The sequence below is a fragment of the Actinoalloteichus hymeniacidonis genome (genome assembly GCF_014203365.1).
Classification (GTDB): domain Bacteria; phylum Actinomycetota; class Actinomycetes; order Mycobacteriales; family Pseudonocardiaceae; genus Actinoalloteichus_A; species Actinoalloteichus_A hymeniacidonis.
In genome coordinates, this window is record NZ_JACHIS010000001.1 from 4,315,256 (window position 1) to 4,430,598 (window position 115,343).

The window sequence follows — 115,343 nt, forward strand, 5'->3', positions numbered from 1 at the left end:
GCCGGGGGCGGTTCTCCGGCTGCGGCTCGGTCCGCATCAACGAGAAGCCGATGCCCAACAGCACGACCGGGAAGGCGATGGCGCCGACGCCGAGGAAACTACGCAGGGCGGCGTCCAACCAGGCCCCGACCGGCCCTGCTGCCTGCCACCAGACGGCGGGGGCGGCCACGATGGCGAGTCCGATCAGGACCATGCCCAGGGCGTCACGTCGGTGTTCGGGATCGAGTTCCTTGGTCCTGGCCACCGCGCGGATCACACTGCCCGCGCCGCGTTTGAGCAGCGTCAGGGTCGTCACCGAGCCCTTGCGTCGCCCGGAGGTGGACGTCCGTTTCGCGGCAGGTCGCCGGGCGGAGGTCCGGCTTCCCGATCGGCTCGTGGTCCCCGATTTCGACGTGCTCCGACTTCGCGTGCCGCTCTTACCCGAGGTCGTGGTCCGCCCAGCCATGTGTCATACGGTAGTAGGCGGCCCCAGGCACCACACGAACCGCACGGATTCCGGTGTGAACATCACTCTGAGACGTAGCCGAGCGTGCACGTCTGCCGTCCGGCCGGCGCCGCCCGACTGCTCGTCGGGGGCGCCGTTGGAACCGGATGGGAGGCTCAGACCGGCAGTACCGTCGGGATGATCATCGGTCGGCGCCGGTAGGTGGCCGCGACCCAACGGCCGACGACCCTGCGCACCGCCTGGGCGACCCGATGCGGATCGGTGATGCCCTCGACCTCGGTGCGCGACAGCTCGGACTCCACCAGCGCTACGACCTCGTCCAGCGCCTTGGGGTCGTCGGAGAACCCCCGGCCCGATACGGTCGGCGGTGCGACGGCCCGGCCGGTCTGCGATTCGATCGCGACGGTGATGGCGATGAAACCGCCCTCGCCCAGTACCAGCCGATCGGACAGCGTGGACTCCCCCACGTCGCCGACCGAGAGTCCGTCGACATAGACGTGGCCGACCTCGACTCGGCCCGCGATCTGCACGATCCCGTCGATCAGGTCGACGACGACGCCGTCCTCCGCGATCACGGTCCGGCTCGCGGGCACGCCGGTGGCCTCGGCCAGCGCCGCGTTGGCCCGCAGGTGGCGCCACTCGCCGTGGACCGGCATCACGTTGCTGGGACGAAGCGCGTTGTAGAGGTACAGCAGTTCGCCCGCCGAGGCGTGCCCCGAGACGTGCACCTTCGCGTTGGCCTGGTGGATGATCTGCGCGCCCAGCCGGACCAGGCCGTTGACCACGGCGAACACGGCGGTCTCGTTGCCGGGGATGAGCGAGCTGGCGAGGACGACGGTGTCGCCCGATCGGATCGAGATCTGTCGGTGATCCCCCCTGGCCATCCGCGACAGGGCCGACAGCGGCTCGCCCTGCGATCCGGTGGAGACGAGCAGGACCCGGCTCTCCGGAAGCTGCAGCGCCTCGTCCAGATCGATCAGCAGGCCCTCGGGGACCTTGATCAGACCCAGATCGACGGCGATGCCCATGTTGCGGACCATCGAACGGCCCACGAAGGCCACTCGTCGTCGATGGGCGACAGCGACGTCGAGGACCTGCTGCACTCGGTGCACATGGCTGGCGAAGCAGGCGACGATGACGCGCTGGGTGGCCTTGCCGATCACGCCGTCGAGCACCGGCCCGATGTCGCGCTCCAGCGGAACGAATCCGGGGACCTCGGCATTGGTGGAGTCGACCAGTGCGAGATCGACGCCCTCGTCACCGAGTCGGGAGAAGCCGGCCAGGTCGGTGAGCCGCCCGTCGAGGGGCAACTGGTCGAGCTTGATGTCACCCGTGTGCAGGACCGTGCCCGCCGGGGTCCGGATCGCCACCGCCAGCGCGTCGGGGATCGAGTGGTTGACCGCGAAGAACTCGCACTGGAAGGAGCCGTGCCGGGTGTGCTCGCCCTCCCGGACCTCCTGCAGCTTGGGTACCTGGCGGTGTTCCTTGCACTTGGCGGCCAGCAGCGCGAGGGTGAAGCGGGAGCCGACGACCGGCAGGTCGGGGCGCAGGCGCAGCAGGAACGGCACCGCGCCGATGTGGTCCTCGTGACCGTGGGTGAGGACGAGCGCCTCGATGTCGTCGATGCGGTCCTCGATGGCCCGGAAGTCCGGCAGGATCAGGTCGACCCCCGGGGAGTCGTCCTCGGGGAAGAGCACCCCGCAGTCGACGACCAGCAACCGTCCGTCGTATTCGAAGACGGTCATGTTCTTGCCGACCTCACCGATCCCGCCGAGCGCGACGATGCGCAAGGCCCCCTCGGGAAGCGGTCCGGGAGCCCCACGTTGATCCGTCGCCGTCAGTGTCACTGCTCGCCTGCCTTCGGGGCCGTCTCGGCCATGGTGTTCGGATTGACCAGGACGAGTCCCGCCTCCCACAGATCGGCCGCGATCAACCGCGCCTCCTCATCGGACGGAGCGGGGAGCGGGAGCCTCGGCTGTCCCGTCTCGAAGCCGCACAGCCGCAGGGCCGTCTTGGCGAAGATGGTGCCGCCCATCCGGTTCATCGAGAGGTACACCGGCAGCATGCTCTCGTGGATCTCCCTGGCCTTGGCCGTGTCGCCTGCCTCGAAGGCATCGAGCATCAGCTTGAGCCGGTCGCCGACCACGTGGCCGATCACGCTCACGAACCCGACGGCACCGACGGCCAGCCAGGGCAGGTTGAGCGGGTCCTCGCCGCAGTAGTAGGCCAGGTCGGTGCTGGCGATGATCTCGCTGCCCGCCCACAGATTGTGCTTGGAGTCCTTCACCGCCATGATCTGCGGATGCTCGGCGAGCACCCGCAGGGTCTCGACCTCGATGGGCACCACCGAGCGCGGCGGGATGTCGTAGAGCATCACCGGCAGGTCGGTCGCGTCGGCCACCGTCGTGAAGTGGGCGATCAGCCCTTCCTGCGGCGGCCGTGAGTAGTAGGGCGTGACGACGAGCAGCCCGTGGGCACCCGCCTTCTCCGCGTCTCTGGCCAGCTGCACCGAATGGTGCGTGTTGTTGGTTCCTGCACCCGATACGATCGTCGCCCGATCCCCGACCGCGTCGGTGACCGCCCGGATGAGTTCTATCTTCTCCGCGTCGGTGGTCGTCGGCGATTCGCCGGTCGTTCCGTTGATCACCAGTCCGTCGTTGCCCTGGTTGTCGACCAGGTGCACGGCGAGTTCTTGGGCGAGGTCGAGATCGAGCGCGCCCTCGGCGTCGAACGGGGTGACCATCGCGGTCAGCACCCGGCCGAAAGGCCTGCCGGGCAAGGCGGTGGGGCATCCGGTCATGGGGGTGACGCTACCGTCTCTCTTAGTGGTCCAGCAGGTACGGCAGGCGGTCCGCGCGTGCGGTTGCACGGGGCCCGCCCCGGTCGTTTCGCCCAGTGGGATCGGCCGGGACGCAATGAGCCCGCAACGGCGGGAATCCGGCTGCGCTCGCCGACCGAGGCATGGTCCGATGTGGTCGGTGTTCTGGCTGATCAGGCCGATCCGAGAGCGGATTCGGCCGGGCCCGGCACCGCCGACGGCGGACGTCTCCGCCCGCCGAACCCGCCCGGTTCGATCGCGGTTCGAGACATCCGATCCGCCGCCGATTCACCGAGCGGGCGGAGCCGCCCCGTTCGGAGCAGCGTCCGCCCGCGTCGAATGGTCGACCGGGTCAGCCTTCGGTGACGTACGGGCTGGAGGCCACCTCGGTGCCGTCCGCCAGCTCGGCGATGTCGAAGTCACCGAAGACGTTGGGCACGGCCTTCTGCAGCTGTCGCAGGCATTCCACCGCCAGGGCGCGGATCTCCACGTCGGCGGTCTCGGTGGCCCGCATCGCGATGAAGTGCCGCCAGGCACGGTAGTTGCCGGTGACCACGATGCGGGTCTCGGTGGCGTTGGGCAGCACCGCGCGCGCGGCCTGCCTGGCCTGTTTGCGGCGCAGCGTCGGGTTGGGGATGTCGGCGAACTTCTTCTGCAGGCCTTCGAGAAGATCGTTGTAGGCCGCCACGCTGGCCTCGGCTGCGGCGAGGAAACGCTCGTGCAGCTCGGGGTCCTCGGCGATCACGTCGGGCGCGACCATGGCCGCGTCGCGCTCGGGGACGTAACGCTGGGACAGCTGCGAGTACGAGAAGTGCCGGTGCCGGATCAGCTCGTGGGTCAGCGACCGGGAGATCCCGGTCAGGTAGAAGCTGACGCTGCCGTGCTCGAGCACCGAGAGGTGACCGACCTCCAGAATGTGTCGGAGGTAGCCCTCATTGGTCGCGGTGGCCGGGTTGGGCTTGCGCCACGACTGGTAGCAGGCGCGTCCCGCGAATTCGGCCAGGGCCTGACCGCCATCGGCGTCGGTGGTCCACGGCACGTCCTCGGGTGGCGTGAACTCGGTCTTCGCGATCAGTTGCACCTTCGGCGACACCAGCTCGGTCACGTCCACCTACTTCCCTCTAGACACAGTGCGCTCACGCCTCGTGCCGACGTCGACCGGCGACAATTCATGTACCGCGCCGACCGGCGACTCCCTCGGCGCGGGCCGAATCGTAACGGTCAGTACCGATGACGGCGGCATCGGCGTCAGCTGACGCCATATCGACCTTGCAAAGACACCATCGTGATGTCACCATGGCGTCATGGACCTCACCCCGTACGTCGAACAGCTCCGACAGGATCTGACCGCCGCGACCGCGACGTCGGACGAGCAGACCCGACGCGCAGCCGCGCAACTGGCCGCCGCGCTGCAACCCGCCGCCCGTCTCGCCCTGATGAACGCATTGTCCGACCTCGCCGCCGAGGTCACGGCCGCGCTGGATGACGACGTGGTCGACGTCCGGCTCGCCGGCCGCGACGTGCAGGTGGTCGTCACGCGGAGCACTCCGCGCTCCTCGAACGAGCAGGCGGGCCCGCCGCCGCCTCCCCCGCCGCCCCCGCCGACGGACGGCGGCGACATCAGCCGCATCACGCTTCGGCTCTTCGACGAACTCAAGTCCAAGGCGGAGCGCGCCGCCTCCACCCAGGGCGTGTCGTTGAACTCCTGGGTCTCCCAGGCGGTACAGGGCGCCCTGCACGGCTACCGGGACTGGCCCGGGCAGCACCAGGGCCAGGGCACCGGGCACTCCGAGCCGGACGATCGGCAGAGCCGCCCCGAGCCGGAGGACCGCTCACGTCTTCGCGGCTGGGTGCAGGGCTGATCCGACACCGCTCACCCATTCGCCAACCGGCCCACAGACGAGGAAGGCGCCCGGACATGTCCGAGAGCGAGAAGAACGACAACACCGACTCGACCTCCGAGATCACCGATTCCACGGAGCAGCCCGACACCGAGGGCTCCGGCGAGCAGGCATCCAGCACCCCGATCCGAACGCAGTACTTCGCGACGGACGGCCCGGCGGAGATCGACGCCTTCATCGCGGCAGGCCACATCGAGGTCACGCTCAGCGATGAACCCGGGGTCGCCGTGGAGGTGCGCCACGATCCCTCCGAGCAGTCCCCGTTGATCAGCGGGCTGCACGACTTCCTCGGTTGGGTCAGCGAGCAGATCAACGAGGAACGCATCCGTGATCTGCCCGGCACCGCCATCCGGGCGACCCGGCTGGAGGCGATCGGACGTCGCGTCCTGGTGCGCACCCCGAAGGACATGGCGCTGCGCCAGGTCGCCTTCCTCGCGCGGATCCGGGCGCCGCACGGCTCGACGGTGGTGGCGCGCACCGAGTCCGGCGACATCACCGTCACCGGGACGGCGGACCGCGTCGAGGTGCACACCGGCGCTGGTCGGGTCCGTGTCGAACGGGCCGACGGGCACGCATCCGTCCACGGCGGAACCGGTGATGTGAAGCTCGGCGAACTGCACGACGGTCTGACGGTCCGCGTCGGCACCGGTGATCTCGAGATCGCCTCGGTGACCGGACCGGCCACGGTGAACACCGGGACCGGCGACGTCTGGCTCGGTGTGGCACAGAACAACCTGTCCGTGCGCACCGGCAGTGGCGCGGTGAGCATCGCCGAGGCGGTCGAGGGCAGGCTCGAGGTGATCAGCGGCTCCGGTGACATCAGGGTCGGTATCCGAGCCGGGGTCGACGCCGAGTTGGACGTGGCCACCCCGGGTGGCACCGCGCGCTCCGAACTCGCGGTCTCCAACACCCCGCCCGCCGAGAAGCCTGCCGTGGCGCTACGGGCCCGCACCGGGGCGGGCAACGCGCTGATCACTCGCGCGGCGGCTCGCTGACCAGTGACCATCCGGGGTAGCCGTCCACGACGGACGGCTACCCCGGTTCCGCTCTCAGCCCGTCGGCCGACCCGGGATGGCCCCCGCCGTGGGTGTGGGCGCACCCGTCGTCTCGGACACCGCCGTGATGGTCTCGATCGAGGGTGTCGGATTGACCGACCGGCGCACCGGACGCAGACAATCGGCCAGCGGGCCGATGAGGTCGCCGCGTCCTCCCAGCTGCACCCCGTCCAAGCCGAGCCAATCCGCCATCTCCCGCAGTGACTCGGCCAGCTCGGCCGCGACCCGCGGCACCTCGACGCCGTCCTCAGCGAACGCGCCCTGTGCCCGCAGGACACCCGCCTGTCGATCGGCCTTCAGGTCGACCCGTGCCACCAGTCGCCCGTCCAGCAGGAACGGGAAGACGTAGTAGCCGAAGACCCGCTTGGGCTCGGGGACGTAGATCTCGATCCGATAGTGGAAGTCGAAGATCCGCTCGGCTCGCTCGCGCCGCCACACCAGCGGGTCGAAGGGACAGAGCAGCGCCCGACCGGTCACCGTGCGCGGGGTCCTGGCCTCGGGATGCCGATAGGCGGGTCGCGTCCAGCCTCGGACGGCCACCTCCTCCAGCGCACCCGACTCGACGGCCTCGGCCACCGCCCGTTGGGAAGCCTTGGGCGGCAGCCGGTAGTAGTCGCGCAGGTCGGGCTCGGTGGCCACTCCCAGCGCCTCTGCGGAGCGCACGATCAACTCTCTGGCCGCATCCGCCGGCTCGGGCTCCGGCGTGGCGAGGACGGCTGCGGGCAGCACCCGCTCCGGCAGGTCGTAGCGACGCTCGAAACCGCGCCGAGTGCCGGTGGTCAACGCGCCGATGCCGAACAGGTACTCGCAGGTGTTCTTGGTGTCCGACCGATTCCACCACCCACCCTTGGCGGCGGTCCCGGTCGCTCCCATCGCGCGCTCCAACTCGCCCGCGCTGATCGGGCCGAGCTCGGCCACCGCAGCCAGGATCTCGGCGGACAGCCCGGGTGACCGCTGATCCACCACCTCCTGGTGTGCCCCGTAGCGCTCGGCGTAGCGGCGCATGCGCCATCGCAGCAACGGCCAGTCCTCGGGCGGCAACAGGCTCGCCTCGTGCGCCCATTGCTCCACCAGCAGCCGTGGGCGGGCCGCGCTGTGCGACCAGGCCGCCGCGTCGAGCAGCTCGCGGGAGTACGGGCCGAGCCTGCTGAACACCGGCATGTAATGGGCGCGCACCGCGACGTTGACCGAGTCGAGCTGGAGCAGCCGAACCCGCTCCAGCACGCGCTTGAGATGGCGTCGGGTCGGTTCGCCGTTCGGACGTCGATCGGTGAATCCCTGCGCGGCGAGCGCGGTTCGGCGGGCGGCATCGGCGGTGACGGTCTGCACCACGCGCATGATGCCGGCCGACACCGACACCGACAGCACGTGCGCGGTCGGGCTGGGATCGACGTCTGAAGCGCGTCGCCTTCCCTGCGGCAGCAGGCGTGTCCGGTTCCACCGGGAAGCGCTGCGAGTCGATGGCGGTACTGCGAGTGCAGCCACGCCAACCCCCACACGACCGGTGGCCAACGCTGCTCTGGGAGGGCGATAGGTTGACGCGCATGGCACACGCCGCCGTCCGCCCGGCACTCCCCGATGACGCAGCAGAGATCGCCCGCATCCAGTACGACACCTGGCGGGCCGCCTACACCCGCATCCTGCCCGCCTCGGTTCTCGACGGTCTCGACGTCGGAGCCGCCGAGGCATCGTGGCGCGAGGCGATCGACGACGAGGCGACGCTGGTGTCGGTCGCGATGGAAGGATCGTGGACCGTCGGGTTCTGCGTGGTCGGCGAGGCACCCGCCGCCGAGACCGCCGACGCCGCCGGAACGCCTGCGCCCGATGCCGCCGAGACCGGCCTCATCGCCACGCTGCTGGTGGAACCGAGGTGGGGACGTCGTGGCCACGGCGGCAGGCTGTTGTTGGCGGCGGGCGAGCAACTGCGGGCGCGCGGGGCGACGCGGGGCATCACCTGGGTACCGATCGCCGACGCCGCTTCGCTGGCCTTCTTCAAGACGGCGGGTTGGGCACCGGATGGGCTGTCGCGGACCCTCGACACCGGCGAGCGCACGATCCGGGAGTTGCGGCTCACCGGCGGCTTGGATTTCCACGTCGTCGAATAGCCGGCGCCACAGTGGCCCCACGAGTTAGAGTCCGTCACGCTCACCTCGCCGAAGCTGGACTACCTCGAACGATGCTCTCGTGGCTCTCCATCATGTCCGCAGCCTTCGGCGTCTCGGTTCTCTCGGCGGTGCTTCCGCTGATCAGCATCGAGTTGTTCATCGTCGCGCTGATGCTCAACAAACCGGAGACCTCGTGGTGGCAACTCGCCCTGGTGGTCGCCTCCGGTCAGATCCTCGGCAAGCTGCTCTACTACTTCGTCGGCCGAGGCACGGTGGGCTTACCGAAGTTCCTGCACCGGGAGAAGAAGCCGTCCGGCCGCTGGGCGAGGCGATTAGACGGTTTCCGATCGGCCTGTCACGACCGGCCGGTCTGGACGACAGGCGTGTTGTTGACCAGCTCGTTCGTCAGTCTGCCGCCGTTCGTCGCCGTCTCGGTGGTCGCCGGGGTGGCACGAGTCCCGCTCCGTCTGTTCATCGCCACCGGATTGGCGGGACGATTCGTCCGCTTCTCGCTGGTGGCCTCGGTCCCCGGGGTACTGGGGGCGTGGTGGTTCTGACCGGGTCGCCGTTGTAGCGCGCCGATCGGATCCGCATAGCGCAGGCCGATCGGTTGCCGAGTTGAATCAGTTCGCCAGGTCGACGGCCCGGCGCATCGCCTCTCTGGCCCGCCGCCGGTCACCGGCCACGTCGTAGGCGTGCGCGAGTCGGAACCAGGCCCGCCAGTCCTTCGGCCGTTGTTCGACCTCGCTGCGCCATTCCTCGAACCACGCGTCGGCGGCCTCTCGCTCGACCCGGCCCGAGGCCATCCTGGGCAGATCAGAACTGTCCGGCAGCCCGCCCTCCTCGGCCAGCTGCTCCCCCAGCGCCGCCGTGCGGACACCGAAACGCCACGTCGCGATCACCATCCACAATCCCAGAACGGGCAGGACGAGGATCGAGCCGCCGAGAACGATGGCGACCGGATCACCGGAGCCCATCAGGATGAACGCCCGATCGGCCAACAACCACAGGTAGACCACGAGCACGGCGGTCAGTAAGACCGCCATTCGACGAGCGGTGATCACAACTCCAGCAGCCCTTCGATACCCACGGTCAGCCCGGGCACGGTCGACACCTTGCGTACTGCCAGCAGCACGCCGGGCATGAACGACTTCCGGTCGAGCGAGTCGTGTCGCAGCGTCAGCGTCTCGCCCTCCGTGCCGAAGAGCACCTCCTGGTGCGCGACCAGGCCCGCCAGCCGCACCGAGTGCACTCGAACCCCGTCGACCTCGGCACCCCGCGCCCCTGCTGATTCCTTGGTGGTGGCATCCGGTGCGGCGCCGAGCCCGGCCGCCCGCCGCGCGGCGGCGATCGCCCGAGCGGTGTGATCGGCCGTCCCCGAGGGGGCGTCCGCCTTCTTGGGGTGGTGCAGCTCGATGACCTCGACCGATTCGAAGTGTCGGGCCGCGATCTCGGCGAACCTGCCCATCAACACCGCGCCGATCGCGAAGTTCGGTGCGATCAACACGCCCAGTTCGGGCCGCGATCGCAGACTGTCCCGGATCGCGTCCAACCGCTGCTGATCGAGCCCGCTCGTGCCGACCACGGCATGGATGCCCTGCTCGATGCAGAAGTGGATGTTGTCGAGCACCGCGTCGGGATGGGTGAAGTCGACGACGACCTGGACACCGGCGTCGACCAGGTCCTCGCGCCGGTCCCCGACGTCGACGACCGAGACCAACGTCAGGTCGGGGGCGGCTTCCACCGCTCGGCAGACCTCGGAACCCATCCGGCCCCGGCCACCGATCACGCCGACCTTGATCGGCTCACCCACGGTCTCGGCCCCGCTCATCTCGTCACCTCGCGCACCTCGACGGGCAGTTCGTCAACGTGAGCGTACGGGCCCACGACCGCGGCGCTGATCGGACGTCGCAGCAAGTCGGCGGCCAGCACGGCCACCGCCTCGGCGTCGACGGTCTCGATCTGGCGCAATTGCTCGTCCACCCCGAGCTGGATCCCGAAGTTCAGCTCACGCTTGCCCAGTCGGGTCATCCGGGATCCACTGTCCTCCAGGCCGAGGACCAATCCGCCACGAAGCTGACCGCGCCCCCTGGCCACCTCGGCGTCGGTGAGACCACCGTCGGCGACCTCGGCCAACACCGAGCGGACCACCCCGGCGACCTCGCCGAGGCGGGCGGGCTGGCATCCCGCGTACACCGAGAGGCTGCCCGCGTCGGAGTAGCAGGCGTCCGAGGAGTACACCGAGTAGGCCAGTCCGCGCCGTTCCCGGATCTCCTGGAAGAGCCGGGAGCTCATGCCGCCGCCGAGCGCCGCGCTGAGCACACCGAGGACGTGTCGTCGACCGTCGTGTCGGTCCAGTCCCGGCATGCCGAGCATCAGGTGCGCCTGCTCGGTCTCGTCGGTATGCAGCACCAGCTCACGGGACTGGGTGATCTCGGCCCGGCCACGACGGGGCGCGGCGGGAGCGGCGAGCGGGTGCTCGCGGCCGCGCAACGCGCGATCGACCAGGCGCAACACCTCGTCGTGCTCGACGTTGCCCGCGACCGCCAGCACCATCCTCGGCGGCGTGTAGCTGCGCCGATAGAAGGTGCGCAACAACTCGGGGGTCATGGCGCCGATGGAGTCCTCGGTGCCCAGCACCGGCTTGCCGAGGCTGTGATCGGCCAGCAGCGCTGCGCTGAACGCATCGTGGAGCAGATCCTCGGGATCGTCGTCCCGAATGGCGATCTCCTCGAGCACGACACCCCGTTCGACGTCGACGTCGTGATCGGTCAGCAGCGCGTCGAAGACCACATCGCAGACGAGATCCACCGCCAGTGGCAGGTCCTCGTCGAGCATGTGGGCGTAGTAGCAGGTGTGTTCCTTGGAGGTGAACGCGTTCAGCTCGCCACCGACCGCGTCGGCCTCCTCCGCGATCTGGATGGCCGTGCGACGTCGGGTGCCCTTGAAGAGCAGGTGTTCCAGGTAGTGGGCGGCACCCGCCTCGGGTCCCGTCTCATCGCGGGAACCTGCGGCGACCCACATCCCGACGGAGGCGGAACGCAGTCCGGGCATCCGCTCGGTGACCACCCGCAGGCCGTTGGGCAGGACCGTGCGACGCACCATGCGCCCGGTGTCGTCGGAGTCCAACAGAACCGTGGTGTCCGCGTCCTGCCGGTGTCCGACGAAGCCCGCGTCGTTCTCGGTGAGGTGACGACGGCTGCGGGCCCCGAGGGGACCCGCAGCCGTCGTGTCGTGAATCGTCACGCCGTCGTGGACTCCGCAGGCTGGGCGCCCGAAGCGGCGCCCTCGGCCGGTGCGGCACCGTTCTCGGTGTTCTCCGAGTCGGCCACCGGCACCAGGCTGATCTTGCCCCGGTTGTCGATGTCGGCGATCTCCACGCGGATCTTGTCGCCAACCTTGACGACGTCCTCCACCTTGGCGATGCGCTTGCCGCCGCCGAGCTTGGAGATGTGCACCAGACCGTCACGGCCGGGCACCAGCGAGACGAAGGCACCGAAGGCGGCCGTCTTGACCACCGTGCCGAGGAACCGCTCCCCGACCTTGGGCAGCTGCGGGTTGGCGATGGCGTTGATCTTGTCCACCGCGGCCTCGGCCGAGGGACCGTCGACGGCGCCGACGTAGATCGTGCCGTCGTCCTCGATCGAGATGTCCGCGCCGGTCTCCTCGGTGATCGAGTTGATCATCTTGCCCTTCGGGCCGATGACCTCGCCGATCTTGTCCACCGGGATCTTCACGCTGGTGACCCGGGGGGCGAAGGGGCTCATCTCGTCGGGGCGGTCGATGGCCTCGGCGATGACCTCGAGGATGGCGACGCGGGCGTCGTAGGCCTGCCGCAGCGCCTGCGCGAGCACCTCGGAGGGGATTCCGTCGAGCTTCGTGTCCAGCTGCAACGCCGTCACGAAGTCCTTGGTGCCTGCGACCTTGAAGTCCATGTCGCCGTAGGCGTCCTCGGCGCCGAGGATGTCGGTCAGCGCGACGTAGCGCGTCTCGCCGTCGACCTCGTCGGAGACGAGGCCCATCGCGATACCCGCGACCGGCGCCTTCAGCGGCACACCGGCGTTGAGCAGCGACAGCGTCGAGGCACAGACCGAGCCCATCGAGGTGGAGCCGTTGGAGCCCAGCGCCTCGGAGACCTGCCGGATCGCGTAGGGGAACTCCGAACGCGAGGGCAGCACGGGCATCAGGGCACGCTCGGCGAGCGCACCATGGCCGATCTCCCGCCGCTTGGGCGAGCCGACGCGGCCGGTCTCACCCGTGGAGAAGGGCGGGAAGTTGTAGTGGTGCATGTAGCGCTTGGTGGTCTCCGGCGCGAGCGTGTCGAGGTTCTGCTCGAGACGCAGCATGTTCAGCGTGGTGATGCCCAGGATCTGAGTCTCGCCCCGCTCGAACAACGCCGAGCCGTGCACCCGGGGGATCACCGAGACCTCGGAGGACAGGCTTCGGATGTCGGCCAGTCCTCGGCCGTCCATCCGGATCTTGTCGCGGAGGACCCTGCTGCGGACGAGCTTCTTGGTCAACGAGCGGAACGCCGCGCCGACCTCCTTGTCCCGTCCGTGGAAGGCCTCGCCCTCGCCGAGACCGATCTCCTGGAGCGTGCGCGCCTTGACCTCGTCGATGCGCGACTCGCGCTCCTGCTTGCCCGCGATGGTCAGCGCCTCGGCGAGCTCGGTGGTGGCCACCCGCTCGACGGCCTCGAACATGTCGTCCTCGTAGGCGAGGAAGCGCGGGAAGGTCACGGTCTCCTTGGCGGCGGCCTCGGCCAGCTGCTGCTGGGCCTCGCACAGCGCACGCAGGAACGGCTTGGCCGCTTCCAGACCCTCGGCGACGATCTGCTCGGTCGGCGCGGGCTGGTCCTTCTCGATGAGCGAGAGGACGTGCTCCGGCGCCTCGGCCTCGACCATCATGATCGCGACGTCGTCACCGACGATCCGGCCCGCGACGACCATGTCGAACACAGCGCCCTCGAGCTGCTCGTGGGTGGGGAAGGCCACCCACTGCTTCTCGATCAGCGCGACCCGGACGCCGCCGACCGGACCCGAGAAGGGCAGGCCGGAGAGCTGGGTGGACGCCGATGCGGCGTTGATCGCCAGCACGTCGTAGAGCTCGCCCGGCTTGAGGCTCATCACGGTGACGACGACCTGGACCTCGTTGCGCAGACCCTCGACGAACGAGGGACGCAGCGGCCGGTCGATGAGCCTGCAGGTCAGGATGGCGTCGGTGGAGGGGCGGCCCTCCCGACGGAAGAACGAACCGGGGATGCGACCCGCGGCGTACATCCGCTCCTCGACGTCCACCGTCAGCGGGAAGAAGTCGAAGTGCTCCTTCGGGTGCTTGGACGCGGTGGTCGCCGAGAGCAGCATGGTCTCGTCATCGAGGTAGGCGGCGACGCTTCCCGCCGCCTGGCGGGCGAACCTGCCGGTCTCGAAACGGACCGTCCGAGTACCGAAGCGACCGTTGTCGATGGTCGCGGTGGTCTCGGTGAAATCAGTGTCTGTCACGTAGTTCTCTCCTCATATCGTGAGCCGAGCGCGCACTGACACGGGAGCAGGTTCGAACGTGGCCGGTCATCGATCGAAGTCCGCGGGACCTCGTGTCCCGAGAACCACTACCGAGGACCGGCGAACTGTTCCCGAAGGGTGTCGTTCGTGCGGTGACGGCTGTTTCTCTATCTCTATTGCCCTCGGCGGGGGCGGCCGAGCAGGCCGCCCCCGCCGAGATTCACGTCAACGACGCAGGCCGAGCCTGCTGATCAATGAACGGTAACGCGCGATGTCGACCTTCGTAAGGTAGTTGAGCAGTCGACGACGGCGACCGACCAGCAGCAACAGGCCGCGACGCGAGTGGTGGTCGTGCTTGTGCTGCTTCAGGTGCTCGGTGAGGCCGGTGATGCGCTTGGTCAGCATCGCGACCTGAGCCTCCGGGGAGCCCGTGTCGGACTCGTGCACGCCGTACTCGGCGAGGACCTGCTTCTTCTCGGCAGTGGACAGTGCCACGATCTGGTGTCTCCTTATATCCGGGTTCCGTGCGGCTCCGCAGTGGCCTGCTGGATCAGGCAGAGGGGGTACGCAACCCCTGGAGGCGACGACCCCGTGAGCACCGACCGAGTGAACCAGGCCGACGGAAGACGGTCACGGCCGCCACGGAACGCAGCCGGACCCGAGGTCCGAGGGTAGCAGGCGGTCCCCGAAACGACCTCACCACCGACCGTCAAGGCCAGCGAAGACGATTTCGTCTACTGGAAACGCACCGCCATGTCCGAGTAACAGCGGGTGCCTAACGTCGGAGGCCGCATCGCCGTCGCCATCGGTCCGCGATGCCGCGAGCACCGGCCCGACAAGGATACCGGCAAGATCATCAGGCGACTTCGTCCGAGAAGGCCGACCGGGCCACCGAGGAGTAGACACGATGTCCCAGGCCACCGCCGAGGTCGGCACCCACTGTCCCTACTGCGCACTGCAGTGCGCGATGACGGCGACGCCCGCCGGTGCCTCGGTCGCCGTCACGCCGAGGGAGTTCCCGACGAACCGGGGTGGGCTCTGCCAGAAGGGCTGGACCTCGGCGGTCCCGCTCACCTCGCCGGGCCGGTTGCGCACGCCGCTGGCCAGGCCGAGACGGGATGCCCCGTTGCAACCGGTGAGCTGGTCGACGGCGCTGGACCGGATCGCGGCCGAGCTGCGGCGATTGCGTGTCGACCACGGCCCCGACGCGGTCGGGGTGTTCGGCGGCGGCGGGATCACCAACGAGAAGGCCTATCTACTGGGCAAGTTCGCCAGGGTGGCGTTGGGCACCTCGCAGATCGACTACAACGGCCGCTTCTGCATGTCCTCGGCGGCCGCTGCGGGCAATCGAGCGTTCGGGCTGGACCGAGGGTTGCCGTTTCCGGTCACCGACCTCGACGAGGCCGACGCGGTGCTGCTGGTCGGCGCCAACCCCGCCGAGACGATGCCGCCGTTCATGGGTCACCTGCGTCCGGTGGCCGAACGCGGCGGTCTGATCGTCATCGACCCGCGCCGGACTCCCACGGCCGAGCAGGCCGCACTGCATCTCCAGCCGACTCCGGGCACCGATCTGGCCTTGGCCCTGGGGCTGCTGCACGCGGCGGTGTCAGAGGGGCTGGTCGACCAGGAATACGTGGCCGCCAGAACCACGGGCCTGGCCGAGGCCTGGCGAGTGGCCGCGGGCTGGTGGCCGGAGCGGGTCGAACGCGTCACCGGGGTGGCCGCCGCGGATCAACATCGGGCGGCCAGGCTTCTCGGCGGCGCCGAACGGGCCTACGTGCTGACCGCAAGGGGCACCGAGCAGCACGCGAACGGCTCGGCCATGGTCTCGGCGTGGATCAACCTGGCCTTGGCGCTGGGACTGCCCGGTATGCCCGGCTCGGGGTACGGCTGTCTCACCGGCCAGGGCAACGGTCAAGGTGGTCGGGAACACGGCCAGAAGGCCGATCAGCTGCCCGGCTACCGCCGGTTGGACGACCCGGTCGCCCGCGCCCAGGTGGCAGAGGTGTGGGGAGTGGATCCGGCGGAGTTACCCGGCCCCGGTCGCTCGGCCTACGAGTTGCTCGATGCGCTCGGCCGACCGGACGGCCCCCGAGCGCTGCTGGTCTTCGGGAGCAACCCCGTGGTGTCGGCGCCGCGCGCCGCCCACGTCCAACAGCGGCTGGCCGCACTCGATCTGCTCGTGGTGGCCGACGTGGTCCTCTCCGACACCGCCTCGGTGGCCGACGTCGTGTTGCCGGTGACGCAGTGGGCGGAGGAGGACGGCACGATGACCAACCTGGAGGGCCGGGTCCTGCTGCGGCGCAAGGCGCTGGACCCACCGCCGGAGGTACGTGGCGACCTGGACATCCTGCACGGTCTCGCGGTCCGGCTCGGACAGCCCGCCCACCGATTCCCGGTGGAGCCCGCCGAGGTGTTCGAGGAACTGCGCGCCGCCTCGGCAGGCGGGCCCGCCGACTATTCGGGAATCAGTTATGCCCGGCTGCGGGCCGGTGAGGCGTTGTACTGGCCGGTGCCCGCCCCGGAGCATCCGGGGACGCCTCGGATGTTCCTCGACGCCTTCGCCCACCCGGACGGCCGCGCCCGCTTCGTGCCCGTGGACCATCGGGGCGCCGCCGAGCCCACCGACGCCGAGTTCCCGCTGGTGTTGACCACCGGCCGCGTCCTGGCGCAATACCAGTCCGGTGCCCAGACCCGGTTGATCCCGGAGCTCAACGCGGCGGCGGGCGAGGCCCACGTCGAGGTGCATCCGGATACCGCGACACGGGCCGGACTGTCCGACGGGATGCTGGCACGGGTCCGGTCCCGGCGCGGCGAGATGCTGGCGCGGGTGCGCTGCATCGCGTCGATGCAGCTGGACGTGGTCTTCCTTCCCTTCCATTTCGCCGAGACCCAACGTGCCAATCTGCTCACCAATCCGGTGCTCGATCCGGTGAGCCGCATGCCCGATTTCAAGGTCTGCGCGGCTCGTCTCGATGCCGCCTCCGCCCCAAGCGAGGGAGAGTTCGAATGAGTCGTCGTCAGGTGGTGCTGGTCGGCTACGGGATGGCCGGGGCGCGACTGGCCGAGGAGATCCGCAGGCGTGATCCGGCGGGCGACCGGGTCGCGTTGACCGTCATCGGCGAGGAACCGCATCCCGCCTACAACCGGGTGCTGCTCTCGAGCGTGGTGGCGGGCTCGTTACCCGCCGACGCGGTGCTGCTGCAGGACGAGGACTGGGCCCTGCGCAACCTGGTCGACCTGCGGCGCGGTACCCGGGTGACGGCCATCGAACGCAGCGCGGCGCGAATCCGTCTCGATGACGGCGGCAGTGTCCCCTACGACGACCTGGTGTTGGCCACCGGCAGCAGCGCCTGGCTGCCCGAGCTGCCGGGACTACGCGGCGCCGACGGTGGTCTCGGCGACGGCGTGGTGCCGTTTCGCACCCTGGAGGACTGTGCGCGGATCACGGCGGGTGTCCGGGCCGGTGGTCCGATGGCCGTGCTCGGCGGCGGACTGTTGGGTTTGGAGGCCGCCAGAGGATTGGCGGGCCGAGGCGTCGAGGTGACCGTGGTCCACCCCGACTCCCAGCTCATGCAGCGACAGTTGGACGCCGACGCCAGCCGGGTACTGGTCAGAACACTCGACGGGTTGGGCGTCCGGTTCCGACTCGGAGTGCCTGCGGTGGCGCATCGTCCGGGGGTCGGACTACTGCTGGCCGACGGCACGACGGTGCCCGCCGAGCTCACGGTGGTCGCCACCGGGGTTCGACCGTCGGTGGGTCTGGCCCGGGAGGCCGGGTTGGCGGTGGATCGGGGCGTCCTGATCGACGATCTGCTGCGCACCGACGATCCTCGGATCGCGGCCCTGGGTGACTGCGCTCAGCATCCCGGCGGCCTGGCGGGCCAGGTGCAGTCGGCCTGGGAACAGGCGCCGGTGTTGGCCGATCTGCTGACCGGTGCGGATCCGAGCGCCCGATACACCGGCACGACGACGGTGACCCGGCTCAAGGCCCGCGATGTCGATCTGGCCGCGCTCGGCGAGGTCCACGTGCCGGTGGACTCCCCCGATTCCGAGGTGCTGTGTCTTCAAGATCCGGTGCGGGGCCGCTACGCGAAGCTGGTGTTGCGCGACGAACGCATCGCGGGGGCCATCCTGCTGGGTGCCCCGGACGCCGCCGCGACCATCACGAGGCTCTTCGATCGGCAGGCCAGGGTTCCCGAGGATCGACTCGCGCTGCTGTTGGGCCGCGCGTTGCCCGCCGAGAACGGCGGCGAGCACGGCATCGACGGCGTGGTGTGTCGGTGCAACTCGGTGCGGCGCGACCAGTTGGTGCAGGCGTGGGAGTCGGGTGCGCGATCGGTGCCCGACATCGCCGATCAGACCAGGGCCACCACCGGCTGCGGCGGCTGCCGCGAGGACGTGTGCTCGGTGCTGAGTTGGCTGTCGGACCGCGAGCCTGCCACGACCTCGGCAGGCGTCGGCTGAAGCGAGGCGTAGGAGGTCGAGGTCGCCGTGCCGGTTCGGGACCTCCTTCGGGCCCCCGCTGCGGATGATCCGCCTACTGGCAGGATCCGCCCCTTGATCCGCTTCGGTGCGTCGGGTCCGTCCTGCACCGTTCATAGGCGCTCCCATCGTGAGCGGCCAGCGGGCCGACGGTGTCCCGCGCAGCGGGCCTGCTGCCCAGGTGCAACGGAATTCGTCCGCCGGTCATCCCGGGTCATCGGGTGGTAACGAGCGCTTCATAGCGTCTGCGGCGGCCGGGTGATCGGGCGCGGCGTCGCCGGGGTGCTTCGGCGAGGACGGGGACCCGACGCGGGCGGATCACGGATGCGGGCAACAGGAGGTCGGCGAGAAGATGAGTGTGATGGCGGAACGCGGGCGACGGGGTCGTCGTTGGATCGAGCACTGGGATCCCGAGGACCCCGAGTTCTGGACGCGCACGGGCGCCCGGGTGGCCAGGCGGAACCTGATCTTCTCCATCTTCGCCGAGCACCTGGGCTTCGCGTTGTGGTCGATCTGGAGCGTGGTCGTGGTCGCGCTGCCGTCGGCGGGCTTCACCTTCTCGGTGGATCAGCTCTTCTGGCTGGTGGCGGTGCCGAACCTGCTGGGCTCGGCGCTGCGGCTGCCTTACACCTTCGCGGTCCCCCGGTTCGGCGGCCGGAACTGGACGGCGGTGAGCGCACTGTTACTGCTGCTCCCGGTGGCCCTGTTGGTGCTCTGTGTGTCGAACCCGGAGACGCCGTTCTGGATGTTCCTGATCGCGGCAGCGACCGCGGGCGTGGGCGGCGGCAACTTCGCCAGCAGCATGGCCAACATCAGCTTCTTCTATCCGGAGGCCCGCAAGGGCTTCGCGCTCGGTCTCAACGCGGCGGGCGGGAATCTGGGTGTCGCGCTGATGCAGCTGATCATCCCGGTGGTGATCTCGCTGGGCACCGGGGTGAATCTCGCCTGGGCCGGGCTGTTCTACCTGCCTTTCGTGGTGGCGGCGGCGATCTGTGCGCTGTTGTACATGGACAACCTCGTCGAGGCGAAGTCGGATTTCCGGGCGCAGATCATGGCCGCGCGGCGCGGGCACACCTGGGTGATGTCCTTCCTCTACATCGGCACCTTCGGATCGTTCATCGGTTTCTCCGCCGCGCTGCCGCTGTTGATCTCCACCCAGTTCCCAGCCGTCGCGGGCTCGTACTTCGCGTGGATCGGTGCCGCGGTGGGATCGCTGGCCCGTCCGTTCGGCGGTTGGCTGGCCGACCGGTTCGGCGGTGCGCGGGTCACGGCGTGGACGTTCCTCGCGATGGGCCTCGCGGCGTTGGCGGTGGTCGGCGGTTTGAACAGCGGGCGATTCGAGTGGTTCCTCGGCGCGTTCCTGCTGCTGTTCGTCACCAGCGGCATCGGCAACGGCTCCACCTACCGGATGATCCCGGCGATCTTCAGTGCACGAGCCCGACAGGAGGAGTCCGAGGGCGTCGATCGTTCGGTGGCCGCCCCGCGTGCCAAACGGGAGGCGGCCGCGGCGATCGGCATCGCCTCGGCCGTCGGCGCGTTCGGCGGGTTCTTCGTCAACCGGGGCTTCGCCGTGTCGATCGCGGGCAGTGGCGGGATCGAGTCCGCGCTCTACGGCTTCATCGTCTTCTACGGACTGTGTCTCGCCGTCACCTGGTGGTGCTATCTGCGCCGGAGCGTCCTGGTCTCGCGGGTACCGAGTCTGGCGGCCGCGCGGGTCTGAGGCGCGCCGATCGGGTCCGACCCCGGCCAGGTCGGATCCGCACCCCGCCCCGTTGCGGCGTCCGCCGGATCCCCACCCCGCCGAATGGCAGGTCATCACCCGCTCCGCACTGGCCGTCACCTGCGAAGGGAGCATCCGTTAACGGTCATGCAACACCGGAGACCTCACCGGGACACGGCCCGCGACGAGCATGAGGGGACGCCGGGCGAAAGAGGGGACTTCCATGACGCGGACGCTGATCGTCGTCGGCAACGGGATGGTCGGGCACCAGGTGGCCAGGGCGCTTCGCGACCGCGATGTCACGGGTGCGTGGCGGATCGTCATCCTGGCCGAGGAGCCACGGCCCGCCTACGACCGGGTCGCGCTGTCCTCCTATGTCGGGGATTGGCGCCCGGAGGAGTTGCGGCTGGCCGGCGCGGAGTTCGCCGACGATCCTGCCGTGGAACTCCGGTTGGGCGACGCGGTGTCCGACATCGACCGGACCGCCAGGACCGTGACGACGCGGGACGGCGTCGAACGGCACTACGACGCGCTGGTGCTCGCGACGGGCTCCCGACCCTTCGTGCCCCCGATTCCTGGCCACGATCTCCCCGGCTGTCACGTCTATCGCACCATCGAGGACCTCGACGGGATCCGCGTCGCCGCCGAGCACGCCGAGTCCGGGGTGGTCGTCGGCGGCGGGTTGCTCGGTTTGGAGGCGGCGGGTGCCCTGCGGACCCTCGGGGTGCATCCACACGTCGTCGAGATGGCGCCGAGGCTGATGCCCCTGCAGATCGACGAGGGCGGCGGGGCGATGCTGCGCGGTCAGATCGAACGGCTCGGCGTCACCGTGCACGCCGGTGTCTCCATCCAACAGGTGACGCCGGGCGAGCACGGCGGGATCGCAGGCGTGCTGCTGTCCGACCGGACCCGGATCGACACGTCGCTGGTGATCTTCTCGGCGGGCGTGCGACCTCGGGACGAGTTGGCCTGCCGCATCGGATTGGCGGTCGGCGAGCGGGGCGGCATCGTCGTGGACGCGGCTTGTCGGACCTCGGATTCCTCGATCTACGCGGTCGGCGAGTGCGCCTGTGTGGCGGGTCGGGTGTACGGCCTGGTCGGGCCGGGGCTGGCGATGGCGGAGGTCGTCGTCGATCGGCTGCTGGACGGGGCGGCCGAGTTCGGCGGGGCCGACACCGCCACCAAGCTGAAGCTGTTGGGCATCGACGTCGCCAGTTTCGGCGACGCCCACGCCGAGGCGCCCGGTGCCCTGACAGTGGTGCACAACGACCCGGTCGCGGGCACCTACAAGAAGCTGGTCGTCTCCGACGACGCCTCGACGGTGCTCGGCGGGATCCTGGTCGGCGACGCGGGCGCCTACGGTCTGCTGCGCCCCTTGGTCGGCGCACGGCTGCCCGCACCGCCGGAGGCCCTGTTGGCCCCGGAGGGCGGGGCGGCGCCGGTCGGCACGGCCGCGCTGCCGGACTCGGCTCAGATCTGCTCGTGTCACGCGGTCACCAAGGGCGCGTTGACCTCGGCGATCGGTTCGGGTTGCGCGGACGTCGCTGCGTTGAAGAGCTGCACCAAGGCGGGTACCGGCTGCGGTTCGTGCGTCCCCCTGTTGAAGCGGATGCTCACCGAGAGCGGCGTGGAGCAGTCGCGGGCGTTGTGCGAGCACTTCGACCAGACCAGGGCGGAGTTGTTCGAGATCGTCCGATCGACCGGGTTGCGAACCTTCAGCGAGTTGATCGCCCGGCATGGTCGCGGGCGCGGCTGCGACGTCTGCAAACCGGTGGCGGCGTCGATCCTGGCCTCGTTGGGCAATGGGCATGTGCTGGCGGGCGAACAGGCCGGGCTGCAGGACACCAACGACCGCTATCTGGCCAACATCCAACGCAACGGCACCTACTCGGTGGTCCCGAGGATCCCCGGCGGGGAGATCACCCCCGAACGCCTGTTGGTGATCGCGCAGGTGGCCAAGGATTTCGGCCTGTACACGAAGATCACCGGAGCACAACGCATCGACCTGCTCGGCGCGACCGTCGACCAACTGCCGTTGATCTGGCGCAGGCTGGTGGATGCGGGCTTCGAATCCGGACACGCCTATGGCAAGGCCCTGCGCACGGTGAAGTCCTGTGTGGGTTCCACCTGGTGTCGGTTCGGCGTGCAGGACTCGGTGACCCTCGCGGTGGACCTGGAGTTGCGCTATCGAGGACTGCGCGCGCCGCACAAGATCAAGGCCGGGGTCTCCGGTTGTGCCAGGGAATGCGCCGAGGCACGGAGCAAGGACGTCGGGGTCATCGCCACCGAGGCGGGCTGGAACCTCTATGTCGGTGGCAACGGCGGGTTCACCCCACGACATGCCGAGCTGCTGGCGACCGACCTCGACACCGAGGAACTCGTTCGGTTGATCGATCGGTTCCTGATGTTCTACGTCCGCACCGCCGACCGGCTGCAGCGCACCGCCGCGTGGATCGAGGCCATGGACGGCGGACTGGACCACCTGCGCGCGGTGCTCGTCGAGGACCGCCTTGGGATCGGCGCCGAGTTGGAGGCCGCGATGGCCACCCACGTCACCGACTATGTCGACGAATGGCGGGGCGTCCTGGACGATCCGGACAAACTCGCCAGATTCAGTTCCTTCGTGAACGCGCCGGAGGCACCGGACCCGTCCATCTCATTCCGTGAGGAGCGCGGCCAACGAGTGCCGGTGCTTCTCGGTGTACCGGAGGTGAAGCGCTCATGACCGCAATCCTTGAGACGACCTGGCTGAGTGTCTGCCCGTTGGACGTGCTGCCCAGCGAGCACGGCGTGGCCGCCCTGTTGCCCGACGGCAGCCAGGTCGCGGTGTTCCGCACCCACGACGATCGGCTCTTCGCGCTGGACAACGTCGACCCGCGCAGCGGGGCGGGGGTACTGGCCAGGGGCATCGTGGGAGACCGCGCGGGCGATCCCGTGGTGTCCTCGCCGATGCACAAGCAGGTGTACTGCCTGGCGACCGGTCGTTGTCTGGACGATCCGGTTGTCTCGGTGCGCACCCATCCGGTCCGGGTCGTCGCGGGCACCATCCAGGTCGGCTGTCCATGACCGAACACCAGGCGACCGAGGTCGGCGAGCTGCTGCCGTTGGCCGGGTTCACGGTGGGAGTGACGGCCGCGCGGCGAGCCGACGAACTGATCGCGCTGTTGGAGCGCAAGGGCGCGTTGGTCGTACACGCGCCAGCCATCCGGATAACGCCGTTGGCGGACGACGTGCGGCTGCGGGCGGCCACCGAGGCGGTGCTGCGGACGCCGGTGGACACCGTGGTGGTGACGACCGCCATCGGGTTCCGGGGTTGGCTGGAGGCCGCCGAGGGCTGGGGCCTCGGCAACGGCTTACTCGGCAGGCTGGGCGCGGCCCGCTTGCTGACCAGGGGTCCGAAATCGCGGGGCGCGGTGCGGGCCGCCGGGCTGATCGAGACGTGGTCGCCCCCGGCGGAGAGCAACGCCGAGATGCTGCGTCACCTGCTCGCAACCGGGGTGTCGGGCCAGCGCATCGCCGTGCAGCTGCATGGCGAGCCGTTGCCAGCCTTCGTCGCCGCGCTGCGGGACGCGGGCGCCGAGGTCGTGGAGGTCCCGGTGTATCGCTGGGAACCGCCGGTGGATCCGGGGCCGCTGCATCGGCTGGTGGATGCGGTCCTGACCAAGCAGGTCGACGCGCTGACGTTCACCAGCGCGCCCGCAGCGGTGAACCTCTTGGCGGTGGCCTCGACGACCGAACGCGAGGAGTCGTTGCTGGCCGAACTCCGCCGGAATGTGCTGGTGGCCTGCGTCGGATCGATCTGTGCTGGGCCGCTGGTCGCCAGGGCGGTGCCGGTGGTGCGCCCGGAACGCGCCAGGATCGGCGCGCTGGTCCGCGAGTTGGCGGTGACCCTGCCTGCCAGGGCGGGCCGGTTGCGCATCGCCGCCAGGGATGTCGAGCTCCGAGGACACGCCGCCGTGGTCGACGGCAGGCTGCGGCCGGTCGCGCGCGCACCGATGGCGGTGTTCCGCGCGTTGGCCGCCACTCCGGGACGGGTGGTGCCCCGACGCAGGCTGCTCGCCGCACTGCCCAGTGGTGGGGACGAACACGCGGTGGAGACCGCGATCGGCAGGCTTCGCACGGCGCTGGGCGAACCGCGTCTGGTGCAGACCGTCGTCAAACGCGGCTATCGACTGGCCGTCGACCCGCCGTGACGCGGTAGCTCACCGCCCGGCCCACGATGGGAACGAGGTACCCGGTGCCGCACTGTGGACCGTCGAACACAGCCTGCTCGCCAGGCTGGAACAGCTCGACACCATCGGCCTGAGGCACTTCGACGGCCACTTCCGCAACATCATGACCGGCGGACGCGGCACGTACATCACCGACTTCTGCCTCGCCGACAGCAACCGGTCCGACCAGACACCGGGTGAAGCCGCTTTCGTGGCCGCGCACGGGGAGTACGACCGCTGCAGGCATGCGGCCGGCGCTAAGGGCAGGGGCTCTGCCCCTGCGGCCCTTACCGCACGGAGGGGCGCGTGGCACGGTGGATCGGGCCTGCTCTACCCGTCCCGCAGGCAACGGAGGAACCGATGCCACGCGTCCGACGCCACCGGGAGGCCGAGCCGCAGGCCGCCGCAGAGACAGGGCGGCGGCAGCCAGGTGCCGAGGTCGAGGCCGCCGCGCCGCACGGACGGGCGGCGCTCTCCTCCCAGAATGCCCTGGCCCTGCAACGGACCATCGGAAACCGAGCCGTGGCAGAGTTGATCGCCGCTCAGCGCGCGTCCGGCCCGACCGCGCCCGCCCCCGAGGTCGCGAACGTCCTCGACCAGCCCGGTTCCCCTCTCGACACGCCGCTGCGGGAGGAGATGGAGGCACGGTTGGACGCGGACTTCTCCACGGTGCGGGTGCACAACGGCGTGACGGCGCGGCGGTCGGCCGCTCAGATAGACGCCCGGGCGTACACCTCCGGCGAGCACATCGTGATCGGCGAGGGCGGTGGCGACCGGCACACGATCGCCCATGAGCTGGAACATGTTAAGCAGCAGCGTCTGGGACCGGTGCCGGGGAGCGACAACGGCGCAGGCCTGTCCGTCAGCGATCCCTCGGACGCCTTCGAGCGCGCCGCCGAAGCGGCGGCGACGACCGCGCTTGCCGGTCCGGTGCCCGCCCGGGGCGCCGACGTAGCGGCCCAGCGGGCACCCGCGCGAGGGTACGGGAGCGGCTCGCGCTGGCTCGCGGTCCAGCGCGCCTGGATCTCCAACGTCCAGCCGGACACCCCTCAGGCCGAGACGAACGCCATCGAGACCTGGCTGGCCCAGACGGAGCTCCGCGTCCCGGTGTCCATCCCCACAGGGGACCACGGCACCCGGTCCGCGACGACCAACAGCGGCCGGGCGAGTGACCTCCGGCTGGACGCGGACCTCGGGTTGGCCACGATCACCTGGGGTGAGCTGCTGCGCGGCAACCAGATACTCATGGCCTACGGCGCCCGCAACGTGTACGTGATGCCGGACAGCGGTGGCTCCCTCGGCGCGGCGGTGCAAGAGCTCACGGAGTTACAGCGCCTCCCGCAGATCGCCGACGACCGAATCCTGAGGCCATTCACCGACTCGCTGATGAACTGGCTCGTGCACCAGCGGAGCAACCACAGCGGTGGCCTGGGAGTGGTAACGACCGCGACGACGTCGGATGCTGGCCTCGGGGCCCGCGTGGAGATGCACGGACGTCCCGGTTGGGACGACACGGCCAACGAGATCGTGACCGCCGACAACGAGGACCGCAGGCACATCATCGCGTGGCACATTCTGCGCGACGCGTTTCAGAACGTCTTCAACCAAGCGCTGGCGCCCGGCGAGGACATCCATGGCCGGATGCGTCGGCTCAACGAGGTACTGGTATCGGAGAGCACCTGGGTCGAATTCGAAGCCGTGAAGTCGGAGACCGGTTCGGCTGGCGACGTGGAGATGACGAGCGCCCCGCAGTCGCAGGAGGACGGTTCGAGTCAGCACAGCGCCATGAGCGGCGTCGTGACCAGCCGCAGCCCCTCCCCCTCGGGCTCGGAGACCAGCAGCACGAACTCGGAGCAGCTGCGCAACAAACTGACCGAGACCATCACCCGGGTGATGGCCCTGCTGTCGAACAACCCGTACAACCTGTGGGCAGGCGAGAGCGTCGCCAATCAGTCGATCAACCGTGTCCGCCGGCAACTCTCGCCCCTACTGAGGAATTTCGAGGACGACGACAAACTGATCGAGGATGTGCGGAAGCGGGCGACCGAAGGTGCCGACACCGCCAACCAGGACCAGAACGTGTGGACGCGGGTCCGGGACACCCTGGAGGGCGTCGCCGCCGCCGACGCCCGCAAGTTCATCCAGTCGATCGTGGACTCCTTCGACATCGACATCCCGGTGACCGGCTCGGACGAGACCTCCAGCACGTACGGCGGTCTGGCAGACCAGGCGGCCGTCGTCCGCAACGTCCTAGCCACCGGCATCGCCCAAGGGGTGTTGCAGATGAGCGGAGGTACCCTGCCCGACGACTTCGACGACCTGATCGCGCACGTGGGCGCCTGGTTGCGACGGTACCTGCGCCCGCCGACCCTACAGACCGGCATGTCCCGGGGACACCGCATAGTGAGCGAACGGAGCCAGCATGGCGAGGAGAGTTGAGGCCTAGTCAAGACGCCGGGTCGCGGTCGGCGTCGCTGTCAGGCTCCGAGGAGGGCCGACGCGGCGATCACCTTTCCAACGGGAACTCGGCCAGGCTGGTGAACTCTGCGGTGTCACCGGCTCCACTGGCGAGAAGCGCCACCGTTGCAGGCTGCCAGACCGGCCCCGCATAGTCGGCGAGCGCAGCCACCAGGTCGGCGGGCTTCGGGCGCCGCCGGTCCCATCGGGCCAGGGTCAGGTGCGGTCGATAGTCATCGGGTTCGCCGCCCGCCGCTGTCACCAATGACGTCAACGCCTCGGAATCGGCTTCGCCTTCCGGCCGAACACCGACCCAAAGGACGCCCGGGAAGGTACCTGCCCCGGCGAGGCGCAGCCGAGGGGCAGGCAGATCGCGCACCGAGGCTCGCAGCCGATGCGCCTCGGCAGCGGGGTCCGCCAGTTCACCGTGGAAGCACAGTGTCAGATGCCACTTCGACAGCGAGCCGAACCGCAAACCGGGTTGCGGAGCCCCCGACCGGTCCCGCACCGCCTGCAGCGCGGCCGCGAGGTCGTCGACGACGTGCTCGGACGGCCACAGTGCGGTGAACGCCCGCATCCGGTCAGTCCCGCTCAGTCCCGAGCCGCGTCACGCAATACCCGGGCCAGCTTCGGGAACCGGCCGCCGAGCAGCTCCGCCGCCTCGATCAGTTCGTCGAAGCTCGCGGCCTGGCCGAGGACCTGGGCGACGATGTCGGTGTGGTTGCCCTCGTTGATCTGTAGTTCGCCCCTGGCCACCGTGGGCCGCGAGTTGCGCACCTCGTCCAAGGCCCGCTGGATGGCTTCCCGATCGCTGGCGATGACGTCCCGACCCAGCGCTCGGCGCTCCAGCATCACGAGCCGGGCCAGCACGGCGGGGTTGCCGATCTTGGCCCGTCTCCCGCTCATCACCTGGCTGAGCATCGGCGCACTGATCCCGAGTACATCGGCGAGCTGCGCCTGCGAGATCCGATACGCCACCACCAGCCTTCGCACCCGGTCACCGAGTGGCTCGCCATACCACTCTCGTTGCAACGCGAGATTGCGTTGCACGATCTTCTGCTCGTCCACATCAGCTCCCTGGCTGAGTCGTCGCTCCCTATGCCCACACCACGCGAGAAGCTGCGACGTCGATGCCCTCGTCTTCGGCAAGTGGTTCGGTCATCCTGCCAGGCCATCCGACCCGATTGGGACGGAACCGGAGGTTGGTCCCATTGACGATGACCGAGGGTCACATCCCGTCGGCGAGGATCTCCCGGGTCCGTTGCACATCGATCTCCATCTGATCGATCAGCTGCTGCACCGCGTCGTAGCGCTCCATGTCCCGCAATCGGGCCACGAAATCCAGTTCGACGTGTTCGCCGTAGAAGTCCTCGGCGACGTCGAGCACGAAGGCCTCGACGCGACGCTCCTCGCCGGAGAAGGTCGGGTTCGTCCCCACCGACACGGCGGCCCGCAGCAGCCGACGCGGATGGCCTCGCTCGTGCGACCGCAACGCGAAGTAGCAGGCATAGACGCCGTCGCCCGGAATCGCGGCATACCGATGGGTCGACAGGTTGGCGGTGGGAAAGCCCAGTTCGCGCCCCCGGCCATCGCCTCGGACGACGATGCCCTCCAGGCGATAGGGCCTGCCGAGCGCCTCGGTGGCCGCGTCGACATCGCCTGCCGAAAGGCAGGAGCGGATGTAGGTGGAGGAGAAGGTCAGTCGGTCCTCGGCCAGCAGCTCCGTGCCCTCGACGGCGAAGCCGAATCGGCTGCCCAGTTCCTCGAGCAAGGCGACGTTGCCCTGAGCGCGGTAGCCGAAGGTGAAGTTCTTGCCCACCACCACGGCCGCCGCGTGCAGCCGCTCCACGAGGACCTCGTGGGCGAAGGTGTCCGGCGGGGTCTTGGCGACCTCCGAGGTGAACGGGATCACGCAGAAGACGTCGACGCCGAGTTCCTCGACGAGCTCGGCGCGCCTGCGCAGCGTGGTGAGCTGCGCCGGGTGGCTGCCCGGCCGGACGACCTCGGCGGGATGGGGATCGAAGGTGAGCAGCACACAGGGCAGTCCGAGTGCCCTGGCCCGTTGAACGGCGGACTCTATGAGCTGTCGATGGCCCCGGTGCACCCCGTCGAAGGTCCCGATGGTGACCACGCATCGACCCCAGTTGGTGGGAACGGCGTTCAGACCGCGCCAACGTCGCATGGAGAGCACCCTACGTCCCGGGCGTCGTGACCCGAACGTCAGCGCACGTCGGCGCCCTGCCCGGCAGCGGCGAACATCACAAGCGACACCGGTCTGCCGGTCTTCTCGCTGACCAGGGCGATCAGCTTTCCCGCGTCGTCGAATGCTCCGTAGGCGCCTTCGATGCCTGCGTTGGGCACGCGTCCGCCGTGGGCCAGCGTCGATGCCTCGGCGTGATCAAGATCGCGGCGGGGGAAGGCGGCGGCCACCGCGTCGGACAGCCCGAGGGTGAGTTCGGGCTTGGTCTCCAGGGTGGCGAGGGTCTTGGCGTTGCCGATGCCGAAGGGGCCGACCCGGGTCCGCCGCAGCGCGGCGAGGTGCCCACCGACGCCGAGAGTGGCGCCGAGGTCGCGGGCCAGCGCCCGGACGTAGGTGCCGGAGGAGCATTCGACGAGGACGTCGATGTCGGTGTGTTCCTCCTCGGTGCGCTGGCCGAGCACGTCGAAGCGGTGCACGGTGACCGGGCGCGGCGGTAGTTCGACATCCTCGCCTGCCCGCACCCTGGCGTAGGCACGCTTACCGTCGATCTTGACCGCGCTGACCGAGCTGGGTCGTTGCTGGATGTCGCCGACCAGGGGCGCGATGCCCGCGAGGACGTCCGCCTCGGTGATGCCACTCGCGTCCGAGGTGGTGAGCACCTCCCCCTCGGCATCGTCGGTCGTGGTGGCCGAGCCGAGCCGGATGGTGGCCAGGTACGCCTTGGTGTCGAGGGCGAGATGACCGAGGAGCTTGGTAGCCCGTTCGACACCGAGGACCAACACTCCGGTGGCCATGGGATCGAGGGTGCCCGCATGTCCGATCTTGCGGGTGCCGAGGATTCGACGAGCGACGGCGACCACGTCGTGCGAGGTCATGCCGCTCTCCTTGTCCACGACGACGAGGCCGGGCGGAACCGGTGGACGGGAGGCACGGGGCTTGCGAGGCGTTGCGGACACGGGGTGACATCCTGCCGCACGCCACGCCGGGGCCCGCGCCGGGTGAGACGGAGTCCGGCGCGGGCCCGAGCGCAGGGCTAGGCGTGGGCGGGAACGGGCGCGGCGGGCCGCAGGTCCCATCGCTGTTGGCGCAACCGCACCGGCACCGACTCGCCGCGCGCATCGGCGGCCAGCACCACGGCACGCGCCCGCCGCCACCACACCAGGGTGCGCGTCATGCCGAACACCATCAGCGCGCCGACACCGAGGAAGGCGATGCGGAAGGAGCCGACCCCGTCGACGGCGGTGACGTCGAGCAGCACCCCGATCAGCAGGGCGGAGAACGCGGTGGCGAAGTGGCCGCCGACGTTGGCGACCCCGGTCGCGGTGCCGACCTCGGCCATGTCGTTGTAGTCGCGCACCAGGGCGAAGGCCACCGAGGACGCCGGACCGCCACAGGCGAACACGACGAACGCCATGGCCACCACCAGCAGCGGCGGGCCGTCACCGGGCCAGGACAACAGCAGGGTCAGGGCGCCGATGGCGGTGAGCAGGTAACCGAGCACCAGGGGAATCCGACAGGTGGGCCGGTGACCGATCAACGCGCCGACCAGGGGCCCGGCGAACACGCCGCCGAAGACCAGCAGTCCGACCAGGACACTGGCCGTTCCCGGGGCGACGCCGAGCCCGTCGACCAGGTAGGGGAATCCCCAGAGCAGACCGAGGACGCCGGGCAGGAACATCGTGGAGAAGTGCACCCAGAACGCGAGCCGGGTGCCGGGGACCCGCCACACCTTGGGGACCCGGGCGAGTACCTCTCGCAGGCCCGGTGCGGGCCCGCGAGGCGTGGTCCGGGCCTCGTCGGGTCGTGTGGACGGCGGGGTGTCTCGGACGAACCGAACGGCGATGACGGCGTAGGCGGCGGTGAGCACGCCGGCGATCGCGAAGGTCGGCGTCCAGCCCGCCTGTCCGAGGGCGAGGCCGAGCGGGACGGTGGCGAGCACACCACCGAGCGCGCCGAGGGCGCTGGAGACGGAGGCGACGAGGGCGTAGCGGCGGGCGCTGAAGTGCGCGGCGACCAGTCGGAGAATGCTCACCCAGGTGAGCGCGTCACCGACGCCGACGGTCACGCGAGCGGCCAATGCGGCGGGGTAGGAATCGACGAAGGCGAACAGGAGTTGCCCCACCCCGAGGAGCACGGCCGCGGCGGTCAGCACGCGACGTGGACCGAATCGGTCGACGAGGAGTCCGGTGGGGATCTGCATTGCGGCGTAGACACCGACTTGGAGCACGGTGAACACGCCGAGTGCGGCGGGGCCGATAGCGAAACGCTCGCTGGCCAGGGTGCCCGCTACGCCGAGGGAACCGCGATGGAAGACAGCTGCGAGATAGACGATGACGGCGAAGGTCCAGATCAACCACGCGCGGCGCGCATGGCGTTGGGATGACACGGTGTTCCTCCAGGTTGTTGCCTCACCTGGTCTATTGCTCCAGAGGCTGAATTCGCTACCGGAATGTGACCTAGTCGGCGGAGAAAACCGGTAGTGTGCTTCGCTTCAAGATCGACTGTCCGATAGGTCCGGCTTGGTCGAGGCGATGAGGGCGGTCACCGGGACGCCGATCGGCGGACGGCAAGGGGTCCCGTCACACCCGACGAGCGGACCTCGACCCGACGGCGAGACGTGTCCGACGCGCTCCTCCGACAGTGAGCCTGCGCCAGCCTCCAACACCGACGTCCACCGGGGCGCAGGCCCTCCCCGTTCCACGGCGATCAGCCATTCGGAGGAGTTGCGTCCCACCATCGCAGCAATGCCGCCACCGATCAGATGATTTACCGCTTAAACGCTTTACTTCACCTGTAGCGGGGCGCATGATCTGTCCTGTCGGTGAACCGCGAACAATCGCGCCGGGACTGGGGAGTCCCGAGAATTCACTGCCATTCCAAGAGGGGATCGTAGGGGGAAATGCGCACACTGAGGAAATCCTTGTACTCCTTACTCGCCGCGGTGGGCATCATGCTGACCATGGGCGGATTCACCACCGCCTCGGCGAACACCAGCGAGAATCCGGAAACGGCCGCCGTGTCGTGTTCCGGACACATCACCTACAGCCGGACGCACCCTAGCGGCCTCGGCGAGCTGGTGATCTACTACAACTCGTCCAACGGCGGCACCAACAGCGCCTGCTTCTACCACCGAGGAGCGGCCTACGGCGTACCGGCGAACACCTCGGTGCAGATCGTGCGCTGCACCCAGACCAGCGGCGAAGGCCAGGCCTGCACGGCCGACCAGACGTCGAGGCGGGACACCGGCAACTTCTCCTTCTACGCGGGGCCGGTGGGAGTCACCGGCACGGCCGCCCGGTGCGTAGCCGCCGCCGGATACATCGACTGGAATGGCGTCCGCTATTCCATGAGCAGCGGTAGGCAGGGCTGCCCGAACTGATCGGCGAACAATCGGCCGAATCCGAGAGGCGATTGGTTATCGCCTCTCGGATTCGATGGTGAATTCTCCCGACTTAAGGAAGTCCAGAAGTCTGTTTCCGAGCTTCCGGCCCTCTTCCCACGCTCGAAATCAACGCACCGCCCCCACCACCGCCCAACGCCCATCGCGAGTTCGCAGTAGTACGGCGATTAGCCGCAACACGATGAACGCCGCCAAGCCGGTCCAGATGCCCGCCAACCCCCACCCGAGGAACATCGACAGATAGATCAGCGGGAGGAAGCCGACCACGGCGGCCAACAGGGTCGCGGTGCGCAGAAACGCCGCATCGCCCGCCCCGAGCAGCACGCCGTCGAGCGCGAAGACCACCCCGGCGAGCGGTTGCAGTGCCACGAAGAACCACCAGGCCGAGGGCACCTCGGCCAGCACCACCGCATCCGGGGTGAAGACCCGAGGCAACACGTCGGATACCGAGGCGAAGATCACGCCCAGCGCCAGGCCGAACAGCAGGCCATACCGGGCGACCTGCCACGCCAAACCGGTCGCCTGCTTCCGGTCTCCCCGCCCGAGCGCGGCGCCCACCAGCGCCTGCGCCGCGATGGCCAGCGAGTCCAGCACCAGGGACAGGAAGGTCCAGAGCTGGAGGACGATCTGGTGCGCGCCTGCCGCGCCGACGGAATGTCGCGCCGCCACCGCGGCCGCCGAGACGAAACACGCCTGGAACGCCAGGCTGCGCAGCACCAGGTCCCGCCCGAGTTTGAGTTGGGCGATCATCCGTGCGGCCACCGGCCGCAACGCGACCTTCTCCACTAACAACGACCGGAAGAACAGCAGCGCCGAGAGCCCCTGCGCGACGACGTTGGCGATGGCCGAGCCCTCCAGACCCCAACCGAGCCCGTGGACGAACCACGGGCAGAGCACGGCCGAGATGCCGTTGCCGATCAGGACGTAGCGCAGCGGGCGCATCGTGTCCTGCACCCCACGCATCCACCCGTTGCCCGCCATCGTGACGAGGATCAGCGGCGCGCCGAACAACGCGATGCGCAACCACGAGGTAGCCGCGTCGGCGATCTCACCCGGACCGGCCAGCGCCCGGGCGATCGGGCCCGCCAACAGCTGCCCGACGACCAGCAGCACCGCACCGACCGCCAGCGCCAACCAGGTCGCCTGCACACCTTCGGCGACGGCTTCTCCCCGCCGCCCTGCGCCGTGCAACCGGGCCGCCCTGGCCGTCGTTCCGTAGGACAGGAAGGTCAACTGCGTGGAGATCTGTGCAAGCACCACACCGCCGACGGCCAGCCCCGCCAGCGGTACCGCGCCGAGGTGCCCCACCACCGCCGTATCCACCAGCAGATAGAGCGGCTCCGCAGCGAGCACGCCAAGGGCTGGCACCGCCAGCCGAAGGAACTCCCTCGGTCGGACGCGTTGGGCCTGCGATGCCGATTCGGAGCCTGCTTCGGACACGTTCACCTCACGACTGACACGACGCCGATGGGCCGCTGAGCGCGGACCCCGGCCAGCCTAGATCCGCGCCCCGCCGCAGGCGAGCGTCCTCCGACGGGGGCGTTCGAAGGGACGAGACGCGTCAGAACCGGGGCACGGCCAGCGTGAACGGCACACCGTCGACGACGGCGTCGACCCGTTGGTCGGCCGTCCGCCCCAGCAGTGACCAGGCGAGATCCAGTTCGTATCCGCCGTGGTGATCGGTGACGACCAGAGTCGCCCGAGCCCGGTGCTCGGAGTCGACGATGATCTCGCCGTCGACCGCCACGTCGTGGACGAATCGCACGTCGGCCAGCTCGACGGTGCGCTCGACGAAGTCATAGGCCAGCTTTCCGCCTCGGAGCCCGGGCAACTCCGGGGCGAAGGGTGCCATCCGGCTCGCCGGGTGCAAGCGGAGGGCCGCGTCCGCTGCGGTGGCGACACCGGCCGTGACCCGATCCCGGTGTTCCTCGGGTCCGCCGCGCACCCCGGGTAGGTCGGCGGCGGCGCGGGGAAAGCTCCCGTACGGAACATAGGCCCGTCCGTCGCAGTCGTGGGCGCCGACCGGCCGCTGCGGATCGAGCAGGAATTCTCGGCCCAGTTCACGCGTGCAGGTGGTATGCGGGCTCGCGCCGCCCAGCGAATCGGCATGGTTACCGAAGGGCACCTCGACGAGTTCGGCGTCGGGGAATCGAGCCGCGACGGCGCGGGCGTTGGCCACCGGAGTGGCGGTATCCAGCCGGCCCACCATCACCAACACCGGCATGGCGGGGAAAGCGATGCCCGGCGGCACCACCGGGGCTTCGCGGTGGGTCGGCCAGTCGACGCATCGTTGCGCGCTGTTGGGCTGGATCTCCGCCGACGTGAACGGCTCCAGGACGCCGGTCTTCCGATAGAACTCGTCGAGTTGCTCAGCACGGACCTCGGCGTCGGCCAGTCGATCCCACGGGGTGGCCCCCGTGCCGCAGAGCATGGTCAGCACCGCCGCCTGTTCCGGATCGGGCGGGGTCTGCATGGCGGCTCCCGCAGCGACGATGCGCCGCAGCGGAGCCGGATCGCCCGCATCCAAGGACGACAGCGCGGCGGTGATCTCGGTGCCCACCGCCGCATCGAACAACCAGGTGGTGACCAGATTGAACAATGCCGCAGGCGTCACGATCGGGTCCGGTTCGGTGCGCAGGCTCGTCACCACCGTGTCGAGCAGCTCGACGGGCTCTCGCCCCATGACACGACAGGCTGCCGATTCGGCGCACAGCTCACCGAGGACCTCCCTCGCCGCGACATAGAAGTCGTGGTGGAAGTGGCTGTGCACATAACCGTCGTCCTGGATGACCATCGGGCTGTCCAGCAGCACCGCCTCGACGTGTCCGGCGAATCGTGCCGCGTAGCCCTGGGCGAAGACCGTGCCGTAGGAGTTGCCGAACAACAGCATCCGGTCCACGCCGAGCGCCGCGCGCACCGCGTCGAGATCCTGGACGGTCTGGTCCGAGGTGAACCACTGCTGCCGCTCGCCCAGCACCTCGGCGCAGGGGGCGACCGTCTCCGGTCGGGTCATGTCGATGTCCTCGCAGAACAAGGGCGAGGACTCACCCCAGCCGCGTGCGTCCATCAACAGCAGATTCTTGTGTTCCAGCACGGGCCCGAGCACCGCAGCGTAGCTTTCGGCGGCCGCGATGGCCTGGCCGCTGCCACCACCGTGGAAGAAGACCGTCCCGTCTGCGGGAACCTCCTGGTCGGCGCGCGGTATCCAGTGGAAGCCGACCTCGATCTGTTCACCGTGCGGATCGGCCCAGTTCAACGGCACCAGGAGATCACCGTCACAGGGCTCGGTCGCCTGAGCACACTCGTGGGAGGCGATCGGCCCGTGCTCCCCGGGATCCCCGTTCGCGGTCGCCCCGGCCAAGCCGGTCGTCGCCGACAACAGGGCGACCGAGACGGCTCCCACGATTCCTGTTCGTTTCTTCCGTGGATCGACTCTCATACGCCTGATCGTGCTGCGGACTCCGTCACCGGACGCCCGTGATCATCCCGGATTCGGATCCGGGTGACCCGCACCGTCACCTCGATGATCGCCCTGAGCCCGTTCGACGAGGCAGGCCCGAGAGTCCGCCGTGGCCGCATCCCGCCACGGCTCTATGGTCGGGGCACGCGCTCGGCATGAACCTCCCCGCGAGAAGGGTCCTTCCTTGTCCGAAACCCCGTCACCCCGGTCCCCAGAATCGACGGATGCCACCGGCCCGAGCGGATCCGCCTCGTGGTCGACGCGCGCCGAACGGCATGGCGACGGCCCCGAGATCCGTCGGGTGAACGTGGCGGCCTTCGAGACCGAGGAGGAGGCCGACCTGGTCGACGCGCTGCGGGCCGATCCGGCGTGGCGGCCCGGCCTGTCCCTCGTGGCCGTCGACGACGGGGACCGCATCATCGGTCACGTCCTGTTGACCCGGTGCCACATCGACGGCGAGCCCGCGCTCGCACTCGCCCCGGTGGCGGTGCTGCCCGAACAGCAAGGCCGCGGCGTGGGCGCCTCGATGATCCGTGCCGCCCTGGCGGCCGCCCGAGCACAGGGCGAGGGCACGGTGATCGTTCTCGGGCACCCGGAGTACTACCCGAGATTCGGCTTCGTCCCCGCCTCCCGGTTCGGCATCCGGCCACCGCAGGACTGGCCGGACGAGGCGTTCCTGGCGCTGCCGCTGGTCGAGAACGACAGCCCGCCTGCGGGGACCGTCCGCTATCCCGCGCCGTTCGGCATCGACTGAGACCGATACGCGAGCCGTGACTCAGCGGCTGGTATACCCGGCGTCCACGTGCAGGGTCGTCCCGGTGACATAGGACGAGAGATCCGATGCCAACCACAGACTGGCCTGGGCCACCTCCCTGGCCTCTCCGAACCGCTCCAACAGGCTGAGCTGCGCGGCGTATTCGTGCTCGTCGAAACCGAACTGCTCCAACGCGCCGCGCAACATCGGCGTGTCGATGGCGCCCGGCGCCACGGAGTTGATCCGGATTCCCTTGCCGCCGTTCTCCATCGCGGCGGTCTTGGTCAGGCCGACGACGCCGTGTTTGGCCGCGACATAGGCGGCGTTGTTCGGCTGCGGACGGAACCCACTGACCGAGGAGATGTTGACGATCGAACCGCCGTCGCCCTGCGCGAGCAGCTGCCGGATCTCGTGCTTCATGCACAACGCGGTGCCCTTGAGGTCGATTGCGATCAACCGGTCCCAGTAGTCCTCGTCCAGATCCGCGATCGGCCGGTCGTCCGGGGTCAACGCCGCATTGTTGATGGCGACGTCGAGCCTGCCGAACCGTTCCACGGTCGCCGCGACCAACCCGGCGACGTCCTCCGAGGAGGAGATGTCCACCCGGTGGAAGATCGCGGTACCGCCCGCCGCCTCGATCTCGGCGACCGTCTGCCTGCCCAGCTTCTCATCGATATCGGCGACGACCACCTTCGCCTTCGCCTCGGCGAAGAGCAGGGCCGTCGCGGCGCCCATCCCCTTCGCGGCACCGGTGACGATCGCGGTCTTTCCTTCGAGAACGGGGAACGTCATGCTGCCCGATGCTAGTTCGACTACTCGGGTCCCGCAGTGGCGACGACTCCCCCACCAGCGGTGATAGCGACCCGGCCCCGAAAGCGAATCCGCGCCGGGGTGCTGCGGCGGCCGAACACGCCAGACGATGACGGGCCCACCTGTGGGCCCGTCATCGGTGGTGCATCAACGCTCGGAATCCGCCCCATCACGAGGCTTGGTCGCCGCGTCTCGGGCTGCGGCGTCCCCGCCGTCCGCCGAGTCGGCACCCTCCTCGCGGTCGTCGTCGAGCAGGTCCTCCTCGTCGTCGTCCATGTCCGTGGACTTGTACGGGTCGGCTTCGCCCGCGAACGTCGCGCCGGAGGCCAGCCGGGCCACCTCGGCATCGGCCTCGCGTGCCCTGGCCAGCAGCTCGTCCATGCTCTTGGCGGCTTCGGGAACGGTGTCGGCCGCGAAGGTCAACGTCGGAGTGAAGCGGATACCGGTCTGCTGTCCGACCAGACTCCGCAACACGCCCTTGGCGCTCTCCAACGCCGCGGCGGCCGAGGCCACATCCGGCGGTGCATCGACGCTCTCACCGATCACCGTGTAATACAGCGTGGCGTCTCGCAGGTCGGGCGTGACCTTGGCGTCGGTGATCGTCACCCTCGCCAACCTCGGGTCCTTGACCTCACGTTCCAACGCGGAGGCCACGATCTGGGCGATCCGCTTGGCGAGCCTGCGGGCGCGGGCCACATCGGCCACGGCGCTCCTCCTTGATCACTAGAATCCAGACAAACCGCCGACCGGCCACGAGGACCGGTCGGCGGGTGGTTCGCTATTCGTCCTCCGGCCCCAGCAATCGCTGACGAGCCGCGAGCAATTCGATCTCGGGGCGACCCGCCACCGTCCGTTCACAGGCATCCAGCACCGTGCGGACATGCTGCGCATCGGCTGCGACCACCGCAACCCCGATCAACGAGCGACGATGCAGATCGAGATGGCCGCTCTCGGCAACCGACACCTCGAAGCGCTTGCGCAGCTCCGCGATGATCGGCCGGACCACCGACCGCTTCTGCTTCAACGAGTGAACATCGCCCAATAACAGGTCGAGTTCCAGGGCACCGACGTACACCGGCATCACCATGACGAGCTGGTCTTCGAAAGTGGTCCACCCGCTCGAAGGAAACGGGTGGGGACGAACTCGGTGGGCAGGCCCAGCTCAGGACCTGCCCACCGAGATCTCGTCTCAGGAGCGCTTCTTCTCGCGCATCTCGTAGGTCTCGATCACGTCGCCGACCCGGAGGTCGGAGTACGAACCGAGCGTCAGACCACACTCGAAGCCCTCGCGGACCTCGGTGACGTCGTCCTTGAAGCGCCGCAGCGTCGAGACACTGAGCCCCTCGGACACGACCACGTTGTCCCGAAGCAGCCTGGCCTTGCTCCGCCTGCGAACCTCGCCACCGAGCACCATGCAACCGGCGATCGTACCGATCTTCGAGGACTTGAAGACCTCGCGGACCTCGGCGCGACCCAGCTCGACCTCTTCGAACTCCGGCTTGAGCATGCCCTTGAGAGCCTGCTCGATCTCCTCGATCGCCCGGTAGATGACCGAGTAGTACCGGATGTCGATGCCCTCGTGGGTGGCCTGGTCGACCACCTTGCCCTCGGCCCGGACGTTGAAGCCCAGGATGATGGCGTCGGAGGCGATCGCGAGGTCGACGTTGGCCTTGGTGATGCCACCGACGCCCCGGTCGATGACCCGGAGCTCCACCTCGTCGCCCACATCGATCTTCAGGAGCGCGGCCTCGAGTGCCTCGACGGTACCCGAGTTGTCGCCCTTGATGATCAGGTTGAGCTGACTGGTCTCCTTGAGGGCCTTGTCCAGGTCCTCCAGGCTGACCCGCTTGCGCCGCGACGCGAACTGCGCGTTGCGCATCCGGGCCTGCCTGCGGTCCGCGATCTGCCTGGCGACCCGGTCCTCGTCGACGACGAGGAAGGTGTCACCCGCACCCGGAACCGAGGTGAAGCCGATGACCTGCACCGGACGCGACGGAGTCGCCTCGATGATGTCCTCGTTGAACTCGTCGACCATCCGACGGACCCGCCCGTAGGCGTCGCCCGCGACGATCGAGTCGCCCACCCGCAGCGTTCCGCGCTGGACCAGCACGGTCGCCACCGGGCCACGGCCGCGGTCGAGGTGCGCCTCGATCGCGACACCCTGGGCCTCCATGTTCGGGTTGGCCCGCAGGTCCAACGTCGCGTCCGCCGTCAGCACGATGGCCTCGAGAAGGCTCTCGATGTTGGTGCCCTGTCGCGCCGAGATGTCGACGAACATCGTCTCGCCGCCGTACTCCTCGGCGACCAGCCCGTAGTCGGTGAGCTGCTGACGGATCCGCTGCGGGTTGGCGCCCTGCTTGTCGATCTTGTTGACCGCCACGACCACCGGCACGTTCGCCGCCTGGGCGTGGTTGATGGCCTCCACCGTCTGCGGCATGACGCCGTCGTCGGCGGCGACCACGATCACCGCGATGTCCGTCGAGTTCGCACCACGGGCACGCATGGCGGTGAACGCCTCGTGACCGGGGGTGTCGATGAAGGTGATCAGACGTTCCTGCTCGCCCATGTCGAGCTTCACCTGGTAGGCACCGATGTGCTGGGTGATGCCGCCTGCCTCGCCCTCCTGGACGTTGGTCTTGCGGATCGTGTCCAGCAGTCGGGTCTTACCGTGGTCGACGTGACCCATGACGGTCACCACCGGCGGACGGAACTCGAGGTCGTCCTCGTTGCCCGCGTCCTCGCCGTAGGTGATGTCGAAGGTGTCGAGGAGCTCTCGGTCCTCCTCCTCCGGGCTCACGACCTGGATCGTGTAGTTCATCTCCTGGCCGAGCAGGCCCAGGACCTCGTCGGAGACCGACTGAGTCGCCGTCACCATCTCACCGAGGTGGAACATCGCCTGGACCATCGCGGCCGGGTTGGCGTTGATCTTCTCGGCGAAGTCGGTGAGCGAGGCACCTCGGGGCAGCCGGACCGTCTCGCCGTTACCCCGGGGCAGCCGGACGCCGCCGACCGAGGGCGCCTGCATGTTGTCGAACTCTTGACGCTTCTGCCGCTTCGACTTGCGGCCGCGTCGAGCCGGACCGCCGGGACGCCCGAAGGCACCCGCCGCGCCACCCCGACCTCGGTTACCGCCACCGCCGGGACGGCCACGGAAGCCGCCTGCGGGCGGAGCACCTGCACCGGGAGCGCCGCCGCCACCGCCGGGGCCGCCTCGGTAGCCGCCGCCACCGCCGCCGCCTCGGTAACCGCCACCGCCGCCGCCACCGGGACGACCACCGCCGCCACCGGGACCACCCGGCCGGCCGCCGCCGCCACCGGGGCGACCGCCGCCGGGACGACCGCCACCGCCGCCGGGACCACCGGAGGGCCTACCGGACGGCATCATGCCGGGGTTGGGCCGAGGCGGCATCATGCCCGGGTTGGGCCGGTTGCCGCCGCCACCGCCTGCGGGACCCGAGGGACGGGCGCCACCGGAGGAGCCACCTCGGTCGGAACGCGGTGCACCGCGCTCGGGCCGGTTACCGCCGGGACGCGGCGCACCGCCACCGGGACCACCGCTGCCGCCGGGGCCGCCACTGCCGCCCTGGCCGCCGGAACGGGGGCCCGCCGGTCGCGGCGAGGCACCGCCGACGCCGAACGGGTTGTTACCCGGCCGAGGTGCACGCGGGCCTGGCTTCGGCGACTGCGGCCTCGGGGGAACCACCGACCCACCAGGGGCGGGCCTGTTTCCACCCGGACGGTTGCCGCCCGGACGCTCCGGGCCGCGCTGCTGCGGCGACGGGGTCTGCTCCGGCTTCGGCGCAGGCTTGCGCGGGCCGGGCATCGGCGCACGTCCGCCTGCCTGCGGTCCGCCCGACGTCGGGGCGGGTCCACTGGGCTTGGCCGACTCGGCCGCTGCTGCGGGCTTCTTCGCAGGCGGAGGTGTCGGGGTCGGAGCCGGGCCGGGGGTCGGAGTCGCGGGAGCCGCCGGGGCGGCCTGCTGCTCCGCCTGCGGCGCAGGCTTGGCCGGTCCAGGCTTGGCCGGACCGGGCTTGAACATCCCGGGACCGGGGCGCACCGCAGGGCGCTCCGTGCCCGACTCGTCGGACTGGGACTTCGGCGCGGGCGGACCCGGCTTCGCCGAGGTCTCGGGGCGGGGTCCGCTCCGACGAGACCGTCCTCCGTCACCCTTCGGGAATGCGTCCCGCAGTCTGCGGGCGACCGGCGCCTCCACCGTGGAGGACGCCGACTTCACGTACTCGCCGAGGTCCTGGAGCTTGGTCAGTACTTCTTTGCTCGTGACGCCGAGCTCTTTTGCGAGCTCGTGCACGCGGGCCTTGCCTGCCACTGCTCTCCTCATCTGGTGAGGCCGAGCGGCAGTTCCCGCACGACCTCGTCCTACCGTCGAAACACGTTCATGGCTTCAGCTTCACGGCTGCTTCATGACGGGTCGACCTGCTTCCTCTTGCGGCAGACGTGGAAGGGCTCCACGTCAGTCTTCAACACCTTCGACGACACCGAGATACGTCCGCACCGCCGACAAGTCGAGCGGCCCCGGAACGCGCAGCGAACGGGGAAGAGCCCGACGTCGCTCGGCGAGCCGAAGGCACTTCGGGTCGGGATGCAGCCAGGCACCCCTGCCCGAGAGTCTTCGCTTGGGGTCCGGGACCACGACACCGGTCGCGGCCACCACCCTCAACAGCTCGGATACCACCGCACGGCGACGACAGCCGACACAGGTCCGTACCGGACGAGCGCGCTCTGGAATCGCTGACATGTGGTGATCCAATGAAAGTTTAACCCGTGCCTCTCACTCAGCCGAACCGGCCGTTGGGGAGCCTGCGGAATCCGATGTCGAGATCGGCAGGTCCTGGACCGGTGTGGCGGGTTCCGCATCGCTGCGGATGTCGATCCGCCAGCCGGTGAGTCTGGCCGCCAACCTGGCGTTCTGTCCTTCTTTTCCGATCGCCAACGAGAGCTGGAAATCGGGAACGATCACCCGTGCGGTCTTGGCGCGCTCGTCCACGACCTGGACGGATACCACCTTGGCGGGTGAGAGCGCGTTGCCGACGAACGAGGCCGGGTCATCCGAGAAGTCGACGATATCGATCTTCTCACCGCCCAACTCGCTCATCACGTTACGCACCCGTGCGCCCATCGGACCGATGCACGCGCCCTTGGCGTTGACCCCGGACACCGTCGAGTGAACGGCGATCTTGGATCGGTGTCCCGACTCACGCGCGACGGCCGGGATCTCCACGACCCCGTCGGCGATCTCGGGGACCTCCAGCGCGAACAGCTTGCGCACCAGGTTCGGGTGGGTCCGCGAGAGGGTGACCTGGGTGCCCCTGGCGCCCCGCGACACTCCGACCACGTAGCACTTGATGCGACTTCCGTGGGTGTAGGTCTCGGTGGGGACCTGCTCCGCAGGCGGGATCACTCCCTCGATCTCACCGACCTGGACCACCACCATACCCCTGGCGTTGGCCCTGGCGTCGCGTTGCACGACCCCGGCCAGGATCTCGCCCTCCTTGGCGGCGAACTCGCCGTAGGTGCGCTCGTGCTCCGCATCGCGCAACCGCTGCAGGATGACCTGTCGCGCGGTGGTCGCCGCGATCCGCCCGAAGCCCTCCGGGGTGTCGTCCCACTCCTCGGTGACCGCGCCCTCGGCGTCGAGGTCGTAGGCCAGCACCCGCACCATGCCGGATTTGCGATCGATGTCGATCCTGGCGTGCGGGTGGTGCCCCTCGGTGTGCCGGTATGCGGTGAGGAGCGCGCTCTCGATTGCCTCGAGAACCGTGTCGAAGGGGATGTCCTTGTCCCGCTCGATCGCCCGAAGTGCGGCGATGTCGACGTTCACTGCGACTTCTCCTCCGTATTCGACCGCACGCCCTCGGCGTGCGCGTCCTGATCCACGCCGGCAGCCTGCCGGTCGTGTTCTGCCTCGTCGCCCAGCAGCAGGAGGTCCTCCTCGGCGGGTGGCCGGAACTCCACCTCCACCGTCGCGCGCTCCACCTCGGCGAATGCCAGGCGGCGCAGCGTCCGGTCGACCAGGAGTGTGACCCCGTCCTCGTCACAGGCACCGACGCGTCCCGTCAGGTCACCGCCGTCGGCGAGCCGCACCGTGACCAGCCTGCGACGAGCCCGTCGCCAGTGCCTCGGCTTGGTCAGCGGCCGGTCGACGCCCGGCGAGGTGACCTCGAGTGTGTAGGGGCCGCCGAACAACGAATCGGTCTCGTCGTCCTGGCCGTCCAGCACCGAGGACACCGCTCTGCTGGCCGAGGCGATGTCGTCCAGACCGATTCCGGTCTCCGAATCCACCACGACCTTGACGACACGTCGATTGCCCGCACGCCCGATGTCCAGTGAGTCGAGCTCGAAACCGAGCGCGACGAGGGCCTGGGCGATCAGGGGTTCCAACTCCGCCGATGTCGCGGCGCCCCGTCCTGCGGGCACGGCCCTCTTCTTGGACTGCGCACCCCGGTCCTGACCACTCGGCACGTACTCGACTCCCTCGGGTTCGCTGCTGCTCGGGTTCCTCCGCTGCGGCCGCGGCGACCATGCCGCCACCGCGCATGGCGGGCCGCCCGGCCAGCACGAGTCTGGACGGTCGTAGTGGACCAGGGTATCGCGTGGGTGAAGTGGCCCGGCCCGGAGATGCCCGCAGGCACGGCGAACGGCCCCGCGCACCGCGCTGGCAGGATGAACGATCGTGACTCTCCCGACCACTCCGTCTCCGCCACCCAAGCCCGCCGCCCGGCCGATCGGACGGCGCAGGCTCCTGTTCGCCGGGCTGCTCGGCGCGGTGGCATTGCCGTTGCTGGCCGCGTGCACCGAGCCGCCGCCACCCGAGCCGGATGTCCTCGAACCGTTGTTGGAGTCAGCCGAGGCCGACGCCGCGCTGGCCGAGGCGGTCGTCGCGGCCTTCCCGGAGCTGGCCGACCGGGTCGGCCCGGTCGCCGCCGATCGGGCCGCCCACGCCGACGCACTGCGCCAAGAGATCGACCGGGCGGTGACCGTGCCGCCCACCGAATCCTCCGCCGCACCACAGCCCGAACCGGCGGAGCCGCCCGCCGATGCCGAGTCCGCACTCGTCACGCTTCAGGAGGCCGTCGGACAGGCCGCCGCGCAGGCGGCCGAATCGACATCGAGCCTGTCCGGTCACCGGGCCGGACTGGTCGGATCCATCAGCGCGAGCTGCACGACCCTGGGAGAGGTGCTCCGATGATCGATCGTGTACCCCGCGCCACCGCAGGCGACGACCCGACCACCGAGGAGACCTCCGGTTCCAACGAGGCGACCCTCGATCTGGGCGACGCCGTCGAGTCGGTACAGCAGGCGTTGGGCGCCGAGCACGCCGCCGTGTGGGCCTATGGCCTGGCCGCTGCCTTCACCGACGCCTCGGTCGCCGAGGCGCTGGCCGAGGGCACCCGGATCCACACCGATCGCCGCGACCTCGTGGAGACCGCGCTGCGGGCGCAGGGCACCGATCCGGCCCCCACCGAGGCCGCGTATCAGCCGCCGGAGCCGGTCACCGACCACGCCTCGGCCGTGGCGATGCTGGTGTTGACCGAGTCCGACTGCGCGGCGGGCTGGCGCGCGGTGTTGGAGCGGGCCCAGGAGCCGGAGCTGCGCGGCATCACCTTGGAGATGCTCACCGACGCGGCCCTGCGCGCGACCCGTTGGCGGCGGGTCGCCGGTCAGACGCCGTCGACCGTTCCCTTCCCCGGCTCGCCATCGTGATCATCCGGGCCGGGGCCCGCGTGAGTCGACGACTCACCCGGCGTCCCGGTCCGGGCCGGACCTGATCAGTCGCCGTTGTCGTCGTACTGCTTGATCGCCTCGGCGCTGATTCCCTGCAGGACGGCCTTACTGGTCGGATCCTCGCGGTTGTCGTAGAAGGTCGACTCGGAGATCAGCAGGGTGTCGCCCCGCTGCTCGGAGGCATAACCGGCGCCCGGGTACAGGTCGGAGGGCCCGCCCTCGATCCGCACGCCCTCGGTCAGCAGGTCGTTGACGTTTCCGGTCCCGTCCTGCGTGGTGAGGGTGTTCAGCGCGCTGGCGGTCTCCTCCTGGTCGAACCGGACCGCGACCAAGGACACCGCGACGCCTTCGCCCTCGTGCGTCGTGGTGTAGAGCAGCTGGGTCAGCTCGGTGCAGGTGTGGTCTTGGAAGAACTGCTTCACCTGGCCGTAGGAGTGATCGACGCAGCCCACCCCGGAGTAGCTGCGCTCGCCCTGCGGCACGGTCGCGAACTCGTAGGGCAGCTCCTCGACATCGTTGCCGGTCGACGGTTCCGTCGTACCCGGGCGGTCGGCTCGATCCGAGGGGTCAGAGTGGGGCTTGGGCTGGAGGAGCAGATACACCGTGCCGGAGATCACCGCGACCAGCACGAGGCCGAGCCCCTTGAGCAGGTAGTCGGCGGTCTTGCTCTTCGGCGGCGGTGCGGCAGCGGGCCGAGGTCTGCGAGTGCCGCCCGGCGGCCGTGCCGCCGCGCCCGCCGAGGTCGGACCGCCGGGCGGACCCTGCCGAGCCGCAGCCGGACCGTGCTGGCCCTGTGGCGCCGCGCTGGGCGCCGAATGCCCCATGGGAGCACCGAAACCCTGGGCGGGGGTCGGTGGGGCGTTGTGGCCGACCTGAGCGCCTGGATGGCCTTGCGCAGCGGCGGCGGGCTGGGCGGCGAAACCGGGTGCCGGGGTCGCCTGCCAGGGCTGGGCGGGCATGCCATGCCCGGGCGTCGGGGGCGGCGGTTGCGCAGCGGGCTGCTGCCCGTACTGGACGGGGCCCGCAGCGGGCGGGTGCGCGGCGTTCTGACCGTACTGGGCGGTCTGGGGACTCTGGGCTGCCTGGGGGCTCTGGCCGTAGTGCGCGGTCTGGTCGTGCTGAACGGGCCCCGATGCGGGCGGCTGCGCTGTCTGCGGCTGATACGCGGGACTGGGCGGTACCGAGGTGGCGGCGCCCATCGCGAATCCCTGTGCGGGGGTCGGCGGCGGCAGCGGCTGCGCGACGGTGGCCTGATCGGCGGGGTTGTGGAAACCCGGCGGCGGCGTCGGCGGACCGAATCTCGGCGCAACGTTCTGCTGCGGATCATGGACATCGGCCTGCCCGGGCGGCACGAACCCTCGGTGCCCGCCGGAGGAATGGGCGCCGCCCCGCGCCTCGGTGGAATGTGCCGAGGCTAACGACGCCTGCGACCCCGAATGCGCCGACGGCAGTCGATCCTGGGACGACTCGGTCGTCGAGGTCGGTTGCTCCTCGGCACCATCGGCATCGGGCCGCGCGTGGGCGGCGTGTCGGGACCCGGATCGGACTGAATCCGGCTTCGAGTGCTCGGTCGTGGCCTGCTCAGCGGACTGCTCGACGCTCTCCGGCGTAGACCATGACGAACCGGATACAGCGGGCATCGGAGTAGTCGTCTCGATGTTCCTCGGCCCCGCCTGTCGTGTCGCCGGGTCGGAATCGTGATCCGGGTTCGCCATGGGGACACACCGTAATGTGTTTCGGCTCCTCAGGCGACGACACCTCTCGAATCAGCTTCGAAGCGCACGCACCACACGGTCGACGTCCTCCTCGGTGTTGTAGAGGTGGAAGGACAACCGGACCCTGCCCGATCGAACCGAGGCCGCGATGCCCTGTTCGGCCAAGCTGCCCGCACCGTCGGGCAGATCCAGCGCGACGATCGCGGAGTCCCTCGGGGCCAGGTCGAGTCGTTCCAACAGCAGGTCGGCCAGGCCGACGCAGTGTGCGCGCACCGAGGCGAGGTCCAGACTCACCAACCAGGGCAGCGCCTCGGCCGCGCCGAGATGCGCATGCCAGATCGGGGAGGTGTCCAGGCCCCTGGCTCCGGGATGGAGTGCGGCGGACGCCCCGTAGAGATTGTTCCAGCGGTCGTCGGCGGCGTACCAGCTCGCAGCCGACGGCCGGGCCTCGGCCAGCCCTCGTTCCGAGCAGGCCAGCCAGCAGGCCCCGTTGGTGCTGAGCAGCCACTTGTGCGAGACCCCGACCAACCAGTCGGCCCAACCCAACGACAGCGGCTGCCAACCGGCGGCCTGGCTGACGTCCAGCAGGACTCGAGCACCGGTCCGCTCCGCGGCCGCGCGTAGGGCCGCCAGATCCACGGTGCGTCCATCGCGGGACTGCGTGACGGACACCGTCACCAGGTCGTGGTCGGCGACCCGCTCGGGAAGCGCCTCGAGGTCGACCTCGGTGATGGTGACTCCCCGGTCGGCGTGGACCGCGAACGGTCGCACCACACTGCCGAACTCCTCGGCGGCCGTCAGCACCCTGGTCCCGTCGGGCACCCCGGCGGCGACCATCCCGATCAGACTCGACACCGCCGAGCCGATGGCCACCCGGTCCGGATCCGCGCCGACCAGCGTGGCGAATGCGGCGCGGGCCGCATCCACCTCCGCGTCGAAGGAGGCATTGGGATGGGCGGCGGTGTACCAGTCCTCGACGGCCGAGGCGACCCGCCTGCCCACCCGCAGCGGTGGGACTCCGGTGGACGCGGTGTTCAGGTAGCCGGGCTGGATCTGGAACTGCTCGCCGAAGGCCTCATGCACGAGATCCGAGGCTAGCCGCTCGGGTTCTCGTCGACCAGGGTCCGAACGGGCCTCGTGGCCGGTGCTGCGCCGCCCATCGGCGGTACTGCTCGCCGTTGGGCACGCGGCTACGCTCGGCACCGTGCTGAGTGAGGAGATCGAGGTCCGCACGGGCGGCGTGGAGGTCGTCTACGACCTGACCGCCGAGTGTGAGCGGTTTCTAGCGAGTGTGAACGGCAACGGCAGAGGTGGTGCCGACGGCCTGCTGCACCTGTGGGTGCCGCACGCGACCGCCGGGCTGGCCGTGCTCGAGACGGGCGCGGGCAGTGACGACGATCTGTTGGCCGCGCTGCGGGATCTGCTGCCCAAGGACGACCGCTGGCGGCACCGGCACGGCTCTCCGGGACACGGGCGGGATCATGTCCTGCCCGCGTTGGTTCCGCCCCATGCGAGTGTGCCGGTGCTCGACGGTCGGATGGCGCTGGGCACCTGGCAGTCGGTCTGCCTGGTCGACACCAACGTCGACAACCCGGTACGGCGCGTTCGACTCAGCTTCCTGCCGGGTTGAGGCCTCCGACCTCGGCCAGCAACTCGTAGGAGCGCAACCGGTCCTGGTGTCCATGGATCATCGAGGTGACCATCAGTTCGTCGGCCTCGGTCCGCTCCAGCAGCTCGTTGAGCTGCTCCCGCACGCTCGACGGGGTCCCGACGATGTGGGAGGCGCCCCAGGACTCGACCACCGCGAGTTCGGCGTCGGTGTAGGGGTAGTCCGCGGCCTCCTGCGGGCTGGGCAGCAGTCCGGGGCGGCCGGACCGCAGCCGGACCATCGACAGGCCCTGGGAGCCCGCCAGCCAACGCGCGTGTTCCTCGGTCTCGGCCACCACCACGCCGACCGCCACCATCGCGTAGGGCTTGTCCAGGTCCGCCGATGGCCGGAAGTTCCGCCGGTACGCCGCCAGGGCGGGCATCGTGTTCTGGGCACTGAAGTGGTGGGCGAAGGAGAACGGGAGCCCCATCATCCCCGCCGCGGTGGCGCTGAAGTCGCTGGAGCCCAGCAGCCACACCGGGGGCTTGTTACCCGGGGCGGGCACGGCGGTGACATCCCAGGCCGGGTCGCCACTCGCCGGGTCGAAGTAGGAGATCAGCTCCGCGAGCTGCCGGGGGAAGTCCTCCACGGACAGCGGATTGCTGGTACGACGCAAGGCGGCGGCGGTGCGCTGGTCGGTGCCCGGTGCGCGCCCGATGCCCAGGTCGATTCGACCGGGGTGCATCGCGGTCAGCATGCCGAACTGCTCGGCCACCACCAGCGGCGGATGGTTGGGCAGCATCACCCCACCGGAGCCGACCCGCATCGTCGTGGTGTGCGCGGCGACCTGACCGATCAACACTGCGGGCGCGGAACTGGCGATGCCCGGCATGTTGTGGTGCTCGGCGACCCAGTACCGGTGGTAGCCGAGACGTTCGGCGAGCCGGGCCAGGTCGAGGGTATGCCGCAGGGCCTCGGTCGCGGTGGAGCCGGAGACGACGGGCGCGAGGTCCAGCACGGACAGCGGAACGGATCGAGAGAGGGTCACACGCCGTGCCAACGCGGAACCGGCCGTGGAACTTCCCGGTTCGCCCGTGATTCGGCACGGGACGTGGCAGCCGTCACCGTCAGACACCACTGTGCGGAGTGCGGCCGCCATCCATCGGCCACATCGCGGATGGGCGCAGGCGCGCGGCGGCGCGCGAATACCGATGAACCGTTGGCGGAATCAGGCCTACCGGACGCGTGAGAGCGCCCGTCCCAGCCGGTTACCGTAAGCACATGACTTCGTGGTCTCACGGTGGACAGGGGCCGGACGACTCGGGCTCGCACGGCCCCGGCCATCCCGCCTCCGGTTCCTTCCCCGCGCAGGGCGGCAACCCCGGTCCGGGCGGGTACAGCGGGCCCTACGGTGGCCTCGGCGTCTACGGGGCGGGCGGCGGCGAACCGCCGAGGGAACCCGGCAAGGGACGGGCGCTGCTGATCGGCGGGCTGGTGACCGTACTGGTCGTCACCATCGGCGCCACGATCGTGCTGGCCGTGAACAACAGCCGGTCGGACTCCGCCTCGGAACCCACCGAGACGACCGAGACGACCGAGGAGAGCCCGCCCCCCAGCGACGAGCCGGAATCGGACGAGGGCACCGACGATCTGCCGCCGCCGACGGTGCCCGGCGGGAAGGTCGTGGGCACCGACCGAGGCGGGGTGTACGACGTGCCCGAGTCCTGGGTCATCGAGGAGAACACCATCACCTACGGTGACCCCGCCCAGGAGGGGATCACCCTCGAGTCGACCGCCACTTTCGAGAACGGCAGTTGTGCACCCGGGTACCTGCGGGCGGGCGCCGGGGTCACCATCTTCATGGAGCCCGACCTGCCCACTGCGGCAACCGAGGTCGCCCGGCGGGTGGCCGACGGCGCCTACAACGTGGAGGGCACCCCGCCGGAGGTCGAGGTGAGCGAGCCGGAGTCGATCACGCTCGCGGCCGACACCCCCGCCCAGTACGCGCAGGCCACCGCGACCGTCGCCGACCCGGCGGCGTGCGGTTCGCCCTCGGGTTCGGTGCACGTCGTCACGATCCCCACCACAGACGGCAACGGTGCGCTGGCCCTGGTGGCCGTGGGCGACCAGGAGGTCGACAACGCGGTCGGCCCCGACGACCTGCGGATGATCACCGAGTCGCTGCGCCCGGCGAACGGATGACGTGACCTGAGCGGGCCTGCGCGGGCGATCCTCGATCGCTCGCACAGGCCCACGTCGAGCCGGTCAGCTCCGGACGGTCTCGACCAGCTTGGCGATCACCTCGTCGACGGCGACCTCCACCCGCTCGCCGCTGCGCCGGTCCTTGATCTCGACGACCCCGTTGGCCAGGCCCCGTCCGACCACCAGGATCGTCGGGATTCCGATCAACTCGGCGTCGGCGAACTTCACACCGGGCGAGGCCTTCCGGTCGTCGAGGATCACCTCGACGCCCTGGGCGGACAGCTCCGAGGCGAGTCGTTCGCCCGCAGCCAGCAGGGTCTCGTCCTTACCCGCGACCACCACGTGCACGTCGGCCGGTGCCATGGCGCGGGGCCAGATCAATCCCCGGTCGTCGTGGGACTGCTCGGCGATCGAGGCCACCAGCCGCGACACACCGACCCCGTAGGAACCCATGGTGATCCGGACCGGCTTGCCGTCCCGGCCCAGCGCGTCGATGCCGAACACATCGGCGAACTTGCGACCCAGCTGGAAGATGTGGCCGATCTCGATGCCCCGCGCGGCGACGAGCGCCCCTGCACCGTCCGGCGAGGGGTCGCCCACCCGGACCTCGGCGGCCTCGATGGTGCCGTCCGGAGTGAAGTCACGGCCGCACACCAGGTCCACCACGTGGTGGTCGGCCTTGTCCGCGCCGGTCACCCACGCGGTGCCGCGCACCACCCTCGGGTCGACCAGGTAGCGGACGTCGTTGGCCAGCAGCGCCCCCGGACCGATGTAGCCCTTGACCAGGAACGGGTGCGCGAGGAAGTCCGATTCCTCCAGCAACGCCACCTCGCTGGGGTAGAGCGCCGCCTCCAGCCGCTTGGCATCCACCTCGCGGTCGCCGGGCACGCCGATGGCCAGCAGCTCCCACTCGGTCGAGCCGGGGGCCCGGGTCTTGACCAACACGTTCTTCAGCGTGTCCGCCGCAGTGAAGGTCCGGCCCAGCCCGGCGCCGTTGAGGTGGTCGACCAGGGTGGCGATGGTGGGCGTGGCCGGGGTGAGGTGCACCGTCGCGGCGGGCTTGTCCTCGATCGACTGCTCGGGCGGCGGCGTCGTCGTGATCGCCTCGACGTTGGCGGCGAAGCCGGATTCCAGGCAGCGGACGAAGGTGTCCTCGCCGGTCTCGCTCTCGGCGAGGAACTCCTCGGAGGCCGAGCCGCCCATGGCGCCCGAGACGGCCGAGACGATCACGTAGCGCAGACCCAGCCGTTCGAAGATCTTGATGTAGGCCTCGCGATGCTGCTGATAGGAGTGCGAAAGACCCTCGTCGTCGATATCGAACGAGTAGGAGTCCTTCATGAGGAATTCGCGGGTGCGCAGAATGCCCGCCCTCGGCCGTTCCTCGTCCCGGTACTTCGTCTGGATCTGATAGAGCGTGACCGGGAAGTCCTTGTACGAGTTGTACTCGCCCTTGACCGTGAGAGCGAAGAGCTCCTCGTGGGTCGGCCCGAGCAGGAAGTCGGCCCCCTTGCGGTCCTTGATCCGGAAGAGAAGCGGGCCGTACTCCGTCCAGCGGCCGCTGCGCTCATAGGGATCACGAGGCAGCAGCGCGGGGAACTGGATCTCCTGCGCGCCGATGGCCTCCATCTCCTCGCGCACCACGCGCTCGATGTTGCGCAGTACCCGCAGGCCCAGCGGCAGCCACGCATAACCGCCCGGCGCTACGCGACGCACATAGCCCGCCCGCACCAACAGCTTGTGACTCGGAACCTCGGCGTCCGCCGGATCCTCACGCAGGGTGCGCAGGAACAACGACGACATCCTGGTTATCACGGTGACTCGCTCCTCGGGATGGTGCGGCAATGCGACACGGTGGGCGGTCATGACGACGACACGACCGGTTTATGGCGGGCAGCCTAGCGAGCCCACCCGCACACTCCTATCGGGTAAGACGGTTTCGGCATCCCGCTGACCGGTTCGCCCCCCGCCCCGCGCGCCGCTGTCCGTTGTCGCAATGCCCGGCGGCCGGACTACACCCACAATGCGAGACGTGGCCACGCAGTTCTCCACCGCCGACGTGACGATCCGCCCTGTGACCAGGTCCGAGCTGCCCAGGGTGTTCGAGCTGAACCGACTGTCGTTCGGTCGAAGCCGAGGCGGCCTGGCTGCGGGTACGGACCGGCCGGGCCTCGCACGCTGGGGAGCGTTCGGCAGGCGCGGGGAGCTGTTGGCCTCGGTCGCCGATCAGCGCCAGAGTCACTACTTCGGTGGACGCGCCGTGCACGCCGCAGGCGTGACCGACCTCGCCGTCGGGCCCGAGTACCGGGGTCGAGGACTCGGCAGGCGACTGCTGACCAGGCTGCTCGCCGAGGCCCATTCCCGGGGTGCGGCGATCAGCACGCTGTTTCCCACCCTGCCCGCCCTGCACCGTCGACTCGGATGGGAGACCACCGGCTCGCTCACCTGGTACACGCTGCCCGCCGCCGCGTTGGCGGGCCTGCGTCCCGCGCCGGACACCCGGATCCGGGAGGCCACCACCGAGGACCTGCCCGCGTTGGCTCGGCTCTACCAGCGGATCGCTGCGCAGGGCAATGGGCTGGTCGAACGAGCGGGTCCCGGGATTGGCGCGGTCCCCCGGCTGCCCGCAGGCTTCGTCGCCGTGGCCGACGGGGTGGAGAGTGCGGCAGCGGTCGACACGATCGGCGTGGCGGCTGCGGCCACCGACGACGCGGCCGCCTCCGAGGGCACGATCGCGGCCGACGGGATCACCGTGGTGGAAGGCCCCGACGGAGACCCGGAGGGCTACGCGGTCTGGACCCGGGGCACCGGCTGGGGCGCGACCGCCCGGCTGACCGTGCACGATCTGATCGCGACCACCCGACGGGCCCACCTGACCTTGGGGGCGTTCCTCGGCGGCTGGGCCGGCGGGACCCCGGTGCTGGCGCTGCGGTTGGAGGAGCCCGATTCGCTGCGCAGGTTGCTACCCGCCGGGGACCTGCGGGTCGAGTCGGAGGAGCCCTGGATGCTTCGACTGGTCGACGTGCGGGCCGCCGTCGCCGCCCGAGGGTGGCCGCCGCATCTGAGTTGTGGGCTCGCCATGGAGATCCAGGACAGCGTCTGCCCGTGGAACGCGGGCCTGCGCACGCTGGTCCTCCACGAGGGCTCGGCGATCCTGGACACGGCGTCGTCGGCGCGGATTCGAATCGATATCGGCGGTCTCGCCGTGCTCTACGCGGGTGGTTCCCGCGCGGCGACTCTGCGCCGCTGCGGGTTGCTCACCGGTGGCGATGCCCAGGACGACGCGATGATCGACGCGGTGTTCGCCGGACCCCGGCCGACGGTGCTGGACCGGTTCTGAGTCGACACGCAGCCGGTCGGATGCGGTTCGGCGTCTCGCGGCGATGCCGGAACGCCTCGACGCCGGTTCCGGCCCGCCGCCTCGGTACGGTGCACGCGTGCTCGTGCTGCTGCCCCCTTCGGAGACCAAGGCATCGGGCGGCGACGGCCCGCCGTTGGATCTCGACGCGCTCTCCTTCCCCGAGTTGACCGAGGTCCGCCGGTCCTTGGCCGAGTCGCTCGTCACGCTCGCGGCCGACCGCCCGGCCAGTCTGGCGGCGCTCGGTCTGTCACCGAGGCAGGAATCGGAGGTCGACCGCAACGCCACGCTGTTCACCTCGCCGACGCTGCCCGCGCTGGCCCGATACACCGGGGTCGTCTACGACGCGCTCGATCTCGCGAGCCTCTCGACGGCCGATCGGCTCAGGGCGGACCGGCGGCTGGTGGTGTCCTCCGCATTGTTCGGGCTGGTCAGAGGCGGCGACCGGATTCCCGGGTACCGGCTCTCCGCGGGAAGCCGCCTGCCCGGGGCGGGTACGTTGCGCGGCAGGTGGCGCCCCGTCGCCGGACCCGTGCTCGCCGAATGGGCGGGATTGATCGTGGATCTGCGCTCCGGGGCCTATGCGGCGTTGGCCGAGGCCCCGGCCGCCGTCACGGTGCGGGTGTTGTCCGAGGACGCCTCGGGCGTGCGCTCGGTGGTCAGCCACGCCAACAAACACCTCAAGGGCAGATTGGCCAGGGCGCTCGTTCGGATCGAGTCCGAACCCACCGACATCGACGAGGTCGTCACCGCCGCCGAGAAGCTCGGGCTCACGGCCGAGCGGCACGGCACGCGCGGATTGGACCTGATCGCACCGCACTCCACGGGTGGCACGGGAAATTCGGTTGCGCCGAGTCCGGGGAATCATTGACACTTCCTGCCGACGACATGCGATGAGCGAGAGTCATCGCCGGATTCGAAGGGGGTGCCGCTTTGGCCGGTTCAACGGTTTTCAACGTGGTTTTTCTTCTTAATCCGGTTTCTCGCCCCGCCTGCGGCTGAAAGCGGTTCTGTGGGCGCCGTTCCGAACGGCGCCACCGAACCCGGTGCTGTCCGGGTGTGAGCGAGTCGGCTCCTTGGAGTTCTCGCAATGTCGACGCATTCCCTGCGTTCCCAGCTTTCCTCCCATTCTCTTTCCGACGGTGACGACCTCGACGACGACCATGCCGCCGAACCATTCGCCGATGAATCCGACGACGCCCGCCGCGATGATCCTCGCCTCGCCGGGCCAGAACGCTATGACGACGAGTACGGCGATCCCGAGGCCGATCTCGACGATGACGACGCGTACGCCGACTACTACGAGTCATTCGAACGCCGACGGTCCGGCCGTCGCCGCCGCACCGATCGCGACACCGACGAGGGCCTGAGCCATCGCCGGGGCAGGCTCACCGAGGACGCCCGGCGACGGACCCTCGAGCGTCGTGCCGAGGCCGAGAGTGCCGCCACCGCCCTGCCCGACGGCGCCGACCGCTGGTCGACCTGGGACGAGGGCGACCGAGGTCCGCTGCCGCACCCCGACTGGCTGGTCACCGTCACCGAGGCGGTGGACCACGAACTCGGCGTGCTCAAGACCGGCAAGGAAGCCGAAGTTCACCTGATCGAGCGCGTTGAGCTCGCGACGGGCGCATCCTGTCTGCTGGCCTGCAAACGGTATCGATCGGCGGAGCATCGGCTGTTCCACCGCGATGCCGGTTATCTGGAGGGCAGGCGGATGCGCCGGTCCCGGGAGATGCGGGCGATCGAAGGGCGCACCGACTTCGGCCGCAACCTCATCGCCGAGCAGTGGGCGGCGGCCGAGTTCGCCGCGCTGGGCAGGTTGTGGGATCTCGGACTGCCGGTGCCGTACCCGGTGCAACGGGTGGGCACCGAGTTGTTGACCGAGTTCGTGGGCACCGCCGACGGCACCGCGGCGCCCAGGCTCGCCCAGCTCCGACCCGACCTCGACGCGTTGACCTCCCTGTGGTCCTCACTGACCGAGAGCATGCGAGTACTGGCCGCCAATGGACTGACCCACGGCGACCTGTCGGCCTTCAACCTGCTCGTGCACGGGGGCGAGCTGGTGTTGATCGACCTCCCCCAGCTCGTCGACGTGGTCGCCAATCCAGAGGGACCCGCCTACCTGGCCAGGGACGTGGCCAACGTCTCGACCTGGTTCCTGACCCACGGACTGCCCGCCGAACTGGCGGACGCCGACCGGTTGACCGAGCAGCTGATCTCGGCCGCCGGGCTTGGGCCGCGCGGCTGACCTCCGCATTCCCTGCCGCCTCTCCCGACCGAGTGGTCCGCGTCGCAATGAGACGCGGACCACCGGTTTCGTCCGCCTTTGATCGACCAGGCGCCCGCCCGATGATGATCAATGGAGCCGAGCGTGTAGTCTCATAGAGCACCGCGCGGGTTCGAACTCCTTTCGCCGCCCGGTCGCCACGGCGATTCTTCGGTGCTGTCGATCCACTCACTTACAGTCAAGGCGCTATGACGCGCCGGGCTCGTCCTTGAGATCGCACCCGCTTTGATTCTGCGTGGCGCATCCCCGAGACGTGCCATGTCACGGAGGTGCTTGTGCCAACCACGTCCCGAAGCCGTTCCGAGCGCGCGCACTCGCCGCGTCACCCCGAGCACGGGCGTGGCGGCGACGGAGCCCGCCACGGTGGCGGCAGGCGACGTCCCCGCCGCGAGTCCAGGCCGCAACAGGCCGTCTCGCCGCTGCTGCACTCGGCGTTGGAGGCCACCGCGCCGCTGCCGACGGGCCCGATGCCGTCGTTCGCCGAGCTGGGCCTGCCCGAGGCCCTGGTCCGTGCGCTGTCCGAGAAGGGCATCACCGAGCCGTTCCCGATCCAGGCCGCCACGCTGCCCGACGTGCTCGCCCAGCGCGACGTCCTGGGCCGGGGCCAGACCGGCTCCGGTAAGACCCTCGCCTTCGGTCTGCCGATGCTGACCAGGCTCAAGGACGGCCAGACGGCGCCGATGCGGCCGCGCGGTCTGATCCTGGTCCCCACCCGCGAGCTGGCCATGCAGGTGCACGACGCCCTGGAGCCGTTCGCGCACTCGCTGCGACTGCGGACCACCACGGTGGTCGGCGGCACGTCCTTCCCCCGGCAGACCGCCGCGCTGCGGCGCGGGGTCGATCTGCTGATCGCCACGCCGGGCAGGCTCTCCGACCACGTCCGGCAGGGCACCTGCCAGCTCGACGACGTGATGATCGCCACCCTGGACGAGGCCGACCAGATGGCGGACATGGGCTTCCTCCCGCAGGTCCGCGCGATCCTGGACCTGGTGCGGCCCGGTGGTCAGCGACTGCTGTTCTCGGCGACGCTGGACCGCGAGGTCGGCACGCTGGTGCGCGAGTACCTCACCGACCCGGTGGTCCATGCGGTCGCGCCGCCGTCGGCGAGCGTCACCACCATGGAGCACCACCTGCTGCTGGTCTCGGCCGACGACAAGCCCGACGTGCTCGCAGGCATCGGCGCCCGTGAGGGTCGCACCATCATGTTCGTGCGTACCAAGCACACCGCGGACCGCGTCGCGAAGAAGCTGCGTTCGGTCGGCGTCCGTGCGGGTGCCCTGCACGGTGGCAAGACGCAGAACGCCAGGACGCGCACCCTCGGCGAGTTCCGCGAGGGCACGACTCCCGTGCTGGTGGCCACCGACGTCGCCGCCCGAGGCATCCACGTCGACGACGTCAGCCTCGTCGTGCACGTCGACCCGCCCGCCGACCCGAAGGACTACCTGCACCGTGCCGGTCGTACCGCGCGGGCAGGCGAGTCCGGTGTGGTCGTCACCCTCGTGCTCAACGAGCAGCGGCGCAGCGTCACCGCGATGACCAACCGTGCCGGGGTCCGTGCCAAGTCGACTCGGGTCCGGCCGGGCGACGAGGAACTGGCCACCCTCACCGGGGCCAGGACGCCCAGCGGCGAGCCCGTCGCCGAGCCTCGTCCGGAGCGGCAGTCCCGCCCCCGGCGGGCAGGCGCACCCGGCGGCCGAGGCCGAGGCGGTGCCGGTGGCGGCTCCCGGTCCGGCGGTGGCTACCGGGGCGGCGAGCGCCGGGAGAACCGGGGACAGCGGGAGAACCGCTCGAACTACTCTCGCTGACACCAGCGGACTACCACGGCGGGGCCGGTCGCGATCGCGACCGGCCCCGCCGTCGTTGTCGCAGCCCTTCAGCCGAGTCGAGTCACTGTGGATGCTCCGGGTCCGTCGCCGGGCCGAGTCCCGCGACCGCACCGATGACGATCACCGCAGGCGGTCGTACCCCCGCGTCGGCGATGTCCTGCGCCACCGTGTCGAGAGTGGACCGCAACACCCGTTCGGTGCGCAACGTGCCGTCCTGCAATACCGCCACCGGCGTGTCCCCCGGACGGCCGTGCCCCGTCAACACCTCGACGAACTGGGCGATGCGCTCCACACCCATCAGCAACACAAGGGTGCCGCGCAGGCGGGCGAGCGCCCGCCAATCGGTCAACGAACGTTCGTCATCCGGGCCGACATGGCCGGACACCACCACCACCTCGTGGGCGACCCCGCGATGGGTCACCGGCACATCGGCCACGGCGGGCACCGCGAAGGCACTGGTCACACCGGGAACCACGGTCACGGGGACGCCCTCCGCCGCACACGCCAGCACCTCTTCGAAGCCGCGTCCGAAGACGAAGGGGTCGCCGCCCTTGAGTCGCACGACGAATCGACCCTGCTTGGCACGCTCGATCAGTGTCGCGTTGATGACCTCCTGGTTCGCCGCCCGCCCATAGGGGATCTTGGAGGCATCGATCACCTCGACATCGGGTGCGAGTTCCTCCAGTAGTTCGCGTGGGGCCAGCCGGTCGGTCACCACGACGTCGGCCCGGGCGAGGAGTCGTCTGCCGCGCACGGTGATCAGGTCGGGGTCACCGGGGCCGCCGCCGATCAGGGCGACTCCGGGGCTGTTCTCGGCAGTCGGGTCCTCGTGGTCGTCGATCGTGCCCGCGCTCAGGCCCGCGATCACCGCGTCTCGCACGGCCGTCGAACGTCGCGGACGGCCACCGGCCAGCACGCCCACCCGCAACCCGGCGTGTTCCCCGACCGCGGGGGTGACCGCACTGCCGCCCTCGGCCTGGTCGGCACGGACGCAGAACACCCGGCTGACCGCCGCCTCCGCCGCGACCTCCGCGTTGACCGAGGGATCCGAGGTGCAGGCCACGGCATACCAGGCCTCGGCGAGATCACCGGATCGGTAGGGGCGTCGTGACCAGGTCAGCTCGCCCGCGTCGGCCATCGCCTCCACGGCGGGGGTGGCCTGCGGCGCGATCACCTCCACGGCCGCGCCCGCACCGACCAGCCGGGGCAGGCGACGCTGGGCGACGGTGCCCGCGCCCACCACCACGACCCGCCTGCCGGTCAACAGCAGCCCGGTGAGATAGGGATCGGCAGGTGTGTCGTGTCGTTCGGCTCGCATGAGGCCAAGGATGCCGCGCGGGCGCGCCGTGTCCTAGCGAACCCGGCGCGACACAGATCACCTCTTAGCAGGAGTCGGGTTGTTCCGGACCGATCGACGCTGGTCGGGTCCGATCAGGATCGACGTCCCTTGCCCTGCGACCCCTTTCGGCCCGAGGAACGACGGCGCCCGCCGTCGCGCTCCGATGATGCGGATACCGGCGTCTGTTGGTCGGCAGGCGCATCGACCTTCGCGCTCACCGAGGACGTCGTGGTCCGTTTGGCGCTCACCTTGTTGTTGGCGGTGACCCGCTTCTCGGCGGCACCGTGCTCCGAACCCTTCGGACTGCCGGCGGTCGGCTCGCGCGTCTCGGCGGTGTTCCCCGGCACGTCGGCGTCGACTCGACCGTCCGAAGTGGCCGATCCGCCACCCTCGGCATCGCCGATGCTCTTCGCAGCCGCGCCATCGACCCGCTTCCTGCCAGGCTTCGGGCTGCCTGCGACCGGCTTTCCGGGCACAAGTTCGGCCTCGGCGACCGGGCGCGGCTCGGGCAGCACCTCGGCGGCGGGGTCGGACCCACCGTCGGATTCCGCATCGGCGGCCTTACGCGGCCTGCCGGGGGCGCCTCGGCCCCCGCCTCGGCCCGCGATCCGCGCCGTCTCCTGCCAATCGCGCACCGCCCACCAGGCGGCCGCCGCCTCGGCTCCTCGCTCGGCCTCGGAGGTTCGCGGTTCGAAGGGGGCCGGCTCGGGGTCCGCCTGCTCCTGGGCCGCCTCACCCCTCGGTCTGCGAGGAGACTGCTGCGCGGCACCCGGCTCGGTCGGGGTGCGGCGGTAGGAATGGCCGGTCGTGCGCGCACCACTGCGGTTGCGACCGGCAGGCGTGGCCAGCGCGTCGCCGACCAGGAAGAGCGTGTTGCTCCACAACCGGTTCTGTTTCACGGTGGCGGCCAGCTCACCCAGTGAGGTACGCAACAGCTGCTCGTCGGGCCACGACGGCTTGTGCCCGACGACCACCGGGGTGCTCTCGGTGTAACCACCGGCGAGCAGCTGCTCGACGAGTTCGCCCGCTCGCGCACCGGCCACGTACATCGCGATCGTCGCGCCAGTGGTCACGAACCTGCGCAACTCCTCGCCCTGCGGCAGCGGCGTCTTTCCGCCGTCCGCCCGTGCGAGAACCACGGAGTGGGCGCCGTCCGGTGTCAGTTCCCGGCCGACAGCCGATGCCGCCGCCGACACCGTGGACACGCCGGGCACGAGTTCCACCTCGAGGCCGAAACGCCTGCACACGTCGTAGTGGGCCTGCACGCCGCTCCACAGCGTCGGGTCGCCCGGCAGCAACCGGGCCACCCGCAGTCGTTCGGCGGTGGCTCGCCGATAGACCTCGAGCACCGCGTCCTCGGGGACCCGCGCGGAGTCCACCAGCTGGGCGAGTTCGTTGGCGTGCTCCCGAACGCAGTCCGGGGAGATCGAACTGGATGTCCACACCACGACATCGGCCTCAGCGATTCGGCGCGCACCGCGCACCGTGATCAAATCGGCCGAACCGGGGCCTGCACCGATGAACGAGACCCGGCCGCTGGTCATGCTGCTCCCCTCCCCCGCGTCGACGGGAGCCCGAGATTTCCTTGATGGTGTACTGCGCCGTGCCATCGCCATTCGAGAGAACGAGGCAGCACAGTTGGTCGCCGACGACCGTACCGTTTCCCGACGAGCCGCCGACCGTCGCCGTCGCCCTACTCACCGTGATCGACACGTTGCGTCACGCTCACCCGAGGTGTTGGCGGACCAACACACGCTGAGGGGCGCGGAAGGACAGCAACCGAAGTTCGGGCGGAGTGGGCTCGACCCGGTGGAGCCCGGGCAGTGCGGCGGCCACCGTCTCCAACACTGTGATCGCCTCGGTACGGGCCAGTTCGGCGCCCAGACAGAAATGCGGCCCGTGCCCGAATGCGAGGTGCCGCCGCGTATTCGGTGATGAGGCTCGGTGGGACGTGCCCGTCGAGGACGCGGCCTCGACACGCGGGCATCCGCGCTGGGCCGATGCCGGTGCAGTGCAGGCGGTCCGGTCGGCGGCCGAGTGCGGCCGGGTTCTGGCGGCGTCGGTCCGCGACGCAGCCCGCTGGTCGCACGACCGCTCGTTCTCGTCGGCACCCGCCGCGCCCAACAACAGCAGGAGGCGGGCGCCTGCCGGGATGTGCACACCGTCGATCACGGTGTCGCGCGCCGCGATTCGACGCCAGGTGGGCACCGGCGGCGAGTGTCGGAGGAAGTCCTCGACGGCCGTCGCCGCGACTCCCGGCGTGGCTGCCGCCATCCCGCGCCACCGGCCTGGATCGTCGAGCACCCGATGCAGCAGTCCGGCCAGCAGCTGGGTCGTGGTCTCCTGGCCCGCGATGAGCAGGAAGTAGCAGACACCCACGGCTTCATCGGCCGACAGCGGGTCGCCGCCGGGGAGTCGATGCCGCCGCAGCGCGGCGAACAGGCTCGGCTCGGCGTCGCCCGCCGAGGCGAGTCGAGAACGCAACCATCGGTGGAAGGCGCCCGCCGAGGCGGCGAGTTCGCGCTGCCGCTCGGGTTGCGGCGCACCCCAGAACAGTTCGAGTGAGGCGGTACTCCACGCCTTGAGCCGTGGCAGGTCGACGTCGTCGATCCGCAACAGCCGCAACAGCACCCTGGCGGGCAGGTCTCGAGCCAGCGGCGCCGCCAGGTCCACGGTGGATCCGGCTTCGAGCGGACCACGCAGTTCGTCCAGATAGGACTCGGTGAGGCGTCGAATCAGCGGCACGGCCTCGGTTATCCGCGCGGGGGTGAAGAAGGCGGCCACCAGCCGACGTAGCCCGAGGTGTGAGGCCGTGCCGTTGTTGGCCAGAGTCGGGGGTAGGGCGAAGTCCGCACGAGCCAGGGTGCGCAGCGCGGGCCCCTGCAAGGCGGTGAAGGCGTCGAGTGCGTTGTCGGGCCGGAAGGTGTCGACGTCGACGAGGATGCGTCGGATGTCGACGGACCGACGGATCAGCCAGAGTCCGGTCTCGGCCGATCTCAGCACCGAGGGCCCCGGGTCGCCCGTCGGATCCCACAGTCGTTCGAATCGGGGCGACCATGCCGAATGGACGGCCGAGGTACCACGCACATCGTCGAGCACGCATCGACGGTACGGCTAGCCGTTCGGGGCCCGCGATTCTCCGCACGGTAGCGGGGAGGACGCGGGTCGGTGTCGCATTCCGTCAGCGCCGAGGCCGCGCGCCGGGCGTGCGACACTGCGGTCGTGGTGAACAGGCACTCGCCCGAGGCCGATCATGCGGTGACCGCTTCGCCGCACCCGACGACCGAACCGGTGCGGACGGATCGATCCGACCACGGGGCGTGGGTGTTCGACTGGCTGGATGTTCGATCCGGAGCGAGAACGAGAGCAGGGCTACGCCGTCGGCTGGTACCGAGGTCGGCAGGCGCCGAGGTACTGGATCTGGCGGGCAACGACTATCTCGGTTTGTCGCGTGATCCCCGCGTCGTCGCGGCGGCCGCCGAGGCGGCGCGCAGGTGGGGCGCGGGTGCGACCGGATCCCGGTTGGTCACCGGCAACATCACGGCGCACACCGAGTTGGAGGGCGAACTCGCCGAGTTCTGCGGGATGCAGAGCGCGCTGATCTTCTCCTCGGGATACCTCGCCAATCTCGGAGTGCTCGGCGCGTTGGGCGGGCCCGGAACACTGCTGGTCGCCGATGCCTACAACCATGCCTCCTTGGTCGACGGCGCGCGGTTGTCCCGGTCGGCCGCGTTGTCCGTGCCGCATCGCGATGTCACGGCGATGGCCACCGCGCTGCGGGACCGACGGCACAAGCGGGCCGTCGTGGTGACCGATTCCGTTTTCTCGGTGGACGGCGATCTGGCACCGCTGGGCGGAATCTCGGCGGCCTGCCGGGAGCACGGTGCGGCGTTGCTGATCGATGATGCACACGGTCTAGGGGTGCTGGGGTCCGGCGGTCGGGGCGCGGCCGAGGCCGCCGGTCTGGCCGGTCGGCCCGATGTGGTGATCACCGCGACGCTGTCGAAATCGCTGGGCGCCCAGGGCGGCGTGGTGCTGGGCCCGCAGCGGGTGATCGACCACTTGGTGGACACCGCCCGCACCTTCGTCTTCGACACCGGTCTGGCACCCGCCTCGGTGGGGGCGGCAGCGGCGGCCCTGGCGGTGTTGCGGGCCGAACCCGGGCTCGCCGGGACCGTCGTCCGGCGGGCCGAGACCTTGGCGGGCAGGCTGCGCGCGGCCGGGTTGGCGGTGTCGGAGCCCGCCGGGGCGGTCCTGTCGATCCGAGCGCCGTCGGCCGCAGACGCGCTGAGCTGGGCGGCGCGCTGCCGAACGGCGGGGGTGGCCGTGGGCTGCTTTCGGCCGCCGTCGGTGCCCGATCACGTCTCGCGGCTGCGGCTGACCGTGCGAGCCGACCTGACCGAGGAGGATCTCGACCGGGCCGTCCGGGTGGTGGTGGCTTCCGCGCCGAATCCAACGACGACTGGCGGCCGGACCTGACCCGGCGCGGACCGCGACCGGTCGAAGCCCGTCAGACGGGGTCGCCCGCGCGGGCCATCGGCTGGTGCGCGATGCCGTCCTCGTCGTAGACCTCGCCGACCGGTCGGTACCCGAAGGAACGGTAGAAGCCGAGGACGGCGACCTGGGCGGCCAACACGGAATCCGTCGACCCGATCTCGGCGATCGCCATCGTCATCAATCGGCCGCCGAGCCCTCGTCCCCGGGCCGCCTCGGCCGTGCAGACCCGACCGATGCGCACCGTCGAGTCCGGCTCGGCGAGCAGCCGGAGGTAGGCCAGCACGGCCGGGGACTCGGCGGGGTCGGAGTCGTCGGTCAACCAGAGGTGCACGGTGTCGGCGGCCAGGTCGCGACCGTCCAGTTCCGGATACGCGCACTCCTGCTCGACGACGAACACGTCGCTGCGCAACCGGAGGATCTCGTACAACGACCCGGCGGACAGCTCGCTGCCGAGCGCGCGGTGCGCGACCACGTCGCGAACGGTGTCTTCGACGGCCGGGGCGTGGTCGCGACCGGCACCGGAATGTTCTTCAGCAGAGAGGGCGGACACCCTTTCTGTCTAACAGACCGAGGGCGAGCGTCACCCTCGGGTCAATCGCTCGAGGACCTCGCGGTAGGAAAGGAGCCGGGTGTAGACCCCGGGGCTGTCGGCCCGAGCGCAGCCATCGCCCCAGGAGACCAGGCCGACCAGCTTGCCCTCGACCACCAGCGGACCGCCGGAGTCGCCCGCGCAGGCATCGCGGCCGCCTTCCGGGAACCCGGCGCAGACCATGGCGTGCGCATCGAACTCCGGATACGCCGTGAGGCAGTAGTCGTTCGCGAGCATGGGCAGGTCGAGCGACCGCAGGGTGGGCGAGGTCGCGCCGCTCTCGCTGGTACGCCCCCAACCCATGGTCGTCGCCGGGGTTCCGGCGGCGTACAGCCGTTCGTCGTTGCGGCCGATGAGCTCGATGGTCTCGTTCTCGACCCGACGGTCCAGCGTGAGCACGGCGACGTCCTCGCCATCGACGAAGGACGTGTAACGCGGGTGCACCCAGATGTCGGACACGCCCACCTGGACGCCGTGATCGGTGCGCAGGTCGGTCCGCCCGACCACGACCTGGATGTCGGACCTGGGCTTGATCCGAACGCCGTCGGCCGACGGCAGCGCCAGGCAGTGCGCGGCGGTGATCACCTTGGTCGGTGCGACGAGCGCCCCACCGCAGTACAGATCACGACTCGGTGTGGTGAGGGCCACCGTCCACGGGTGTTCGGCGGTGTCGGCCGCCACCCCGCCGATGATGCGTCCCTCCGCGACCGAGCCGCTCTCGGTGCTGGCTCCTGCGGTGGCCACGGGAGCCGCCACCACCAACAGGGCCGCCATCAGCAGTGATCGGATCCGGCGGATTCGACGCGGTTGCTCCATTCGACGCAGCAAGACTGCTCCCTTCGGCTCACCGATACGAGCACACACCGTATCCGATCGGTTACCCTTCGGGTTGGGATGTTTCGCCGGATCAACCACTCGGGCGAGCACCGAACCGGTCGACGATCGGGCCCGGTACGCCGGGGCTCACACCGACGCGCCGATCACCCGTGTCAGGCTGGCACGGTGCCGAGCAACCGAATGCTGCGTCGAGTCGCGCTGGTGGCGTCGATGGTCGTGTTGGCGGGTTCCTGCTCCCTGCAACCGCCACCGAGTTCCGACGCCGTCGCACTGCTGGAGACCGGTCCGCGCACCGTGACCAGCGAGGCCGACGCGGCGCCGCCTGCCGATGTCGAGACGACGCAGCGTCCGCCCAGCCGGGATTCGAGCGAACCGGTGGAAACGCAGCCACCGGTCGAACAGACCTATTGGCGGGTGGGAGCCTCCCCGCTGCCGCTGCGTCCCGACGGTCTCGGCGAGATCCAACCCACGCCGCAGGAACTCGTCGATCGCAGACTGCCGACCACGTCGACGCTGCCCGCGCCTGCGGCCGACGACTACGTGGCGACCTCGGCCGTGGTGCCCGCCGACGTGTTGGAACGCAGTACCTGGCACCCGGGTTGCCCGGTGGGCAGCGAGGAACTCCGGTATCTGACCTTGTCGTTCTGGGGGTTCGACGGCGGACATCACACCGGGGAGATGCTGGTGCACGCCGATGTCGCCGACGCGGTCATCGAGGTGTTCGGAGCCCTGCACGCCGAGCGGTTCCCGATCGAGGAGATGCGGGTCACCGCGGCCTGGGAGTTGGACACGGCGCCGACCGGCGATGGGAACAACACCTCCGCCTTCGTATGTCGGTCGGCCGTCGGCATGGGACGTTGGTCGGACCACGCCTCGGGACTGGCGGTGGACATCAACCCGTTCGTCAATCCCTACGTCCGTTCCGATGGAGTGGTGATCCCCGAGCTGGCCTCGGCATACACCGATCGCGAACACCGCAGGGACGGCATGATCCTGGAGGGCGGCATCGTGACGGACGCCTTCGATGCCGTCGGCTGGACTTGGGGAGGCCGATGGGCCTCGCCGCTGGACCTGATGCACTTCTCGGCAACCGGTGGTTGAGTCCCCCGCCGCGCCTCACGCATCGACGGTGGGTCGGGGGAATCGGGCCGCCCACCAGAACAGCACGAAGGCGATGGCGCCGAATCCGGCGGCCGCCACGGGAAGAGCTCCGGTGCCCACCGTGGTCAGCAGGATGCCGCCGACCACTCCGCCCGCCGCGACGCCCAGGTAGGTTGCCGAGGTGTTCCAGGCCAGGGCCTGCGGCGCGACGGGACCGGCGAGTCGATGCAGTCTGGCGGCGACGGCGGGGGAGTTCCAGAACGCCGCGGCGCCCCAGACGATGCCGGGCAGCAGGATCACCGGCAGACCCACGGGCCGTAGCAGCCAGGCCGCCCATAGCACCGCCATCGCCAGCAGGAAGGCGCCGACCCCGATGGTGAGGGTCCGATCCGAACCCCATCGATCGGTTGCCAGGCCGCCGGCCCAGATCCCGATCATCCCGGCGATTCCCGAGAGCGCGAACAACGCGCCCCGGACGGTGATGTCGGTTGTCGCGACCTCGCCGAGGAACGGCGCGAGGTAGGTCAGGAACATCATCGATCCGGTCATCAATGCGGTGTTGGCCAGTAGGCCCAGGGATACGGCCGGTGCGCTCAGGACGCGGAACTGCGCTCGCAGCGGGGTCGGCTCGGTGTCCACCGTCGTCTTCGGCAGCGTCGCCAGCAGGAACACCAGCGCACCGATGCCGAGCACGGCCATGGTGGCGAAGGTGGCACGCCAGCCCAGGGCGCCGCCGATCCAGGTTCCGATCGGCACGCCCAGCGCGGTGGCGCCGGTGACGCCGAGGGCGACCACCGCGATGTAGCGGCCGACCCGTTCGGGTGGGGCCAGTGCTGCGGCCAGCGCGAACGAGGCGGGTGTCGACGCCGCAGCGGCCAAGGCCGCGAGCACCCGCAGCAGGAGTAGTACCTCGTAGGTGGGCACGATGGCCGCCAGCAGGTTGGCCAGCGCGAACACCGGGAGCGCGATGGCGAAGAGCCGCCTGCGCGGCACCCTGGCCAACACCACACCCGCGATGGGGGCGGCCACGGCGACCGTCAGCGAGAACACGGTCACCAACTGACCGGCCTGCGCATTGCTCACCGCGAGTTCGGCGGCGAGCTCGGGGAGCACACCCGCGATCACGTAGTCGTCGGTGTAGAAGACGAAGGCCGTCGCCAACAACGCGAACAACCAGGCAGGCATCGTCGGTCCTCTCGGGTTTGGGCACGACCCGGTAGCGCTGCCTCGCGATCGATGGCAGCGCTGGAACGGATCGGATCAGTGGGTCAGCGGCGGTCGATGACCTGTTCGAGATGGAAACGCAGGGTCTCCCGCAGACGGGCGGGGGTCGGCGATCCGTGTGGGTACACGACATCGGTCGTCAACCCACCGATCAACGCCGTCAGTCGCGCGGTCTCCGCATCGACGTCGCGGACGCCGACCGAGGTCAGGACCTCGTGTAGGACCTGGCGCAGGTCCCGGGCCATCCGCTCCGACATGGGCCGCAGCACCGGGCGACGGCGAGCGGCGGCCATGAATTCCAGCAGCACGATCGCCTCGACGTGCTTCGCCTCGTCCAGGGGCAGCAGTTCCTCGACGACCCTGGCGACCGTCGCCACGGCCTCCGCAGGCGAGGCGGGCCGCACCTCGGGGGGCGGGTGTACCGCGAGCCTGCTGCCCATCCGGTCGCCGACCTCCTCGGCGGCCGCCGCCAACAGGGCGTCGTGGTTGTCGAAGTAGTGCCGCACCGAGCCGATGTTGAGCCCTGCCTCGTCGGCGACCTTGCGCAGCGAGGCGCCTTCGACGCCTTCCCTGGCGACCAGTCGCAGGGTCGCCTCGACCACGGCTCGACGTCGCTGGACCGGATCCACCACCACAGGCACCGCACCAAAGTATCACACCCGTGATACATAAACCCGGGAGCGATCACCGCATCCCGTGGGTCCGACTTGACCTTGTCGCTTACGTCAAGGTTCTACCTTGCTGCCATGACAGACGGAGAACTCGATTTCGCAGGTCAACGGATCATCGTCACGGGGGCAGGCTCCGGGATCGGGCGAGCGACGGCGCAGGCGTTCGCCCGCAGGGGAGCCTCGGTACTGGCGGTCGGGCGCACCCCGGAGAGGCTCACCGAGACCGCCGAGGGCCGGGCGGGGATCCATCCGTTCGCGGCGGACCTCACCGCCGAGGCCGGGCCCGCACAGATCGTGGCGCAAGCGCACGAACGACTCGGCGGCATCGACGTGCTGGTGAACAACGCGGGCGTGGTCCGCCCGACCCCACTGGGATCCGTCACCGGACAGGAGGCTCGACGACAGTTCGAGACCAACCTCGTGGCGCCGATCCTGTTGATGCAGGAGGCACTGCCCGGTCTGGAGCGGAGCCGAGGGACGGTGGTCAACGTCAGCTCCGCCATCGGACAGCGTGGGTGGCCCGCGATGTCGGTGTATGCGGCGAGCAAGGCCGCGCTGGACTCGCTGACCCGGGTCTGGGCGGTGGAGCTCGGGGCACGCGGGGTGCGGGCGGTGACGGTGGCCCCGGGGCCGACCCGAACGCCGGTGTTGGCCAACAACGGCTATTCGGCGGAGCAGGCGGCCGCGGCGATGAGGACACAGGCGCAACGCTACGAACAGTTGCCCGTCGGACGGATGGCCGAGGCCGAGGAGGTGGCCTGGTGGATTCTCGCGGTGTCGGATCGACGCCGCGCAGCACAGGTCAACGGCGCCTGGCTGCCGGTGGACGGCGGCGGCAGCGTCTCCTGAGGACGCGGCCCCGGACCTGCCGGGGCCTGCCGCCCGAGGACACCGACGAGGAAGAATGACCGGATGCGGATCGGCGAGGTGGCGGCACGCGCGGGATGCAGCACGCGATCGGTCAGGTACTACGAGCAGCACGGTCTGCTCGAATCCGATCGGCTGGCCAACGGATACCGGGATTACGCCGAGCAGGCGGTGCGTCGCGTGATCAACATCCGCAGGTTGCTGGACCTGGGGCTCGTCCTGGACGACGTCAGGTACTTCGTGCCATGTCTGGACGGCGATCCGCTCCGGAGCGCACCGCAGGAGCCCGGCCTCGACATCGTCCGCAGGAGGCTGACCGAACTGACCGGGCGGATCGACACACTCACCGAGATCCGCGACGGGCTCGCCGCACAACTGGCCGAGGCACAGCGGGAACCGAGAACGGTCGGGACGGGTGCCGTCGGGGCCTCGGACTCCGACGGCACGGTTCCGGTGGCGGTTCCCAGCGCAACGGCGTAGCGAGCGGGCCGGTCGACAGCCGCCCGGCAACCCGAGGCGACTCCCCGCGACGGCTCAGCTCGCGCGACGGGCGAGGTTGTCGAGGAGTTCCCCGTAGATCCGGCGCAGCCCGATGGGGGCGAAGGTCCGCTCGAAGAAGCCGCCGATTCCGGTGGCACCCTGCCAGGTATTGGTGACCACGACCCGCGACCGGCCTGCCGCGCCCGGACGAACGGTCCACGTCGTGACCATGCTGGAATTGGCGTCCCGCTCGATCAGGTCACCGTCTGCGGACTGGTCCACGTCGAGCAGGCAGTCGCGGATCCGGCTCTTGGTCGCCTGCAGTTTCCAGTGCACCCTCGTTCCCGCACCCGCACCACCCGCAAGCACCTCGTACTCGCTGAACGGCGGGGGCAGTACGGCGGGTCGGGTCTCCCGATAGTCGGCCAGCAACTCACGCATCCGGGGGATCTCCTGGTCGAACTCCCGCTCGACCGTGACCTTGACCTCAGCCATGACACTCCACTTTCGTCCGGGAACCACCGATGAACCGCGCGATCACGGTATCGGTCCGACACCGAGCGACCATCGCCGACCTGGAAGCGAGGCGGAGCAGGCCGTGTCAGCCAGGCCGGACCAACCCGGTCTCGTATGCGGCGATGACGGCCTGGGTTCGGTCGCGTGCGTCGAGTTTGGCCAATAGCGCTCGGACATGAGTCTTGACCGTCTCGACACCGAGGAACAGCGTGCCCGCGATCTCGGCGTTGGTCAGTCCGGTGGCGATCAACCGCAGGACCTCGGTCTCTCGTTCGGTCAGCTGCGGTGCCCGTCGCGACGAGGTCGGGCGGCCGGTGACCAGTGCCCGGATCGCGGCCGGGAACAACAGGGAGTCGCCTGCCGCGATGGTGCGCACGGCATGCAGGATCTCCTCCGGCGAGGCGCGTTTCAGCAGGAAACCCTGTGCGCCTGCGTGTAGCGCGTCGAGGACGTTGTCGTCGTTCTCGAAGGTGGTCAGCACCAGGATCTTCGGCAGCGCCGGATCTCCCGCGCGTACCCGCCGGGTGGCCTCGATCCCGTCGATCCTGGGCATCCGGATATCCATCAGCACCACCCGTGGGCGCAGCCTGCGAACGAGTTCGCCCACCTCGACACCGTCGGCGGCCTCGCCGACCACCCGTAGATCGGGTTGGGCGTCGATGATCGCGCGCAGTCCGCCTCGGACCAACGGCTCGTCGTCGACGATCACGACGTCCACGGTGGACTCGTCGCGGACGTCTGCTCCGGCATCCGTCGCCATGATCAACTCCCTCCCGCAGGCGTCGGCAGTATCGCCGAGACCGTCCAGCGGCCGTCGACGACGCCCGAGTCGACCGAACCGCCCAACATCGCGACGCGCTCGCGAACTCCGAGCAGTCCTCGCCCGCCGCCGGTGCCCTCGCGGCGGCGCGCACGGCCCTCGGGCAGTGGGTTGTCGATGACGAGGCGGAGTTCCTCGGCGGTCACGGCGAGACGAATCCGCACCGGGGCCCCTGGCGCATGGCGCAGGCAGTTGGTGAGGCACTCCTGCACGATGCGGTAGGCCTCGCGCGACACCTCGGAGGCGAGCGTGTCGAGTATGCCGTCCACCTGCACCGCCACCTCCGTCCCCGAGGTCCGCGCGGCATCGACGACGGCCCGCAGATCGAGCAGGGTGGGTGCGAGACGGCCGGTGGACTCGTCGTCGGACTCCTCGTCGCGGAGCAACCCGAGGACGTGATCGAGATCGGTCTGCGCATCGCGGGCGGCCGCCTCGACCGCCCGCATCGCCGCCACTGCGAAGTCGACGTCGGTGGACACCGTGTGCCGGGCGGCGCCCGCCTGAACGCTCACCACGCTCAGCGCGTGGCCCACCGAGTCGTGCAGTTCCCTGGCCAGCCGGTGCCGTTCGGCCCTTCGCATCGATCTGCGACGTTGCTCGATGGCACGTTCCTCCGGCGTCGGTCCGAGCAGCGAGCCCGCCAGGCGACTCAGCAGCCGACCCGAGCCCGCAGCCAGCAGGATCAAGCCGAGTAGAACGAGCACCGACAGCGGCGGCAGCCACCAGCGAAGGGGTCCGAGATCGTCGATCGGCCAGCCCGACGGCGGCCGCAGTTCGCTCAGCAGCGGTGCCAGCAGCCCGATCACGACAGCGGGCGGCACGGTGAGCGTGAGTGCGGCGAGGACCCCGCCGATCACGAGGTGGATCATGAACCACAGGCTGGTACGACGCCGAGCCTGCCGACTTCTCGCGCGCCCGATCGGCAGTTCCGCGACGGGCCCGCCCAACAGTGCTCGGGCCGCGCTCACCGAGAGCTCCCGGACGGGTGCGGCCAAACCGATGAACGCGACCAACGGCAGCGCCGCCAGGGTCGCCACGATCAGTACCGGCAGTTCGCTCGTCGCGTGCGGCCGCCAGAGGATCTCGACGGCCACACCGGTCAACGCGACGAACGGCACCAGCAACGCGCCGCCCAGGATGAGGTGGACCCAACGACGGTAGGTCGTGGCGGCCACCACCGGGCGCAGCACGCGAAGCAGGAATCTCATGGGCCTATCACGGTAGCCGCGCGGCGACGGGATCGGCGGCCACGATGCCGTCTCCCGGGCGGGTACGCAGTTGGTAGACCCAGGTCGTGGCGGCGAGCGCCGGTCCCAGCAACGCCCAACTGCCATAGAACAAGGTGAACACCCACTCCGCCAGAGCGGCGGGCTCGGACGATTCCGCAGGCACCAGCAACACCGGGATGATCGTGATCAACGCCCCCGCTCCGAACCACCCACCGGCCAACAACAGCCACCGGGGAAGGAATCCGAAGCCTCGGAAGAGCAGCGCGAGGATCAGGACCGCACCCGCCAGGGCGAAGATCGCCGGAATCCAGCCTGCGTCGAAACCCTGGGCGACCGATTCACCGATGACCCCGATGTCGAAGCCCAGGGCCCAGGCCGTCTTGACCGCCGGATACACCAACACCAGGACCAGAGCGGCGATGCCGAACCACGAGCCGCGAGGCCCGGGGGTGGCGAAGGTCCGGCCGCTCAACATGCTCGCGGCGAGCAAAGCGAATGCGATCGCCGCAACCGTTCGAACCGCCATCGGCAGAAGCTCGTAGGGCATCGGCATTCCGAAGAACGCCAAGGGAACCCCGAAGACCTGGATGAGCAGTCCGGTCGAGGTCCACAACAAGGCCGCACCGGCCAGCACGCCGATCGTGACGGACGTCGGATGCCGGTGCAGGCGGGCCGAGCCGAGCAGCAGGGCCGCGACGAGACCGAGACCGGCGGCCACCGTGTCGAACCACAGGGGGACACCGGTCGTTCTGGTGAGCACGTCGGTCGGGGCGGGCAGCAGGCCGATCACCGCCAGCGCTACGCAGCAGAGCAGCGCGGCCCTGGCCAGACTGCGCGCGAGTGGGTGGATTCCAGGAGCGGGATGTGTCATCGCGACCTGCCTCTCGGTGCTCGGTGCCGATGTGGACGGCCGGGCCGTCGAACCGGCTGGGCGTTGTCACCGTGAGCGTCTCCTCCCGGCGGCGTCCTCGGCCTCCCTCGCGCGAGGGAGCCGCCTCCCTCGCGGGGGTGGACTCCGCAGCCGGGCGGCTCCGGGCGTCGGACCGACCCTCGGCGGTTCGGGCACGCCCGGCGTGCGGTCAACAGGCGGCGCGATGCGGGGGAACGCCGATAGGGTCTTCGGCGAGCGCAATCGATCTCGAACGAGCCAATGCACGAGGAGTGCCATGAACCTGGACCGGCCGGTCGCCCCCGATCCCTACTCGTTGCTGCCCTCGGTGCCGTCCTTCACGGTGACCAGCTCCGATGTCACCGACGGCGAGACGCTGCCCCTGCGTCAGGTCTCTGCGGGCGCGGGCGGCGACGACGTGTCCCCGCAGCTGAGCTGGTCGGGTTTCCCCGCCGACACGCAGGGTTTCGTCGTCACCTGCTTCGACCCGGACGCACCGACCCCGGCCGGTTTCTGGCATTGGGGCGTGGTCAATCTGCCCGCCGACACCACGGAGCTGCCCAGCGGGGCGGGCGCCCTCGATGCACCGCTGCCCGGCGCCGCCTTCGCGGTGCGCAACGACCTGGGTGCCAGGGGCTACGCGGGTGCCGCTCCCCCGCCCGGTGACCACCCACACCGCTACTACTTCGCCGTGCACGCCATCGACGTGCCCGCGCTGGAGGTGGACGAGGGCACGAGCCTGACCGTGGTCAGCTTCAACCTCGTCTTCCACACGCTGGCCAGGGCGATCATCACCCCCGTCTTCTCCCACTGAATCCGACGTAGCCAGGCGGCCGGCGCCTGCGAGGACACCTCGCCCGCCGGCCGCCTTGATAACAGGAGCACCCTCCACCGTGAGCATCCGTGTCCTGCCCGGGTTCGTGGCGTTGACCCTGGCCGTCGTCGTGGCGTCGATCGCGTTCCTGCCCTACGTGGCTCGGCAGTATCGACGCCGAGGGCAACTGGGTTTAGGCCATGCGGCGATCGCCTTCGGCTTCCTCTGTTACCTATTGGGTCTGCTGGCCTACGTGTTGATCCCCATCCCCCCGGTGGCCCCCGGCTTCTGCGAGGCCTATGACTGGGTCCGTCCGCAGCTCAGCCCACTGGCCAGCCTCGCCGGACTCCCGTCGACGTTCGGCTCCGGCGGTGTCCGCGCCCTGCTCGTCGACTCCGCTTTCCAACAGTTCGCGATGAACATCGCGTTGTTCGTGCCGCTGGGCATGTTCGTCCGACACATGTTCCGCCGAGGTTTCCTCGCCACGGTGGCGATCGGAGCGGCGGCGACCCTGTTCATCGAGTTCACCCAGCTCACCGGCATCTGGTTCATCTACCCGTGCCCGTATCGCTTGTTCGATGTCGACGACCTGCTGGCCAACGGAATGGGCGCGGTCATCGGTGCCGTACTCGCCCCGCTGCTGCGGCTGGTGCCCGGTCAGCGGGTGGGCGCCGCCCCGGGGATCCCCCGGCCCGTGACCGTGAGCCGCCGGCTACTCGGAATGGCCTGCGACCTGCTGGTGATGTTCCTCAGCGGCAACGTCGGCCTGTTGATCGTCACCTGGTTGCTGGGCACCGATGCCACAGCCGAGGACGGGCTGCCCTGGACCCACGCGGTCGCCCAGTGGGGCCTGCCCGCGTTGTTGATCGGGACCAGTCTGCTGATGCGCAGGGCGACCCCGGGACAGCAGATCGTCCTGCTGCGTCTGACCAGCAGGGACGGCGACGGGGCCACGCCGCTGCAGGCGATCATCTGGTGGATCAGCGGATTCGGGGTGTTCGGCATCCTGCAGACGGCGGCGTTGATCTGGTGGGCGCCTGCGGCGTGGACCGCCCTGGGACTGGCCGCCCTGCACGCGGTGGCTCTACCACTGACCCGTGACCGGCGGGGAATCAGCGGCCTGCTCAGCGGGTTGCATGCGGTGGATGCCCGAATCGATCGAACACCCGAGCCGCCGACCGACGGAGTCACCGACGCCGATACCGACGCCGAGCCGGTGGCGGCGCGATCCCGGCGGACCGACGACGACGCGACGCGATAACCGCCTCGCACGCGGCGGAGCCGGACCGTTGTTCGCGCTCCGCCGCGCGATGCGTCACCTCGGTGGACTCGGCGTGACGGCAGCCACGCAGACTCCTCGCAGCAGGCGGGTCACGGCGACGACCCGCCATCGAACACCGCGCCGACACGCCTAGCGTGACGGGCAACGCGGCGCAGACCGACCAGAACTCGAAAACCCGGCCACCAGCGACAGTGGAGATGACGGCGTGCAGCATTTCGACCTTGCCATCGTAGGCACCGGATCGGGCAACTCGATCGTCGATGAGCGGTTCGCGGATTGGAACGTGGCGCTGATCGAACGCGGCACCTTCGGCGGCACCTGCCTCAACGTGGGCTGCATCCCGACGAAGATGTTCGTGCACGCCGCCGACCTGGCCGCCACGCCCGCCGCATCGGCCCGCCTGGGCGTCGACTCGGAGCTACAGGGGGTGCGCTGGCCCGAGGTGCGGGATCGGATCTTCGGCCGGATCGACCCCATCTCGCAGGGTGGCAGGCAGTACCGCGTCGAGGGCAGTCCCAATGTGACCGTCTTCGAGGGCACCGGCCGCTTCGTCGGCGACAAGATGTTGGCGGTGACCAGCGCGGGCACCGATGAGAAGACGATCAGCGCGGACCGTTTCGTGCTGGCGGCGGGCAGCAGGCCGATCCTGCCCGCGGTGCCGGGAATGGCCGACGTCGGCGCGCACACCAGCGACACCATCATGCGGTTGGAGACGCTGCCGAAGCGGATGGTCATCGTGGGCGGCGGTTTCATCGCGGCCGAGATGGCACACGTCTTCAGTTCGTTCGGCACCGAGATCACCCTCGTGACCCGCTCCGGTGCCCTGCTACGGCAGGAGGATCTCGACGTCTCCCGCCGGTTCTCCGAAATGGCGGCCGAACGCTGGGATGTGCGTTTCGACCAGGAGATCACCAGTGTGGAGCGGCAGGACGATCTCATCCGCGTGCACCTGAACGGTCCCGACGGCGCCTCCACCGCAGCGGGCGACACCCTGCTGGTCGCGGCGGGGCGCGCGCCGAACTCCGACCTGCTGCATCTGGATCACACCGGTGTGCAGCTGCACCCGGATGGCCGGGTCGTGGTCGACGAATACCAGCGCACGGGTGTCGAGGGCATCTGGGCACTCGGCGACATCAGCTCGTCGCATCAGCTCAAGCACGTCGCCAATCACGAGACCAGGATCGTGCAGCACAACCTGTTGCACCCCGATAATCCCCGCGCCTCGGATCACCGATTCGTCCCCCATGCGGTGTTCTCCTCGCCGCAGGTGGCCTCGGTCGGTCTCACCGAGCAGGAGGCGTTGGCGCAGGGACTCCGGTTCGTCAGTGCGACCCAGGACTACGGCGACATCGCCTACGGCTGGGCCATGGAGGACACCACGGGCTTCTGCAAGCTGATCGCCGAGGCCGACACCGGGCGACTGCTGGGCGCGCACATCATCGGCCCGCAGGCCGCCACGCTGATCCAGCCGCTGATCCAGGCGATGAGCTTCGGTCTCGATGCCCGGCGGATGGCCCGCGAGCAGTACTGGATCCACCCGGCGATGCCGGAGTTGGTGGAGAACGCGCTGCTCAAGCTGCCGTTGTCGGACTGATCCTTCGGTGGGCGCCTCGCAGACAAGGCGGGGCGCCCGCTCGGCACGGATCACGGGTTGATGAGCCGCCCAATTGGGTAATCTCGGACATGACGCCGCAGGAGCGGCGTCGGAATCAACGAGAAAAGGAGTTGGTCGCTATGGCATCGCTGTTCTCGCGTATCCAGGACTTCGCCAAGAGCCCGAAGGCCCAGGAGGCACTCGACAAGGCCAAGCAGATGGCCAACGACCCGAAGAACAAGGAGAAGGTCCAGGGCTACCTGGCCAAATTCCGCAAGAAGTGAGCGTGGACTCGTGAGTGTGGGCCGTCGTCAGACGTAGCGGGGTCGCCCCGCGATCACGCCGAGGACGGTCTGCACCGTGAGGACCCCCAGGATCATCAACAACGACACATCCCAGTCGCCGGTGATGTCGTGCAGCACCCCGAATAGGAACGGGCCGGTGGCCGCGATCAGATAACCGAGACTCTGAGCCATCGCCGAGAGCCGGGCCGTCTCGGAGGCCGACCGGGTTCGCAGCGAGATGAGCGTCAGCGCCAACGGGAACACCGCCATCCCCGTTCCGAGGGTCAGCGTCCACAGCAGCGGCGCCCACAACGGAGCGATGAGCAACCCGAGGATCCCGATGGCGGCGAGCCCGCCGAGACCCAGCGCCCATCCGGACTGGGTACGACTGCGCGCGATGAGCGGCCCGGTCAGCAGACTCATCGGCACGCCGACCACCATCACCACCGACAGCAGCAGTCCCGCGGTGGCGATGTCGAGTCCGGCCCCGATGAACACCTCGGGCAGCCAGCCCATCACCACGTAGGCGATCAGTGCCTGCATGGCGAAGAACAACGTGATGACCCAGGCCAGCGGGCTCCGCAGCAGGGAGCCCTCGCGGTCGGGAGTCGCCTGCGCGGCGGCGGGCGGCGTCGCCTTGTCATGTCGGGCGGCGATCGACCACACGCACAGCGCGGCCAGCGCCAGTAACGCCCAGGTGGCCAACGGCAGCCGCCAACCACCCGTAGCCTCGGCCAGACGCGGCGTGAGTGCGGAACCGAGTGCACCGCCTGCGGCCATCACCGAGGTGTAGACCCCGGTGGCCATCCCGATGCGATTCGGGAAGGACTCCTTGACCACGACCGGGACCAGCACATTGCAGATCGCGATGGCACCACAGGCCAGGAAGGTCCCCGCCAGCACGGCGGTCGGTCCGTCGACGACCCGCACCGTCAGACCCACCGACAACACCAGCAGCGCGAGTCCGATCCCCCGGGCCAAGCCGATGCGGCGTGCGATGAAGGGTGCCGCGATCCCGGCGAGGCCGAAGCAGAGAGTCGGCACGGTGGTCAGCAGACTCGCCCAGGTGGCCGTCTGGCCCAGCGAGCTCCGGATATCACCCAGCACCGAGGCCAGGCTGGTGACCGCGGGGCGCATGTTGGCGGCGGCCAGCGCGACGCCGACGAGCAGCAATGCACTGCCGACGAGCGCGGTGTAGCGCCGGGCGGAGGTCGGTGCTCCGGAGTCGGCTAGCGCGGCGCTCTCCCGTTCGAGGAGGGTCTGTTCCTCGTTGCCGGGTAGATCGAGGAGAATCCGCTCCCCGGGAGGCTGCTGTTCGCGCTGTTCTCGAGACACGCGGACTACTATGCCAAACATAGGATGTTCGGACGAAAGGATGTTGCTGTGCCGTTGGCCACCACACGGCGGACCGGCCTCGTCGACCAGGTCATCGCCCAGCTACGCGTGCTGATCGTCGAGGGCGAATGGTCGATCGGCAGCCGCATCCCGACCGAACCGGAACTGGTCGAGGCGCTCGGAGTAGGCCGCAACACCGTCCGCGAGGCGGTGCGTGCCCTGGCGCACGCGGGACTGTTGGAAGTCCGGCAGGGCGACGGCACCTACGTCCGCGCCACCAGCGAGCTGTCCGGGGCGGTCCGCAGGCTCTACACCTCGGAACTGCGAGACGTGCTGGAGACCCGACGCGCGATCGAGGTCGAGGCGGCGAGGCTGGCGGCGGCGCGACGCACCGAGGAGGAGCTGGCGTTGCTCACCGAGACCCTCGGTCGACGCGACGCGGCGTTGGCGGCGGCCGAGTGGGAGGCGATGGTGCGCGCGGACACCGAGTTCCACGCCCACGTCGTCGAGGCGTCCCACAACTCGCTGCTCACGGAGCTGTACGCGGGGTTCACCGAGGCCGTGATGGCCAGTGTCGCGACCGGCGTCGCCATCGACAACGCCGCGACCTGCGTCGAGCACGTCTCCCACAGCGCCCTACTCGCCGCGATCCGCGATGGCGATCCGGCTGCGGCGGCGCGCGAGGCGGGCGGCTTCCTGAATGAGCAACTGGATCGGCTGGGCGAGGCGGAGGACTCGGCTGTTCAGGGGTAAGCGAGCGGGCAGTCGGCAGCGCGCTGACGCGCCTACGGGAATCGGTCACGACCGGTGAGAAACCAACGTGATCACGGATGCAGCACGTTTTCACTCTCCGCATCGCGGCGGATGCGTTCGATGAGAATCTTCGACGGACAACGCCTATGTGATGGACGGTGCGAGCGACATCGTGGTGACACCCCGCGTCAGAAACTGGTCGGTAAGCGCCATCGCGTTGCTCGTGTCCTTGATCGCAGGCTCGGGTATCGAGGGCTCGTCGAGCGGATCGTTGATCACCTCGTGGGGGTCCGCCCGTGTGTGCTTACCCCTCGCAGCCGGCGAGTCGCGAGTGACGGCAAGTTCAACGGTGCGCAACGAGGGCCCCGAACCGGTGACCATCATCGCGATCACACCGATCGACGCGCACGATGCACAGCTCGCGGATGCCGACCTCGTGCCGATGCCGACCGTTCCCGACGCGGATGGATCGTTCACCATCGCTCCGGGGTTCGGCGCTAGTTATCCACCTGCGGAAAACCTCGAAACTCCGGCATCAGCAGCTCTCTGGGCGGATCGTCGCCAGGCGATCGGTTCGGTGATAGCGCCGGAGACCACCTGGAACCTGGCCTACTCGGTCAGCACCGAGCGCGCCGGATCCATTCAGGGACTGGCAATCGACTACGAATCGGCCAACGGACAACGGCACCGAACACGGACCCACCTCGCCGTCGAACTCCGCAGCCAATGCCTTGGGTCGACCGCCGAGAACGCGTGACTGCCCCCTGCGCCGGGAGGGCCTGCTGATCGCGCACCACGACGTTCGTCGAGTTCGTGACTAGCGCAGGAGCGTGGCCGGGTCGATCCGCACCGGGACCGGGCCCGCATCGATCGTGGCAGGCATTCCCGCAGTGACGACGCACTCCTCGATGTAGCGCCCGCCATCCAGACGCAACGCGGTCAGGATCGGATTACGAAGCCGGCCCTGGACGATCGTCCAGAGGAACGGGACGCCCGCTGCCGCGTAGGCGGTCTGCTTCGTCTCGCGTTCGGCCTTCGGGTTGCCGGGCGACCAGATCTCCACGGCCAAGGCCAACGCCTCGGCGGGGAAACTCGTACCGCGCGGCGGGGTGTTCAACACGACGACGTCGGGAATCAGGGCCGTGCGCCACGGGGTGGAGATGCGGACGTTCACCGCGGGCACCACGTGCAGGTCGTCGCGGCTGGCGGCGTCGACCGCATCCTCGACCAGTCTGGCCAGTCGGAACGCGGCACGCTGGTGCTCACCGGACGGGGCGGGCGTCATATGCAGGTGTCCCAAGATCAGTTCCAGGCGCGACCCGTCCACCGGCGGATCCAACGCAAGCCAGTCCTGGACCGAGTACGGGCCGATCGGGTGCTCCATGACGGCGGTCACCGGCTTACCTCCTCGGTTGCCTCGACGCCGGGGTTATCGGGCGTGCTGGTGTTCGGCAGCTGCTCCCAGCTTAGAGCCTTTTCCCGCCGCCTCAACCGACCGTGAGCACCTTGACCTCGTACGACTCCAACATCGTGTCGCCGGTGAGCAGCGTGAGCGACTCGCAGCGGGCCTGCGCGATCAACAGGCGGTCGAAGGGGTCACGGTGATGCAGCGGAAGCCGGGCGACCTCCAGCCCGTGCGCCACCGTGATCGGCAACTCGCTGAAGGCGTTGGCCGTGATGAGCTCGGCCAGATCATCCGGCACGCTGAGTTTGCCGATGGAGCTCTTCGTGGCGATCTCGAACGCGCTGACCGCCGAGACATACACCGTGTTGTCGACGTCGGCGATCAGCTCGGTGGTCTCGCGAGTGAGTCGCGGATCGTCGAAGAGCCACCAGAGCAGCACGTTCGTGTCCAGCAACACCCTCATCGGGACTCGCCGTAGAAGAGGTCGACGACCTCGTCGGGCGTCTCGTCGAAATCGGCGGCGATCCAGCCTCTGCCCTTCCAACCGCCCGGGGTGCGCCTGGTGACCTCGTGCTTGGGCACCGGACCGAGGGCGGCGACCGGCCGCCCGTTCCGGGCGATGATCACGCTCTCGCCCTGGGCAGCCTGATCGACCAGCCTCGACAGCTGCGTCTTCGCCTCATAGAGGTTGACCTGGATAGTCATGACTCCCACGGTACGCCTAGACCTAGTCTGGTCAAGTCGACCTATCGGGTCGCACCGGCTAGTCGAAACGTGGCGTGGCCCCCGGCGCCAGCAGTGGCAGCCCCGGTGGAGCGCCCTGCTCGATCAGGCGGAGTAGGGCGTCGGTGTCGAGGTGTTCCTCGACCAGATCGGCGAGTAGGTCGAGTTGGGCCTCGCGGGCCGAGGCGAACTCGGTGTCCGGGGCGACGACGAAGCCAGATCGGCCTGCCTGGGCCGCAGCGCGGTGGAGGAAGGCCCGACGGAAGGCGTCGTTCTCGAACAGGCCGTGCCAGTGGGTGCCGGCCACCGGCCAGGACACCGCACCATCGCCGCTGTTCGGTCCGGATCCGACTTCCACCAGCGGCGGCAGCCCCGCCGCCCGCCGGTCGACACGGCCGTGGTGGATCTCGTAGCCGTGCACGACTTCGCCGAGCGCCCGGCCAGCCGGGGTGGCCAGGGTCTTGGTGGCATCGAAAGTGACATCGAGATCCAGCAGTCCGAGACCGTCGACCACGCCGCGTCGGGACTCCACTCGGTCGTCGATCCGGCGGCCCAACATCTGGAAACCGCCGCAGATGCCGAGTACCGGTCGGCCCGCCGCAACATGCCTGCCGATCGCCTCGGCCATTCCGGTGCGGCGCAACCATTCCAGGTCGGCGACCGTGGACTTCGAGCCAGGGATCACGATCAGATCCGCGTCGGCCAGTCGGGATGCCTCGGTCGCGAAGCGAACCGCCACGCCCGGCTCGGTGGCCAGCGCGTCGAGATCGGTGGTGTTGGACATCCTGGACAGCCGGGGCACGACCACCCGCAACCACGACTCCCCCAGCGGCGGTGCGGGGCTGCCCAACACCCCGTCGGTCGCGGTGGACAGCGAGTCCTCGGCGTCCAACCACAGTCCGGGTGAGAACGGCAGCACGCCGTGCACCGGCCTGCCGGTGAGCTCGGCGAGGGTGCGCAGACCCGGTTCCAGCAGCCCGACGTCGCCACGGAACTTATTGATCACGAAACCCGAGATGAGTGCCTGATCGGCCGCGTCGAGCAGCGCCAGCGTGCCGTAGAGGTGGGCGAACACCCCGCCCCGGTCGATATCGGCCACCACGATCACCGGCATCGCCGCCGGAACCGCCAAGCCCATGTTCGCCAGGTCGCTCTCCCGCAGGTTGATCTCGGTGGGCGAGCCCGCGCCCTCGCAGATCACCACCTCGAACTCCGCGCGTAGCTCGGCCAGGCTCGTCTGCACGGCCTCGGCCAGCTCCCGACGCCGTTCCCGGTATGACAGTGCGTCGACCTCGCCGATCACCTGGCCGTGCAGCACGACCTGGGAACTGCGATCGCTGCCCGGTTTGAGCAGCACCGGGTTGAACCGGACGCTGGGCCGCAGCCCGGCGGCCGCCGCCTGCATCGCCTGCGCCCGGCCGATTTCGCCGCCCTCGATGGTGACCACCGAGTTGTTGGACATGTTCTGCGCCTTGAAGGGTGCCACCCGCACCCCGCGTCGGGCCAGCCAACGACACAGTCCGGCGGTGAGCACACTCTTGCCCGCATCCGAGGTCGTGCCCGCCACGAGCAGGGCGCCACCCGGCGACCGATTCACGATTCGTTCTTATGTGGCGTTGTACTCATCAACGTTGACCTTCTGCACGCTGTTGCGCCAGCAACTCCTGGCGCAGTGCATCGAGCGTCGGCCCCGTGAGACTGCCCACGCGCCAGGTAACCCAGCCATTCGACGACTGCAGGCCAAGCGCCTTCGCCGCCGCACTGCTCGGCGACTTGTAGGCGACCTTATGAACCACGATCTCGCCATCTGCAGTCACGCTGGCCTGCGCCTCTGTACCACCCTGTTTAAGAAACAGCGTTTCCCCAGCTCTCAGCAGCCCGCTCGACACGAGGTCACCGAATTTGACCGCGAATGTGGCTCGGCTGACAATCCCGTCGCTCACCACCGGCCGATCCTCTGGTTCGGTCTCAGGATTAGGACGAGTCGTGTTGACATTCGCCAAACGCAACGCAGCCAGGATGCTCTTCACGAACGAATCGAGCGACAGCATCATGTGCTTCGGCAGCGTCTCGTCCCCGCTACTCCTCCCCTCGACGGCCGTGACGTCGTCCAGCGCAGCCACCTCCGCTGAGACACGGCCCTCCAGATAACCGATCTCCGCGGTGTTGAACCCGTCTGTCGTATCCCGTTTCACCGCCACCGCTCGCCGCCACGGTAACTTCTCGTTCCCGTTGTGCCGGGAGAGCCGAGTGCGCATCCGGCGCGCCTGCCCGACGTACACATGTCCCGAACCGTCATCCGTCAAGAGCACGTACACACCGGGAACGTCCCAGTCGCTCGCGGGCATCGCCGAAAGATGGGCTCGGTTGACGTACGCCACCCGAAGCGCATGTTCTACGAAGTCCGCGATCACCGGCGCCTCCGCATCGGACGGAATCTGCACATTGACCGGTGTTGTGCTCACGACGCCTCCTCGAAGGTGAGCAGCTTCTCGCGGTAACACCTTCACTGTTGCCAATTCGCCGCAGGCTCGGCCGCTCACGAACCTGCGGCGAATCGATCATCGAGCGGCTCACACCTGCGTCAGGATTTCCGCGCCGTCGGCGGTGACCAGGATGGTGTGCTCGAACTGGGCGGTCCACTTCTTGTCCTTGGTGGTGACCGTCCAGCCGTCGTCCCACATGTCGTAGTCGATGCCGCCGAGGGTGATCATCGGTTCGATCGTGAAGGTCATGCCCTCCTCGATCTCGGTGTCGACGTTGGGCTCGTCGTAATGCAGGATCACCAATCCGCTGTGGAAGGCCCGGCCGATGCCGTGGCCGGTGAAGTCGCGCACCACGCCGTAGTCGAAACGCTTGGCGTAGGCCTCGATGACACGGCCGATGACGTTGAGCCTGCGGCCGGGACGCACGGCGCGAATGGCGCGCATCGTGGCCTCATGGGTCCGCTCGACGAGCAGCCGGACCTCCTCGGCGGTCTCGCCCGCGAAGAAGGTCGCGTTGGTGTCGCCGTGCACGCCGCCGAGGAAGGCGGTGACATCGATGTTGACGATGTCACCGTCCTCGATCACCGTCGAATCGGGAATACCGTGGCAGATGACCTCGTTGAGCGAGGTACAGCAGGACTTCGGAAAGTTCCGGTAGCCCAGAGTCGAGGGGTAGGCACCGTTATCGCAGAGGAACTCGTGCACCACGCGGTCGATCTCGTCGGTGGTCACGCCCGGCGCCACGGTCTTGCCGCCGAGTTCCAATGCCTGCGCGGCCAGTCGCCCCGCCACCCGCATCTTCTCGATCACCTCGGCAGGCTGGACCCACGGGTCGGTGCTGCGTGCCGGGGCGGGCCGGTCCACGTATTCGGGACGGGTGATGAGAGCCGGAACCGGCCTGCGGGGCGTCTGCTGTCCAGGCCGAAGGGGTGAGCGAAGCGACATGCGTTCAGGTTACGCAGCGGCCGGTGCTCAGTCGCACCCTCGGTCGAACATCACCGCAGCAGCGCGCCAACCGATCAGGAAGACACCCAGGACCGCCGTGGTGACCAGTGCGAACGACACCGGAGGAATGCCCACCGTGATGGCACGGATGGCCAATCCCCCTAACACCACGCCTGCCCAGACGCCGACTCCGACGGCGAGCCTGGTGGGTTCACGCCACGCCTTGGTCGCCAGCCAGCCCAGGGCGAGGCCGCCGAGGAAGGGCGCCGCCGTGGTGACGACATCGCCGAGATCGGTGGCCTCCGCGTGGTTGCGTCGACCGACGAACGCGAACACCAGCACCGCCAGCACGTCGACCGACGCGGCAGGCAGCGCCCGAGTGGACCGGGACACGAGCACCTCTTCATCTTGATTCGCGAGGGGAACCCCTAGACCGGTCCGGTGGGGGTGGTGGGCCGTTCGCCTGCGACGCGAATGTCGCCGCGCGATGTCGGTCGCCGGACCGTCTCGTGCAGGCCTTGCCATGCACGACGCGCCACCGTACTCCCCGTATTTCGACGCGTGTCAGCGGCCGCCCCACCAGGCGGTTCGCGCTGGGCGACGATGCGACGATCAAGGCGGTGAGCTGCACTGATAACGGGTTGATTGCTGTCGGACGGCGGCACAACAGCGGGCCGCCGATGTACCGGGCTGTCCTAGTCGGATCAGACCAACACCGTGCCGAAACGACCCACCGTCTGAAAGCCGATCCGTTGGTAGACGCGACGGGCCACCTGGTTGTAGTCGTTGACGTACAGGCTGGCCGTACGACCGAGCCGATTCACCAGGTGGTCGACGACGGCCGAGGTCCCGTGCACGCCGAGACCTCGGCCTCGATGGTCCGGATGCACCCACACGCCCTGGATCTGTCCCACCCGCGAGGACAACGCCCCGATCTCGGCCTTGAAGACGACCTCGTCGCCATCGAAGCGGGCGAAGGCCCGGCCTGAGCTGACCAATTCCACTACCCGCGCCCGGTAGGCGGCGCCGCCGTCCTCGAGCCGAGGATCGACGCCGACCTCCTCGATGAACATCGCGATCGCGGCCGGGAGATAGCGCTCCAGATCCTCCAGGCGCACCCGCCGGACCAACGGATCCGGTCGCACTCGAGGGCTCGATGAGATCGCCAGCAACGGTTGGTCCGGTCGGACATCCCGCGCAGGCCCCCAGTCGGGTTCGAGGGCCTGCCACAAGCCCAAGACCTGCTCGGCGGGTCCGACCAACGAGGAGCAGAACCGTCTTCGGCGCAGTGCCCGGTCGGCGAAGGCTCGGAGGGCGCTGCGCCCGCCGCGCAACGGGATCAGATTCGCCCCGGAGAAGCAGAGACCGCTGAGTCGGGGGCCGACACCCCAGAGTTCGCCACCGAGGCGCCACGGATCGATGCCGGTCGCCTCCACCCTGGCCGCCACCATGCAGGCGGCGACCGGGTCGAGGGTGATCGCCGACCGAACCGAGGCCCCGTCGCGTTCGTCGAGCAGCCGTGCCACGGCAAGCCTCAACACGCTGTCCAGAGTGCCAGACAGGGCCCGGCGACCCGTCACGCGGGTGGCCCTAATTGATCACAGCGCGCTGAATCCGGTCGTCGGTCTCAGCTGACGCTGACGCTGGGCGAGCTGCCCTCGACGTCCTCCATCGTCTCGGCGATGCGCATGGCTTCCTCGATGAGGGTTTCCACGATCTGGTGTTCGGGGACGGTCTTGATGACCTTGCCCTTGACGAAGATCTGGCCCTTGCCGTTACCCGAGGCCACCCCGAGATCGGCTTCGCGGGCCTCGCCGGGTCCGTTGACCACGCAGCCCATCACCGCGACACGCAGCGGGACCTCCATGCCCTCCAACCCCGCGGTGACCTCCTCGGCCAAGGTGTACACATCCACCTGGGCGCGGCCGCAGGACGGACACGACACGATCTCGAGTTTCCTCGGTCGCAGGTTCAGCGATTGCAGGATCTGGGTGCCGACCTTGATCTCCTCCACCGGCGGCGCCGACAGCGACACCCGGATGGTGTCCCCGATGCCCTGCCGCAACAACGCCCCGAACGCCACCGCCGATTTGATGGTGCCCTGGAACGCCGGACCCGCCTCGGTGACCCCCAGATGCAACGGATAGTCACAGGCCTCCGACAGCAACTCGTAAGCGCGGACCATCACCACCGGATCGTTGTGCTTCACCGAGATCTTGATGTCGTGGAAATCGTGCTCCGCGAACAGGCTGGCTTCCCAGAGTGCCGACTCGACCAGGGCCTCCGGAGTGGCCTTGCCGTGCTTGGCCAACAGACGCGGATCCAACGATCCGGCATTCACCCCGATCCGGATCGGAGTCTTATGGTCGCGGGCGGCGTGGGCGATCTCTTTGACCTTGTCATCGAACTTCTTGATATTGCCCGGATTCACCCGCACCGCCGCACACCCCGCCTCGATCGCGGCGAACACATACTTCGGCTGGAAATGAATATCGGCGATCACCGGAATCTGCGACTTCGCCGCAATCGTGGCCAACGCATCCGCATCATCCTGCGTCGGACACGCCACCCGCACGATGTCACACCCCGACGCCGTCAACTCCGCAATCTGCTGCAACGTCGCATTCACATCAGCAGTCACCGTCGTCGTCATCGACTGCACCGAGATCGGGGCGTCACCGCCCACCTGCACGGCCCCCACCTGCAGGGCTCGGGTCTTACGTCGGGGCGCCAACACCGGCGGCGGAGCCGCGGGCATCCCAAGATCGACGCTCATCGAATCCTCTTTCGCGACTCGGTCCTCTAGCGGCCCGCCCGTGACGAGCGGGCCGCTACCAGCCTACGGGGTCAGCCGCAAGGGGTTGACGATGTCCGCTGTCAGGGTCAACAGCACGAAGGCGCCGCCGACGAACACCGCCGCGTAGGTCAGCGGAAGCAGCTTCGTGTAGTCCACCGGGCCGCCCCGGGGCTTGCCGCGCCAACCACGCACGGTGTCCCGCACCCGCTCGTAGACGTTGACCGCGATGTGTCCGCCGTCCAGCGGCAGCAACGGCAACAGGTTGAACACACCGACGAAGAAGTTCAGCGTCGCCAGTAGCAGCAGGAACAGCTCCCACAACCCCTGTTCGACGGCGTCGCCGCCGATGATGCTGGCGCCGACGACGCTCACCGGGGTGTTGACGTCGCGTTCGCCGCCGAAGATCGCGGTGAACAGGGCGGGAATCCGCTCCGGCAGTTCCAGCAGTCGCTGGAAGGTCTCGACGAACATGGTGCCGGTGAAGTCGAGGGTCGCGGGCACCGCGGCCAAGCCGTCGTAGTGGAAGGTCGCCGCCTGGCCGAGGCCGATCGCGCCCACCGACTCCAGGCCCTCGCCGCCGTCGAGCGGAAGCCGGTCGACCGTGGCGACGTCGACCGTCACCGTCTGCTCGGTGCCATCCCGGACGATGGTGAACTCGGTCGGCCCCTCGGCATCCCTGGTCTGCTCGAGCACGTCGGTGTAGAGGGGGGTCGCCGCCCCGCCGACCGCGATGATCTCGTCACCGGGCTGGATGCCCGCATCCCGCGCGGGCGAGGGATCGCCCGGGGCGCAGGGAACGAGCTGTCCGGTCTCCGGGTTCTGGTCACTGACGCAGTCGCTGATCACGCCGACCGAGGCCCGGCCGTCGATGTTGGGCAGGCCCAGGCTGAAGGCCATGATCAGCAGAATCAGGAAACCCAGGATGAAGTGCACCAGGGAACCTGCGGACAGCACGATGACGCGCTGCCACACGGGCTTGTTGTACATCGCCCTGGCGGTCTCGTGTGGTTCGACCTCCTCCAGCGCGGTCATGCCGATGATCCGGCAATAGCCGCCTGCCGGAATGGCCTTGAGCCCGTACTCCGTCTCACCGCGTCGGAACGAGAAGATCTTCGGTCCGAAGCCGACGAAATACTCGGTGACCTTCATCTTGAAGGCCTTCGCTGCGGCGAGGTGGCCGAGTTCGTGCAGCGCGATGGAGATACCGATCCCCAGCGCGAACAGGATGACCCCGATCACAAAGGCCACGTCGTCATTCCCTTTCAGCCACGGCGTCGCCTGCGGCGACACCCAGAAGTTCCCCGGCGCGGGCTCTGGCCCAGTTCTCGGCCGCCGATACGTCATCGATGCCGGCCGGATCGGTCCGCCAACCGTCCGCCGCACCCAGCACCTCGGAGACAGTGTCCACGATCGCGGTGAAATCGGTGCGACCTTGCAGGAATGCCGCGACGGCCTCCTCGTTGGCCGCGTTGTAGACCGCAGGCAGGCAACCGCCCGCCGCGCCCGCCTCCTTGGCCAACCGCACGGCCGGGAAGGCCTCGTCGTCCAGCGGTTCGAAGATCCACGCGCTCGCCTCGTCGAACCGGAGCGGCGTCGATGCGCCCGCTATCCGGTCCGGCCAGCCCAGCGCCACGGCGATGGGCAGTCGCATGCTCGGCGGGCTGGCCTGGGCCAACGTGGATCCGTCGATGAAGGTCACCATGGAATGCACGATCGACTGCGGGTGCACCACCACGTTGATGCGGTCATAGGGAACGTCGAAGAGCAGCTGCGCCTCGATGACCTCCAGGCCCTTGTTCACCAGAGTGGCCGAGTTCACGGTGATGACCGGGCCCATCGACCAGGTCGGGTGCACCATGGCCTGCTCGACCGTGACATCGGCCAGTTCGGCTCGACTACGCCCCCGGAACGGTCCGCCGGAGGCCGTGACGACCAGCCGGTCGACCTCGTCGGCCCGACCACCACGCAGCGCCTGCGCGAGCGCCGAATGCTCGGAGTCCACCGGCACGAGCTGACCGGGCGCCGCCGCGTTCAGCACCAGCGCACCGCCCGCGATCAACGACTCCTTGTTGGCCAGGGCGAGCGTCGCCCCGGTGCCCAGGGCCGCGAGGGTGGGCTCCAGTCCCCTGGAACCGACGATGGCGTTGAGCACGATGTCGGCCGGGGTGGACTCGATCAGTTCGACGACGGCCCGAGGACCGGCGAGGATGCGGGGCATCCGGAATTCGCCTCGCGAGTATCCCCGGCGCTGCGCCTCGGCGTAGAAGGCCAACTGGATGTCCTCGGCCGCCGTCGCACGGGCGACGGCGATCGCCTCCACCCCGAACTCCAACGCCTGGGCGGCCAGCGCTGCCGGGTCACCCCCGCCCGCCGCCAGTCCAACGACCCGGAATCTGTTCGGGTCGAGCCGGGCCACTTCGAGCGCTTGAACACCGACCGAACCGGTCGAGCCCAATAGCAGTACGTCGCGTCGAGTAGCGGGACCGTCTGAAGTCACGAAAGCGCGCATCGGGGGACATTCTCGCCGACCCCGCTTGGCCGTCCGATCCGGGCGGTGTGATGCCGAAGGCGCAGCCCGAACAACACTCCAGAAGGTAACGGAAAGATAACGACGTGGGTATCGCGGTGAAATCACACGAATGCCTGCCACCCGTCTGGGTACTCCCCCTGACAGCGGCGCAGACGACGCCTGAAGCATGAAAGGAGAACACCGATGGGCATCCTCGGTTGGATCGTGCTGGGGCTTCTGGCAGGCGCCATCGCGAAGGCGATCATGCCAGGCAAGGACCCCGGCGGCATCTTCATGACTCTTCTGTTGGGAGTCGTAGGCGCCTTGCTCGGCGGCTGGATAGGTAGCGCGCTCTTCGGTACCGAGCTACGCGACTTCTTCAGCATCCAGACATGGCTCATCGCGATCATCGGTTCGATCGTGTTGCTGGCGATTTACCGCATGGTCGTCGGGCGGCGGGGCCATGGTCAGCCTCGCGCCCACGCTTAAATCGGACTCCGTTGTAGTCCGGTCTCGACAAGGACCGCGAACGCCCTCGGGTGTTCGCGGTCCTTTCGTGTCCGGCGTCGGAAAGCCGGGCAGGCTCGCGCCTCGGCTGCGGCCGATCAGCTCGGCGAGCCGAGCACCGACGCGGCTCCCGCCCTGCGGGCCCGCCACACCGTGACGCCGACTCCGATCAGCAGCACCACGGCCGAGGCCGTCACCATCGCGGTGGACAACGCGACGATCTCCGGCGACACCCCGCGACGGGCCTGGCCGTAGACGAACACCGGCAACGTCGTCGAGCCGACCCCGGTGAGATAGCCCGAGGTCACGACGTCGTCGAAGGAGAGCACGAACGCGAAGGCACCACCAGCACCGATCGCGGGAGCGATCAGCGGCAACGTGACGGTGCGCCACCGAGTGAAGGGCCCCGCCCCCAGGTCGGCGGCCGCCTCCTCGACCCTGGGGTCCAGACCGGCCAGCCTGGCCCGCACCACGACCACGACATAGCTCAACGAGAACGTGACATGAGCCAGCAACAGCGCCCCGAATCCAAACGGAACACCCAGCAGCACAACGCAGAACGCCAGCAGGCTGACACCCAGCACGACCTCGGGCACCACCAGCGGCAGTGCCAACAGCGTCGTCCACAGGCCTCTGCCACGAAAGGCCCTGCGCAGACCGAAGGCAGCCAGCGTGCCGATCACCGTGGCCAGCACCGCGCTCACCGCCGCCAACCGCAACGACAGCAGCAGCGCGGAGAGCACCCGCTCATCCCGCACCAACTCGCCGTACCAGCGCAGCGAGAAGCCGGTGAAGGTACTCACCGTGCGGGAGTCGTTGAAGGAGACCAGCGCCAACCACAGGATCGGGGCGTACAGGAAGACATAGACGGCGGCCGCCGCCAAACCGAGCCGCCACGGCCACCGGCCGGTACGACGGTGCGCCGGTCGCGCCGATGGAGCACTCACAGCACGTCCTCCCCCCGCCTGCCGCGTGCCAACAACACGAACACCACCAACACCAGCAGCAACACCGCCATCGCCGAGCCGAGCGGCCAGTTGTTGCCCGCACCGAACTGATCGTCGATGACGCTGCCGAACGTGCTCTGATCGACGCCGCCGAGCAGGCTGGGCGTCACGAAGTCGCCTGCCGCAGGCACCAGCACCAACAGCGACCCGGCGAGGATGCCGGGCAGCACACCGGGAAGCACCACGCGGACGAAGGTGCTCAGTCTGCCGTGACCCAGGTCGTAGGACGCCTCCACCAGCTGGTGATCGAAGCGGACGCAGGCCACGTACAGCGGCAGCACCATGAACGGCAGGAACCCGTAGACCAACCCGAGGACCACGGCGGTGTCGGTGAACAGATAACCGCCGTCGCGGCCGAGCCCCACCGCGCCCAGCAATCGATCGACGGGACCGCCGTCGTCCAACAGCGCCTTCCACGCATAGACCCGGACCAGATAGCTGGCCCAGAACGGAAGCAGCACCAGGGCCAACAGCACGGTCCGAAACCGTCCACCGTGTCTGGCGATGAACCAGGCCAACGGGAAGGCCAACACCAGGCAGGTCAGCGTGGTGACGACCGCGTAGCCGAGGGTTCGCCAGAAGATCGGCAGGAATGCCGGATCGAGCGCGGTCCGATACGGCAGGGTCGTCCAGGGCAGCACCGCGCGTGCCGCGCCGGTATCCCTGGTCGCGAAACTGAACTGGACCACCAGCGCCAGCGGGGCCACCAAGAACATGCCCAGCCACACCGTCGCAGGGCCGAGCTGCCCGACGGCGGCCAGAGCTCTGCCGCGTGAAAGGGCTCGATTCACCCGGTCTTCACCCTTGTCCAGGCGTCCGCGTAACGACCCTCCGTCTCCGCGCCCAGGTCTGCGGTGAAGGGCAGCCGCGCCAACTCGTCGGCGGGCGGATAGATCAACGGGTCCTCGCGCAACGCCGGGTCGATCAGCTCCAGCGCGGCCTCGTTGGGGCTCGCGTACTGGATCTCCTCGGCCAGCCGGGCGCCGACCTCCGGACGCAGGATGTAATCGATGAACCGATGCGCGTTCGCGGCGTGCGGTGCGTCGTTCGGAATGCACAGCACATCGACCCAGGACAGGCCGCCCTCCTCCGGGATGACGTACACCAGGTCGGAGTTGATCTCCTGAGCCTGGAACACGTCGCCCGAATACGCCTGGGCCAGCGGAGCCTGCCCGGAGGCCAGCGGTTCGATGACGTCGGAGGTGATCTGACCGAGTCGGCCCTTCAACTCGAGCAGGTACGCCACGGCCTCGTCCAACTCGGATTGCTCGACGGTGTTCGGATCGTGGCCCAGCGCCAACAGACCGAGGGCCAGCCCATCGCGCGCCTCGTCCAACAGGATGCTGCGCCCCCGAGCGGAGGGCAGATCGAAACCGGCGAGGCTGGTCACGTCCTCGCCCAGCTGCTCGGGGGAATAGGCCAAGCCGGTGGTGCCCCAGGCCCAGGGCACCGAGAAGCGGTTGTCCCGGTCGTAGTCGGCCTCCCGGAACCGCTGCTGCAGGTTGCCCAGGTTGGGCAGCATGTCGTGGTCGAGCGGACGCAGCAGATCGGAGCGCAGGAATCGCCGCAGGAAGTTGTCGGTGGGGATCACCAGGTCATAGCCCGCCGCACCGGAGGCGATCTTGGCCTCCAACTCGTCGTTGGAGCTGAAGTTGTCGTAGGTGACCCGGATACCGGTCTCCGCCTCGAAACCAGGCAGCGTCTCCTCGTCGATGTAGTCGGTCCAGTTGTAGAAGTTGAGCACCGGCTCGTCGACGTCGTTGCTCGCGGGCGTGGCCCCGGCCGGTCCGGTGTCCCCGCCCGACGGGGCCTCGCCGACGCCGCAGGCGGCCAGGCCCTGCGCCGCGACGGCGAAGAAGGCCATCGAACGCAGCATCGAACGCCGCGTCACCCTCGGGTTCGCCCCTTCCCACAGTCGTGCGATGCGAACCGCAGGCCGGGTGTCCCGATCGGATGCCATCGTGCATCCACCTCCCTCACGATGTGTCTGTGGAGTCAAGTCCTCGGTGTCCGCGCTGGCCTAGCGCACCACGGCATCCGAGCGATCTCGGTCGTCCTCGGCGAGAAGCACGCTGTGCTCGGGATCCCAGGCCAGCACGACTGGTTGACCCGGCCCGCCCGCATCGCTGATGCGGCGCGTGTTCTGCACGAAAGCCACCAGGGTGACCGATCCGGCGACCGGCGACTGCACCAGGTACTGGGTGGACACCCCGGTGTAGACGATGTCCACGATGGTCCCCGGCAGCACGCACCAGCCTGCGGGAGGCGACACCGCGCCGTCGACGTCGTACACATGAACTTTCTCCGGCCGCACCGTCAACGCCACCGAGCCGCCCACGCGGGCTGCGGTCGAGGCAGGCAGTGCGGCGCGCAGCCTGCCGCCCGCCCCCACCCGCAGTTCCACGACGTCCGCGGCCGCATCATGACCGATCACCTCGGTGTCGAGGATGTTGGCCGCGCCCGTCGCCGAGGACCGCAGGAACTCCGCGACGAAACGGGACGCCGGCCGTTCGTACACGTCCTCCGGGTAGCCGACCTGCCGGAGCCGTCCGCCCCCCAGCACCGCCAACCGATGGGAGAGGACCAGCGCCTCCTCCTGATCGTGGGTGATGTAGAGGAAGGTGGTGCCCACCTCGCGTTGAATGCGCATCAACTCGACCTGCATCTGCCCGCGCAGCTGGGCATCGAGCGCGCCCAGCGGCTCGTCGAGCAGCAGAAGCCTCGGCCGAGCCGCCAGCGCTCTGGCCACCGCCACCCGCTGCTGCTGACCGCCGGAGAGCTGATTCGGTCTGCGACGGGCGTAACCCGACAGCTGCACGAGCTCCAGATGCTCCCCCACCCGACGTCGCAGCGCATCGCCACGCAGCCCCTTGCGTCGGAGTCCGTAGGCGACGTTGTTCCACACGTCCAGGTGCGGGAACAGCGCGTACGACTGGAAGACGGTGTTCACATCGCGCCGGTAGGGCGGCACCCCGACCATGTCGACACCGTCGAGTTCGATACTGCCGCGGTCGGGGTCGACGAAGCCCGCGATCGTGCGCAGCAACGTCGTCTTCCCGCTGCCGGAGGGCCCGAGGATCGAGAAGAACTCACCCTCGTGGACCCGCAGCGAGAAGTCGTCGAGCACGACCTGGTCACCGTAGCTCTTGGTGACACCGGACAACGCGACCGCCACCGGAGCGAAGGTGTCCGGTGTGCGCTGCTCACGCGGATGGAACTCCGCAGAGTCGTCGATGGACTCGTCGGTCACGACACACACCTCGGGGAGAAGAACGACAACGGACCGAGCCGCCCCGGAAGTGTCCGGATCTCGATCTGGGCCGCAGCCTAGACGAGCAGGTCCGCAGCCAGCACGGTCGAGCCTGATCGGGGCCTCGACGCCCCGATATGCGACGATAAGTCGGCAACCTACTCGATCGTGTTCGTGGTGGAGGGAACGTGGCCGCTCGCGGTTCTGCAAAGTCCTCGTCGGCGGTGGAGAAAAGCCCCGCGACAACCGTGGACCCTCATGAGGAGCCGTCGGCCGAATGGGGCTGGCACGGCGGGTTCCCCGTCGGCACCCGTGTCGCCGGATGGGTCGGGGCCTTCGCGGTCTTCGCCATGCTGATCGGCAACCATGAGGGTCACACCGAGGATCTGTGGCTCCTCGTCATCGGCTCCGCCATGGTGGTCGGGCTGATCTGGGATCAGGTCCGCCGACGCACCTCATGGCGCCGCTGACGCTTTCTCGCACTGTCCTGTCCTCGGCGCCGGATCGTCGGCGTCGAGGCAGCAGCGTGCGCCACGCACCGAACACGATTCACGCGCGGCCCCCGATCGCGGTCGTCCCCCGGTAATCCGGCGGTCTCACCACCATCACGACCGGTGACACTCGCATCGGGATTCTTGCGCCGTCGCGCCGGGGTCTGTTCACTGAACGTGTGCACTCCTGCCGACCGGCCCGCTGGGCGTAGGTCGGCGATTCGGGCCGACGACGCCCCGGTGCGCCCTGTCCGTTCCCAACCTTCGGTGCGGACCCCGAGGCCACGAAGTCCACCCGGACGCCGACCCGGCCGAAGGTCGAATGCCGTTCATCGGTGTCGACACAGGGTCCGATCGAGCCGGTCCAGTGCAGCGATGGAGATCGATGATGAGCGTCACCGACGAACTACTCAGGAACAACAAGAAGTACAGCGAGACCTTCGGTGTCAAACTCCCGCTGCCACCGGCCAAGAAACTCACCGTGGTGGCCTGCATGGACTCGCGGCTCGACGTGTTCGAGATGCTGGGTCTCCAGCTGGGTGACGCTCACATCATCCGCAACGCGGGCGGAGTGATCACCGACGACATGATTCGCTCGCTGGTCATCAGCCAGCGCAAGTTGGGCACCCGCGAGATCATCCTCGTGCACCACACCGACTGCGGACTACTCACGTTCAGCGACGACGAGTTGAAGGCCGAGATACTCGCCGAGACCGGGATCAAGCCCGAGTGGGCGGCGGAGGCCTTCGACGACCTCGACGGGGACGTCCGGCAGAGCCTCAGACGCATCCAGACCAGCCCGTTCATCGAGCACAAGAACGTCCGAGGGTTCGTGTTCGACGTGGAGACCGGCGAACTACGCGAGGTCATCTGACCCCGGCGCAGCGGCCGTCCGCCTCAGCCCTGCGCGGCGAGCTGACCGCAGGCGGCCGCGATCTCCTGTCCCCTGGTGTCTCGGACGGTGCAGCTCACGCCGCCATCCTGGACCCGACGGACGAACTCCCGCTCCACCGGCTTGGGACTGGCATCCCATTTGCTCCCCGGAGTCGGGTTCAACGGGATGAGATTCACGTGGACCAGCTGGCCGAGGTGCTTGCGCAGCAGCTTCGCCAACAGGTCCGCCCGCCACGGCTGGTCGTTGACGTCCCTGATGAGCGCGTACTCGATGGACACCCGCCTGCCGGTGCTGTCCGCGTAGTAACGGGCCGCCTTGAGCACCTCTTCGACCGACCATCGGGTGTTGACCGGCACCAGGGTGTCTCGGAGCTCGTCGTCCGGCGTGTGCAGCGACACCGCCAGCGTGACCTGGAGTCCCTCATCGGCCAGCTTGCGGATCGCAGGCGCCAGACCGACCGTCGACACCGTCACCGAGCGCTGGGAGAGCCCGAGGCCCTCCGGCGCCGGGTCGCAGATGCGTCGCACGGCGGCGACCACTCGCTTGTAGTTCGCCAACGGCTCGCCCATGCCCATGAACACGACGTTCGAGAGGCGGCCCGGGCCCCCCGGCAGCAGGCCGTCGCGCATCGCCAGCGCAGCCGAGCGGACCTGGTCGACGATCTCCGCCGTCGACATGTTGCGCTGCAGGCCGCCCTGACCCGTGGCACAGAACGGGCAGGCCATGCCGCAGCCCGCCTGGCTGGAGATGCAGACCGTCGCGCGGTCGGTGTAGCGCATCAACACGCTCTCCACGAGCGTGCCGTCATGTGCCCGCCACAATGTCTTACGGGTGGTGCCCTCGTCGGTGGTCACATCCCGCACCGGGGTGAACAAGGTCGGCAGCAACTCGCCGACCAGCCGCTCCCTGGCGGCAGCGGGGATGTCGGTCATCGAAGCCGGATCGGTGCTCAGCCTGCCGAAATAGTGGTTGGCGAGCTGGGCGGCCCGGAAGGGCTTCTCACCCAGTTCGGCCACCGCCGCTTTGCGGTCGGCGACATCGAGGTCGGCGAGGTGCCTCGGCGGAAGGCCGCGGCGGGGAGCGTCGAAGACGAGGGGAAGAGCAGTCATGGCGTGGTCCAGTGTCCCACGGATCGCGGAGTGCTCTCATTCGCCCGTGCTTCTCCCGGCTCGGCGCCTGCCCCGCGACGGCGAGGCCGCAATACGCGGTGTCGCGCTGACCCTCGGTCAGGGCAGCAACGGCGTCCTCGGTTTACGTCGGGTGTGCAGCCGATAGGCGACCGTGATCTCCACACCGGGCGTCTGCGCGATCGCCCTGGCCGCGACACGACGGGAGAACTCGATCCGCAGGACCTCACCGAGGCTCTGTCGATCCTCGAACCGCCAGCGGGTATCGATCCGACGGCACTCGAAGCCCTCGGCGGCGAAGAACTCCTCCACCGCACCGGGCGAGTATCGGGGCAGGTCGGCCCGCATCCATGTCCCATAGGCATGACGGCTGGCATCCAGATCGATGATCGCGAGCATCCCACCGGGTCGAAGCACTCGATCGGCCTCCCGCAGGCCTGGCTCGCAGCCCGGTCCGAAGAAGTAGGCGGTCCTGGCGTGGACCAGATCGACGCTGGAATCGGGGATGGGCAGCCGCTGTGCCCCGGCGGCGGCGATGCGGACCGACTCGAAACCCGACATCCGCTGCCGGGCCCTCCGCACCAACGGCGGATGCGGTTCGACACCGAGGACACTGCGAGCCCGCTGGGCGAACAACGGGAGGTGAAACCCGTCACCGCAGCCGACGTCCACAACGTCGGCGTCGGTCCAATCGGCTTCCTGGGCCAACGCGGCGAACAACGCCCGATCTTGGTCCTGGGCCCGGTTCTCCAGTTCGTAGACCTCGGGCCAGTGCCAGATGTTGGGGCTCGGGAGCACGCCGGTTCCCGATGACTCGGAAGCCCAGGTCCGGCGTGCTCGCGCACGGAATCCGTCACGCACCGACCACAGGGCCATCAGGCGACGGGGATGAACCAGTTCAACAGCAACCAGGCCACCATCGCCGAGGGCAGCAACGAGTCCATCCGGTCCATGATGCCGCCGTGACCGGGTAGCAGGTTGCCCATGTCCTTGACCCCGATGTCTCGCTTGACCAGCGATTCGAGCAGGTCACCCGCCGTGGCCGTCACGACGATCGCCACCCCGAACAGCACACCGTGCCACCACTGACCGCCCAGCAGCAGCGTGACGACGATGAGACCGGCCGCCACCCCGCTGACCAGGGATCCGGCGAAGCCCTCCCAGGACTTCTTCGGACTGATCCTCGGCGCCATCGGATGCTTGCCGAACAGCGCCCCGATCGCATAGCCACCGGTGTCGGAACCGATCACCGCGAGCATGAAGGCCACCACGCGCAACACGCCGTCGGCAGGCAGCACGAGCTGCGCGGCGAAGGTCGCGAACAGCGGGATATAGGTGACAGCGAAGATCGAACTGCCTGCATCGCGAAGGTAGTGCTGCGAGCCGCCCGGAGCCCGCCAGAGCAGACAGGCCAGCACCGTCAACATGAAGGCCGTGAGCACCCCGTCCAGCCCGAACGGCCAGGAGGACCAGATCATCGCCTGTCCACCGACCAACAGCGGTATCAGGGCGATCTTGATGCCCCTGGCCCGCCGGAAGGCGGTGGCCATCTCCACCGTGGACACGGCGACCGCAGCCGCGATCACCGCGATGAACAGGTGTCGCGCCCACAGCAGCGACGCGAGGATCGCACCGCCGAGTAGCAAGCCGACCAAGACCGCAGCGCCAAGATCACGCCCGGTCTTGGACGCGGGCTTCACCGGCGCAACCCGAACGACATCACCCGACGAGGGCGCCGGAGACTCCTGCGGCGCCCGCTCGATACCGATCCCCGGTGCCGCATCCTTTTCACCAGCCACCACCATCGACAGTCCTAGAAGCGTGGCTCGGTCGAGTATTCGATCAGCACGCTCTAGACCTCCAGGAGTTCGCTTTCCTTTTGCCGAACCAGCTCTTCGACCTGGGCGACATACTTGTCAGTGAGGCTCTGCAGTTCCTTCTCGGCACGGGTACCCGCATCCTCGCCCGCGTCACCGTCCTTGACCGCTCGGTCGATCTCGTCCTTGACCTTGCGGCGGAGGTTGCGGATGGTGACCTTGGATTCCTCGCCCTTGTTCTTCGCGACCTTGACGAGGTCCCGCCTGCGCTCCTCCGAGAGCTGCGGAACGAGCACCCGGATGATGTTGCCATCGTTGCTGGGGTTCACCCCGAGATCGGAACTGCGAATCGCCTTCTCGATAGCGTCCAACAGGCTCGCGTCATAAGGCTTGACGACGATCTGGCGAACCTCGGGGATGGTGATTCCCGCGACCTGGTTCAGCGGGGTCGGCTCCCCGTAGTACTCCACGACGATGTTGTTGAACATGCTCGGAGTCGCCCGACCGGTACGGATGTGCGCCAGTTCGTCCTTGGCGACGGCAACCGCCTTCTCCATCTTCTCCTCACCATCGAGAAGAGATTCGTCGATGTCGATCACGACTGACTCCTAACTATGCGTACCGGCAGATGGTGGGACCCGCTTGTCGATCTCAAGCACGCTCATTGCCCGGCGCGCTTGCAGCGGTGCTGACCAACGTCCCGATCTTCTCACCACGAACTGCGCGAGCGATGTTGCCCTCGGTAAGCAGGTTGAAAACCAAGATCGGCATGTTGTTGTCCATGCAGAGACTGAACGCCGTGGCGTCGGCGACCTTCAGGCCGCGCTCCAAGACCTCGCGATGGCTGATGTTGCTGAACATCGTGGCGGTCGGGTCACGCCTGGGGTCGGCGGTGTAGACGCCGTCGACGGCCTTGCCCATCAGCACGATCTCCGCACCGATCTCCAATGCCCGCTGAGCTGCGGTGGTGTCGGTAGAGAAGTACGGCATGCCCACTCCCGCACCGAAGATCACCACTCGGCCCTTCTCCAGGTGCCGGATGGAGCGACGGGGGATGTAGGACTCGGCGACCTGGCCCATCGTGATGGCGGTCTGCACCCGGGTGTCGATGCCCTGTTCCCGCTCGAGGAAATCCTGCAGCGCAAGGCAGTTCATCACGGTGCCGAGCATGCCCATGTAGTCGGCGCGGGTGCGCTCCATCCCGCGCTGTTGCAGCTCTGCGCCCCGGAAGTAGTTGCCGCCGCCGATGACCACACCGACCTGAACTCCACCGCGCACCACTGCGGCAATCTGGGCGGCCACGGTGTGCACGACGTCGGGGTCGACGCCGACACCGCCACCGCCGAACATCTCGCCGCCGAGCTTGAGCAGCACCCGACGGTAGCCGGAAGCTGTTTCGCTGTGTTCGGTCAACGGTCCTCCTCCATGAGCCTGACTGACTGCCGAACGCCCTGTCCTCCCGCCGCCTGAACGCGACGGGAGGACAGGGCGCGCTAGGACTCTCAGCCCTGGCCGACCTCGAAGCGGGCGAACCGCTTGATGGTCATGCCCGCATCACTCAGGAGCGACTTGACCTGCTTCTTGGAGTCCTGCACCGACGGCTGGTCGACGAGGACGACGTCCTTGAAGAAGCCGTTGAGCCTGCCCTCGACGATCTTGGTGAGAGCGGCCTCCGGCTTGCCCTCCTCGCGAGCGGTCTTCTCGGCGATCCGACGCTCGTTCTCCACCTGCTCGGCGGGAACTTCGTCGCGGGTCACGTAGCGGGGACGCAGCGCGGCGATCTGCATCGCGATACCGCGAGCGGCCTCCTCGCTGCCACCCTCGAACTCGACCACCACGCCGACGGCGGGCGGCAGGTCGGAGGAACGGCGGTGCAGGTAGACCGAGACCGGGCCGTCGAAGTTGGACACGCGGCCGATCTCGAGCTTCTCGCCGATCTTGGCGGACTGCTCCTGAACGAGCTCGTCCACGGTCTTGCCGTCGCCTGCGGGGGCGGCCTTGAGCGTCTCGACGTCGCCGGCCGAGTTGGCCTTGGCCACCGCGACGATCTGCGCCGCGAGAGCCTCGAAGGCCTCGTTCTTGGCGACGAAGTCGGTCTCGCAGTTCAGTTCGAGAAGCACCCCGCCGTCGGCGGCGACGAGGCCGTTGGCGGTGGTCCGCTCGGCGCGCTTGTCGACGTCCTTGGCACCCTTGATGCGCAGGATCTCGACGGCCTTGTCCATGTCGCCGTCGGTCTGCTCCAAGGCCTTCTTGCAGGCCATCATCCCGGAGCCGGTGATCTCCCGAAGCCGCTTGATATCAGCCGTCGTGTAGTTCGCCATGGTGCGTCGTCAATCCTTACGTGTCTGTTGTGCGCGGCGAAGTCGCGCCAGGGGGCTTGAGTGGGGAACCACGGGGTGTACCCCGTTGGGCGCGACCGCGCGGGCGGGCCAGATAGGCCCGCCCGCGCGGTCATCCATGGTCGGCAGCAGGCTCAGGCCTGGGCGGGCTGCTCGGCAGGAACCTCGGGCGCCTCGGAAGCCTCGGGCTTCTCGGCGTTGCCGGACTCGGAACCCGTGAGCAGTTCCTTCTCCCACTCGGCGAGCGGCTCGTCGGTCGCACCCGGCTGCGGCTTGTCCTCGCCCTCCGGCGCGGCGTTGTTGCGGCCGGAACGGGTCATCAAGCCCTCCGCGACACCGTCGGCGACCACGCGGGTCAGCAGCGCGGCGGAACGGATCGCGTCGTCGTTACCCGGGATCGGGTAGTCGACCTCGTCGGGGTCGCAGTTGGTGTCGAGGATCGCGACGACCGGGATACCCAGCTTGCGAGCCTCGCCAACGGCGATGTGCTCCTTCTTGGTGTCGACGATCCACACCGCGCTCGGCACCTTGGCCATGTCGCGGATACCGCCGAGCGTGCGGGCCAGCTTGTCCTTCTCGCGAGTCAGCATCAAGATTTCCTTCTTGGTGCGACCCTGGAAGCCACCGGTCTGCTCCATCGACTCGAGCTCCTTGAGGCGCTGGAGACGCTTGTGCACGGTGGTGAAGTTGGTCAGCATTCCGCCGAGCCAACGCTGGTTGACGAAGGGCATCCCCACGCGCAGCGCCTGCTCGGAGATCGCTTCCTGTGCCTGCTTCTTCGTGCCGACGAACAGGATCGAGCCGCCGTGCGCGACGGTCTCCCTGATGAACTCGAAGGCCCGGTTGATGTAGGACAGCGTCTGCTGCAGGTCGATGATGTAGATGCCGTTGCGCTCGGTGAAGATGTAGCGCTTCATCTTCGGGTTCCAGCGACGAGTCTGGTGCCCGAAGTGAACGCCGCTGTCGAGCAGCTGCTTCATGGTGACGACGGCCATAGCCGGTTACACCTCGTATGGTCGGCGTGCTGGACTCTGCCTGCACGCGCTGCGGTTGTCGCGACGGACCGGGTCGGTCCGTCGCCCTGGTGCCATGCGAGACGACCCGGACCCGAGGCGAATGGAGCACCGTCGGGACCACCGGGCGCCCTGCCTGACCGATTACTCGCTGTCAGGCAGCATTGGCACTGTGAAGTCGGCCTGGAGTACCTGTGGCCGCACCCACCAGTATACGACCCCTTCATCGCGCTCCCCGAGCCGGTTGACCACCGCACCCAGGGGTTGTCCACATCGCCTGTCTTCGTCCACAGCTTGAGCGGATCCCGAAACGGGTGTGTCGCTCATCCGCCAATCTGGCCGCATGCCCGAGTCGACCCCACCCACCCCGCCGAGCGCGGCAGCCGCAGTACTCACTCGCCATCGACGTCGACCGTGCGACCTCCCGGACACCTCCCGTCACTCGGGCACCGTTGACGGCTGGGCAGAACCTCACCCGCGAACGCGAGGCCCTCGGAGGCTTCGACCGTCGGACTCCGATCGGAATCTCTCGATGACGGGCCGGGGTCCGAAGTCGGGGAGATCGAAAAGTGCGTATGCGGCCGATGGGTCCGAGGTGACACCGCGGGCCCGAAGGGCGTTCGGGGCTTATGAGGCACCGGGGCTCGGGCTCGCTAGCCCCGTCGGGATCGCATCATGATATCGATCCGACGTGAGGCGGCAGCACATCGCGCGAAGGAGGCAGATCGGCTGGGGCTGCGGCAGCGGGCGTCGGCACGGCCTCGCCGGTGGCGCACGAGGGCCTCCGTTTCGGCCCTCGCCCTCGTGCTGCTGACGTCGACCTCGGCGCCCTCGGCGGCGTCATGGAAGGTCGAGGTGGCATACGCCCCGATCCGCGAGACGGCCGCCGACGTCGCCCCATCGACTTTCGGGTCCCCGGTCTCCCCGCTGGTCGTGGTCCGCCCGTTCGACCCGCCCCCGACCCCCTACGGCCGAGGGCATCGAGGAGTCGACCTGGGCATCACACCGGGCGCCTCGATCCATGCAGCGGGAGCGGGCGTGGTCCGCCATGCAGGACCGGTCGCCGGGCGCTCCGTGGTCTCGATACAACACCGAAGCGGCTTGATCACGACCTATGAACCCGTGCAGCCCGTGGTCACCGTGGGATCCGCCGTGAGGCGTGGCGAGACGATCGGCAACGGGATGGCCGGTCACCCGGGCTGTCCGGCCGAAGCCTGCGTGCATTGGGGCGCACGCAGTCAGTCGGTCTATCTCGACCCGCTCACCCTGCTCGGGCTGCGACACCTGCGACTGCTGCCCTGGTGACGGGGCGAGCGGTTCGTCGAACGGGCGGGCTGGACCGGCTGCCGAACCGGGTGCGTCACGACGACGCGCCCCGGTCGGCAGCCGCGCTACTGCCCCTGTTCGGCCAGCTTCGTCCGCAACCGCAGCACGGCACGGGTATGCAGCTGGCACACCCGGGACTCGGTCACTCCGAGGACTCGGCCGATCTCAGCCAGCGTCAGATTCTCGAAGTAGTAGAGGGTCACCACCACGCGGTCGCGCTCCGAGAGGTGTGCGATCGCCTCGGCGAGTTGCCGCCTGCTGTCGCGGTCCACCAGCTTGGCCACCGGATCCTCGGCCCGATCATCGGGCAGGGTCTCGGCCAGCGATGCCGATCCCCGCCCGGCCGCGATCAGCTCGTCCAGCGCGACGACGCTGGTGAGCTGGAGTTGGGCGAACAGGTCGTGCAAGTCGCCGACCCCGATCCCCAGCTCCCCGGCGAGCTCCGGATCGCTCGCGGTGCGCTGCAATCTGCCTTCGAGCCGTTCGATGGCTCGCTCGACGTCCCTGGCCCGGCTTCGAACCGATCGGGGAACCCAGTCCTGCGCGCGCAGATCGTCGAGGATCGCACCTCGAATGCGCTGCATCGCGTAGGTCTCGAACTTGAGTCCACGCTCCGGCTCGAACTTCTCGATCGCATCGACCAGCCCGAAGATGCCGGACTGGATCAGATCCGCGACGTCGACGTGCGAGGGCAGGCCGGTGCCGACCCGGCCCGCAACGTACTTGACCAGCGGCGCGTAGTGCAGAACGAGACGATCGCGCAACGGCCGTCTGCGCTCCGTGCCGTAGGAACGCCACAACGCGACGATGCCTGCCTCGACATCGGTGCTTCGCTCCGGCTGATCGAGCGATGCAGCAGCGGAGGCGTCCGCTCTCGCGCCGACGGCATCGCGTGGCCGGGTATCGCCCACCGGAGCTGTCCCGGATCTACCCGAACCGGTGCCTCGCACGACATCGGTTCCTCCGGCGCGTCGTTCTTCCTGACGCACAGTGGCAGTTCGGGAACCTCCCCCGGCATCGTCAGGAACGGGGGTGGGTTCGGTCATGGATCGCCTTCAGCCGTTCGACGGTGACATGGGTGTAGAACTGGGTAGTTGAGAGCGTAGCGTGACCAAGCAACTCCTGAACGCTGCGGAGGTCCGCTCCGCCTTCGAGCAAGTGGGTCGCCGCAGAGTGCCGCAAACCATGCGGACCGGTGTCCGGTACCCCCGGCACAGCACGCAATACCTCGTGCACCACCCGACGAACGGCTCGCTGGTTGAGTCGGCCGCCACGGACGCCCAGGAACAACGCTGCTGCTGACGCCGAGGTCCGCAGGTGTGCGCGGCCCTTCGCCAGCCAGGCGTCGATCGCACGGTCCGCAGGCAGTCCGAAGGGGACGACACGTTGACGGCCGCCCTTGCCCATAACCGTCAGGAGACGTGCGTCCCGATCCACGTCGTCGAGATCGAGCGCGCACAACTCGGCCACTCGTACCCCGGTGGCGTACAACATCTCCACCACTGCGTGATCACGCAGCGCAACCGGGTCGGCCTCGGACGCGCCCGCGCCGGCAGCGCCCAGCGCTGCCTCGGCATCCTGTGCACGCAACACCACGGGGATCTGCCGACGAGGCGTGGGCGCCGACAGCCTGGGCCCCGGATCCTCGGTGATCCGCCCCGTCGCGTGCGCCCACGCCGTCAGGGCTCGGGCCGACGCCGCTCTCCGGGCCAACGTCGCTCGGCCCGCTCCTGCCGCATGCTGCCCGGCGAGCCAGGACCGGAGAACCCGCAGCGTCAACGCCGTGATGTCGTCGCCGCCGCACTCCTGCAGATGCGCCAACACACTGGTGGCATCACCTCGGTACGCACGGACCGTGTGCGGTGACAGATTCCGCTCCAGACTCAGGTGTCGGGCGAACTCCGCAGGTAAGTCGGCCAACTCGGGCGCGAGTGTGGTGTCGGTCGGTGCGGTCTTCTCCGGCGCCGACGCCGCAGATATCGACTCCGCAGACGCCGGCTCCGCAGGCATCGACTCCGTCATGAGGACAACGCTGCGCGGCGAAACCGATCACGTCAAGAATCCTCCAGAGCTGGGCGTGTCCTGCTCCCACCTGCCGGACAACACCGTCGGGAGCCGGATGCCTACCGTCGAACATGCCTTCGATCCCCCGGATACCCCCTCCCTGCTTGGCAACGAACGGCCACCGATCGAAACGCCCCTCACCGAACACGGATTCACCCGCATCAGAGCCCAGCGTCGAGGGCGACAGGCGACACCTCGGCGCGATGACGATGGGCTCCCGCGAGGTGTCGCCCACGGTCATGGCTTCGCTGCCATCGGAGGAATCGGGCGGGGTCGGCCTGTGCCGCCCACGGCAGTCCGGAGACCGCCCGCCGATGCCTGCTGAGCAGCCGGATGCGGACCCGCGCTGTGCGATCCGATACCGCTGCGGCCCCGCGTCGACCACGGACCCGGACCGCGCGCCACCCGATCACCTCGGTGCTCCGTTACGTCGGGTCCAACCGCACTCTCCTCTCATCGTCAGACCGCCCAACTCCAACAGCGGGAGAATCGCCCGCACCTGTCCCAGCTCGATGCCCGACCGCATCGAGATCTCCTCCGCGCTAGCGCCGCGTCGTGTATCCAGTGACTCGAAAACCCGGAGTTCCTCCTCGTTCAGTCGGTCCGTCTCCCGAGCCGTGGGCTCGATCGGTGTCAGCAGATTCGTCCCGGCAGGCCCGACCGCTTCCGCTATCTCGGCCATCGTGGTGACCAGCAGGGCCGCCCCATCACGCAGGAGCTCGTGGCAGCCGACCGACAACGCCGAGGTCGCGGGTCCCGGTGCCGCCATCACCACTCGGCCCAACGCCCCCGCGAGCCCGGCCGTGTTCCTCGCGCCGCTGCGGCGGCCCGCCTCGACCACGACCGTCCCCGCCGACAGCGCCGCGATAAGCCGGTTACGCACCAAGAACCGGTGGCGAGCAGGTGGTGTACCCGGTGGGTACTCACTCACCACCGTGCCCGCCCCTGCGACGATCGCTCGCAGCAGATTCGAGTGGCCGGCGGGGTAGTCCATGTCCAGCCCACAGGCCAGCACCGCGAGCGTGATCCCGTTCGCCGCGAGGGCACCGCGATGCGCCGCACCGTCGATCCCGTAGGCCGCCCCCGAGATCACCGAGAAACCACGACCCACCAGGTCATGGGCGAACTCGGCGGCCAGCTGCTCCCCATAGCCTGATGCAGCTCGGGATCCGACGATCGAGACTGCCGAATCCGTCGCAGTCAGCAGGTCGGGCGAGCCTCGGATCCACAGCGCCAACGGTGCGGCCACATTCGCGATGCCGCTCGCCATCGCCTGTTCACAGCTCTCGAACCGTTCTCGCGGCCACTGGTCGTGTTCGGGCACCAGCAGGCGGAGCCCGCGCGCCTGTGCGGTCTGCAGGTCCTCCTCCTCGCGGCGCACCGTCCGACGGGCGCCGACCTCCTTCATGACCTCCGTGGGTACCCGACCGGCTCGTACCGCGTTCGCGGCCCGCTCGGCGCCGTGCTCGGCGACGAAGCCCACCAGAGCGGGTGCAGGCGGTTCGGCAACACGGGACAGGTATGCCCGCGCCGACAACAACGAGTGCTCCGCCCGGCTCATATCGCTAGCCGATCGCGGAACTGTAGGGCTGCCGACACATGTGCGGGCGTGGGCCGATCGACGTCTTCAAGATCGCTGAGCGTCCAAGCAACCCGGATGCACCGATCCGCTCCCCGCGCGGTCATCGCACCGACCGCCAATGCCCGATCGAGGATGGCCAGGGCCTCGGTATGCAGGGGGAAGTCGCGGCGCAGTGCGGGGCCGGGCACCTCCGCGTTGCACCGCCAACCGTATTCCGCCCACCGCTGCGCGGCCCGCTGTCGAGCGGAGCCGACCCGTTCCCGAACCACCTGCGTCGATTCCGGCTCGCATCCCGTCCGCACGGTGAGTGCAGTGACCGGACGCATTCGGACCCGCAGATCCACCCGGTCCAGCAATGGCCCGGATAGCCTGCCGAAATAGCGCCGTCGATGGACTGCGGAGCAGACACAATCACGGTCTCTCGGTGGTGCACAGGGACAGGGATTGGTGGCCAGGACGAGTTGACAGCGCGCCGGAAACCTGGCGACGCCCTGACTGCGCGCGATGCGGACCTCGCCCTCCTCCAGGGCAGTTCGCAGCGCGTCCAGGTGTTTGGCGCCGAATTCGCAGGCCTCGTCGGCCAGTAACACCCCTCGGTGTGCACAGCTCACCGCGCCGGGTCGCGCTATGCCCGTCCCACCACCGATCAACGCGGGTAGCGAGATCGAGTGATGCGGCGCGACGAAGGGCGGGAAGCGCGTCAGGGGTGATTCCGGCGCGAGGAGTCCGGCTACCGACTGGATCATCGCGACCTCGATCGCCTCCTCCCTGGACAGTTCCGGTAGCAGTCCGGCCAGTCGCTGCGCGAGCATGGTCTTGCCGGTGCCCGGCGGGCCCACCAGCAGAAGGTGATGGCCGCCCGCAGCAGCCACCTCCAGGGCCCAGCGCGCTTCCGGTTGCCCCACCACGTCCGAGAGATCGCCGGTCTGCCGGTCGCCGGGCGGAAGTGCAGCGGCTTCGGGGGTGGTGGTCAGGTCGTCCGACTCGCCGCGCAGCCACCTGATCACGTCGATGAGTCGACGCGCACCGCGAGCGGCGACACCCTCGACGAGTGCGGCCTCGGCCAAGGCCTCGACGGGAACGATCGCCTCCCGAAGACCCGCCTTGCGCGCCGCCAACAACGCGGGCAGGACGCCGCGCACCGCCCGGAGCCTGCCGTCCAACGCCAGCTCGCCCAACAGCAGCATTCCGGGGAGTCGAAGGCCGGGAACCACCCCGGCGGCGGCGAGGACGACGCAGGCGAGAGCGAGGTCGTAGCCCGCACCGCACTTCTGCAAGCCCGCTGGCGACATCCCGAGGGTGACCCTCGATCTCGGCCAACTCTCACCGCTGTTGCGCAGTGCCGCCTTGATCCGATCCTTGGACTCGTTGACCACCGCGTCCGGCCTGCCGATCAGCTTCACATCGGGCACGCCTGCGCCCACGTCGGCCTCGATCTCGATCAGAACGCCGTCGACGCCGACCAGGGCGACTCCCCATCCGGTCGCGATGCCCATCACAACACCCCGCGCAGATGGTGTAGCCGGACATGCTCGTCCTTGGGCCAGAGCACCGTGACGATGTCGAACCGGACCGGTACCCACCCGATGTGATACCTGCTCAGCCAGGCGTTGGCGAGCCTGCGCAGCCTGCGTGCCTTGGCATCGGTGATCGCCTCGACGGGGTCGCCGAACTCCTCCCCCGATCTGGTCTTGACCTCGCACACGACCACCCCGCCGTCCTGATAGCCGACGAAGTCGAGCTCACCGAGTTCGCAGCGCCAGTTGCGCGTGAGCAGGACGATGCCCTGGCGGGTCAGGTACTCGGCCGCGAGATCCTCGCCGAGCCTGCCTAGTTCCGCCGGGGTCGGCGGCACGGTTTCCTGCGGTGGCTGCGTGGTCATGACATCCCCTCCATCGAGTCACGGACTTCGGGGCACACGATGGCGCGGATCGACGGAGATAACGAATGTGAAAACCATTCCTGTGGATGGATTCGGCCCTGTGGACAACTCGCCGAGAACTGCGCGGCACCGAGACGAGCAACCGTGATTCCCGTGCTATGTCTGGAGATCAACGCAGTTCAGCGCCGTAAGCGTCCCCAGAAGGCAGCGCTACGGCTCGGCTCGACACCCGGGCAGCCCGGAGATCGAGCCGAGCCGGTCGGTCGACGTCGACGGGCGGGCGCCGCCGGTTACTCGCCGGTCGTCACCCGATCGAAGGCGGCCGCAGCGGCGCCCACCACCCCCGCCTTCTCGGCGAGCTGCGCCTGCCGCACCTCGACGATCTCCCCGGCCGGGCGCATCGCGAGGACGCGTGCCCGTTCCCGGACGGGCACGAGGAATTGGTCGCCGGTGCGGGCGACGCCACCACCCAACACGATGAGTTGCGGCTCGAAGACGTTGATGAAACCCGCAAGAGCAGCCGCGAACAGGTCGGTCGTCTCCCGCCACACCGCGTGCGCCAGCGCGTCGCCCGCGCGGGCCGCTCGCGCGACGTCGGCCGCATTGATGTCGGTCAACGCGGCCAGTGTCGAATGCCCGCCATCGTCGATCCGTTCCCTGGCACGGGCCGCGATGGCGGTCCCGGAGGCATACGCCTCCAGACAGCCCCGAGCTCCGCAGCCACACAATCGACCATCGGCGACCATCAGCGTGTGCCCGAGTTCCCCGCCGTTGCCTCGGCCACCTCGAAACACCCGGCCGTCGATCACGGCGCCACTACCGACTCCGGTGGAGACGGTGAAATAGAGCAGATCTCGAATCCCCCGGCCCGCCCCGAAACGCCATTCACCGACCGTGGCGGCGGTGGCATCGTTCTCCACCCACACTCGGACGCCCAGTTCGGCGGCGACGAGGTCGGCGAGTGGGACATCGCCCCAACCCAGCAGATTCGGTGGATCGTGCACCACTCCGGAGCGGGAATCCAGCGGACCGCAGCAGCAGATCCCGACGGCCGTCAGATCGGCGAGGCGTAGTCCCGCAGAGGAGACCGTGTCCCTGGCCAGCCTGCACAACCGGGCGATGACCTGCTCCGGACCGTCCCCGGCGCCCGTCGGCGTCACCGTGAAGGCCTGCACCCGGCCGTCGGCGGACACCACCCCAGCCGCCAGCTTCGTCCCACCCACGTCCAAACCGAGGACGAAGTCGTCAGCAGCAGGCACCTCGGTCGAGTTCTGCCGGTCGCTCATCGGGCCACCAATTGATTCGCCGTGCGCAGCACATCGGGAGCGGCGAATCGTCGCGGATCGGCCTGGCCGGTGCCGCGTACCAGGAAGGTTCGCGATTCGCCTGGGAGCAGCGTCACCAACATGTCGTCGACCTCGGCGTCCGGTGCCACCCGGTCGGCCAGGATGGCGACATCACGGACGAGCGCAGCGGCGTGCACATGGACTCGGTGTCCGCCCTCGACGTCCTCGACCTCCACCCGCAGCGCGGCGGCGGGCAGTTCCAGATCCTTGTCGGGACGATAGAACCACCAAGCACGTTGGCCGGTGTCCGCATCGACGACCACCAGCTCGGAGCCCGCGGATCCGGGGGTGGCCAAATCCTCGGCCAGCACCACGGTCGCAGATCCCCGAGGCGGTACCACCACCGGTTCCACACTCGCGATCAATTCCGTGCCGTCGAAGGACAATCGACGCGACCCGAGCACGGTGGACCACTCCTGATCCGTGTCGTTCACCGCGACCACGGCCAGCCCGCCGTCGCGAGGTTGCACCGTGAGCAGTCGATCGAGGTAGCTGCGTCGCAACGCGTACCACAGAGGCTTCTTACGCCCGTCGCCGTCGATCGCCGCCCAGGAGGTCACCGGCCAGCAGTCGTTGAGCTGCCACACGACCGTGCCCGCGCACACCGGGTGCAGTGCGCGGAAATGGTCGATCCCCAATGACACCGCCCTGGCCTGGTTGAGCTGCGTGGCCCAGCACCAGTCGTCGAAGTCCGCCGGAACACCGAAATGGGCGTCGAGTCCCCTGGTGAGTTTGGCGTCGCCGTCGGCGGCCTTCTGATGCACCGCCATACCCGGGCTGGTCGGGGTCAGCGGCTCGTCGTGAACGGCGCGTCGCAGTGTCGTCGAGGTCGGCGGGCCCTGATAGCCGAATTCGGCCACGAACCGGGGACGGTAGTCGCGATAGGCCAGGTAATCGCGGCTGTTCCAGACATCCCAGACGTGCATGCTGCCGTGCGCGGGATCGTTGGGGTGGATCTCCGAGGTGACCGACCATGGGCTGCTCGCGGTGTACGGACGGGTCGGGTCGAGTTCGGCGACGATCTCCGGAAGCAATTCGGTGTAGTAACCCCATCCCCAGGTTCGGTCGCCGAGCCGTTCCTGCCAACCCCAGTCGTGCCAACCCCAGTTGTTCTCGTTGTTGCCGTTCCACAGCACCAGGCTGGGGTGCGGGCTGAGTCGGGCCACCGCCTCCCGCGCCTCCGCGATGACCTCACCGCGCAGCGGCTCCTCCTCCGGATAGGCGGCGCAGGCGAAGAGGAAGTCCTGCCAGGTGAGCATGCCTTCGCGGTCACAGATCCGATAGAAGTCATCGCTTTCGAAGATCCCCCCGCCCCACACGCGCAGCAGATTCACCCCGGCGTCCTTGGCCTGCGTGATCCGCGCTGCATAGCGGGTCGCGTCGACCCGGTGTGGGAAGGCGTCGTCGGGAATCCAGTTGGCACCACGTACAAACACGGGCTTGCCGTTGATCACGAAGGTGAAGCGGGTGCCCTCCACGTCGGAGCCGGTATCCAGCACCACGGTGCGGAAGCCGATCTCGCTCTCCCACACGTCGAGTTCGGCACCGGATTCGACACTGCGCAGCCGGACGGCGATCGGGTAGAGCGGTTGAGCACCGTGGCCGTGCGGCCACCACAGTTCGGGGTCCTCCACTCCGATACCCACCACGGCGTCGTCCTCGTCGGCATCCACCGCGAACTCCACCTGGTTCCCCGCCACCTCGACGGACACCAGCAACGGCTCGCTCTGTTCGCCGCCGCGGGCCAGTTCGATGTGTGTCGTCACCCGTCCGATGCCGTCCCGGACCTCGACCAGCGGTCGGACCTCGGCCAGCCGGGCGTGGGAGATCCCCTCCACCGCGATCGGCCGCCAGATGCCCGCTGTGACGACGTCGGGGCCCCAGTCCCAACCGAAATTGCAGGCCATCTTGCGGATCAGGTTGTAGGGATGGTGGTTGGTGTGCGGGAGTTCGCCGTTCTCCGCCCGCAGCCGCTCGATGTGCTCTACCGCAGCGGAGAAGGTCACCGTCAGCACGTTGTTCCCGGTGCGCAGCACGTCGGATACATCCAGGCGGTGTGTCCGGTGCATGTTCCTGGTCTCACCGACGACGGTCCCGTTGAGCTCCACGCGTGCGATGGTGTCCAGACCGGCGCACACCAACTCGACGAAGTCGTAGTCCTCGGTCTCGTCCCATTCGAAGGTCGTCTCGTATCGCCAGTCGGTTCGTCCGATCCAGGCGAGGGCGGACTCGTTGTCGTCGAGGTAGGGATCGGGGATCAGGTCGGCGGCCAACAGATCGGTATGCACACAGCCAGGCACCGTCGCGGGCACGACGGCCTCGGCGATCTCCGCCGGCGCCGGACCGCCGACGGCTCGCAGTGTCCAACCATCGTGCAGCAGCTTCCGCATCAACTCTCCCCTTGTCGAATCATCGCTGGTCCAAGCCCGGGGTTTCGGCCCCGGATTGCCCAGACGGCCCGGTACGGACCGCCTGGGCGATCGATCAGAAACCCGCGCCGTCTCGGTACAGCCAACAGCGGGCGGTGTGGCCGTCGCCCACCGGCAGGATCGGCGGCCGTTGTGCACACATCGCCATCGCCGACGGGCACCGCTGCCGGAAGCGACACCCACCCGACGCGTCGCCCTCGGTCGCCCCGCTCGTCGATCGCTTCGACGCGTCGACGGACGGAGTGACCGGTGACTCGGGACCGCCGGAGCTCAGGCCCGACGACACCGGGTCGGTGCCGAGCCTGCGTCGCGGGTCCGGCGCGGCCGAGGCGAGCAACCGGGTGTAGGGGTGCCTCGGGCGCAGGATCACCTCGTCCGACTCACCGCTCTCCACCAGTTCGCCTCGATACATCACCAGGATCCGACGGGAGAAATGCCGCGCGGTCGCCAGATCGTGCGTGATGTAGAGGACGGCCAGGTCGTCCTCCTCCTTCAGCCGATCGATCAGGTTGAGGATCTCCAGTCTGATCGACACATCGAGCATGGACACCGGTTCGTCGGCCAACAGCACTCGAGGAGCAGGCGCCAACGCCCTCGCGATGGCGATGCGCTGCCGCTGACCACCGGAGAGTTCGTGCGGCCGTTTGCCCGCGACCCGCGCGGGCGGTGTCAGGTTGACCCGTTCCAGCAGGTGCTCGATCTGCCGGTCCTCGTCGGCTCGGCTCTCCACTCGGCGATGCACCCGCAGCGGCCTGCGCAGATGGTGGTCGACGGTGTGGAAGGGATTGAGCGAGCCGAATGGGTCCTGGAAGACCAGCTGCACATCCTCGCGGTAGCGGCGCAACCCCCTTCCTCTGCTACTCACGGATTCGCCGTCGAGGCGGATCGCGCCCGAACTGGGGCGCACCAGTTGGGCGAGCATCCTGGCCACCGTCGACTTGCCGCTGCCGCTCTCCCCCACCAACGCGACGGTGGTCCCCGAGAGCAGCTCGAAGGACAGTTCGTCGACCGCCCGCAGTGTGATGCGCCGACGACCGTCGCGGACGAGGTACTCCTTCACCAGGGCATCGGCTTGGAGAACGCTCACGCCTCGATCACCTCCACCGTGTCGATCGGTTGGAACTCGCCACGCGACAACGCGGCGGGGACGTCTTCGCCGTAGACCGATGCGTCGTAGGCGTGGCAGGCGGCCATCGAACCGGGCGCCAGTTCGGGTCGGTGCTCTTCGCATGGCTGTCGGCGGTACGGACATCGTGGTGCGAAGGCACAGCCCGCGATCGGAGCCGAGAGGTCCGGTGGATTCCCGGGTATTCCGCGCATCCGCCGACGCGGGCCGGTCACGCTGGGGAACGAATTGAGCAGTCCGACCGTGTAAGGGTGGCGGGGCGCGGTGAGCAATCGTCCGGCCGAGGCCTGTTCGACGATGCGGCCCGCGTACATGATCGCGATCCGGTCGCTGATCTCCAGCAGCAACGATAGATCGTGGGTGATGAAGACGATCGCGAAGCCGAGCCGGGCACGTAACGCGGTCAGTTCGCGCAGGATGTCGCGTTGTACCACCACGTCCAGGGCCGTGGTCGGCTCGTCCATGACCAGCACGTCTGGTCGCAGAGCCAGCGCCATGGCGATCATCACTCGTTGGCGCATCCCGCCGGACAATTCGTGTGGGTAGGCACCCAACCGCACCGGGTCTACCCCGACGAGCTCCATCAGTTCCGTACAGCGGCGTAGTCGATCGGCCGCGGACGTCCGTGGCTCGTGCGCGGCCAGGACGTCGACGAGCTGGGTGCGCACCGTCAATACCGGGTTGAGCGCATTCATCGCGCCTTGGAAGACCATGGCGATCCGCTTCCATCGGAACCGGCGTAGGTCCGCGCCGGTCAGACCGAGGACATCGATATCCGTTTCCCCGGAGTGAAGATGAACCGAGCCTGCGACGATCCGGGCGGGGGATCGCAGCAGTCGGTTGAGCGCGTAGGCCAACGTGGACTTCCCGCAGCCGCTCTCACCCGCCAGGCCCAGGATCTCGCCTCGGTGCAACACCAGGTCGAGGTCGGCCACCGCGCGAACCGATGGTTCGGTCTCGTACTCCACGGTCAGGCCCCGCACGGTCAACACCGGTGCTCCGATCGCCACGGGTGCCGAGTCGGACGTTCGTTCGGTCGTCGGTTCGGGTTCGGTACTGGTCACGAGCGCCTCCTCTTCCGCGAAGCGGAACGGGCGGATCGGATCGACTTCGGAACA

108 protein-coding genes (2 of these 108 running past the window's edge) are annotated in these 115,343 nt (G+C 69.1%); 35 read left to right on the top strand and 73 right to left on the bottom strand.

The window, feature by feature from the left end; genetic code table 11:
- The 4 genes from BKA25_RS17870 to thyX form a co-directional block, all read right to left on the bottom strand.
- A protein-coding gene (locus BKA25_RS17870) for an FtsK/SpoIIIE family DNA translocase (protein WP_069848171.1) crosses the window boundary here: on the bottom strand, window positions 1-445 show its 5' portion. Its footprint begins 2,084 nt before the window's first position; 445 of the gene's 2,529 nt are visible here — the first part of the coding sequence; it begins with the start codon at window positions 443-445; its stop codon lies beyond the left edge, outside the window.
- Between the two features lie 155 nt (window positions 446-600).
- The gene (locus tag BKA25_RS17875) at window positions 601-2,292 is read right to left on the bottom strand and encodes a ribonuclease J (protein ID WP_069848169.1); all 1,692 of its coding nucleotides are present in this window, start codon (window positions 2,290-2,292) and stop codon (window positions 601-603) included.
- Window positions 2,289-3,245, bottom strand: coding sequence for a 4-hydroxy-tetrahydrodipicolinate synthase (dapA, locus tag BKA25_RS17880; protein WP_069848168.1), 957 nt, complete (start codon window positions 3,243-3,245; stop codon window positions 2,289-2,291). Before dapA ends, BKA25_RS17875 begins: the two co-directional genes overlap by 4 nt.
- Window positions 3,246-3,615: 370 nt before the next feature.
- Window positions 3,616-4,368, bottom strand: a complete 753-nt coding sequence (gene thyX, locus BKA25_RS17885) for an FAD-dependent thymidylate synthase (protein ID WP_069853484.1) — start codon at window positions 4,366-4,368, stop codon at window positions 3,616-3,618.
- Window positions 4,369-4,567: 199 nt separating this feature from the next.
- Here thyX and BKA25_RS17890 point away from each other — a divergent pair, with 199 nt between their 5' ends.
- Both BKA25_RS17890 and BKA25_RS17895 read left to right on the top strand, forming a co-directional pair.
- Entirely contained in the window at window positions 4,568-5,125 is a 558-nt protein-coding gene (locus BKA25_RS17890) for a toxin-antitoxin system HicB family antitoxin (RefSeq protein ID WP_069848166.1), read from the top strand.
- A 56-nt stretch (window positions 5,126-5,181) separates the two neighbouring features.
- Entirely contained in the window at window positions 5,182-6,159 is a 978-nt protein-coding gene (locus tag BKA25_RS17895) for a DUF4097 family beta strand repeat-containing protein (protein ID WP_084642781.1), read from the top strand.
- Window positions 6,160-6,213: 54 nt separating this feature from the next.
- On the opposite strand, the gene BKA25_RS17900 is transcribed toward BKA25_RS17895, so the two are convergent.
- On the bottom strand, window positions 6,214-7,557 hold the full coding sequence (locus BKA25_RS17900; protein ID WP_157421378.1) for a winged helix-turn-helix domain-containing protein: 1,344 nt from the start codon (window positions 7,555-7,557) through the stop codon (window positions 6,214-6,216).
- 206 nt (window positions 7,558-7,763) lie between these two features.
- Between BKA25_RS17900 and BKA25_RS17905 the strand changes: the two genes are divergently transcribed.
- Together BKA25_RS17905 and BKA25_RS17910 are read left to right on the top strand one after the other, a co-directional pair.
- Window positions 7,764-8,324 carry a GNAT family N-acetyltransferase gene (locus BKA25_RS17905; protein WP_069848162.1) on the top strand — a complete coding sequence of 187 codons (561 nt, stop codon included), beginning with the start codon at window positions 7,764-7,766 and terminating at the stop codon, window positions 8,322-8,324.
- Window positions 8,325-8,416: 92 nt separating this feature from the next.
- Entirely contained in the window at window positions 8,417-8,881 is a 465-nt protein-coding gene (locus tag BKA25_RS17910) for a VTT domain-containing protein (protein WP_236750621.1), read from the top strand.
- Window positions 8,882-8,947: 66 nt separating this feature from the next.
- On the opposite strand, the gene BKA25_RS17915 is transcribed toward BKA25_RS17910, so the two are convergent.
- The 5 genes from BKA25_RS17915 to rpsO all read right to left on the bottom strand — a co-directional run bounded on the left by BKA25_RS17915 (window position 8,948) and on the right by rpsO (window position 14,320).
- Window positions 8,948-9,370, bottom strand: coding sequence for a hypothetical protein (locus BKA25_RS17915; protein WP_221312363.1), 423 nt, complete (start codon window positions 9,368-9,370; stop codon window positions 8,948-8,950).
- A 14-nt stretch (window positions 9,371-9,384) separates the two neighbouring features.
- Window positions 9,385-10,155 (bottom strand): 4-hydroxy-tetrahydrodipicolinate reductase, encoded by a 771-nt coding sequence (gene dapB / locus BKA25_RS17920; protein WP_069848158.1) that lies wholly within the window; start codon window positions 10,153-10,155, stop codon window positions 9,385-9,387.
- Window positions 10,152-11,429 carry a M16 family metallopeptidase gene (locus tag BKA25_RS17925; protein WP_084643612.1) on the bottom strand — a complete coding sequence of 426 codons (1,278 nt, stop codon included), beginning with the start codon at window positions 11,427-11,429 and terminating at the stop codon, window positions 10,152-10,154. The genes dapB and BKA25_RS17925 overlap by 4 nt, the downstream gene beginning before the upstream one ends.
- A 137-nt stretch (window positions 11,430-11,566) precedes the next feature.
- Window positions 11,567-13,825, bottom strand: a complete 2,259-nt coding sequence (locus BKA25_RS17930; RefSeq protein WP_069848156.1) for a polyribonucleotide nucleotidyltransferase — start codon at window positions 13,823-13,825, stop codon at window positions 11,567-11,569.
- A gap of 225 nt (window positions 13,826-14,050) precedes the next feature.
- Window positions 14,051-14,320: a 30S ribosomal protein S15 gene (gene rpsO, locus BKA25_RS17935; protein WP_069848154.1), complete on the bottom strand. Its 270-nt coding sequence runs from the start codon at window positions 14,318-14,320 to the stop codon at window positions 14,051-14,053.
- Window positions 14,321-14,732: 412 nt separating this feature from the next.
- Here rpsO and BKA25_RS17940 point away from each other — a divergent pair, with 412 nt between their 5' ends.
- The 7 genes from BKA25_RS17940 to BKA25_RS27390 all read left to right on the top strand — a co-directional run bounded on the left by BKA25_RS17940 (window position 14,733) and on the right by BKA25_RS27390 (window position 26,680).
- On the top strand, window positions 14,733-16,838 hold the full coding sequence (locus BKA25_RS17940) for a molybdopterin oxidoreductase family protein (protein WP_069848152.1): 2,106 nt from the start codon (window positions 14,733-14,735) through the stop codon (window positions 16,836-16,838).
- On the top strand, window positions 16,835-18,292 hold the full coding sequence (locus BKA25_RS17945) for an FAD-dependent oxidoreductase (protein WP_069848150.1): 1,458 nt from the start codon (window positions 16,835-16,837) through the stop codon (window positions 18,290-18,292). The genes BKA25_RS17940 and BKA25_RS17945 overlap by 4 nt, the downstream gene beginning before the upstream one ends.
- A 370-nt stretch (window positions 18,293-18,662) precedes the next feature.
- Entirely contained in the window at window positions 18,663-20,030 is a 1,368-nt protein-coding gene (locus tag BKA25_RS17950) for an MFS transporter (RefSeq protein WP_069848148.1), read from the top strand.
- 223 nt (window positions 20,031-20,253) lie between these two features.
- Window positions 20,254-22,755, top strand: coding sequence for a nitrite reductase large subunit NirB (nirB, locus tag BKA25_RS17955; protein ID WP_069848146.1), 2,502 nt, complete (start codon window positions 20,254-20,256; stop codon window positions 22,753-22,755).
- Complete coding sequence (nirD, locus tag BKA25_RS17960) at window positions 22,752-23,096, top strand: nitrite reductase small subunit NirD (RefSeq protein ID WP_069848144.1); 345 nt, start codon at window positions 22,752-22,754, stop codon at window positions 23,094-23,096. Before nirB ends, nirD begins: the two co-directional genes overlap by 4 nt.
- A complete protein-coding gene (locus BKA25_RS17965; protein WP_069848142.1) occupies window positions 23,093-24,223 on the top strand; it encodes a uroporphyrinogen-III synthase in 1,131 nt (376 codons plus the stop codon). Before nirD ends, BKA25_RS17965 begins: the two co-directional genes overlap by 4 nt.
- Before the next feature lie 378 nt (window positions 24,224-24,601).
- Window positions 24,602-26,680: an eCIS core domain-containing protein gene (locus BKA25_RS27390; protein WP_069848140.1), complete on the top strand. Its 2,079-nt coding sequence runs from the start codon at window positions 24,602-24,604 to the stop codon at window positions 26,678-26,680.
- Window positions 26,681-26,747: 67 nt separating this feature from the next.
- Here BKA25_RS27390 and BKA25_RS17975 read toward each other — a convergent pair whose 3' ends face one another.
- From BKA25_RS17975 to BKA25_RS17995, 5 genes are all read right to left on the bottom strand, one after another.
- The gene (locus BKA25_RS17975; protein ID WP_069848138.1) at window positions 26,748-27,275 is read right to left on the bottom strand and encodes a 2'-5' RNA ligase family protein; all 528 of its coding nucleotides are present in this window, start codon (window positions 27,273-27,275) and stop codon (window positions 26,748-26,750) included.
- A gap of 14 nt (window positions 27,276-27,289) precedes the next feature.
- A complete protein-coding gene (locus BKA25_RS17980; protein ID WP_069848136.1) occupies window positions 27,290-27,766 on the bottom strand; it encodes a helix-turn-helix domain-containing protein in 477 nt (158 codons plus the stop codon).
- Between the two features lie 160 nt (window positions 27,767-27,926).
- Entirely contained in the window at window positions 27,927-28,880 is a 954-nt protein-coding gene (locus tag BKA25_RS17985) for a bifunctional riboflavin kinase/FAD synthetase (RefSeq protein WP_084642779.1), read from the bottom strand.
- Window positions 28,881-28,918: 38 nt separating this feature from the next.
- On the bottom strand, window positions 28,919-29,854 hold the full coding sequence (gene truB, locus BKA25_RS17990) for a tRNA pseudouridine(55) synthase TruB (protein WP_257786094.1): 936 nt from the start codon (window positions 29,852-29,854) through the stop codon (window positions 28,919-28,921).
- Between the two features lie 77 nt (window positions 29,855-29,931).
- Window positions 29,932-31,284, bottom strand: a complete 1,353-nt coding sequence (locus BKA25_RS17995; RefSeq protein WP_069848132.1) for an MFS transporter — start codon at window positions 31,282-31,284, stop codon at window positions 29,932-29,934.
- A gap of 513 nt (window positions 31,285-31,797) precedes the next feature.
- Here BKA25_RS17995 and BKA25_RS18000 point away from each other — a divergent pair.
- Window positions 31,798-32,277 (top strand): hypothetical protein, encoded by a 480-nt coding sequence (locus tag BKA25_RS18000; RefSeq protein WP_069848128.1) that lies wholly within the window; start codon window positions 31,798-31,800, stop codon window positions 32,275-32,277.
- 129 nt (window positions 32,278-32,406) lie between these two features.
- Here the strand turns inward: BKA25_RS18000 and BKA25_RS18005 are convergent, their stop codons facing one another.
- Both BKA25_RS18005 and BKA25_RS18010 read right to left on the bottom strand, forming a co-directional pair.
- Window positions 32,407-33,738, bottom strand: coding sequence for an MATE family efflux transporter (locus BKA25_RS18005; protein ID WP_069853479.1), 1,332 nt, complete (start codon window positions 33,736-33,738; stop codon window positions 32,407-32,409).
- 121 nt (window positions 33,739-33,859) lie between these two features.
- Window positions 33,860-35,701: an alpha/beta hydrolase gene (locus BKA25_RS18010; protein ID WP_069848126.1), complete on the bottom strand. Its 1,842-nt coding sequence runs from the start codon at window positions 35,699-35,701 to the stop codon at window positions 33,860-33,862.
- Window positions 35,702-35,942: 241 nt separating this feature from the next.
- Between BKA25_RS18010 and BKA25_RS18015 the strand changes: the two genes are divergently transcribed.
- Window positions 35,943-36,512, top strand: a complete 570-nt coding sequence (locus tag BKA25_RS18015) for a GNAT family N-acetyltransferase (RefSeq protein ID WP_236750614.1) — start codon at window positions 35,943-35,945, stop codon at window positions 36,510-36,512.
- 21 nt (window positions 36,513-36,533) lie between these two features.
- On the opposite strand, the gene BKA25_RS18020 is transcribed toward BKA25_RS18015, so the two are convergent.
- From BKA25_RS18020 to rimP, 7 genes are all read right to left on the bottom strand, one after another.
- A complete protein-coding gene (locus BKA25_RS18020; protein WP_069848124.1) occupies window positions 36,534-37,304 on the bottom strand; it encodes an SDR family NAD(P)-dependent oxidoreductase in 771 nt (256 codons plus the stop codon).
- 165 nt (window positions 37,305-37,469) lie between these two features.
- Complete coding sequence (rbfA, locus tag BKA25_RS18025; protein WP_084642771.1) at window positions 37,470-38,027, bottom strand: 30S ribosome-binding factor RbfA; 558 nt, start codon at window positions 38,025-38,027, stop codon at window positions 37,470-37,472.
- A gap of 73 nt (window positions 38,028-38,100) precedes the next feature.
- Window positions 38,101-38,397: a DUF503 domain-containing protein gene (locus BKA25_RS18030; protein WP_069853477.1), complete on the bottom strand. Its 297-nt coding sequence runs from the start codon at window positions 38,395-38,397 to the stop codon at window positions 38,101-38,103.
- A 114-nt stretch (window positions 38,398-38,511) separates the two neighbouring features.
- Window positions 38,512-41,649 (bottom strand): translation initiation factor IF-2, encoded by a 3,138-nt coding sequence (infB, locus tag BKA25_RS18035; protein ID WP_069848122.1) that lies wholly within the window; start codon window positions 41,647-41,649, stop codon window positions 38,512-38,514.
- A 144-nt stretch (window positions 41,650-41,793) separates the two neighbouring features.
- Window positions 41,794-42,078, bottom strand: a complete 285-nt coding sequence (locus tag BKA25_RS18040; RefSeq protein ID WP_084643610.1) for a YlxR family protein — start codon at window positions 42,076-42,078, stop codon at window positions 41,794-41,796.
- 33 nt (window positions 42,079-42,111) lie between these two features.
- Entirely contained in the window at window positions 42,112-43,161 is a 1,050-nt protein-coding gene (gene nusA, locus BKA25_RS18045; RefSeq protein WP_069848118.1) for a transcription termination factor NusA, read from the bottom strand.
- Entirely contained in the window at window positions 43,158-43,757 is a 600-nt protein-coding gene (gene rimP / locus BKA25_RS18050) for a ribosome maturation factor RimP (RefSeq protein ID WP_069853476.1), read from the bottom strand. Before rimP ends, nusA begins: the two co-directional genes overlap by 4 nt.
- 256 nt (window positions 43,758-44,013) lie before the next feature.
- Between rimP and BKA25_RS18055 the strand changes: the two genes are divergently transcribed.
- Both BKA25_RS18055 and BKA25_RS18060 read left to right on the top strand, forming a co-directional pair.
- A complete protein-coding gene (locus tag BKA25_RS18055; protein ID WP_084642770.1) occupies window positions 44,014-44,529 on the top strand; it encodes a hypothetical protein in 516 nt (171 codons plus the stop codon).
- Window positions 44,526-45,044: a ferritin-like domain-containing protein gene (locus BKA25_RS18060; RefSeq protein WP_084642768.1), complete on the top strand. Its 519-nt coding sequence runs from the start codon at window positions 44,526-44,528 to the stop codon at window positions 45,042-45,044. The genes BKA25_RS18055 and BKA25_RS18060 overlap by 4 nt, the downstream gene beginning before the upstream one ends.
- A 65-nt stretch (window positions 45,045-45,109) precedes the next feature.
- Here BKA25_RS18060 and BKA25_RS18065 read toward each other — a convergent pair whose 3' ends face one another.
- Both BKA25_RS18065 and BKA25_RS18070 read right to left on the bottom strand, forming a co-directional pair.
- Window positions 45,110-46,780 carry a hypothetical protein gene (locus BKA25_RS18065; RefSeq protein WP_157421010.1) on the bottom strand — a complete coding sequence of 557 codons (1,671 nt, stop codon included), beginning with the start codon at window positions 46,778-46,780 and terminating at the stop codon, window positions 45,110-45,112.
- 51 nt (window positions 46,781-46,831) lie between these two features.
- Entirely contained in the window at window positions 46,832-47,863 is a 1,032-nt protein-coding gene (locus BKA25_RS18070; protein WP_069848114.1) for an aminotransferase class V-fold PLP-dependent enzyme, read from the bottom strand.
- Window positions 47,864-47,984: 121 nt separating this feature from the next.
- Between BKA25_RS18070 and BKA25_RS18075 the strand changes: the two genes are divergently transcribed.
- A complete protein-coding gene (locus BKA25_RS18075) occupies window positions 47,985-48,410 on the top strand; it encodes a YjbQ family protein (RefSeq protein WP_069853472.1) in 426 nt (141 codons plus the stop codon).
- Here BKA25_RS18075 and BKA25_RS18080 read toward each other — a convergent pair.
- The gene (locus BKA25_RS18080) at window positions 48,391-49,416 is read right to left on the bottom strand and encodes an LLM class flavin-dependent oxidoreductase (RefSeq protein ID WP_069853473.1); all 1,026 of its coding nucleotides are present in this window, start codon (window positions 49,414-49,416) and stop codon (window positions 48,391-48,393) included. The two genes, BKA25_RS18075 and BKA25_RS18080, sit on opposite strands and share 20 nt — an antisense overlap.
- 233 nt (window positions 49,417-49,649) lie before the next feature.
- Between BKA25_RS18080 and BKA25_RS18085 the strand changes: the two genes are divergently transcribed.
- On the top strand, window positions 49,650-50,570 hold the full coding sequence (locus BKA25_RS18085) for a DUF8017 domain-containing protein (protein WP_069848112.1): 921 nt from the start codon (window positions 49,650-49,652) through the stop codon (window positions 50,568-50,570).
- A gap of 63 nt (window positions 50,571-50,633) precedes the next feature.
- Here BKA25_RS18085 and BKA25_RS18090 read toward each other — a convergent pair whose 3' ends face one another.
- The gene (locus tag BKA25_RS18090) at window positions 50,634-52,382 is read right to left on the bottom strand and encodes a proline--tRNA ligase (protein WP_069853471.1); all 1,749 of its coding nucleotides are present in this window, start codon (window positions 52,380-52,382) and stop codon (window positions 50,634-50,636) included.
- 217 nt (window positions 52,383-52,599) lie between these two features.
- On the opposite strand from BKA25_RS18090, the gene BKA25_RS18095 reads away from it, so the two are divergent.
- The 4 genes from BKA25_RS18095 to BKA25_RS18110 all read left to right on the top strand — a co-directional run bounded on the left by BKA25_RS18095 (window position 52,600) and on the right by BKA25_RS18110 (window position 58,017).
- Complete coding sequence (locus BKA25_RS18095; protein WP_172803759.1) at window positions 52,600-53,907, top strand: GNAT family N-acetyltransferase; 1,308 nt, start codon at window positions 52,600-52,602, stop codon at window positions 53,905-53,907.
- A 97-nt stretch (window positions 53,908-54,004) separates the two neighbouring features.
- Window positions 54,005-54,796 (top strand): peroxide stress protein YaaA, encoded by a 792-nt coding sequence (gene yaaA, locus BKA25_RS18100; RefSeq protein ID WP_069853470.1) that lies wholly within the window; start codon window positions 54,005-54,007, stop codon window positions 54,794-54,796.
- A 219-nt stretch (window positions 54,797-55,015) separates the two neighbouring features.
- On the top strand, window positions 55,016-56,173 hold the full coding sequence (locus tag BKA25_RS18105; protein ID WP_084642763.1) for an RIO1 family regulatory kinase/ATPase domain-containing protein: 1,158 nt from the start codon (window positions 55,016-55,018) through the stop codon (window positions 56,171-56,173).
- A 314-nt stretch (window positions 56,174-56,487) separates the two neighbouring features.
- Window positions 56,488-58,017, top strand: coding sequence for a DEAD/DEAH box helicase (locus tag BKA25_RS18110; protein WP_069848109.1), 1,530 nt, complete (start codon window positions 56,488-56,490; stop codon window positions 58,015-58,017).
- An 82-nt stretch (window positions 58,018-58,099) separates the two neighbouring features.
- Here BKA25_RS18110 and cobA read toward each other — a convergent pair whose 3' ends face one another.
- The 3 genes from cobA to BKA25_RS18125 form a co-directional block, all read right to left on the bottom strand.
- A complete protein-coding gene (gene cobA / locus BKA25_RS18115; RefSeq protein ID WP_069848107.1) occupies window positions 58,100-59,356 on the bottom strand; it encodes a uroporphyrinogen-III C-methyltransferase in 1,257 nt (418 codons plus the stop codon).
- Window positions 59,357-59,469: 113 nt separating this feature from the next.
- Entirely contained in the window at window positions 59,470-60,921 is a 1,452-nt protein-coding gene (locus BKA25_RS18120) for a cobalt-precorrin-4/precorrin-4 C(11)-methyltransferase (protein WP_069848105.1), read from the bottom strand.
- A 181-nt stretch (window positions 60,922-61,102) separates the two neighbouring features.
- Entirely contained in the window at window positions 61,103-62,476 is a 1,374-nt protein-coding gene (locus tag BKA25_RS18125; protein WP_069848103.1) for a cytochrome P450 family protein, read from the bottom strand.
- Between the two features lie 225 nt (window positions 62,477-62,701).
- On the opposite strand from BKA25_RS18125, the gene BKA25_RS18130 reads away from it, so the two are divergent.
- The gene (locus BKA25_RS18130; protein WP_084643607.1) at window positions 62,702-63,856 is read left to right on the top strand and encodes an 8-amino-7-oxononanoate synthase; all 1,155 of its coding nucleotides are present in this window, start codon (window positions 62,702-62,704) and stop codon (window positions 63,854-63,856) included.
- A gap of 31 nt (window positions 63,857-63,887) precedes the next feature.
- Here BKA25_RS18130 and BKA25_RS18135 read toward each other — a convergent pair whose 3' ends face one another.
- A complete protein-coding gene (locus BKA25_RS18135; RefSeq protein ID WP_311734485.1) occupies window positions 63,888-64,424 on the bottom strand; it encodes a GNAT family N-acetyltransferase in 537 nt (178 codons plus the stop codon).
- A 30-nt stretch (window positions 64,425-64,454) separates the two neighbouring features.
- On the bottom strand, window positions 64,455-65,291 hold the full coding sequence (locus BKA25_RS18140) for a S1 family peptidase (RefSeq protein WP_236750612.1): 837 nt from the start codon (window positions 65,289-65,291) through the stop codon (window positions 64,455-64,457).
- Window positions 65,292-65,465: 174 nt separating this feature from the next.
- On the opposite strand from BKA25_RS18140, the gene BKA25_RS18145 reads away from it, so the two are divergent.
- A complete protein-coding gene (locus BKA25_RS18145; RefSeq protein WP_236750610.1) occupies window positions 65,466-66,401 on the top strand; it encodes a M15 family metallopeptidase in 936 nt (311 codons plus the stop codon).
- Between the two features lie 15 nt (window positions 66,402-66,416).
- On the opposite strand, the gene BKA25_RS18150 is transcribed toward BKA25_RS18145, so the two are convergent.
- A complete protein-coding gene (locus tag BKA25_RS18150) occupies window positions 66,417-67,586 on the bottom strand; it encodes an MFS transporter (RefSeq protein ID WP_069848099.1) in 1,170 nt (389 codons plus the stop codon).
- Between the two features lie 83 nt (window positions 67,587-67,669).
- The gene (locus BKA25_RS18155; RefSeq protein ID WP_069848097.1) at window positions 67,670-68,266 is read right to left on the bottom strand and encodes a TetR/AcrR family transcriptional regulator; all 597 of its coding nucleotides are present in this window, start codon (window positions 68,264-68,266) and stop codon (window positions 67,670-67,672) included.
- Window positions 68,267-68,371: 105 nt separating this feature from the next.
- On the opposite strand from BKA25_RS18155, the gene BKA25_RS18160 reads away from it, so the two are divergent.
- Both BKA25_RS18160 and BKA25_RS18165 read left to right on the top strand, forming a co-directional pair.
- Window positions 68,372-69,145, top strand: coding sequence for an SDR family NAD(P)-dependent oxidoreductase (locus BKA25_RS18160; protein ID WP_069848095.1), 774 nt, complete (start codon window positions 68,372-68,374; stop codon window positions 69,143-69,145).
- Window positions 69,146-69,208: 63 nt separating this feature from the next.
- On the top strand, window positions 69,209-69,643 hold the full coding sequence (locus BKA25_RS18165; protein WP_069848093.1) for a MerR family transcriptional regulator: 435 nt from the start codon (window positions 69,209-69,211) through the stop codon (window positions 69,641-69,643).
- A 54-nt stretch (window positions 69,644-69,697) separates the two neighbouring features.
- Here the strand turns inward: BKA25_RS18165 and BKA25_RS18170 are convergent, their stop codons facing one another.
- From BKA25_RS18170 to BKA25_RS18185, 4 genes are all read right to left on the bottom strand, one after another.
- Window positions 69,698-70,138: an SRPBCC family protein gene (locus BKA25_RS18170; RefSeq protein WP_069848091.1), complete on the bottom strand. Its 441-nt coding sequence runs from the start codon at window positions 70,136-70,138 to the stop codon at window positions 69,698-69,700.
- Between the two features lie 106 nt (window positions 70,139-70,244).
- Window positions 70,245-70,919, bottom strand: a complete 675-nt coding sequence (locus BKA25_RS18175) for a response regulator (protein WP_069848089.1) — start codon at window positions 70,917-70,919, stop codon at window positions 70,245-70,247.
- A gap of 2 nt (window positions 70,920-70,921) precedes the next feature.
- The gene (locus BKA25_RS18180) at window positions 70,922-72,187 is read right to left on the bottom strand and encodes a sensor histidine kinase (protein ID WP_069848088.1); all 1,266 of its coding nucleotides are present in this window, start codon (window positions 72,185-72,187) and stop codon (window positions 70,922-70,924) included.
- Between the two features lie 7 nt (window positions 72,188-72,194).
- A complete protein-coding gene (locus tag BKA25_RS18185) occupies window positions 72,195-73,079 on the bottom strand; it encodes a hypothetical protein (protein WP_069848086.1) in 885 nt (294 codons plus the stop codon).
- A gap of 295 nt (window positions 73,080-73,374) precedes the next feature.
- Here BKA25_RS18185 and BKA25_RS18190 point away from each other — a divergent pair, with 295 nt between their 5' ends.
- The 4 genes from BKA25_RS18190 (at window position 73,375) to BKA25_RS18205 (ending at window position 77,071) form a co-directional block, all read left to right on the top strand.
- A complete protein-coding gene (locus BKA25_RS18190; protein WP_069848084.1) occupies window positions 73,375-73,911 on the top strand; it encodes a YbhB/YbcL family Raf kinase inhibitor-like protein in 537 nt (178 codons plus the stop codon).
- Between the two features lie 79 nt (window positions 73,912-73,990).
- Window positions 73,991-75,172, top strand: a complete 1,182-nt coding sequence (locus tag BKA25_RS18195) for a VanZ family protein (protein WP_069848082.1) — start codon at window positions 73,991-73,993, stop codon at window positions 75,170-75,172.
- Between the two features lie 226 nt (window positions 75,173-75,398).
- The gene (locus tag BKA25_RS18200; protein ID WP_069848080.1) at window positions 75,399-76,787 is read left to right on the top strand and encodes a mycothione reductase; all 1,389 of its coding nucleotides are present in this window, start codon (window positions 75,399-75,401) and stop codon (window positions 76,785-76,787) included.
- 140 nt (window positions 76,788-76,927) lie between these two features.
- The gene (locus BKA25_RS18205; RefSeq protein WP_172803758.1) at window positions 76,928-77,071 is read left to right on the top strand and encodes a hypothetical protein; all 144 of its coding nucleotides are present in this window, start codon (window positions 76,928-76,930) and stop codon (window positions 77,069-77,071) included.
- Between the two features lie 27 nt (window positions 77,072-77,098).
- On the opposite strand, the gene BKA25_RS18210 is transcribed toward BKA25_RS18205, so the two are convergent.
- Window positions 77,099-78,406 carry a CynX/NimT family MFS transporter gene (locus BKA25_RS18210; protein ID WP_236750608.1) on the bottom strand — a complete coding sequence of 436 codons (1,308 nt, stop codon included), beginning with the start codon at window positions 78,404-78,406 and terminating at the stop codon, window positions 77,099-77,101.
- 48 nt (window positions 78,407-78,454) lie between these two features.
- Here BKA25_RS18210 and BKA25_RS18215 point away from each other — a divergent pair, with 48 nt between their 5' ends.
- Together BKA25_RS18215 and BKA25_RS18220 are read left to right on the top strand one after the other, a co-directional pair.
- Window positions 78,455-79,159, top strand: a complete 705-nt coding sequence (locus BKA25_RS18215) for a FadR/GntR family transcriptional regulator (protein WP_069848078.1) — start codon at window positions 78,455-78,457, stop codon at window positions 79,157-79,159.
- Between the two features lie 331 nt (window positions 79,160-79,490).
- The gene (locus BKA25_RS18220; protein ID WP_157421008.1) at window positions 79,491-79,916 is read left to right on the top strand and encodes a hypothetical protein; all 426 of its coding nucleotides are present in this window, start codon (window positions 79,491-79,493) and stop codon (window positions 79,914-79,916) included.
- 60 nt (window positions 79,917-79,976) lie between these two features.
- Here the strand turns inward: BKA25_RS18220 and BKA25_RS18225 are convergent, their stop codons facing one another.
- The 11 genes from BKA25_RS18225 to dxr form a co-directional block, all read right to left on the bottom strand.
- Window positions 79,977-80,555: a Uma2 family endonuclease gene (locus BKA25_RS18225; protein ID WP_084642756.1), complete on the bottom strand. Its 579-nt coding sequence runs from the start codon at window positions 80,553-80,555 to the stop codon at window positions 79,977-79,979.
- A 91-nt stretch (window positions 80,556-80,646) separates the two neighbouring features.
- Window positions 80,647-81,027, bottom strand: a complete 381-nt coding sequence (locus tag BKA25_RS18230) for a type II toxin-antitoxin system VapC family toxin (RefSeq protein WP_069848074.1) — start codon at window positions 81,025-81,027, stop codon at window positions 80,647-80,649.
- Window positions 81,024-81,269, bottom strand: coding sequence for a type II toxin-antitoxin system Phd/YefM family antitoxin (locus tag BKA25_RS18235; protein WP_069853464.1), 246 nt, complete (start codon window positions 81,267-81,269; stop codon window positions 81,024-81,026). Before BKA25_RS18235 ends, BKA25_RS18230 begins: the two co-directional genes overlap by 4 nt.
- Window positions 81,270-81,327: 58 nt before the next feature.
- On the bottom strand, window positions 81,328-82,884 hold the full coding sequence (locus BKA25_RS18240; protein ID WP_069848072.1) for a cobyric acid synthase: 1,557 nt from the start codon (window positions 82,882-82,884) through the stop codon (window positions 81,328-81,330).
- A 28-nt stretch (window positions 82,885-82,912) separates the two neighbouring features.
- On the bottom strand, window positions 82,913-83,752 hold the full coding sequence (locus BKA25_RS28440) for a restriction system modified-DNA reader domain-containing protein (RefSeq protein WP_069848070.1): 840 nt from the start codon (window positions 83,750-83,752) through the stop codon (window positions 82,913-82,915).
- 108 nt (window positions 83,753-83,860) lie between these two features.
- The gene (map, locus tag BKA25_RS18250) at window positions 83,861-84,718 is read right to left on the bottom strand and encodes a type I methionyl aminopeptidase (protein WP_069848068.1); all 858 of its coding nucleotides are present in this window, start codon (window positions 84,716-84,718) and stop codon (window positions 83,861-83,863) included.
- 27 nt (window positions 84,719-84,745) lie between these two features.
- Complete coding sequence (locus BKA25_RS18255) at window positions 84,746-85,111, bottom strand: DUF3054 domain-containing protein (RefSeq protein WP_069853463.1); 366 nt, start codon at window positions 85,109-85,111, stop codon at window positions 84,746-84,748.
- Between the two features lie 311 nt (window positions 85,112-85,422).
- Window positions 85,423-86,259 carry a GNAT family N-acetyltransferase gene (locus BKA25_RS18260; RefSeq protein WP_069853462.1) on the bottom strand — a complete coding sequence of 279 codons (837 nt, stop codon included), beginning with the start codon at window positions 86,257-86,259 and terminating at the stop codon, window positions 85,423-85,425.
- A gap of 86 nt (window positions 86,260-86,345) precedes the next feature.
- On the bottom strand, window positions 86,346-87,494 hold the full coding sequence (gene ispG, locus BKA25_RS18265) for a flavodoxin-dependent (E)-4-hydroxy-3-methylbut-2-enyl-diphosphate synthase (protein WP_069848065.1): 1,149 nt from the start codon (window positions 87,492-87,494) through the stop codon (window positions 86,346-86,348).
- Between the two features lie 63 nt (window positions 87,495-87,557).
- Complete coding sequence (locus BKA25_RS18270; protein WP_069848063.1) at window positions 87,558-88,763, bottom strand: M50 family metallopeptidase; 1,206 nt, start codon at window positions 88,761-88,763, stop codon at window positions 87,558-87,560.
- A gap of 4 nt (window positions 88,764-88,767) precedes the next feature.
- The gene (gene dxr / locus BKA25_RS18275) at window positions 88,768-90,024 is read right to left on the bottom strand and encodes a 1-deoxy-D-xylulose-5-phosphate reductoisomerase (RefSeq protein ID WP_069848061.1); all 1,257 of its coding nucleotides are present in this window, start codon (window positions 90,022-90,024) and stop codon (window positions 88,768-88,770) included.
- A gap of 204 nt (window positions 90,025-90,228) precedes the next feature.
- On the opposite strand from dxr, the gene BKA25_RS18280 reads away from it, so the two are divergent.
- On the top strand, window positions 90,229-90,513 hold the full coding sequence (locus tag BKA25_RS18280; protein ID WP_069848059.1) for a GlsB/YeaQ/YmgE family stress response membrane protein: 285 nt from the start codon (window positions 90,229-90,231) through the stop codon (window positions 90,511-90,513).
- Window positions 90,514-90,629: 116 nt separating this feature from the next.
- On the opposite strand, the gene BKA25_RS18285 is transcribed toward BKA25_RS18280, so the two are convergent.
- Genes BKA25_RS18285 through BKA25_RS18300 form a run of 4 tightly spaced genes read right to left on the bottom strand, consistent with a single transcriptional unit; the run spans window position 90,630 to window position 94,788 of the window.
- Entirely contained in the window at window positions 90,630-91,478 is an 849-nt protein-coding gene (locus BKA25_RS18285; protein ID WP_084642751.1) for an ABC transporter permease, read from the bottom strand.
- Window positions 91,475-92,329, bottom strand: coding sequence for an ABC transporter permease (locus tag BKA25_RS18290; protein WP_069848055.1), 855 nt, complete (start codon window positions 92,327-92,329; stop codon window positions 91,475-91,477). Before BKA25_RS18290 ends, BKA25_RS18285 begins: the two co-directional genes overlap by 4 nt.
- Complete coding sequence (locus BKA25_RS18295; protein ID WP_069848053.1) at window positions 92,326-93,498, bottom strand: ABC transporter substrate-binding protein; 1,173 nt, start codon at window positions 93,496-93,498, stop codon at window positions 92,326-92,328. Before BKA25_RS18295 ends, BKA25_RS18290 begins: the two co-directional genes overlap by 4 nt.
- A gap of 60 nt (window positions 93,499-93,558) precedes the next feature.
- Window positions 93,559-94,788 (bottom strand): ABC transporter ATP-binding protein, encoded by a 1,230-nt coding sequence (locus BKA25_RS18300; protein WP_236750601.1) that lies wholly within the window; start codon window positions 94,786-94,788, stop codon window positions 93,559-93,561.
- A 224-nt stretch (window positions 94,789-95,012) separates the two neighbouring features.
- On the opposite strand from BKA25_RS18300, the gene BKA25_RS18305 reads away from it, so the two are divergent.
- Together BKA25_RS18305 and BKA25_RS18310 are read left to right on the top strand one after the other, a co-directional pair.
- Window positions 95,013-95,258, top strand: coding sequence for a DUF2631 domain-containing protein (locus BKA25_RS18305; protein WP_375791889.1), 246 nt, complete (start codon window positions 95,013-95,015; stop codon window positions 95,256-95,258).
- 409 nt (window positions 95,259-95,667) lie between these two features.
- Complete coding sequence (locus tag BKA25_RS18310; protein WP_069848050.1) at window positions 95,668-96,153, top strand: beta-class carbonic anhydrase; 486 nt, start codon at window positions 95,668-95,670, stop codon at window positions 96,151-96,153.
- A 23-nt stretch (window positions 96,154-96,176) separates the two neighbouring features.
- On the opposite strand, the gene rlmN is transcribed toward BKA25_RS18310, so the two are convergent.
- From rlmN to rpsB, 7 genes are all read right to left on the bottom strand, one after another.
- Window positions 96,177-97,283, bottom strand: coding sequence for a dual-specificity RNA methyltransferase RlmN (rlmN, locus tag BKA25_RS18315; RefSeq protein ID WP_069848048.1), 1,107 nt, complete (start codon window positions 97,281-97,283; stop codon window positions 96,177-96,179).
- A 117-nt stretch (window positions 97,284-97,400) separates the two neighbouring features.
- Window positions 97,401-98,099 (bottom strand): class I SAM-dependent methyltransferase, encoded by a 699-nt coding sequence (locus BKA25_RS18320; RefSeq protein ID WP_069853460.1) that lies wholly within the window; start codon window positions 98,097-98,099, stop codon window positions 97,401-97,403.
- A gap of 77 nt (window positions 98,100-98,176) precedes the next feature.
- Window positions 98,177-99,106, bottom strand: coding sequence for a phosphatidate cytidylyltransferase (locus BKA25_RS18325; RefSeq protein WP_084642746.1), 930 nt, complete (start codon window positions 99,104-99,106; stop codon window positions 98,177-98,179).
- A 47-nt stretch (window positions 99,107-99,153) separates the two neighbouring features.
- Window positions 99,154-99,675, bottom strand: a complete 522-nt coding sequence (gene frr, locus BKA25_RS18330; protein ID WP_069853458.1) for a ribosome recycling factor — start codon at window positions 99,673-99,675, stop codon at window positions 99,154-99,156.
- A gap of 94 nt (window positions 99,676-99,769) precedes the next feature.
- Complete coding sequence (gene pyrH, locus BKA25_RS18335; protein ID WP_069848046.1) at window positions 99,770-100,531, bottom strand: UMP kinase; 762 nt, start codon at window positions 100,529-100,531, stop codon at window positions 99,770-99,772.
- 89 nt (window positions 100,532-100,620) lie between these two features.
- The gene (tsf, locus tag BKA25_RS18340; RefSeq protein ID WP_069848044.1) at window positions 100,621-101,439 is read right to left on the bottom strand and encodes a translation elongation factor Ts; all 819 of its coding nucleotides are present in this window, start codon (window positions 101,437-101,439) and stop codon (window positions 100,621-100,623) included.
- 152 nt (window positions 101,440-101,591) lie between these two features.
- The gene (rpsB, locus tag BKA25_RS18345) at window positions 101,592-102,452 is read right to left on the bottom strand and encodes a 30S ribosomal protein S2 (RefSeq protein ID WP_069848041.1); all 861 of its coding nucleotides are present in this window, start codon (window positions 102,450-102,452) and stop codon (window positions 101,592-101,594) included.
- Between the two features lie 822 nt (window positions 102,453-103,274).
- Between rpsB and BKA25_RS18350 the strand changes: the two genes are divergently transcribed.
- Window positions 103,275-103,775, top strand: a complete 501-nt coding sequence (locus tag BKA25_RS18350) for a M23 family metallopeptidase (RefSeq protein WP_236750599.1) — start codon at window positions 103,275-103,277, stop codon at window positions 103,773-103,775.
- A gap of 86 nt (window positions 103,776-103,861) precedes the next feature.
- On the opposite strand, the gene BKA25_RS18355 is transcribed toward BKA25_RS18350, so the two are convergent.
- The 11 genes from BKA25_RS18355 to BKA25_RS18405 all read right to left on the bottom strand — a co-directional run.
- Window positions 103,862-104,707 (bottom strand): FliA/WhiG family RNA polymerase sigma factor, encoded by an 846-nt coding sequence (locus tag BKA25_RS18355; RefSeq protein ID WP_375791859.1) that lies wholly within the window; start codon window positions 104,705-104,707, stop codon window positions 103,862-103,864.
- Window positions 104,708-104,816: 109 nt separating this feature from the next.
- Window positions 104,817-105,818, bottom strand: coding sequence for a tyrosine recombinase XerC (locus tag BKA25_RS18360; RefSeq protein ID WP_236750596.1), 1,002 nt, complete (start codon window positions 105,816-105,818; stop codon window positions 104,817-104,819).
- A gap of 203 nt (window positions 105,819-106,021) precedes the next feature.
- Window positions 106,022-106,273, bottom strand: a complete 252-nt coding sequence (locus BKA25_RS18365; RefSeq protein ID WP_157421006.1) for a hypothetical protein — start codon at window positions 106,271-106,273, stop codon at window positions 106,022-106,024.
- A complete protein-coding gene (gene dprA / locus BKA25_RS18370; protein ID WP_069848037.1) occupies window positions 106,270-107,421 on the bottom strand; it encodes a DNA-processing protein DprA in 1,152 nt (383 codons plus the stop codon). Before dprA ends, BKA25_RS18365 begins: the two co-directional genes overlap by 4 nt.
- Window positions 107,418-108,938 (bottom strand): YifB family Mg chelatase-like AAA ATPase, encoded by a 1,521-nt coding sequence (locus tag BKA25_RS18375; protein WP_069848035.1) that lies wholly within the window; start codon window positions 108,936-108,938, stop codon window positions 107,418-107,420. The genes dprA and BKA25_RS18375 overlap by 4 nt, the downstream gene beginning before the upstream one ends.
- Window positions 108,938-109,324 carry a YraN family protein gene (locus BKA25_RS18380; protein ID WP_069848033.1) on the bottom strand — a complete coding sequence of 129 codons (387 nt, stop codon included), beginning with the start codon at window positions 109,322-109,324 and terminating at the stop codon, window positions 108,938-108,940. The genes BKA25_RS18375 and BKA25_RS18380 overlap by 1 nt, the downstream gene beginning before the upstream one ends.
- A 290-nt stretch (window positions 109,325-109,614) precedes the next feature.
- Complete coding sequence (locus BKA25_RS18385) at window positions 109,615-110,610, bottom strand: ROK family protein (RefSeq protein ID WP_069848031.1); 996 nt, start codon at window positions 110,608-110,610, stop codon at window positions 109,615-109,617.
- Window positions 110,607-113,060: a glycoside hydrolase family 2 protein gene (locus BKA25_RS18390; protein WP_084642743.1), complete on the bottom strand. Its 2,454-nt coding sequence runs from the start codon at window positions 113,058-113,060 to the stop codon at window positions 110,607-110,609. Before BKA25_RS18390 ends, BKA25_RS18385 begins: the two co-directional genes overlap by 4 nt.
- Window positions 113,061-113,154: 94 nt before the next feature.
- Window positions 113,155-114,186 carry an ABC transporter ATP-binding protein gene (locus tag BKA25_RS18395; protein WP_069848027.1) on the bottom strand — a complete coding sequence of 344 codons (1,032 nt, stop codon included), beginning with the start codon at window positions 114,184-114,186 and terminating at the stop codon, window positions 113,155-113,157.
- Entirely contained in the window at window positions 114,183-115,289 is a 1,107-nt protein-coding gene (locus tag BKA25_RS18400) for an ABC transporter ATP-binding protein (RefSeq protein ID WP_236750595.1), read from the bottom strand. The genes BKA25_RS18395 and BKA25_RS18400 overlap by 4 nt, the downstream gene beginning before the upstream one ends.
- Window positions 115,286-115,343, bottom strand: partial view of an ABC transporter permease gene (locus BKA25_RS18405; protein WP_084642742.1) — the 3' portion only. It continues 887 nt past the right edge of the window; only the last 58 of its 945 coding nucleotides appear in the window; its start codon lies off the right edge, out of view; its stop codon occupies window positions 115,286-115,288. The genes BKA25_RS18400 and BKA25_RS18405 overlap by 4 nt, the downstream gene beginning before the upstream one ends.

Coding starts and splice junctions, on each gene's coding strand:
- BKA25_RS18235 (WP_069853464.1), bottom strand. CDS start 81,269: ATGACTATCCAGGTCAACCTCTATGAGGCGAAGACGCAGCTGTCGAGG.
- BKA25_RS17900 (WP_157421378.1), bottom strand. CDS start 7,557: ATGCGCGTGGTGCAGACCGTCACCGCCGATGCCGCCCGCCGAACCGCG.
- nirD (WP_069848144.1), top strand. CDS start 22,752: ATGACCGCAATCCTTGAGACGACCTGGCTGAGTGTCTGCCCGTTGGAC.
- BKA25_RS18180 (WP_069848088.1), bottom strand. CDS start 72,187: ATGAGATTCCTGCTTCGCGTGCTGCGCCCGGTGGTGGCCGCCACGACC.
- BKA25_RS18120 (WP_069848105.1), bottom strand. CDS start 60,921: ATGACCAGCGGCCGGGTCTCGTTCATCGGTGCAGGCCCCGGTTCGGCC.
- BKA25_RS17965 (WP_069848142.1), top strand. CDS start 23,093: ATGACCGAACACCAGGCGACCGAGGTCGGCGAGCTGCTGCCGTTGGCC.
- BKA25_RS18380 (WP_069848033.1), bottom strand. CDS start 109,324: ATGACCACGCAGCCACCGCAGGAAACCGTGCCGCCGACCCCGGCGGAA.
- BKA25_RS17950 (WP_069848148.1), top strand. CDS start 18,663: ATGAGTGTGATGGCGGAACGCGGGCGACGGGGTCGTCGTTGGATCGAG.
- BKA25_RS27390 (WP_069848140.1), top strand. CDS start 24,602: ATGCCACGCGTCCGACGCCACCGGGAGGCCGAGCCGCAGGCCGCCGCA.
- BKA25_RS18385 (WP_069848031.1), bottom strand. CDS start 110,610: ATGAGCGACCGGCAGAACTCGACCGAGGTGCCTGCTGCTGACGACTTC.
- nirB (WP_069848146.1), top strand. CDS start 20,254: ATGACGCGGACGCTGATCGTCGTCGGCAACGGGATGGTCGGGCACCAG.
- tsf (WP_069848044.1), bottom strand. CDS start 101,439: ATGGCGAACTACACGACGGCTGATATCAAGCGGCTTCGGGAGATCACC.
- BKA25_RS18375 (WP_069848035.1), bottom strand. CDS start 108,938: ATGGGCATCGCGACCGGATGGGGAGTCGCCCTGGTCGGCGTCGACGGC.
- BKA25_RS18040 (WP_084643610.1), bottom strand. CDS start 42,078: ATGTCAGCGATTCCAGAGCGCGCTCGTCCGGTACGGACCTGTGTCGGC.
- cobA (WP_069848107.1), bottom strand. CDS start 59,356: ATGCGAGCCGAACGACACGACACACCTGCCGATCCCTATCTCACCGGG.
- BKA25_RS18230 (WP_069848074.1), bottom strand. CDS start 81,027: ATGAGGGTGTTGCTGGACACGAACGTGCTGCTCTGGTGGCTCTTCGAC.
- dxr (WP_069848061.1), bottom strand. CDS start 90,024: ATGCGCGCTTTCGTGACTTCAGACGGTCCCGCTACTCGACGCGACGTA.
- BKA25_RS18065 (WP_157421010.1), bottom strand. CDS start 46,780: ATGGCGAACCCGGATCACGATTCCGACCCGGCGACACGACAGGCGGGG.
- BKA25_RS17915 (WP_221312363.1), bottom strand. CDS start 9,370: ATGGCGGTCTTACTGACCGCCGTGCTCGTGGTCTACCTGTGGTTGTTG.
- BKA25_RS18280 (WP_069848059.1), top strand. CDS start 90,229: ATGGGCATCCTCGGTTGGATCGTGCTGGGGCTTCTGGCAGGCGCCATC.
- BKA25_RS18170 (WP_069848091.1), bottom strand. CDS start 70,138: ATGGCTGAGGTCAAGGTCACGGTCGAGCGGGAGTTCGACCAGGAGATC.
- BKA25_RS18310 (WP_069848050.1), top strand. CDS start 95,668: ATGAGCGTCACCGACGAACTACTCAGGAACAACAAGAAGTACAGCGAG.
- BKA25_RS18020 (WP_069848124.1), bottom strand. CDS start 37,304: ATGACGTTCCCCGTTCTCGAAGGAAAGACCGCGATCGTCACCGGTGCC.
- BKA25_RS17895 (WP_084642781.1), top strand. CDS start 5,182: ATGTCCGAGAGCGAGAAGAACGACAACACCGACTCGACCTCCGAGATC.
- map (WP_069848068.1), bottom strand. CDS start 84,718: ATGTCGCTTCGCTCACCCCTTCGGCCTGGACAGCAGACGCCCCGCAGG.
- dapA (WP_069848168.1), bottom strand. CDS start 3,245: ATGACCGGATGCCCCACCGCCTTGCCCGGCAGGCCTTTCGGCCGGGTG.
- BKA25_RS18175 (WP_069848089.1), bottom strand. CDS start 70,919: ATGGCGACGGATGCCGGAGCAGACGTCCGCGACGAGTCCACCGTGGAC.
- BKA25_RS18295 (WP_069848053.1), bottom strand. CDS start 93,498: ATGGCATCCGATCGGGACACCCGGCCTGCGGTTCGCATCGCACGACTG.
- BKA25_RS18060 (WP_084642768.1), top strand. CDS start 44,526: ATGATCGATCGTGTACCCCGCGCCACCGCAGGCGACGACCCGACCACC.
- BKA25_RS18185 (WP_069848086.1), bottom strand. CDS start 73,079: ATGACACATCCCGCTCCTGGAATCCACCCACTCGCGCGCAGTCTGGCC.
- BKA25_RS17940 (WP_069848152.1), top strand. CDS start 14,733: ATGTCCCAGGCCACCGCCGAGGTCGGCACCCACTGTCCCTACTGCGCA.
- dapB (WP_069848158.1), bottom strand. CDS start 10,155: ATGAGCGGGGCCGAGACCGTGGGTGAGCCGATCAAGGTCGGCGTGATC.
- BKA25_RS17975 (WP_069848138.1), bottom strand. CDS start 27,275: ATGCGGGCGTTCACCGCACTGTGGCCGTCCGAGCACGTCGTCGACGAC.
- rpsB (WP_069848041.1), bottom strand. CDS start 102,452: ATGGCCGTCGTCACCATGAAGCAGCTGCTCGACAGCGGCGTTCACTTC.
- BKA25_RS18165 (WP_069848093.1), top strand. CDS start 69,209: ATGCGGATCGGCGAGGTGGCGGCACGCGCGGGATGCAGCACGCGATCG.
- BKA25_RS18360 (WP_236750596.1), bottom strand. CDS start 105,818: ATGACGGAGTCGATGCCTGCGGAGCCGGCGTCTGCGGAGTCGATATCT.
- BKA25_RS18160 (WP_069848095.1), top strand. CDS start 68,372: ATGACAGACGGAGAACTCGATTTCGCAGGTCAACGGATCATCGTCACG.
- BKA25_RS17945 (WP_069848150.1), top strand. CDS start 16,835: ATGAGTCGTCGTCAGGTGGTGCTGGTCGGCTACGGGATGGCCGGGGCG.
- ispG (WP_069848065.1), bottom strand. CDS start 87,494: ATGAGCGTCGATCTTGGGATGCCCGCGGCTCCGCCGCCGGTGTTGGCG.
- BKA25_RS18325 (WP_084642746.1), bottom strand. CDS start 99,106: ATGGTGGTGGCTGGTGAAAAGGATGCGGCACCGGGGATCGGTATCGAG.
- BKA25_RS18205 (WP_172803758.1), top strand. CDS start 76,928: ATGGCATCGCTGTTCTCGCGTATCCAGGACTTCGCCAAGAGCCCGAAG.
- frr (WP_069853458.1), bottom strand. CDS start 99,675: ATGGAGAAGGCGGTTGCCGTCGCCAAGGACGAACTGGCGCACATCCGT.
- BKA25_RS18390 (WP_084642743.1), bottom strand. CDS start 113,060: ATGCGGAAGCTGCTGCACGATGGTTGGACACTGCGAGCCGTCGGCGGT.
- BKA25_RS18190 (WP_069848084.1), top strand. CDS start 73,375: ATGAACCTGGACCGGCCGGTCGCCCCCGATCCCTACTCGTTGCTGCCC.
- dprA (WP_069848037.1), bottom strand. CDS start 107,421: ATGAGCCGGGCGGAGCACTCGTTGTTGTCGGCGCGGGCATACCTGTCC.
- BKA25_RS17910 (WP_236750621.1), top strand. CDS start 8,417: ATGTCCGCAGCCTTCGGCGTCTCGGTTCTCTCGGCGGTGCTTCCGCTG.
- BKA25_RS17905 (WP_069848162.1), top strand. CDS start 7,764: ATGGCACACGCCGCCGTCCGCCCGGCACTCCCCGATGACGCAGCAGAG.
- rlmN (WP_069848048.1), bottom strand. CDS start 97,283: ATGACTGCTCTTCCCCTCGTCTTCGACGCTCCCCGCCGCGGCCTTCCG.
- BKA25_RS17925 (WP_084643612.1), bottom strand. CDS start 11,429: ATGGTGCGTCGCACGGTCCTGCCCAACGGCCTGCGGGTGGTCACCGAG.
- BKA25_RS18150 (WP_069848099.1), bottom strand. CDS start 67,586: ATGCCTGCCTGGTTGTTCGCGTTGTTGGCGACGGCCTTCGTCTTCTAC.
- BKA25_RS17890 (WP_069848166.1), top strand. CDS start 4,568: ATGGACCTCACCCCGTACGTCGAACAGCTCCGACAGGATCTGACCGCC.
- BKA25_RS18085 (WP_069848112.1), top strand. CDS start 49,650: ATGACTTCGTGGTCTCACGGTGGACAGGGGCCGGACGACTCGGGCTCG.
- BKA25_RS18000 (WP_069848128.1), top strand. CDS start 31,798: ATGCGCACACTGAGGAAATCCTTGTACTCCTTACTCGCCGCGGTGGGC.
- BKA25_RS18105 (WP_084642763.1), top strand. CDS start 55,016: ATGTCGACGCATTCCCTGCGTTCCCAGCTTTCCTCCCATTCTCTTTCC.
- BKA25_RS17985 (WP_084642779.1), bottom strand. CDS start 28,880: ATGCGACGTTGGCGCGGTCTGAACGCCGTTCCCACCAACTGGGGTCGA.